Raw genomic sequence first — 115,343 nt, 5'->3', positions numbered from 1 at the left:
TGCAGTTGGTGCCTGGAAGTCTGTAGTGATTGATGCCAAGCATGACTTTGCCATGAATTACGTTCTGCCAGCTCTGAAAGCTGACGCCGTTTACGAAGACGACTATCCGTTGGTATCCGCCTTGTCACGGCCACTGATCGTTAAAATCTTGGTAGATGTTGCTAAGAAGTACGGTGCTACTGCCATCGCCCATGGCTGTACCGGGAAGGGTAACGACCAGGTACGTTTCGAAGCCGGTATCCACGCCTTAGCTCCCGAAATGAAGATTGAAGATCCTATTAGAGACTGGCACTGGTCACGGGAAGAAGAAATTAAGTACGCTAAGGACCATGGGATTCCGGTGCCGATTACCAAAGCTAGTCCATACTCCATTGATGAAAACCTGTGGGGCCGGGCCAACGAATGTGGTATCCTGGAAGATCCATGGGCAGGTGCTCCAGCGGATGCCTATGACCGGACAGTTGCGATCGAAGACGCTCCAGATAAGCCAGATGTGATCGAATTAACCTTTAAGAATGGTCAACCAACTGCAATGAACGGCGAAGAAATGCCGCTGGAAGAACTGATCATGAAGCTGGATAAACTGGCCGGTAGTCATGGTATTGGCCGGATTGACCACGTGGAAAACCGGTTGGTTGGTATCAAATCACGGGAAGTTTACGAATGCCCAGCCGCTACAGTGCTCTTAGCAGCACACCAGGACCTGGAAAACCTGACCCAGGAAGAAGAAGTGGCTCATTTCAAGCCGACGGTTAGCCTTAAGATGGCTTCATTGATTTACAACGGCCTCTGGTACTCACCGTTGATGAAGGCTTTGCAGGCGTTCATGGATGAAAGCCAAAAGGATGTCAACGGGACCGTCAGAGTCAAGCTCTTTAAGGGCAACGTGATCTGCGAAGGCCGGAAATCACCAAATTCTCTGTACGATAAGAACTTAGCAACTTACACTTCTGCCGACGAATTTGACCAAGAAGCTGCTAATGGCTTTATCACTCTGTTCGAATTACCGGACAAAGTTTACGCTCAAGTTCACCAAAAAGCCGCAAAGGAGCAGGATCAGGATGCCGATTAAGAGAATGTGGGGTGGCCGGTTTCAGGCCACTGGATCAGATTTAGCCAATACTTTTGGTGCTTCGATTTTCTTTGACCAGGAAATGGCCCATGAAGATATCTTTGGCTCGCTGGCACACGTCAAGATGCTGAAAGCGACGAAAATTCTGCCTGCAGCTGATGCCGATAAAATTATCAAGGGCTTACATGAGATTGATGATCAGCTGACTAAGGATGGTAGTCTGCCCTTTACAGTTGATGACGAAGATATTCATATGAATATCGAAGACCTGTTAACCAAAAAAATTGGTCCCGTCGCAGGTAAACTGCACACGGGACGGAGTCGGAATGACCAGGTTGCGACCGACCTGCACCTCTACGTCAAGGAACGCCTGCCCAAGGTGATCGATGCCCTGTATGAATTACAGCAAGCACTGGTGGATCAGGCAGCTGAAAACGTGCATACCGTGATGCCAGGCTATACCCATATGCAGCATGCCCAACCGATCTCCTATGGCCATTATCTGTTGGCTTACTTCCAGATGTTTCAGCGGGACGTCGAACGTTTTCAGTTCAACATGAAGCACACCGATATTTCTCCTCTCGGTGCGGCTGCGTTAGCCGGTACGAGTTTCCCAATTGATCGGCAACTGAGCGCTAAGTACCTAGGAATGTCCGACCTTTACGACAACTCCCTGGATGCCGTTTCTGACCGGGACTTTGTCCTTGAGTTTCTCAGCAATGCCAGCATTTTGATGATGCACCTGTCCCGGTTATGTGAAGAACTGGTTTACTGGTGCAGCCACGAATTTGGTTACATCGAACTCTCTGATTCATATTCCACTGGTAGCTCGATCATGCCGCAGAAGAAGAACCCGGACTTTGCCGAGCTAATTCGTGGTAAGACCGGCCGGGTTTATGGACATCTGATGGGTCTGCTAACGACGATGAAGGGCATTCCTTTGGCTTATAACAAGGATATGCAAGAAGATAAAGAAGGTATCTTTGATGCCGTCAAGACCATTCTGCCAAGCCTCAAAATCATGGCGGGGATGATCAAGACGCTGCACGTCAATAAGGATAAGATGGATGCAGCGACGCATCATGATTTCTCCAACGCAACTGAACTGGCTGATTACTTGGCAGGGAAGGGAATTCCTTTCCGGCAGGCACACGAAATTGTCGGCGAGTTGGTACTGAAGGGTATCAAGAGTGGGCACGACTTGTCCGATATTTCGATGGAAGAATTTCATAAGATCAGCCCTAAGATTGACGAAGATGTCTATCACTGCCTGAAACCCGAAGTTGCCGTGGAAAGGCGTAATTCTTACGGTGGCACCGGCTTCAAGCAGGTAGAAGAACAATTAGCGAAAGCAAAAGCTATCCTTGCTAAGCAGGATAAATAAGATAAGGCCACAATGTTAACGATGAGCATTGTGGCCTTTAGTATGTAAAAAATCTCCCGTCTAGTTATCAGGCGGGAGATTTTACTATTAAAATTTATTTAGCAGTAGCTTGGATCAGATTATCACCATGCTTAACGTCCTTATCAACTGCGGTGGCAGCGACTTTAGCGTAGGAGCCAGTGTTAGTCAGGATTTCCATGACGGTGGTGTCATAACCGGCTTTCTTGACGGCATCCAGATCAACGGTTCCTAAGAGGTCACCCTTGTTGACGTGTTGACCCTTTTCAACTTTCGTGGTGAAGTTCTTACCCTTTAATTCGACGGTGTCGATACCGACGTGAATCAGAACTTCAGCACCATCGTCAGATTTCAAACCATAAGCATGCATTGACGGGTAAGTAACGGTTAACGTTCCGCTAACTGGTGCGTAGATTGAACCATCGCTTGGTTCAACGGCAGCACCTTCGCCCATCATCTTCTTGGAGAAGACATCATCGTTCACCTTAGCCAAGTCGACAGCGTAACCATCAACTGGTGCAGCAACGGTTTCGTTCTTCAATTCGTCCTTAGCTGGGGCAGCAGCTTCGCCGTTGTTTTCGGTAGCTTCTGCTTCCTGCTTGTCTTCTTTTTCTTCGGCAACAACGACGGCAGCCTTAGCATCAGCGGCTTCGGCTTTGAAGACGTCGCGAGCTTTAGAACGACCATAAATGAAGGTCAGGATGAAGGCGATAGCAACGGAGATCAGTTCACAGAGAACGTATGCTGGGATGGACTTCGGGAAGATTGACAGGAAGCCGATGAAACCAGCAGAACCCATTGAAGGAATGATGATGTGCATAAAGCCGGCGATAAAGGCAGCAATTCCTGAACCGATTAATGCACAGAAGAATGGGAAGCGGTATTTCAGGTTAACCCCGAAGAGGGCTGGTTCAGTAATACCTAAGAAGGCAGAAACACAAGCTGAACTTGACAGGCCCTTCATCTTTTCGTTCTTGGTTAAGAACCAGATTGCAAGAGTGGCGGCACCCTGGGCGATGTTGGCCATTGAAGCAACCAGGAAGATGAAGTCCCCGACACCACGGCCGTGAGCGTAAGCCGCAACCAACTGGGTTTCGACGGCTGGGAAGCTCTGGTGCAACCCGGTCGTAACAATAGCTGAGTAACAAAGACCAAAGATCCCAAGACCAAAGGCACTGGTAGTGTTGTACAACCAAACGATGGCGTTAGTCAGACCATCAGATACGGCCTTGAACACTGGACCGATGATGACGAAAGTCAAGAAACCAGTGATCAGAATGGATAGCAATGGGGTGAATGTGAAGTCAACAGCGGATGGCAACCACTTGTGGAAGTGCTTTTCGACGATTGACAGTACCCAAACGGCTACTAAGACAGGAATAACTTGGTAAGTATATGAAGTTTGTGAAACGTGGAGGCCAAAGATGTTCCAGAACTTAGTGTAGGCACCGATGGTGGTAACCTTAGCCAGGCTGCTGGCACCGATGATGTTGGCTGTCCCGGGGGCAACCATGATCATCCCGATGGCAGCAGAGAGGAAGGTGTTGGCACCGAAACGTTTCCCGGCTGAAATGGCAACTAGAATTGGCAGGAACCAGAATGGAGCGGCCGACATCAGTTGAATCATGTTACTCAAACCGGCAATGGCTGGGTACATTTGAATAACTGACTTGGAACCGAACAGACCTGGCTGTGTCAAGAAGTTGTTCAGAGCCATCAGCAAACCACCAGCAACTAAGGCTGGAATAATTGGAACAAAGATGTCAGACAATAGCTTAATGAAAGCCATTACTGGGTTGGTATGCTGATTGTTGTTGGCTACCTTCTTCAGGTCGTCAGTCGACAATTCTTTTAGTCCGGTGATCTTAATGAATTCGTCGTAAACGTCATTAACATCACCAGGGCCGATGATTACTTGATACTGACCATTGGTTTTAAAGGTCCCTTTGACATCGGGATCATTATCTAACCCTTTCTGGTCAATGTTGGTATCGTCTTTCAATACAAGACGGAGACGGGTAGCACAGTGCGCGGCTGCGATGATGTTATCACGACCGACGTATTTGATCACCCGTTGAGCAACTGCTTTGTGATCCATGATAAATCCCTTTCCTTTTCCGCACTTCTGAAAGCGCTTTAGTATTTGCACAACATTATGGTACAATGCTGACTAATATATGTCAATCGTTTACATATATTTTCTTGAAAAAGTTTCACAATCCTTTAATTTAGCGACTTTTTCTTCTGTAAACGATTGACACAAAGGACTTATTTTAGTAAAATCTGGTTGTAGAAAACGCTTTCTTATTTAAGGAGATGCAGATACATGGAATGGACAAGAGCCAAGCGCTACACACCGTATGCTAAATGGTCGGCGGGCAAGCTGCTCAGCTTACAATCCGAAGCAGCTAATTCTAGCTATCAGATGCGTTATCACATCCGGCCACTGTCTGGCCTTTTAAACGACCCAAATGGTTTTTCATATTTTAATGGTAACTACCATGTGTTTTACCAGTCGTTTCCCTTTGGGGCTGTTCATGGACTGAAGTCATGGGTGCATATGCAATCCTCAGACCTGGTTCACTGGGGAAATCGCGGATTAGCGATTGCTCCAGGGACGGATCCCAAGAGCTATGACAATGCAGGTGCCTACTCCGGGTCGGCGATGGCTATCGATGACCGACTCTTCCTTATGTATACTGGTAATCACCGAACACCTGACTGGGTTCGCATTCCTTACCAGTGCGGTGCCTGGATGGATAAGTCTGGTAAAGTCACGAAGTTAGACCATTATTTATTTAAGAACCCGGCACAATTCAGCGAACATTTCCGTGACCCGCAGATAATGAAACATAACGGGTCCTACTATTGCTTGCTCGGTGCACAGGAAAAGGATAATAAGACTGGCCACCTGGATTTATGGAAGTCGGCTGATTTAAAGGATTGGCAAGAAGTCGGCACTGTCGACTTTGGCGTGAAGAATGCAGGTTATATGATCGAGTGTCCTAACCTCGTTTTTGTCGATGGTAAAGCCGTCCTGGTCTTCTGCCCACAAGGGTTAGATAAGAAGATTGCTGACTACGACAATGTTTACCCGAACATGTACGTTGTAGGTGACAGTTTTGATTTTGAACACGCTAAATTGGTTAATCCGTCACCCCTCAAGAATTTAGATGATGGTTTTGATGTTTATGCTAGCCAATGCTTTAATGCCCCAGACGGCACCCCATACGTCATCTCGTGGGTGGGCTTACCTGATTCCACGTACCCAACTGATGATGAGGAGTGGGCTAACTGTTTAAGCCAGGCCAAGCGATTGAAGATGGTCCATGGTGAATTGACTCAAGAACCAGTTGAGGCGATGAAGTCATTACGTTTGGAAGATCAAGCCGTGAAGACCGCAAATCAGCAGGGGATTCAGGCCCAGACCGGAAACCAATATGAATTATTGGTAGACATCAACGCTAACCAGCATGGCAGTCTTCAGCTCGCTGCGGGTGATGGTCAGCACCACCTCGACCTGAACTTCGATACTGCAGCAGGTAAGTTGGTGGTCGATCGTGGTCAAAGCGGAGCGGCAGTCAACCCAAAGTACGGAACACAACGGATGGTATCTCTACCAGCCGGACGTGATTTGAAGCTTCACGTCTTCGTCGATCATTCATTGTGTGAGATTTTTGTCAACGACGGCCAATCCGTCATTACGCTGCGGTTCTTCGCGCCTGAAGGCAATACGGCGGTTCAATTCGATAATGATAACGTCAAGTACCAGGCACAGTACTGGCCACTGCAAGAGATGTAGGTGATAATGATGGCAACTCTTGCTGATATTGCGAAGCTGGCAGGGGTGTCCGTTGCTACTGCTTCGCGGGTAATTAATAATCGGGGCTATCTGAGTGAGCAAACTAAGGCTAAGGTCCATTCAGCAATGAAAGAACTGAATTACCAACCCAATAACTTGGCGCGCTCTCTCCATGGCAAACAAACGCATCTAGTTGGTGTCATCGTCCCCAATATTGCTAATCCGTTTTTTGCCGAATTAGTTAGCAAAATTGAGCGGGCATTGTTTGCAAATGGTGATAAGATGATTTTGTGCAATGCTAACTACGACCTGGCTAAGGAACGCAACTATTTGCGAATGCTGATTGCTAACCAGGTTGATGGCATTATTTCCGGTGGTCATAATTTGGGCATTGAAGAATACCAACAGTCAGGTTTGCCAATCGTAACCTTTGACCGTCACTTAGCTGATAACGTTCCCATCGTTTCTTGCGATAATTATCAAGGAATGCAGCTAGCGACTCAGCAATTGATCAAGGATGGCTGTAAGGACATTCACTTTCTGGGCAATCTGCACCAAAAGGGTAATCCGACTGACCAGCGTCTGGAGGCTTATCAGGACACGATGAAGCAAGCTCAAATGGAGACTCACGTCCATTCGGTTGCTTTTTCTGATTCAGCTGGTCTTAAGAAAGCCTTGATTGAGGATATATTACAGGACGAAAAGGCGGATGGTTTTGTTTGTACTGATGATCTGACGGCGATTCTGCTGCTTAACAAGGCACGCCAATTGGGCATTCGTGTTCCAGAAGACCTGAAAGTGGTGGGCTTTGATGGTACAGAATTAATTCAGACCTACCAGCCTGAGTTGACAACGGTCGTTCAACCAATTGATGACATCGCACAGCTCTTAGTGCACTTGCTGCAGAAAAAGGTGGTTGATCCTAACCATCAATTTAGCAAGTTGCACTACCAGCTACCGGTAAGTTTGATTCGCAGGGAAACTGCATAGGAGGATAATTAGATGAGTAAAGTTGGAAGTATTGAAGCGGGTGGCACCAAGTTCATCCTGGCTGTTCAAGATGTTGAAAGTGGCAAAGAAGTCGCACGCAAGCGGATCCCAACCACTTCTGCTGAAGAAACGTTAAACCGCTGTGTTGATTTCTTTAAGGACAACCCGATCGACGCTTTGGCCATCGCTACTTTTGGCCCAGTTGACGTCAACAAGAATTCGGACACTTACGGCCAAATCCTGGATACCCCAAAGCCGGGCTGGTCTGGTGCTGACATGAAGGGTGTCATGGAACGTGGCCTGGATGTTCCAGTTTTCGTCACTACTGACGTTAACGGTTCTTGCTACGGTGAATACGTTGCCCGTGGTCGCCATGATGACAAGACCTACCTCTACGTCACCGTTGGTACCGGCGTTGGCGGCGGTATTATACATGGTGGTAAGTTTGTCGGTCTGTCTGCCCACCCCGAAATGGGTCACATGAAGATCGTTCGTTATCCTGGTGACGACTACAAGGGCTTCTGCCCATTCCACGGTGGCGATTGTGTCGAAGGAATGGCCGCTGGTCCTTCACTGGAAGGCCGGACCGGTATCCGTGGTGAAAACCTGGACCGTAACAACAAGGCATTCACTTACGTTCAGTACTACATCGCCCAAATGCTCTTTGCTGTTTACATGACAGTTCGTCCTGACGTGATGATTGTTGGTGGTTCCGTTCTGAACGAGGGGGACTTGGTTCACGTTCGTGAATTCTTCAAGAAGTTCAACAATGGCTACGTTAAGACACCTGCACTCGACCAACTGATCGTGCGTCCAGCAGTTGCCCACAACGGTTCTGCTACCTTAGGCGATTTTGAATTGGCCAAGGGCTTATTGAAGAAGTAATTGAATTAATTAAGATACTTGAAGGCTGGAAGACATTTGTCTTGCGGCCTTTTTGATTCGCCGTTTGCGTGTTGCTTTTTCTTCGGGAAACCGCCTATAATGGTAAGGAATTCTAAAGGGAGTGCATATAATGGGCAAATTTGAAATTTTGGATCACCCGCTGATCCAGCATAAGTTGACCCAAATCCGTGATAAGCGGTTAGGGACTAAGGGTTTCCGTGAAATCGTTAAAGAAATCGCCACTTTGATGGCTTATGAAGTTTCACGCGACATGCCAATGAAGGACATCGAAATTGAAACACCAATGGGCAAGACGACCCAGAAGGTACTGGCTGGTAAAAAAGTAGCGATCGTACCAATTCTGCGGGCCGGACTCGGCATGGTCGACGGGTTCACCGACCTCATTCCTGCTGCCAAGATCGGTTTTATCGGTATGTACCGGGATGAAAAGACGCTGCAACCACACGAATACTTCGTCAAGCTGCCTTATGACATTACGGAACGTGAACTCTTTATCGTTGACCCGATGTTAGCCACGGGTGGTTCAGCCGTTGACGCCGTTGGGGCCCTGGTCAAGCGTGGCTGTGATCCGAAGAACATGAAGTTTGCTTGCCTGGTTTCAGCTCCGGAAGGTGTAAAGACGTTCCGCGAAAAGTACCCAGATGTTGATCTTTATACCTGTGCACTGGATGACCATTTGAATGATGATGGTTACATTGTTCCAGGTCTTGGGGATGCCGGTGACCGTCTCTTCGGTACAAAGTAATATTTAAAATATCGTTACAAGCCAAGCAGACTGCTGTTCTGCTTGGCTTTTCTTTTCTATACTGGTTTGCAAAGGAGGGTCGTTATGCGAATTACAAAAAAATGGTGGTGGCTTTTTGCCATCTGTATCATTAGCGGAATTGTCCTCATGCTGTTGACGACCCATAACCAGTCTTTTTACCGGCGTCCGATTGCGCAAGTAATTGCGACCAAGCAGGTTAGCCGGCAGAAAACGAGTGACGAGTTTAAAAACGTTGACCACCTGACGACCCAGCATCTGCGGGTGAAATTGCTCAACGGACGTTACCGTGGCCGCCAACTGACAGTCATCAATCACTATACTGATTCAGGTGCGATGGACCAGCACTACCGGGTCGGGAACCAACTTTTCCTGACCCAACTGCACCACACTAGTAAGCGGCATCTGGCTGCCAACGTCTCGGATCTCAAACGTGATTACGTGCTTGTCTTCCTCATTTGGCTGACCGTCGTCTCGCTTTTACTGATGATGCGCTGGGATGGCTTACGGACGGTCCTCAGTCTCGTAGCTAATTCCGTGCTTTTTATTCTGGCCATTGAGCTGGATAAAGCCTGGCAAGGGGCAGACGTCTTAGCCATCTTCAGCACGCTGGCAGTCCTGTTCACCATTATCAGCCTAGCCATGATTTTAGGACCCACCAAACGGATGGTGGCGACGAGTTTGGCCACGCTGGCTGGCACTTTCTTGGCTCTTGGCATCAGTTTTGCGGTTTTTAGCTTAACCAACGAGCGGGGCATCCATTACGAATCGATGCTCTATGTCACGCAGGTTCAAAGGCCGCTCTTCTTAGCTGAAACGCTGTTGGGATCACTTGGCGCGGTGATGGATGTGTCCAGTGATATCGTCGCGACACTGTTTCAATTTCATCGACTGAACCCTACGTCCAGCTTTTTGAAACTCTTTCTGGCAGGCCGAGACGTCGGCAAGACCGTGATGGGGCCACTGGTCAATACCCTGTTTATGATTTTTATGGCGATGACTTTTACTAGTGCTGTCTTATTGATGCGCAACGGCAATTCGTGGGGCTATACTTTTTCGATGTCGATGTGTCTGGGCACGGCCCAGAGTCTGATTAGTGGTATCGGTATTGTTTTGGCCATTCCGGTCGCTAGCGGGTTGATGGCCTGGTTGTTGACGAAAGGAGGGGTGAAGCATGTCCACGATTAGTGCCCTTGGTCTCATTCTGTTGATCTTGATGGTCATCATCGGCGGACGGCAAGGCTGGATTGCTTTTTGGAGCCTGTTGCTTAATTTTGCTTTTTTGTTCCTGGCAGTTGCCTTGGTAGCGATGCATTTTCCACCGTTAGCAATCACGGTGATTACGGGCGTGATTATCCTCGCTGTCACCATCTTTATGGGACGCAATGAACTGAGAATAACGGTTAATGCTTATTATGCTTCCTTAATTGTCTTCGCCATCATCCTCTTACTGATCATTCCGGTGGAGCACCTGGCACGTGTTCAGGGCTTCGGCCTGGAAGACACTGACGCTTTGGAGGGGATGTCGCTACAAATTGGACTGAGCTTTCAGAGCATGACCGTTGTGGTGACTTCGCTCAGTTCACTGGGAGCGATCGCCGAAGCTGCCATGTCGATTGCAGCGGGCATGGGAACTCTAATTGAAGGGGAGCCAACGATTGATTCCCACCACCTATTTGTTCGTGGACTAGCTATTGGTCGGCAAATTATGGGCACCGCTCTGAACACCTTATTCTTTGGCTTTTTTGGTGGCTTTTTAGCTCTGTTTATTTGGTTTGCCGGTTTGAATTACTCCTTTGGCACCATCATGAATGACAAGATCTTCGTTAATGAGCTCCTGATCGTTTTAATTTCCTTTATTGGAGTGCTCTTATCGGTGCCGGTGACGGCGTGGATGATTGCTTTCCGCCGACATTATGAAAAACATGTGAACAACTAATCAAATTTTAATGACCGCGTGAAGACTGACACGAAGGCGCTGTAAACGTTTTTCGAGTAATAGACTGAAACTTGAAAGCACGAAAACTAGCCGGAGCTGCGTCAGCTTCGGCTTTTCTCAGCCTAAATTAGACTTTTAGATGCCAGTATTCAATGCTTTTTGGATCGTTATTGGCAACTGAGCTATGAATCGATTAATGATGTTATCAATGTGATCAGTTAGGCTGAGCTCAGCTCGACCCAGTTCATGAAATAAGTAGACCAATGCGTCCATAAAACGAATATCTGGCAGTGCTTGATTCATAATGTAAAAGAGTCCACCAATTGTGCGATCATCAGTATTAAGTCGTTCTTGCCAAGCCAATAAGTCATAAGTAATCATGGTGACGGCAATATAACCACATTGACCGTCGTAACTTTGAATTTGTGATCGATTAAGAGCTAAATACTGCTTAGCAGCTTTGAAATAGGTCTCAATTTGCCAGCGGCGTCCGTACAATTGAATGATTTCTTCTGGCCGCATAGCTAAGTTAGTGGTCGCTAAAACTAGGTAGTCCTGACGGTGCCCCTTTTTGGATACAAAAACCACTTTTAGCGGAAACTGATGGCCATGATATTGGGCTTGAATGACACTGCTGTAAAGATAGTGATGCCGACAATTCATTTTAGAAGCTGCTAAACGTTGATAAAGACCCTTAATGCTATAGTGACGACCACGATATCGATAATAGACTTTTGCGCTGCGTTTGAGCATACCCACACCAAAAAGCTGAAGCTGAGCGAGTTGCCAAAACATCTTCGGCGAACTGTACCAAGAATCAAAAAGGACGTATTTAGCTGACACGCCTAGTGTTTGCGCTTGTCTAATCAATTCTAGAGCCACTTGGTTCATTGGGCGTTGAGCTTGAGCCCTTCTTTGACCGGCAATTTGACGTTGGTCAGTAATCTGCGCTAAGCATCCAATCAGATTAGCAGGCTGGTGAGTTGACATTAAAGCAAAATTAATAGGCAAAAAAGTATTACCATCACTCCAACCGAGAGTTAAGCCACGGTAACCATTTACATACTCGTGCTTATCGTGGTCATAGGTCTTGGCTAATAATTCAGTCTTTTGGGACCAACGACGTGCTAACAGAGTATCATCAAGCACTAATGCCAAACGACGTCGACCATCAATAAACGGGGTTAAGATGCGAATTAATTGAATCGCTACTAAACAGACTAATTTCTGCCAGTTAATACGGCCATCATTCAAAACATTCCGTGCCGTTCTTGGGGTAAAATGGCAATCTGGATGAGCACGATTGATCGAAAGACGCTCAAAATGAGCTGTCATTAACCAAGCTACGATCATTTTCAATGAACATAATGAGTGACGCTTAAAATTCACCCTGTGAGTTAGCTTAGCTAGACCAATTAGGCTTAAGAAGTGAGAAATAATGTTTTGAGAATCGTTTTCAGTACTGAAATGGTTTATAATTTGCATAGCGCAAGACTCTTTTCTACTTTGATTTTGACACTTAAAGTATAGCGTAAGAGTTCTTGCGTTTTTTATTTTTTTCGTCCAAAAGCCCTGAACCACAATGATTTCATTGCAATTCAGGGCTTTCAAGTTTCAGTAATAGATAAGTCTTTGCGCAGTCTTTATTTTATGCTATATTATAGTTTGTAATTGGGCCAAACCGACTTCAGCGCTGGTTAAGCTGAAATTACAAACCTAGATTTATGTTATAAAGAAAAGAGGTGGAATATGAATGGGCGGTGATGCTTATACTTTTAAGCTTTTCGGCCTGACGTTTAACTGGACCAACATTATTTCCGGCTTCATTGTCTGCGTAATTGTTTTTGCTGTTATGTATGGTCTTTCACGCCACATTGCGATGAAACCTAAGGGTGGCCAAAATGTGTTGGAATGGTTGATTGAATTCACAAACGGAATTGTGCGAGCACAGTTCAATCAGGAAACTTCTGGTTTCTTCTCGTTCTTTATCTTCATTCTGTTTGTGTTTATCTTCGTCGCTAACCAATTTGGATTGATTTTCAACTTGGGTTGGAACGGGCACGAGTTGCTCAGAAGTCCGACGGCTGACCCAGTTGTAACTCTGACGTTCTCAATGACTACGATTTTGCTTTCCCACTTCCTGGGAATCGCGATGCGGGGATTCAAGAATTACTTCAAGGGTTTTGCCTCCCCAATGCCGATGATGCTGCCAATTAACCTGATTGAGGAATTTACTAACTTCATTACGTTAGGCCTCCGGATTTTCGGTAACATCTATTCTGGTGAATTGCTGCTGAAATTGATTGCTGGAATGGCATTCTCTCATGGATTACCAACAATGATTGTTAGTCTTCCATTGGAAATTGCTTGGCAAGGCTTCTCGGTCTTCATTGGTGCAATTCAAGCTTATGTCTTTGTAACATTAACAACGGTTTATATTTCTCAGAAGGTTGTTGGAGAAGAATAAACGACAACTGATGTATTTTTAAGGAGGATATTACAATGGGTGCAATTGCTGCTGGTATTGCTGCCGGTCTCGCTGCTGTGGGTGCCGGTTATGGTAACGGACAGGTTATTGGTCACACGGTTGATGCTATGGCTCGTCAACCAGAATTGATGGGTGATTTACGTACGACGATGTTCATTGGTGTTGGGTTGATCGAAGCCCTGCCTATCCTGTCTATCGTTGTCGCTTTCCTTGTTATGAATCGGTAATTAACAGGAATAACTGTATTACTTTAATACGCAAGGAGGTGTCAATGGATGTTTGTACTTGCTGAATCGAACAAATTGTACGTCGGCGACATGCTGTTCTACATCGTTTCCTTCATTATCTTGGCTGCTCTTGTTTGGCATTTTGCCTGGAAGCCAGTTACGCAAATGATGCAAAAGCGTGCTACCAAGGTGGCTAACGACATCGACAGTGCCGCTAACAAGCGGGCTGAAGCTGAAAAGCTGGCAAAGCAACGGCAAGATGAATTAGCTGGTTCTAAACAAGAAGCAACTAAGATTGTGGCTGATGCCAAAAAGACTGGTGAAGATCAGCGCAACAAGATTGTTGAAGCGGCCCAAGCTGACGCTGCAAATGTGAAACAACAAGCTGCACAAGACGCTGAACAAGCTCGCAAAGATGCATTGCAAGGCGCTAAAAACGACGTGGCAAACCTCTCTGTTGAGATTGCTTCCAAGCTTATCCACAAACAATTGTCTGCGGATGACCAACAGGCCTTAATTGATTCTTACATTGAAGGGTTGGTAAAACATGAGTCTTGATAAGATGGAAGTTGGCCGTCGTTATTCCAAAGCTCTCTTTGAGCTTGTCGAAGACGACGCCGACCAACTAAAACAAACTTATCAAGAATTGCAGGCTCTGCGCCAAGTGTTTACTGATAATCCTGCATTAGTACGTGCCTTGACGGGTGTTGATATACCTTATCAAGACAAAAAAGCCATTGTTGAGGACTTAAAGCAAGGTGCTTCACAATACGTTGCTAACTTAGTCCAAATGACTTTTGATTATGGCCGAATTGGTGACATGGTCGCAATTATTGATGAGTTTGGACGTCGGTACGACGAACAGCAAAAGCGGGTTCGCGCTGACGTTGTCACTGCAGTGAAATTAGATGCAACGCGACGTGATCGGCTCATCGATGCCTTAAAAGACCGCTTCGGAGCCAAAGAAGTGATCCTAAAGGAGACAGTCGATCCAACGATTTTAGGTGGGGTCATCATTAAAACGGCTAACCAAACGCTTGATGGTAGTCTCAGCTCAAAAATTGAACAAATTCGTCGTTTGCTTGTGAAATAAATTCTGAATAGAGAGGTGAAATCCGTTATGAGCATTAAAACTGAGGAAATCAGTTCACTCATCAAAAAACAGCTCGCTGGTTACCAAGACCAGATTAGCGTCGCTGAAACAGGGACGGTAACCTATGTTGGTGACGGTGTTGCTCGTGCAGATGGCCTGGAAAATGCCATGTCTGGTGAGTTGCTCGAATTTAGCAACGGCGTTTATGGGATGGCCCAAAACCTTGAAAGCAACGATGTTGGTATCGTGGTTCTGGGTGATTTCACCGGTATCCGTGAAGGCGATACGGTTAAGCGGACCGGCCGGATTATGGAAGTTCCCGTAGGCGACGCTTTGCTTGGACGGGTTGTTGATTCTCTGGGTCGTCCAATTGACGGCTTAGGCGAAATTAAGACAACTAAGACGCGTCCAATTGAAAAGAAGGCTCCTGGTGTTATGCAACGGAAGAGTGTTTCCGTTCCACTGCAAACCGGGATTAAAGTTATTGACGCTCTGGTTCCAATTGGCCGGGGCCAACGTGAATTGATCATTGGTGACCGTAAGACTGGTAAGACGGCTATTGCCCTCGACACCATCATCAACCAAAAGGATCAAAACGTTATTTGTATTTACGTTGCCATTGGTCAAAAGGAATCAACGGTTCGTTCTGCCGTTGAAACCTTACGCAAGTATGGTGCAATGGATTACACGATCGTTGTTTCAGCCAGTGCTTCTAACCCTGCACCTATGCTGTGGATTGCTCCATATGCTGGTGCAGCTATGGGTGAAGAGTTCATGTACAACGGCAAAGATGTCCTCATCGTTTACGATGACTTATCAAAGCAAGCCGATGCTTACCGTGAACTGTCACTGATTCTTCGTCGGCCACCTGGTCGTGAAGCTTACCCTGGTGACATTTTCTACACTCACTCACGGTTACTGGAACGTGCCGCACGTCTGTCTGATGACATGGGCGGTGGTTCAATGACTGCTCTGCCAATCATTCAAACCCAAGCCGGTGACGTTTCTGCATATATTCCAACCAACGTTATTTCTATCACTGACGGGCAAATCTTCCTGAACTCCGATTCGTTCTACGCCGGTCAACGTCCAGCCATTGATGCCGGGACTTCTGTTTCCCGTGTTGGTGGTGACGCCCAAGTTAAGGCGATGAAGAAGGTTGCCGGGACTTTGCGTCTGGATATTGCTTCATACAACGAACTGGCTTCATTCGCCCAATTCGGTTCTGACCTGGATGCTGCTACGCGTGCTCGTTTGGACCGTGGTGAACGGACCATGGAAGTCCTGAAGCAAGGTCTTCACTCACCAGAAACGGTTGAAGAACAAGTTGGAATTCTCTTTGCTCTGTCTCATGGTTACTTGGATGACATTCCGGTTGCCGACCTACAGAAGTTCGAAACTGATTTGAAGAGCTTCATGCACGCTAACCACCAGGATGTTTATGATGCTATTAGCAAGACTGGTCAGTTGCCAAAGGATGACAGCCTTGACAATGCCATCAAAGAATTCAAGCAGACTTTCCAAACGAGCGATCAAAAGAAAGCCGCTAGTGACGACAAGCAAAAAGCTGACGCTAAGTAATTAGGATTAACCAGTAAAGAAAGGACGGTGAGATTGAGTGCCTGCTTCACTTGCAAACGTTAAACGGAAGATTGATTCAACGCGCAGTACCCGGCAAATTACCCAGGCAATGCAGATGGTTTCGACTTCTAAGCTGAATCAGATTCAGCACCACACCAAGACATACGAAGCATATGCTGCTAAGGTCAAGACCATCTTAGCTGGCTTGGTTAAATCTCAAGGAACCGCCGCTGGTGATCTTTCTGTCGATGATAGTTCGGTTCAAGCCCAATTGGGGAACCTCTTTCATAAACGGGAAGTCACCAAAACTGGCATCCTAGTGGTCACGTCAGACCGGGGGCTGGTTGGCTCATACAACAGTAACGTCATCAAAGCCACCCTCGACCTGATGCAACAGAACAACTTGACTGCAGAAAACTCCGTCTTCCTGACTATCGGCAAGACGGGAACCGAGTTCTTTAAGAAGCGCGGAATGAATGTGGTTTACGAGTTCACGGGTGTCAGTGACGTGCCAAAGTATACTGAAGTCCGCGGTATCGTTAAGAACGCTACGCAGATGTTCTTTGATGGTGTCTATGATCAGCTATATGTCTGCTACAGTCACTACGTCAACCGGATTTCTTCCAAAGTCAGGGCCAGCAAGGTTCTGCCAATTACGAAGGAATCACTGGACGTTGACGAAAGTACTGAGCAGGGCACTGGCAGTAAACTGGTCAGTGGCGAAATGGAAGTTTTGCCAACGGCTGGTGGCTTGCTGAAAGTGCTGGTCCCACAGTATTGCAACAGTTTGATTTATGGCGCTATCCTAGATGCTAAGACATCTGAACACGCCTCAAGTTCAAACGCGATGCGTTCTGCTACTGACAATGCTGACGACATCATTTCAACATTGAATCTGCAGTATAACCGTGCACGTCAAGCGGCAATCACCACCGAAATCACTGAAATTGTCGGTGGGATGACTGCTCAAGAATAATGAATAATGAGATAAAGAGGAGGAAACAGCATGAGTGCTGGTAAAGTTTTACAAGTTATCGGCCCAGTCGTTGATGTTGAGTTCCCCCAGGATGAGAAACTGCCTGAAATTAACACTGCGCTGAAGATTAAGATGGCTGACGACAAGACGTTGACTGTCGAAGTCGCCCTTGAACTGGGTGACGGTGTTGTCCGGACAATTGCCATGGACGGTACTGAAGGTCTGCAGCGTGGCGAAGAAGTTGAAAACACCAACGCACCAATTAGTGTGCCGGTTGGTGATGACACTCTTGGCCGGGTATTTAACGTTCTGGGTGAACCAGTTGATGATGGTCCGGAATTTGGTCCTGATGCAAAGCGGATGCCAATTCACCGTGATGCACCTAAGTACACTGATTTGAACAACTCTACCGAAGTCCTTGAAACTGGGATTAAGGTCATTGACCTGCTCGAACCTTACGTTCGTGGTGGTAAGGTTGGTCTGTTCGGTGGTGCCGGTGTTGGTAAGACCGTTCTGATTCAGGAATTGATTCACAACATTGCCCAAGGCCATAACGGGATTTCTGTCTTCACCGGTGTTGGTGAACGGACCCGTGAAGGTAACGACATGTACTATGAAATGAAGGCTTCTGGTGTTCTTGACAAGACCGCCATGGTTTATGGTCAAATGAACGAACCACCTGGTGCCCGGATGCGTGTTGCCCTGACTGGTCTGACGATCGCTGAATACTTCCGTGACGTTAAGCACCAAGACGTGCTGCTGTTCATCGACAACATTTTCCGGTTTACCCAAGCCGGTTCAGAAGTTTCTGCCCTGTTGGGCCGGATTCCTTCAGCCGTTGGTTACCAACCAACCCTGGCTACTGAAATGGGTCAATTACAGGAACGGATCACTTCTACCAAGGAAGGTTCAATCACTTCTATCCAAGCCGTTTATGTTCCAGCCGATGACTACACCGACCCTGCCCCAGCTACGACTTTCGCCCACTTGGACGCAACGACTAACTTGGAACGTCGGTTGACTCAAATCGGGATTTACCCAGCTGTGGACCCACTGGAATCAACTTCTACTGCTCTGACCCCAGAAATTGTCGGCAAGGAACACTACGAAGTTGCCACCGGTGTACAACACGTTTTGCAACGTTACCGTGAACTTCAAGACATCATTTCTATTCTGGGGATGGATGAACTGTCTGACGAAGAAAAGACGATCGTTGCTCGTGCACGGCGGATTCAAAACTTCCTGTCACAAAGCTTCTCCGTTGCCGAACAATTTACCGGGACTCCTGGTAAGTACGTTCCAATGAAGGAAACGATTCGTGGCTTCAAGGAAATCCTTGAAGGTAAGTACGATGACCTGCCGGAAGAAGCCTTCCGTCTGGTTGGTGGCATTGATGACGTCGTTGAAAAGGCTAAACAGATTGAGGCACAAACTGCTAAGACAGAAAAAGCTAGCGCCGCTAAGTAGGGGGTGTCAAAATGGCACAATCAAAATTTCATGTTACCATTACCACCCCGGACGGCAGTGTGTACGAAGCTGACGCCACGATGCTAGTGTTTGACACCACTGATGGTCAAATGGGGATTATGGCTAACCACATCCCAGTTATTACTGCTTTAGGAATTAACGCAATGGTCGTTAAGCATGCTGATACCAACAAGCCCGACGACACAATCGCCGTTAACGGTGGTTTGCTGGAATTTGACCATAACCAGGCCACAGTTGTAGCAGACAGTGCCGAATTGCCTGAAAACATCGATGTTCAACGAGCTCAAAGTGATAAAGAGCATGCTGAAGAAAACATTCGGCTTGCTCATCAACATCACGATAAAGACGAACTGGGTCGGGCTGAAGCCTACCTGAAACGGTCAATCAACCGTCTTCGCGTTTCCCAGCTTGTCAACAAATAAGGGTGAACAACCCATTACTACTTAAGAGGGATTGCAGGAATTCTTGCAATTCCTCTTTTTCGTATTTTTTTAACGAAGGATTAAGTTTTGCCTAATAAGTCTTATTGGTTGAATCCTTATGCTAAGATAGTAGCGTGTTTACAATGGTAAGGAGGGTCTTGATGACAAACGCGACGGCAGTAATTAATCTCTTGCTGGCCATTGGTTTTACTTATTTGGCCTTTCGGGCCATTATTGGGCTCCATCCAGAAACAATGTGGCACCGTCCACCACGGACACTGTCACTGCTGATTGTTTTGCTTTCGATCGCAATAGGTTACGGATGTGCCCAATTTTTTAGCAGTTTTTTCGTGACTCTGCACGATTTACTGCTAACTATCAAGTAATAATGAGGAGCCAGCAAAATGCAAAAGATAATTGTGAAGGGTGGATCGCGTCTTCACGGTAAAGTCAAAGTTGAGGGAGCAAAAAATGCTGTTTTGCCAATTCAAGCAGCCTCTATTTTAGCTTCACGGGGGACCGTCAAGTTATCTAACGTCCCCATTCTGTCAGATGTTAAGATGATGAATGCTCTATTGAGTTTCCTGGACGTTGATGTCCACTTTGATGAAACGCAGCATCAACTGACACTGGACGCGACTCGGCAGATTTCCTCTGAAGCGCCATTTAAGTATGTATCAAAAATGCGAGCTTCGATGGTCGTGATGGGGCCACTCTTAGCACGGACTGGTCATGCCCGGGTTGCAATGCCTGGTGGCTGTGCAATTGGTTCGCGGCCGATTGACATCCACTTGAAAGGTTTACGTGCGCTAGGAGCAACAATTGTTCAACACGATGGTTACGTAGAAGCCTTTGCCAAAGAATTGCGCGGCACTAATATTTATATGGACTATCCAATTGTTGGTGCTACCCAAAACATTATGATGGCGGCAACGCTCGCCCGTGGTATCACGGCAATCGAAAATGCTGCTCGTGAGCCAGAAATTGTCGATTTAGCTAATGCGCTCAATAAGATGGGGGCGCGTGTCCACGGTGCCGGTACAGATACGATTCGTATTCAGGGTGTTAATTTTCTGCATGGCTTTGAACACAGTATTGTCCCCGATCGCATTGAAGCAGGGACCTTCATGGTGGCTGCTGCGGTGACTAACGGCGATGTGCTGGTACAGGATGCGATTCCCGAACATAACCAGTCTCTCATCGCCAAACTGGAAGAGATGGGTGTTACCGTTATTCCAGAAGATGACGGGGTTCGCGTCATCGGGACGTCGGTTTTAATTCCAGCTAACATTAAGACACTGCCATATCCGGGCTTCCCGACTGACATGCAACCACAGATGGCTGTATTGCAACTATTAGCAAACGGGACGAGCATTTTAGATGAAACTGTCTTTGAAAACCGTTTTATGTATCTCGATGAGATGCGACGAATGAATGCAAATTTCATGATCGAAGGTTCAACGGCAGTTCTGAATGGTCCAACAATGTTTAACGGGGCAGAGGTGTCCGCAACTGATTTACGGGCTGGTGCGGCACTAGTTCTGGCTGGTTTGGCCGCGCACGGAATTACCCAGGTAAGCAACTTACAATATCTGGATCGTGGCTACTACCATTTCCACCAAAAATTAGCTGCGCTGGGTGCTAATATCGATCGAGTTGATCTTGATGATAGTACTACTTTACAGATCGATGCGTTTAGCAAGCAAAATTAATTTCCCGGGAAATTAATTTAGTCTGGCTGGTTGTGCTAAGTGCTTGCCAGCTTTGATTTTGTGTTACAATAAGGCTTAGCTTTTAACGATCGGAAGGAGACCATGGCTAATGGCTACTGATATCGGAATTGACTTAGGGACTGCTAACGTCCTGATTTATGTGCAAGGCAAGGGAATCGTACTTAACGAACCTTCTGTCGTTGCTATTGATACAAATACTAATAAAGTGTTGGCAGTGGGGTCAGAAGCTTACCGGATGGTTGGGCGGACTCCAAGCAACATTCGGGCAATTCGCCCATTAAAAGATGGGGTAATTTCTGATTTTGACGTTACCCAGGAAATGTTGTCTTACTTCATCGGGAAACTCAGTGTTAAGGGCTTTATGTCAAAGCCTAATATCATGATTTGTGCTCCAACGAACATTACGGAAATTGAGCGGAAGGCCATCATCCAAGCTGCTGAGCAAGTCGGTGGTGGTAAAGTTTACCTCGAATATGAACCAAAAGTCGCTGCCATCGGCGCAGGTTTGGACATCTTCAAACCAAAGGGCAACATGGTCATCGACATGGGTGGTGGTACCAGTGATATTGCTGTTTTGTCACTGGGTGACATCGTTGCTAGTCGTTCAGTTCGGTTAGCTGGGGACAAGATGAATGCTGATATTTCCGCATACATCAAAGATCACCATGGCCTGATCATCGGTGAACACACTGCAGAGCAGATTAAGATCCAACTGGGGACGGCTCTTCCTGTTGATGAACCAAAGAAGATGGATGTTCGTGGTCGTGACGTGGCTACGGGAATGCCAAAGCAAATTACAACGGATGAAAATGAAATTGAATCTGCCTTGCATGATACGCTGCAGCAGATTGTTAAGGCTTCGATTTCTGTTTTAGAGACAGTTCCTCCTGAGTTGGCATCCGACATCATTGATCGTGGTATCATGCTGACTGGTGGTACGTCATTGTTGCATGGTATTGACCAATTGTTCAGCTCTCATTTGAAAGTTCCCGTTGTCGTTTCTGAAGATCCTTTGGATAACGTTGCTAAAGGCGCCGGTGAGATGCTGGAACGTATGCAAAAGAACCCTAGCAGTACCATTACGGATACTGACATTGAGGGCGATGACGACAAGGGCAAGAAAAAACACCACTGGTTTTCGCGCAAATAATGCTCGTTAAAGTGATTCAGTGGATGGTGCGTTTTTACCAACACTTTATCTCGGCACGTCGGCCTTACCGAGTTTGCCGCTACTACCCAACTTGCTCGCAGTATATGTTGGAAGCAACTGAACGTTTTGGTGTAAAAGGGGTATTGATGGGTATTGCCCGTCTCCTTCGTTGCCAACCATTTGCAAAGGGTGGTTACGATCCAGTGCCGACTCACTTTACATTACGACGCAACCAGAAATATTAAGGATGGACTTATGTCAAAGAAAGAAAAAAACATTGAAGTTAGCGTGAAGGATATTGAACGGGCTGGTGAACCGGTGCAGCAGATTTTTATCAAAAATCGGTTAATCGGTGAAGTTGTCACTCACAACCAACGTTTTAAAGCCGTTTTGATCCCGAGTGATCAAGAGTTCAGTGTCAAATCACAAGAAGAAGGATTGGAAACTGTTCTTCAGCAGTTCCACCTTCACCAGTACTAAAATCAATCGGGGCTCGCGTCTCTCTTGCCGCGAGGCCCGTTTTGACTAAAAGGAGTTCAAATAGCTTATGCAAGAAACACGGACGAATGAAGTCAATGAAAATGAATCCCGGATTGACTGGGGTATCATTTTCTGTGTGCTGCTGCTGGCTTTGATTGGCCTGGCTTCCATTTTTGTCGCAGCAACGCATGACAGACAGCAAGTTTCTGTTGCCCGGCAGGTCGGAACCCAACTGGCTTGGTATGCGGTAGGTGTCGTCATGATCGTGGTTATTATGCAATTTGATGCCGAACAGTTATGGAAAGTGGCCCCGATTGCATACTGGCTTGGCATTTTCCTGATGTTTGCCATCTTGGTCTTCTATTCACGATCTTATTATGCCAGCACAGGTGCCAAGAGTTGGTTTGCGATTGGTCCATTTACGTTCCAACCGTCTGAAATTATGAAACCGGCCTATATTTTGATGATGGGACGGGTGATTACGACACACAATAACAATTATCCCGAGCATACGATGCGTAGTGATGGACGTTTAATTGGGACGATGTTCCTGTGGCTGTTGCCAATCCTGATTTCTTTGAAGTTCCAAAACGACTTCGGGACGGGGTTAGTATTCTTTGCGATTTTCTGCGGGATGGTTCTTGTTTCTGGAGTTTCATGGAAAATCATTGGTCCAGCTGCCCTGGCCTTGTTGGTGATCGGTGGGCTGGCGCTGTTCATGGTTACGAGTGATGCAGGACGGTCAGTACTGGAACATATTGGTTTCCAGTCTTACCAGTTTAATCGTGTTGATACTTGGATGCACCCTGAAGCCGATACTTCAAACCAGGGTTACCAACTGTGGCAAAGTATTAAGGCTGTCGGATCTGGTGGCATCGGTGGGACCGGTTTTAATAATTCTCACGTCTACGTTCCGGTTCGTGAATCGGATATGATTTTCTCCGTCATTGGGGAAAACTTTGGTTTTATCGGGGGAGTACTATTGATTTTGATTTACTTCCTGCTGATCTATTTGATGATTCGCGTGACCTTCGATACTAAGAACGAATTTTACGCCTATATCTCAACTGGTGTTATCATGATGATTCTGTTCCACGTGTTTGAAAACATTGGGATGAACATCGGTCTGTTGCCATTAACTGGTATTCCATTGCCATTTATCAGTTCTGGTGGTTCTAGTTTGATCGGGAATTTAATTGGGATTGGAATGGTTATGTCCATGCGTTTCCACCACCATTCATACATGTTCTCAAACAAGAAGGACTTTCACTAGAAGGTAAGATCAATGACAAAAAGCAAAAATGTTTGGTGGGTTCAGCAAAGTGAAACGGAATTGACCATGGGTTTTCAACCTGAAATACTAAAAGAATGGGGGACAATCCGTTTTCTAGATTTGCCATTATTAGGTACTCACCTAATCGTTGGAGATCGTTTTGTGACGGTGGAAGCCAGCCAAAGTCTGACTTATGCTAGCAGTTTGATCGCAGGAACAATCACCGCAATTAACTCGCAACTTAATGGCTGGGTCAGTCGTGATGTTGATCCCAGTCAGTGGTTAGTTAAAATTCGCCTTGATCCCATGACAACAAAGTAAACTTGAAAGGAGGGGAATGTCGATGGATGAATTGACAATCGAAAAGAGTGCTTTTCAGTTAGCGCAACTTCATAATGACGTGGCTGACGGTAAGGCTTTTCATTCAATTGTTGGTCGCTTGGGATCGATCATTGATAATGAAGCTTCTCAACCACGAACGAAAGTTGAACTCCCACGCATTTCCCAGTCTTTTAAGCATGAACTGACTAATCTGGCTGACGGTGCTGACAAGAATGAGTTAGTCCCAGTCAATGATGGTTTTGTTCGTCAGCTTCTCAAGGCTTTGCAGGTTACTAACCGAACGGTACGGGAGCGATCAGCCTTTACAGTACTTAATGGGTTGCTAGGTCAGCGTTTGCTAACTGATGACCAACTGCAGATGGTTATCGACCACGTAACGGACAATCATATTTTGTATGATCATATTTTAGAGCCGCCTAATCGTGCTGTTTTTGGCCGTTCGACTGCCCTAGCAGGAATGGCCATGTTACTGTATGGTGATCGTCATGACTACTTGCGACTGACTAATGATGAAGTTTACGAGATGATGAACAAGGCATCCTTAGTCACCGTTCTGGAACGTGATACTCGTGGATTTGTCAAAAAATCTGGTTGGGCCCATACCTTTGTTCAGATTGCGAATATTTATAATGAATTAATTCAGCGTGATGAGCTTTTGCGTGGTGACAAGCTTTTTCTGATGGCCACTTTGTTGGAGCGCTATCGTCGCGTTTATACGCCGTTAATCATGGGTGAGACAGAATCCATCGTGACCTTTACCGTCAACCTATTAAACTTAAACCCGATTTACCAACATTTCTTGCTTTATGAATTGGAGCAATGGCAGAAATCACTAACCAACCATCTGGATACAGAAAGTGACTGGACGCGTGTGTTTAATTTCCGTCGTTTAATGCAGGGAATGGCAATGGACTCCTCTTTGCCAGAAAATGTCAGGAAATATTTGTCTGCCTAGTTGTATGAATAGACTTGTCATGATATATTTAGGTTTCGGAGTAATCGGATAAATACAATAAGAATAGGTGGTATCAATATGACGACCAAGAAATTGCATGTCGCACTGTTGTTTGGCGGTAATTCCTCAGAACACGACGTTTCCAAGCGGTCAGCTCATAACGTTTATGATGCGATGGACAAAGATAAGTACGATGTTTCTTTGTTCATGTTTAGCAAAGATGGTATTTTGCTGGGCAATGACGATTCATTGCGCATTTTCAATGGTGAACCTGAAGATCAGGTGGTTAAAGAAGCCTACGCAAAGATGGACCTGAAGTCGCCTTTGGCACCGATCGCAGCGCTTAATCAGGTTGATAGTATTGATTTCTTCTTGCCGATCATCCATGGCAACCTGGGTGAAGACGGGACAGTTCAAGGACTCTTCCGTTTATTGAAAAAACCGTATGCGGGCTGTGATATTGCAGCTAGTGCAATTGCCTTTGATAAGGATCTGACTAAAAAGATTTTAAATCAAGCTGGCATTCGCAACACTGCATACCTTTTGCTGACACCTGATAACAGGGATGCTTATAGTTGGGACACCGTAAAAGATGAGCTGGGTGACCTGGTATTTGTCAAGCCGGCTAAGCAGGGCTCTTCTGTCGGCATTCATAAGGTCAACACAGCTGATGAGTATGAGGCCGCTTTGGACGATGCCTTTAAGTATGGTCGGAAAGTCTTAGCTGAAGCCGGAATTGATCACCCTCAGGAAATTGAAATTTCCATGCTGGGTAATGATCAACCGATCGCTTCTAAGACTGGTGCCGTCCGGGTACCTAAGGGCGATGCCTTTTACGACTACAACAATAAATTTGTGGATGCCAGCAAGGTTGTCTTTGATTTACCGGCTAAAATCAGTGATTCTCTTTCTGAAGAAATTACAGCCATGGCTATCGATGCCTACCGTGCTCTGGGATTGACTGGTTTCTGCCGTTTTGATTTCTTGGTTGATTCTAATGGTGTCCCTTATCTGAACGAACCAAATACACTTCCTGGTTTTACCAACATCAGCCTCTTCCCGCAAATGTGGGAAATTTCGGGCATCAAGTACTCTGATTTGATTGACCGGATTATTCAGCTGGGAATTGAGGAATTCAAGAAGAATAGTAAGATTAGCTACAGTTTCCAAGCTCTTGGCAAGGAACACGTGGGTGAAAAGAACTATACTGAAAAAGATTAGTTAAAGACGGTTGAAATAAAGATAAAGGCTGAAGAAACGATGTTTTTTCGGCCTTTTGTTGTATTTGAGGGATTATGATGGATATTACTTTGTGGAGTGAAATGTGGCTAGGCCTAATTGTTGAATTGCTAGTGCAGCCGCTGTTAGTTCATACGATTGCTGGGCAGATGGTATTAGATGCTGTTTTGGCTGTACTACTGATTTTAGTGCTTGGGCATCGGAAGTTAGTTCACGGCCGAGAATGGTGGTGGATGGTAGTAGGAACCATCATTAACTGGTTCTTTCTGTTGCCCTTTGGTGCTTTCGGGACGACGTCAACAATTGAACAACTTTACAGTTTATCCACCTTTGCTCTGCACGTTTTATATGTCCACCGGCGTGTCGTGGTGACTGTGTTGGTTATTATTTATTTGTTGCTGGTCTGGTTATGGCTGCGGTTTGGTCGGAAGTGGCTTTTATCTCATTTGGCCACCAACCCATGGCAAGCACCATGGCGTCAAATGGCCATTGCAGCCATTGTGACGGCTGCTTTTTGGTTGTTGTTAAGCTTAGTTGAATGGCATCTGCCAGATACTTTATCAGCCACCCTGTGGCTATTATACGGTTCACTGACGATTAGCTACTGGTGGATGATGATTATGGTTTGTTTTTGGCAATTGCCAGAGCAAAGTCATGTTCAGGTTAGATACTGGTTCCTGCCATTAATTTGTTGTGGAATGGCGTTGCTTTTGGGCAGCCTTGTTCTGCGCCAACAATCACGGCCTCATTGCAATAACCACCCGATCATCATTGCTCACCGGGGGAATGATGGTAATAACGGTGTTCCCAATACCCTCCAAAGTTTACGCAAAACAGCGCGACACCATCCACAATTTGTTGAGACGGATATCCAGCGTACCAAAGATAACCGCTTTATCACTTTGCATGATCCAACGCTACGTAAGTTGGCTGGAAATAGCGGTCAACCATCTAAGATGAATTTACGGGCTTTAGCTAAGCAAAACATTCATTATCGCCAGTGGCATACTAAATTAACCCCATTTCATCAGTACTATTTATTTGCGCACACCCATCACGTGCCATTAATCGTCGAAATCAAGCCGCAAAGGCTTTCGGATTACTCCACAGTACGTAAATTCAGTCAATTATATCCTGATAAATACTTACCGCACTACTTAATTCATACTGTCGATCCCCTAATTGCCAAGCAGGTCTCGCAACAAACACCCCAAATAAAATTGGGAATGATAACACCATTTATAGTCTCTAGACTGCCAGAATGGTATCAATTCTACTCAGCAGACTATCGTACGATTAACCCTGTAATTGTCAATCAATTACACCATTTTCATAAAAAAGTCTTTGCTTGGACTGTTGACAGTCCGGCAATTGCTATCCGTTTGAAACAAATGGGAATTGATGGTATTATTACTAACAATTATTCCAGAATGTATGCTATTATTAACAACGATGATTATTTCTTGTTTATACAAGTAAAAGGAATGCTCCTCGGACTACTGTAATAAGAAATAAAACAAGGACAAAGAAGGAATAACAATGAAACTGAAGGGTGACGAACTCAAAAAGATCCGTAAAAAGCGTGGTCTTTCACAGACAGCATTGGCTGAAGGAATTTGTACACAAGCAACCATCAGTTTAATGGAAAAACAAAACCGAATTCCTAAGATGAATATTTTGACGGCCATTTGTGCTCGGCTGGATATCGATGTTGACCAGATTATCAAGAGTGATGATGTCTCACTGACTTCTATTTTTGATGATGTCAGCATTCTTTTGGTTCACAACCAGTTTGATGAAGCGCAGGCAAAGTTGAACCGGGTTAAAGTTAAGCAGCTGACGACTGATATCGATAAACAACGTTACTACTACCTATTAGGTCGCATCCAGGTGGCTAATGATCAGGTTGATGAAGCGATCTTCAACTTTGAGTTGGTTCTCACGCAATTCTCGACGACCAGTGCCAACATTTATCTGGCAATGACGACTGTTGGGATGGCCTTAGCATATGAAAAGCGCAATAATAGCAAACGTGCTAACCGTTTTGCAATGCGGGCTGTGAACCTGATTGATGATAAGCAGTTGATCGGTGGTAAGCAGCAGTGGGTGATTCTTTACCACGACATCACTTCACTATATATTCGTCTAAAGCAATACCAGGCTGCCATTCAAACTGTCAACCGTGGTATTCGGGCTTGCCAAGCAGAAGCTTCAATGTTTTTACTAGATGACCTCTACGAGATGCGTGGGGATGCAGAACTGGGCCTGGGTCAGGACGACCAAGGCAAAGAAGATTTGCAGATTGCCCACAGTTTAAGCATTATTTTGCAAAATGACGAACGAACGAAGGCAATCGCTGATAAATTGGCCAGTCTTAAATAATCCATCTAAATAGTAAAAGAGCCAAGCACTTTGCGGTGCTTGGCTCTTTTTAAGTTAGAAACAGAAATTAGGTGATTAGTGGTCACGCTTGCGACCCCGCTTGACAGGAATTGGTTGGTTATCGAGGTCAGTCCGAACAACCAGAACATCGCAAACCGCGGTGCGGGTAACAAATTCGGTAACTGAACCAATCAGAATCCGTTCAACGGCATTGAGACCAGTAGCCCCAATCATGATCAGATCTGCATTCATCTTCTTTGGAATATCACGGGCAATAATTGTCTTTGGTGCACCATATTCAATGGTGTAACTAACGTTCTTTAAGCCCTGTTTCTTTGCATAGTCAACGTATTGATCTAGCGTCTTCTTAGCCGTATCCGTTACTTGTTCTACCATTGAGCTGTCGAAACTAGAAATGTTTTGGAAAGCCCGGGTATCGACAACGTGCAGCAAACGGAGTTCGGTGTCTACGCCATTACGTTTTGCAACAGCTACGGCTTTCTTGAAAGCCAATTCAGCTTCTTGAGAACCATCAACTGGTACAAGGATATGTTGGTATTGTTGAGCCATTTTCATAACCTCCTCTCATCATCCTATTACAATTTTACAACAGTTTGATGAAAAACGTAAAGGCTTCCGAAAATCGTTTACAGGAATTATAAATTATTGAAAATGGCTTTTTGCAACCGCTTTCCAGTATTTTAGGCATGGTTAAAGCGGTTGCATGCGCTTATAATATATAAGTAAACATATATGAGGGGTGAATAGAATTGACAAAAGTTGATCTGAAATTCGTAGATGGTTTAACCCTTGAGGAAAAAGCCAGTTTGGTAACTGGGCATGACTTTTGGTTTACTGCCGCCGTGCCTGGCTTTAAAAAAATGATGATGACGGATGGTCCGTCTGGATTGCGGAAACAATCCAATGCGGCTGATGCGTTGGGACTTAACAACAGTGTGGATGCGGTTTGTTTTCCGTGCTCGGCTTTGACAGCAAGTTCCTTTGATGATGACTGTCTGTTGAAGCTTGGCAAGCACCTTGGTCTGGCTGCCAAAGCTGAAAACGTTGGCGTTTTGCTCGGTCCTGGTGTCAATATTAAACGGAGCCCACTTGCTGGCCGGAACTTCGAATACTTCTCTGAAGATCCGCTTTTGGCTGGCCGGATGGCTACTGCCTATGTCAAAGGAGTGCAGAGCCAGGGAATTGGCGTCTCCGTTAAGCACTTTGCATTAAATAACCGGGAAAATCAACGTTTCACTTCTTCATCGAACGTTGATGAACGGACAATGCGAGAAATTTATCTTTCTCAGTTTGAACGAGTAGTTAAGGAAGCACACCCGGCTACAATCATGTGCTCTTACAATAAAATCAACGGAACGCTTAATTCGCAAAACCAGCGTCTCTTGACAGGTATTCTTCGTGATGAATGGGGCTTTGATGGCCTGGTAATGTCCGACTGGGGAGCCGTTGCCGACCACGTCGCTGCTCTTAAAGCTGGGTTGGACCTTGAAATGCCCGGGAATGGACAATCATCAGTTGATGAGATCGTTCAAGCAGTCGAAGAGGGCCGCTTAGACGAAGGCACTCTGAATCGCAGCGCTCTCCGCGTGTTGCAGATGGTAGAACGTTGGCACACGGATGGCACGACCAAGAGTTATGACAAGGAAGAACAGCATGACTTTGCTCGTCAAGCAGCCGATGACGGCATCGTTTTGATGAAGAATGATGAACAGGAGTTACCACTGAATGGTAACGATAAGATTGCTGTGATCGGTGAGTTGGCCGAACATCCGCGCTACCAGGGTGCCGGCAGTTCGCACGTCAACGCGCACCAATTAGTAACGCCGTTGGATGCGATGCCAGATGATGCAACATATGCCCAGGGTTATCAGTTAGATGTGGATGAGGAAGATGGCCAGCTAGAGCAGGAAGCCGTTGATCTAGCAAAGACCAGCCAACACGTTGTCTTCTTTGCTGGTTTCCCAGCTTCGATGGAATCAGAAGGTTTTGACAAGACAACAATTGATTTACCAGCTAACCAGACGACGTTGCTGAAAAAAGTAGTTCAAGCCAACCGCCACGTCACCGTCGTTCTGCAAAACGGCTCTGTTGTTGCCATGCCATGGGCTGACCAAGTGCCGGCTATCGTCGAGACATATCTAGCCGGGGAAGCAGTCGGTGACGCCACTTGGGATATTCTGACTGGCAAAGTCAACCCATCTGGTAAACTCTGTGAGACCTTCCCGATCAAGCTGGAAGATAACCCGACTTATCCAACTTTTGGTCAGGATAAGGCCAACGAAAATTACCATGAAGGGCTGATGGTCGGCTATCGTTACTATGACACAAAGAAGATGCCAGTTCGCTTCCCATTTGGTCATGGGCTTTCCTACACGAGTTTTGAATACAGTGATCTGCAGATCAAACAGGATAACCGCCAAGTCAGCGTTAGCTTTAGCCTGACTAATACCGGCAAAGTGGCTGGTAAGGAAGTTGCTCAGATTTACGTGGGCAACCAGGTCAGTGCAATTGAAAAACCAGCTAAGGAATTGCGCGATTTCATCAAAGTATCTTTAAAGCCTGGCGAGTCGAAGCAAATCACCCGGGTTTTGCCGCGGCGTGCTTTTGCTTGGTATAACGAGAATAAGGAGTCGTGGCAGGCCGATAATGGTCAGTATGAGATCTTTGTTGGTAGTTCTGTTGAGGACATTAGATTGCAGCAACAATTTGATTACAAGCTCGGGACGCCAGTTCAAGTTCAGCTAACTTCCGAAACTTATGTTGGCGATATGATGGCTCATCAGACACCAGCTATTAAGCGCGCACTTCAGGAAACCGGACTGGGTGAAAAGCTTAAGCCAATCCTCAATTCCGACAGTGCTGCGATCTTTGCTAATATTCCGTTGCGTTCACTTGTGATGGGTGGTATTAGTACCGATGATGTGAAGAAACTGATCCGTTTGGCCAACGCCTAGAGAGCGGACAATTAAATGAATATGATGAAACCCGTCAACCGTAAATGCGGCTGGCGGGTTTTATTTATGTTGCAGTTTTTTCTGTGTTTTGCTCAATTCCTGGAAGTAGCCAACGTCGACGTCTAGTTGATGTGGGTGGGTGACACGTTGCCTGTATTCAGTCGGGGTGGTGTGCAAAATCTGCTTGAACAGACGAAATAGAGAAGAGTGGTTATCGTAGCCAACGTATTCGCTAATTTGGGCCATACTCATGTTCGTTTGCTCAATCAAATTACTGGCAATATTAAGTCGCCTGAGTTGTAGCAGTTGCTTAAAACTGTGACCCATTTCGTGTTTGATCTTATCACCCAGGTAGTTGGGGTTATAGCCAAAATGTTCTGCTAGCGACCGCAAAGTGACATCACGAAAGTGAGTATTGAGGTAGTTGATGACGGGGATGAGGGTATCCGTTCGCGCGTCGATGAAGTTGGTTTGCTGTTTGACCAGACTTTCTTGAGATGATATCAGTAGGGATTTAAGGAGCAAATACAGCACTTGGTTATGACTTCCGTCATTATGCCAGCCGTTGATAATGATAGATTCGACCAATCGCTGCGCAGTGGGGTTGTCATTAAAGTCAAAAATTTGGTAATTATCGTGATTAAAATGTTGCTGGGTAGCGTTAAAGAGAAAACGGCAGATGGAATTGCTCTGAACATTGATGCAGTCGAGTAGTTGACGGATAGCATCATCATCACGGATCAAAATATTGATGAGTAAATCATCCTTTGTGGCGTAGTTAATTCGCTGCATCACGCTCCGGTCCATAATTAGCAGTTGACCTTGCTGAAGTACATATTTGTGGTCATCGATGTATTGACTGCTATTTCCCTTTAAAACGTAGTTCATCTCAATGAATTTATGGGTGTGGGCTGGGACGTACGAAAAACGATTGGACTTAGTCACCGCGATTTTACCGCGGTCGAAAAAGTGGGCAAAGGGCATGACGATAATGGATGAATCGTCGGAAGGCAGCTTGGCCTTGACGTCAGGGACGTTACGACCATGGCCCAGGATTTGTTGGCGTTCGACTGGGGTGACACTATTAATTTGATCATACAGTTTTGGCGGCAACATCATTATTCCTCCTTTTCCTGCTTCATTTTAAAGGCTGAGCTGTAGTTTTGCAACTTAATCAGAGTTGCAGCGATACTGAAAGCGCTATTTGTAAGCGCTACAATAATGATGATTTGAGAAATAGCAATAATGGTTTTAGGAGGGAAAACGATGAATAATCAATCAGAAAGCGCTAATCTGGTTAAAAAGTATCAACCATTGGCACTAGCAGCCGGATTTGGATCCATTCTTGGATCAGGCATTATTGTTGGAATGTCGGCAACAATTACGGTATGGCAGATTGGTCTACATCTAAGTAACGGACAAGTTGGGGTAATTTCAGGCGCCTTAACTTTTGCAATTGCCATTGGCTCGTTGTTAGCTGGATGGGTGACAAAGACCTTTGGCTTAACGCGTTCCTTTAACTGGATGAACTTCATTTACGCCATCGGTGCACTGATCTGTGTGTGTGCACAAAATTATCCGACGTTGCTGATTGGGGCTATCGTCACCGGGATGGCATCCGGCTTGGATTTGCCGATCTCACTGACGATGCTGTCTCATGATGCGCCTGATGATGAGACAGCATCTAAATTAGTTGCATCAACTCAAATATTCTGGCAGGTAGGAGTCTTTGCTTCATATGGTGCAGCTTTCATCGTTTCCAAGATGGCGGGTGCATCCGGTGCCCGGGTCGTCTTTGCTTGCTTGGCCATCTTTGCTCTGTTTATCTGGGCTTGGCGGACTTTTTCTAGCAAATTTAAGGCTTTTCACGAAGAGGGCGAAAAGCGTCGGATAGCTAAGGAAAGCAAATATGGACAGACTACCAAAGTTTCAGTTAAGTCGGTTCTTTTTGGTAAACACAAGAAGATGTATTTGCAAATGTTTGCTTGCATCATCGTCTTCTACTGCTGCTGGAATATTTTGGCCAACACCTTTGGCCAGTTTCAGACTTTCATGCTGGTTCAAGCACATGCTAGTCAGACCTTTGCTACCGGTGCAGGTCTTGTCCTGAATTTCATCTCACTTTTTGCAGCGATGGCCTTTGCTAAAGCGGCCGGTTCAAGTTACCGTAACAAGTTCTTCGTCGTTGGGATGATTATTCAATTCCTGGGGATGTTCTCCTTAGTTGTGCTGAGTCATGACCTCTGGCCAATCGTGATTGCCATTGGTATCACTAGTATCGGTTCTAACATTGCGGGTGAAGCGATCTACAAAGTTTGGACGCAAGAAGCATTCCCGGTAGAAGTACGCTCATCAATTCAAGGCTTTATCGGTGGCTTCTCACGTTTCCTTTGCGGTGTCTTTGCTTTCGTGACGCCAGCACTGGCTGTGCAATCTGTTATTAAAAAGACAATGCTAGGCTTTTCCATCATGATTTTAGTTGCCTTTGCCTTCGGGATTGCGATGACCCGTTTAGAGAAGAAATACCATATTGGGCAGTAGGGAGGATGATTTCTGATGGCTTTCAAATTTCAAATTAATAAGCAGCTGCGTTTTAATCACCGTGCGGATCTCTTAAAAAAAGCTGATGCTAATCGGCCCCTTATTCATCATCAAACAGTTAATGGCCAAGCATTAGTTAAATTGACCAAGGATTCGACAAAGCTGGAAAAAATCAGCGCAAAAAAAGTCGGTACGATGGATGATTTAGCTAACAAGAAACTGACACGTGACGGCAAGGTGATCATCGACTTTGGTCAGCATATCGTCGGTCAATTCAAGATTCACATTGCCCATACTGGGTCACCGATGGATTCGCCACTGGCATTCAAGATTCGTTTTGCGGAAATGCCGAATGAACTGGCACACCAGGCCAGTGAATATGATGGTTGGCTGAGCAAGGCGTGGATTCAAGAGGAAACGTTGCACTTGGACCAATTACCAGTCGACTTGGAGCTGCCACGGCGCTACAGTTTCCGTTATGTGGAAATCGACGTCATTGATTCTTCTCCTAAGTGGCAGGCAGTCTTTTCCAATCCCCAGGCAATTGCCCAAAGTGCTGTAGATCGGCCGACTGTATCGGCCCCTCAGCTGAAAGATCCGTTGCTAAAGCAGATTTACCAGGTGGGGATCAACACCTTACATGACTGCATGCAAGACGTTTTTGAAGACGGTCCTAAGCGTGATCGCCGGTTGTGGCTTGGTGATCTGCGTTTGCAGGCATTGGCTAACTACGCCACGTTTAATAATACTAAGCTGGTCAAGCGTTGCCTCTACCTTTTCGGAGCGATGACGACCGATGATGGACGGATTAGTGCGAACGTCTTTACCAATCAGGGCTATGTGCCGGACGATACATTCATGTATGACTACAGTCTCTTCTTCATTTCAACATTAGATGATTTATTGCAGCACGAAGATGATCCAGAAATTTTGCATGATTTGTACCCAATCGCTAAAAAACAGTGGTCTTACATCCAAAGCTATATTGGCAAGGACGGTCAGGTCGAAACTGATGAGAATTATCCAGTTTTCGTCGACTGGTCCAACGAATTTGACAAGACCAGTTGTGGTCAGGCAATTACGATTTACGCTTTACGGCAACTGATTGACCTTGCCGACCGGGCAAGTGACCCTGATATTGCTACGTATCGTCAGCAGCTGCAACAATTAATTAATTACGCGCGTACGCAGCTGTTTGATGCAGATAAAGGTTTCTTCATCTCGGGAGTAAAGAAGGAAATTAACATCGCTACCCAAGTTTGGATGGTACTAGCTCACGTCTTGGATGATGAGGCTAACCGGCAGCTAATGCAGCAAACCGTCGACCAACTGTTCCCGGTGAAGGGGATTGCGACGCCATACATGTACCATCACGTAACCCAGGCATTGTTTGAGGCCGGGCTCAATGATGAGGCCATTAAATTGATGAAGTCATACTGGGGTAAAATGTGTCAATTAGGTGCTGATACGTATTGGGAAGCCTTTGAACCCGAAAAGCCGGACTTCTCACCGTACGGCAGTCCGATCGTCAACAGTTATTGCCATGCGTGGAGTTGTACCCCGGTTTATTTGTTGAAGAAGTACTGCTAAGGCTAAGGAGTGATTTATTATGTCACAAGCACTAAGTAAAGGACGCGAGTGGTTGGTTATCATCGCTCTGTTGTCCCTAAACATCGTTGAGCAGTCAGCTAGTGTCGTTAACGCCACTATTCCAGGAATGGCCAAAACCTTTTCAAATGAGTCACTGGTCCACATCGAATTAGTTACGACAATCGTTTCAGTCTTCGTCACCATCTTTGTTTTGCTCAGTGGGGCCGTTGTCAAACAAATTGGTCAGAAAAAGACAGCTATCTTAGGTCTTGCAATTGCGGCCATATCCTCAGTTATACCAGCGATGTCTGATAACTTCATTGTCGTGATCGCTTCACGGGCTGTCCTTGGGATGGGGATTGGTTTAGCTAACCCACTGGCCATCAGTATGATTGGGGTCTTCTTCTATGGCGATAAGCGAGCACGGTTGATGGGCTGGCGGTCAGCCATTGCCGGTATCGGGACCGCGATTATGACCTACGTCGCCGGGAAACTGTTGGTTTTCGGCTGGCACGCAGCTTATTGGTCATACTTGCTCTTCATTCCTACTTTGATCTTATTCATCTTCTTTGTTCCCGATCCAGAAAAGACGGGAGCAGTGGCTCGCCAGGAAGCAGAGCAAGCCAAAGAAAAAGCGGCCGCTGCTAAGCAGGGTCGCACATTGAAGAAAGATTCAGTTGGTTTGATCATTGTTTATACTGTATTGATTTTCTTGCTGCTGATTTTCACGATGGTCTTTGCGGTTAAGCTGCCAACCTTCTTTGTCCAATCACACATTGGGACGGCAACCCAGGCGTCGACGACGTGGTCCATCGTTAACATCGCAACGGTAATCGGTGGTTTTCTGTTTGGACCAGCCTATAAACTGATGCGCCAATATGTTCTCCCGCTGAGTATAGTGCTCGGGGGCATCTGCATTTTCTTAATTGGTAAAAGCAATTCCGTTGTGACCATTCAAGTCATTGCAGCAATCTCCGGTATCGCTAGTTCACTGGCTATTCCCTACATTTTTACCAGAGTCAGTGAAAGCACGACTCCACAACGAGCGCCGTTCTTTACCTCGGTAGTCTTGGTAGGTTCTAACTTGGGATCTTTCCTGTCGCCGTATGGTGGTAAAATCCTCGGGGCAACTGCCCAGCAAGCCGTTATGAACGCCGGGTTTAGCGAAATCGTCTTAGCAGTTATTCTGTTCATTGCTATCATTATTATGAAGCGGTCAGGTGCTAAAGCTCAGCTATGAAATGAAATAATCGAAGGACTCAAGCGTCAATATTTCAACAACCTCGTGGATTTGATTCTGCGGGGTTGTTTTGGCGTATAAAAAAAGCCCCGGAAATCCGAGGCGAAACTCCGTTCGTGCCGTTAATTGTCATTCAGTGTTGACCTGTATGTTAAACAGGTGGGGCACGGCCGCTAGGTTTTCAACTACCAAGTGAAAAGGCATGTTGTCCACGGAGCGATGCACTAGTCCCAATTTTATAAGACTGTAAGGCAAACCTGCGATTTAGACAACGCGTACACAACAGAATTTCTATATATTATGTTAGCAGGCTTTGCCATGAAATACAATGAAACCGCTGACTTCTTAGCAGTTCAATCGTGTTTTTCCTTGGATAAGCCTTGCTGTTGGGCTCGTTTGAGTCGTTCGTACTGGTTGCGGTAAGCTGCTTCAAAATTGCCGTTTCCCTTCGGCCGGAAGTAGTGGGCATGTTTGATACGGTCAGGCAGGTACTGCTGAGCCACCCAGTCTTGGGGGAAGTCGTGCGGATAGAGGTAGTTGATACCATGGCCAAGTTTATGAGCGCCTTTATAGTGGGCATCTTTGAGGTTAGCTGGTACTTCCCCGTAGCCACCATGACGAATCTGCTTGATAGCGCGGTCGATTGCCATGATGCCTGAATTAGATTTCGGTGATAAGCAGAGTTCGATGACGGCATCAGCTAAGGGAATGCGGGCTTCAGGAAAGCCCACTTGCTGAGCTGCCTGGACGGCTGTAACTGCCCGTTGAACAGCAGGCATATTAGCCAGCCCGATATCTTCATAAGCGATCACCATCAGACGCCGGGCAATGCTCGTTAGATCACCGGCTTCGATCAGACGCGCCAGATAATGCAGGGCAGCATCCGTATCAGAACCCCGAATCGATTTTTGAAAAGCGGAGATGACATCGTAGTGGGCGTCGCCATCCGCATCGGCGGCCAGTGTCTTTTTCTGGATGCTTTCTTCGATCACGGGAGTGGTCAAGTGGATCTTGCCATCCCCACCAGGATCAGTGGAGCGGGCTGCTAATTCCAGCCCGTTCAAGGCCGACCGTAAGTCACCGTTCGTCGCCCGGCAGAGGAGCTGCTTGGCATCGTCGTCGAGAACTAAGGGCATCTTGCCGAGGCCGCGTTCTTTATCGGTCATCGCTCGGTCAATCGCCGTCGCAATATCTTTTTCACTGAGGGGATGAACCGGAAAGATTTGGGTCCGGCTACGGATGGCGGGGTTGATTGCAATGTATGGATTTTCTGTCGTCGCGCCAATCATGATGATGCGCCCGCTCTCGAGATGGGGTAGGAGAAAGTCTTGCTTGGCTTTATCGAGCCGGTGAATTTCGTCCAGTAAGAGGATGATCGTTCCACTCATCTTGGCTTCCTCGACCACGATTTGGAGATCTTTTTTACTATCGGTAGCTGCGTTTAACATTCGGAAGCCGTACTTGGTAGAACCAGCAATGGCGCTGGCAATGCTAGTTTTCCCTGTGCCGGGTGGACCGTAAAGTATCATCGATGACAACAGGTGGGCTTTGACCATCCGGTAAATGATTTTCCCGGGTGCCACCAGGTGGCGCTGTCCGACTACTTCGTCCAGCGTCCGGGGTCGCATACGGAATGCTAATGGTTGTGGCAAGAAATCACTTCCTTAATGCTTGAAGAATCCGAAGAGACCATGTTTTTTCTTGGGCTGGTCAGTTGATTGTTGTGTCGTTGATTTAGCATCTGGGTAACGCTTGGCAATATCTACCGGGCTTTGGTAGACGGCATCATCAGCAGCGTAGACGATTGCCAGTTTGTCCGGATCGGTATGAAATTCGGGGTCGCTCTTCAACGTGAAGTGGACGTTGGCCTTAGTAGCAGCCAGCATGTAAGGATGGACCAAGTCATGATCCAAATTATTATTGATGAAAAGCGTGGCGCCTGGATGTTTCTTGAATTCTTGGTTGAGCTGGTCAATCCATGAGTGCTCCGTGATTTCAGCACAGCTGATGGTGACGTAGACCCGTTCCCGGAATGTGCCAAGATAGTGGCGTTGTTCGTCAGGATTAATCTTGCGTTGGCCGTAAATACCTTGTTTGAGGCGGTCTTCAACATTGCCTTCTTCTGTCATTTGTTCATCTCCTAAATGCTTAATTTTGATTTTAAGGCATCAGTCATTAATTCACTAAAATTGATGCCTTGTTCTTTGCCTAATTCGTTGAGATAATTCGGGATCGTGATGGTTTTTTTAACTACCTTGTGATCATGCTTTCTTTTATATTCAGAAATGTTCACACGCACCAGCGTCGAAATTGTATTTTTAGTATTTGTTGGCAAATAGTAGTTAGAAGTGGGTAAGTCGTCTTCTAAGCTGGCTGTTCCGATATAATCTTCGGCCATCTTGATTGCATCAGCAATAGAACTGCCCTCAGTCATTCCGTTGAGATCGGGAATTTCGACGAAGTAGGGGTAATCTGAATTGTTATCATTTTTGGTAATGGTGATGGGGAAGACCCGAATTTGATCTGTCATGTGTGTACCCTCCTTGAATTGTTGCAGATTGAGTGACATTGAATCATTTCAAATGAAATTTCTTGATTAGTGCCTGATATAGTTTGTCACTAAATTTGGGGTGTCGAGGTAGCTGATGCCATTTGACCATATATCATGATTTCCACCATGTCTAACAAAATACCATCCATTCTCAATGAATTTTCTTTCCACTTTGCGGCGTTGCACCATGAGATGCACTCCCTTTCCATATTATATTACACATATTACATACGTATACAATTGAAAAAAGGCCGTAAAAAAAGCCCCGTGGATTGCTCCACAGGACTTGGTAAATACAACAGGTAATCAGATTACTTGTTGTAGTATTCAACGATAAGTGATTCGTCGATATCAGCATCGAGGTCGTCACGTTCTGGCAGGCGAACCAGCTTACCTTCCAGCTTGTCAGCGTCGAATTCAACGTATGATGGGCGGGAAACAACTGATTCAACGGCGTTAGCGATAACGTCCAACTTCTTGGACTTGTCACGAACAGCGATAACTTGGCCAACCTTCACTTCGTATGAAGGAATGTCAACGCGCTTGCCATCAACAGTGATGTGGCCGTGGTTAACCAGCTGACGTGCTTGACGACGGGTAGTAGCCAAACCAAGACGGTAAACCATGTTGTCCAGACGACGTTCGAGGAGGATCAGGAAGTTGTCACCGTGGGTACCTTCCTTGATCTTGCCGGCACGAACGAAGAGGTTAGCAAATTGACGTTCCGTCAGACCGTACATCATACGAACCTTTTGCTTTTCACGTAACTGGGTGCCGTATTCAGACATCTTACCGTGACGGTCACGACCATGGTCACCAGGTGCGTATGGGCGACGAGCCAATTCCTTACCAGTACCAGACAGTGAAATACCAAGACGACGAGATACACGCCAACTTGGACCAGTATAACGAGACATATTAAATGTTCCTCCAATAAATAGATTTTGGAGTAAAATAATCCGATTGTGAGTTTGGTATTCGTGCAGGTTGATTTGAATTTTTCACCTTTGCAGCATCGGTTACTGAAAACACCATGCGGCACCAATCTGTTGACGAGCTTACCACTCACCGCTGCAATTATTTTACACGAAAACTATCATACAGCATTTAACGCTGGTATGTCAACGTGGAACATCCTGCTTTCTAGAGATTAATTACAAGAATGTTTATATGATTGATATGTTCTCAGTATGCTATAATTTTGTTTGATAATTTACTTTAGGGTGGGATTGTACATGTTTCAGGTTGTTGTTGGGGTTCTAGTAGTCGCTATTATCGTCCTGGTTATCATTTACGTGATGCAAAGGCGGGCCCTAAACACCATTAATCGTGCCAAGCAGTTGCATCAACAGCTGGCAGAGCAAAAAATTGAACAGGATTTGGTAAAGCTGGATGCAATGAACTTGAGCGGGGCTTCTAAAGATGAGGCAGACAAGCTTCACCACCAGTATGAAGAACAGGTGGAAGCTCAACTTAAGACGGTGCGTCAACAGATCACCGAATTGGAAGCTAATTTGCATGGTGCCCAAGTCTTTACGATTGGTAGACAGTTGGACCAACTGCAGAAGGCAGTATCAAAGGTTAACCAAAATGCTGCCCAGATAAAGTTACAAATTAAGCGAATTCACGACCAGCAGCAACAACAAGTTGCGCAGGTTGCTAGTCTTAGCAAAGAGCTCCAGGCGGCTGGTGATAAGTTGGAAGATGATGGTTACCTTTATGGCGACAGCATCAATGCTCTGGAAAAGCAGCTAGGAGAATTGAAGGATGACTACCAAGCCTTCACTAAGCTGGTTAACAGTGGGGACCACGCAGCAGCCGAAGAGTCATTAGCTAAGTTGCAAACAGCACTTGCTGCATTTAAGGACTTATTAAAGAAGATACCACCACTCTACAAACCGCTTTTGACCGTCTATCCTGACCAGTTACAAGAACTATCTGACGGTTATAAACACTTACACGAACAGGGCTTTCACTTTGTCGAAGAGGATATCGATAAAAAAGTAGAAAAACTGCAAAGTCAGTTAAATCAAGCTAAAGACCAACTCAACCAGTTGGAATTAACCGACGTTGCCCATACTAACGAACAGCTAACTAAACAAATTGACCACTACTACGATGTTATGCAGCGCGAATTGGATGCCCGCCCACACGTCCAACCTGAACTTGATAACTTAGGCAAACACCTGCATCACGCCCAAAAACAAAACGACATCCTTTTGAATTTACTGAATCGTCTCAGCCAATCCTACACCTTAAATCACGACGAATTAGCGCACACGCGTGAACTCGATGAACAACTGCACCAAATTACTGATGACTATCACCAAAATACCGCAGCAGTGAACGGCAAAGAAGCGGTTGATAGCAAGGTTTTGGCTGAAACCGAAGAAGCTAATAAGTCTCTTGACCAAATCGAAAAGCAGCAGGAAAAGCTGAATGATCAAGTGGCCACAATGCGCGATGATGAACGTCGCACTCGTAAGGCCGTGACGAAGTTTGTGACGAAGATTCGGACGGTCAAGCGGCGGGTCGAAAGTCTGAACCTGCCAGGAATTGATAAATCCTACATGGATTATTTCTTCTTAGTAAGCGATGAAATTTCTAAGTTAGATGAAGATATTAACAAGCCAAAGATTAATATGGATGACATTACCAAGCAGCTACTGATGGTTCAATCTGATTTGCAGACCTTGGAAGACAAAACGGATGATTTGCGCGATAGTGCTGAATTGACAGGTCGTTTAATCCAGTACGCGAACCGCTTGGAAGAACAAAATGAAGACGTTGCTAAGGCTATCGATGCCTCCCAAAAACTTTATTCCCAATACAAGTACCAGGAAGCATTAGAAAAGATTGCGACGGCACTGGAAGTAGCTGAACCTGGAGCTTACAAGCGTATTGAAGATAGCTACTACCATGATGTGAACCGTGATCGTTAGGCTTTACTTTTAATTAGTAAGTATTGTTGCTATAATTCAGTAAAAAGGGGCGTTTTGAGTGATCAGCGCCCCTTCTTTCAACAAAGGAGACAAGTATGATTTATTTTGACAACAGTGCGACGACTAAGATCGATCCATCAGCACTGAAGAGTTATGATCAAGTGTCGCAACAGATTTGGGGCAACCCATCGAGTTTGCACCAGTTTGGTGAAAAAGCTTGGCATTTGCTGGAGCAGGCTCGCCAACAGATTGCGGACCTCTGTGGAGTCAAGCCTGGTGAAATCATCTTTACCAGTGGTGGTTCCGAAGGCGATAACTGGGTTATTAAAGGCACGGCAATTGCTAAACACGAATTTGGCAAGCACATCATCACTTCCAGCGTCGAACACGGGGCGGTGATGAACGCGATGCACCAGCTGGAAGATCTCGGTTTTGACGTCACCTACTTGCCAGTCGACGACCAGGGACGCGTCAACCCGGATGATGTTGCTAAGGCTATTCGTCCTGACACAATCCTAGTCTCTGTGATGGCCGTTAATAACGAAATTGGCACGATCCAACCAATCAATGAGATTGGCAAGGTCCTGGAAAAATATCCGAAGATTCACTTCATGGTCGACGCTGTGCAGGCTGTCGGCAAGGAACTCGATCCGATGGTTTTTGGACCGCGTGTTGACTTTGCCACTTTTTCTGGTCATAAGTTCCATGCTCCACGTGGGACCGGCTTTGTTTACATGCGCGCTGGCCGGAAGATTGCCCCGTTGATCAATGGTGGTGGTCAGGAACGTGGTCACCGTTCAGGTACGGAAAATACGCCAGGAAATGTCGCCATGGCTCGCGCATTACGACTGGTCAAAGATGGCGAGCATGATGCTTGCGAACGGGAACGCCAGATCAAACAACGGATCTACGACCACCTGAAGGGTACTCCACACGTCCACATCATTTCTGGTGACGGTCACGATCAGGGCTTTGCTCCTCATATTTTGACCTTTGCTATCGCTGGTGTGCGTGGCGAAACGATTGTCCACGCTTTTGAAGAGCATGATATTTACATCTCAACCACCAGTGCTTGTTCGTCAAAGAAACACACTGAAGCTGGGACGCTGGCTGCAATGAAGGTGCCAGATGAAATTGCAACGAGTGCGGTACGAATCAGTTTAGGTGACCAAAATACCCTGGCTGATGCGGATGAATTCAATCGCGTCTTTGACCAACTATATGCTGGCTTTAAGAAGATTATCGATTAAGGAAAGGAGAACCTACCCATGCATTACGATGAGATCATGGTTCGCTATGGGGAGCTATCGACAAAGGGCCGCAACCGAAAGTCATTCATCGATCGCCTAGGCTCTAATATTCGGGAAGCACTCCATGATTTTGCGGACCTGGAAATTCATCCTGGACCGGCGCGGACGCATATCATTTTAAATGGTGACGATGACGAAGCTGTGATGAAACGGCTGAAGAACGTCTTCGGGATTCAGAGCTTTTCACCGGTGTTGAAGGTTGATCGTGATTTTGACGCTGTCAGCGCTGCTGCTAAAGAACTGATGACGGCGTTGGTCAAAAAGCCAACGACTTTTAAGATTCAGACCCGCCGGGCAGATAAAAAATTCCCAATCGATACTTTCACGATGAATGATCGCCTCGGCGGTTTTTTGTTGGATAATTTTGATCAATTGACGGTCGACGTCCACCATCCCGACATCGAGATGCGGGTCGAAATCCGCCGTGACGGGATTTACCTGTCGTGTGAGACTATTCCGGGTGCCGGGGGCCTTCCCGTTGGCACGGCCGGCAAGGGGATGATGATGCTGTCTGGCGGAATCGATTCGCCTGTTGCAGCCTACCTGGCAATGAAGCGGGGCGTTTCCCTGGAAATGGTTCATTTTTACAGTCCGCCATACACTTCGGAACAGGCACTGGCTAAGGCAAAGGAACTGACTGCTAAATTAGCCCAGTACTGTGGCTCCATCAAATTCATCCAGGTGCCATTCACCGAATCCCAAGAAGACATCAAGGAGAAGGTACCAGAAGGCTACTTGATGACTGTTCAACGGCGGATGATGCTGCGGCTAGCTGTTGCTTTAGCGCACCGCCGCCGTGGTCTCGCCATCTTTAACGGTGAGTCGCTCGGCCAGGTGGCTTCACAGACCATGCAGTCTATGCGGGCTATCGAAGATGTCACCACGCTTCCCGTACTGCGTCCAGTTTTGAGTTATGACAAGAATGAGATCATCAAGATTGCTAAGCAGCTGGGGACTTATGATCTTTCCATTCTACCGTACGAGGACTGTTGCACGGTCTTCACGCCGCCACGTCCGAAGACGAAACCACGCGTTGATCGTTCGAGGGAATGCGAGGAGAAGATCGACGTCCATGGCCTGATGGAACGGGCTTTGAAGGGCATTAAGATTACCACGATTCACCCCGGTGATGAGTTCTTAAACCAGAACGAAGACGTTTTTGCGGAATTGCTCTAATTTGCTAAACTGACCACGTCAGTCGGTTCGATTTATGTTATTCTTAACATAATCAAAATGCCGGTGGCAAAAGAGTCGCCACGTTGCTAGTTTGAAAGGAGCGTTTGTCGTGCAAGTAACAATTGAAGGAAAGCCGTATCAACTTGTGGGAGATTTGCCAGAAGTTGGCGTTGATATCCCTCACTTCAAGTTGTTTGATAAAAAAGATCAACGGGTAAAGACCCGCGAATTTTTCGGGAAAGTTACCCTGTTCAGCGTTGTACCCGATATCAATACTTCCGTCTGCAGTATTCAGACCCGGAAATTCAACCGGGCAATGGAAGACTACCCGCAGGTTAACTTCATTACCGTATCAACCAATACCGTTGCCGAACAGCGGGGCTGGTGTGCTGCCCAGGGCTTGGATAACATCCGGCTTTTGTCAGACGCAGAACAGTCCTTTGGCTACGCCCTCAAGGTTCTGATTCCAGATACTGGGACACTGGCTCGCTCCATTTTCATCATGGACGAAGACGGCAAGATCCGTTATGAACAACTGGTTCCTGAAGAAACAGAAGAACCAGACTACTTAGCTGCTTTGAATGCCTTGAAAAAGTTGTTGTAAGGCTTGACGTCTTATTGAAAAGAAAGTACACTAATTTCAATTAAGCAACGACCGAGAGAGTACGATCAAGTTTGTGCTACAGCGAGCACTCGTTAGATGAAAGGAGTGCCACTAACTTGTTTGGAAAGTAGCTCGCGAGCTGATCTGCTGAATCCAGTAGGCAGGTCCGGAGATTCTACTCCGTTAACAAGTGACTTAAGCGAGGTTCCGTGATGGAGCCTAAGTTAGGTGGTACCGCGAGCAAGCTCGTCCTATTTGTTAGGACGAGCTTTTTTGTTAGTCTGCCGATTTTCCAAGTCACTAGTCATTGAGGAGGTTTTTTGTATGGTAGAAAAAAAGCAAATGTCTACCAAGTACGACCCGACAGCAGTCGAAAAGGGCCGCTACCAATGGTGGATTGACAATGGCTTCTTTAAGCCAAGTGGTGACAAAAAAGCACATCCTTATTCAATCGTGATTCCGCCGCCGAATGTTACCGGCAAGCTCCACCTGGGGCATGCATGGGACACCACGCTGCAAGACATCATTATTCGTCGCAAGCGGATGCAGGGTTATGACACCCTCTGGGTACCGGGGATGGACCACGCCGGAATTGCTACCCAGGCGAAGGTTGAAGCACGTCTGCGTGAAAAAGGTATTTCTCGTTACGATCTCGGTCGTGAAAAGTTTGTTAAGCAGGTCTGGGATTGGAAAGACGAATATGCCGACATCATTCACAAACAATGGGCTAAGATGGGTATTTCCGTCGACTACGATCGGGAACGCTTCACTCTGGATAAAGGCTTGAACAAGGCCGTTCGGAAGGTCTTTGTTGATCTTTACAAGAAGGGCCTGATTTACCGGGCTACCTACATCATTAACTGGGATCCGCAAGCTCGTACCGCTCTGTCCGACATCGAAGTTGAACACAAGGACGACAAGGGTGCTTTCTATCACGTGAAGTACCCATTCACGGACGGCACGAAGTTCAACGGCAAGGATTACATCGAAATTGCCACGACTCGTCCGGAAACGATGTTCGGTGACGAAGCCGTTGCTGTTAACCCGCATGACGAACGTTACAAGGCCATCGTCGGCAAGCACATCAAAGTGCCGTTAGTTAACCGCGAAGTCGAAATCATCGCCGACGACTACGTTAAGACCGACTTCGGGACCGGGATGGTTAAGATTACCCCAGCTCACGACCCGAACGACTTCCTGGTTGGTAAGCGTCACGACCTGCCTGAATTGAACACCTTTAATGAAGACGCCACTCTAAACGAGAACGCTGGCAAGTACCAGGGGATGGACCGTTTCGAAGCCCGGAAAGCCATCGTTGCTGACCTGAAGAAGGAAGGTTACCTGCTGAAGGTTGACCCAATCGTCCACTCTGTCGGTCACTCCCAACGGACCGGTGTGCAGGTTGAAGCCCGGCTTTCGACCCAGTGGTTTGTTAAGATGAAGCCACTGGCCGAAGCAGCTTTGAAGAACCAGGATGGTCCGGATGCCGTTAACTTTGTACCAAAGCGTTTCGAACACACCTTCAAGCAGTGGATGGAAAATTGCCACGACTGGGTTATCTCCCGTCAGCTCTGGTGGGGGCACCAGATTCCGGCTTGGTACAACAAGAAGACCGGCAAAGTTTACGTCGGCATGGAAGCACCGAAGGACGAAGAAAACTGGACGCGTGATTCTGATGTGCTGGACACCTGGTTCAGTTCAGCCCTCTGGCCATTCTCCACGATGGGCTGGCCAGATACGGATTCAGCTGACTTTAAGCGCTACTTCCCAACTACGACCCTGGTTACCGGCTATGACATTATCTTCTTCTGGGTTGCCCGGATGATTTTCCAGAGTCTGGAATTCACCGGCAAGGCACCGTTCCGCAACGTTATCCTGCACGGCCTGATTCGTGACGAACAGGGACGAAAGATGTCCAAGTCACTGGGTAATGGGATTGACCCAATGGACGTTATCAAGAAGTACGGGGTTGACGCATTACGTTGGTTCCTGATTTCTGGGTCCACGCCAGGCCAAGACATCCGCTTCTCCTATAAGAAGATGGACGCTGCTTGGAACTTCATCAACAAGATCTGGAACGCTAGTCGCTACGTGATCATGAACCTGGACGAAAACACCAAGCCACAGCTTCCTGACTCTAGCAAGTGGAATCTGACCGACCGCTGGATTTTGTCGAAACTCAACGCCAGGATCAAGCGGGTTAACTACCAATTAGAGAAGTTTGAGTTTGGTGAAGCTGGCCGGGCTATGTACAACTTTATCTGGAACGACCTCTGTGACTGGTACATCGAACTGACCAAGGAAACCCTGAATAACGGAACGGACGAAGAAAAGGCAGATACGCGTGACATCCTGGCCTACGTCCTCGACCAAACCCTGCGCCTGATTCACCCGGTAATGCCGTTTGTTACCGAAGAACTCTGGCAAGACATGCCGCACAAGGGTAAGTCGATCATGGTCAGCCAATATCCTAAAGAAAATGCTGACTTCGACAATCAAGACGCCGAAGAACAGATGGATCGGCTGATCGAACTGATCACGGCTGTCCGGAACATCCGGAGTGAAGCTAATGCTCCACTGTCCAAGCCGGTTGAATTGATGATCAAGCCGGCTAATGATCAGATTAAGAAGATCTTTGCGGATAACGAAGACTACATCAACCGCTTCTGCAATGCTTCTGACATCAAGTTGGATGAAGATCTGCAAGCACCAAAGCTGGCAATGAGTGCAGTGATCACTAACGCCGAAGTCTACATCCCAATGCAAGAACTCGTCGACATGGATGAGGAACGTGCCCGGATGAAGAAAGAAATTAAGAAACTCGAAGCTGAAGTTACCCGTTCCCAAAAGAAATTGGGTAACGAGAAGTTCGTCAACAACGCACCGGCTAAGGTTGTCGACGCCGAGAAGCAGAAGGCTGCTGATTGGCAGGATAAGCTGGATGCGGCTAAGGAACGGCTGGCTTCGTTGAGTGAAAACTAAGGTTAAGACGGCTAGGTGGTAGAGGCCTCCCCTTTCCGTAAGACACAAGATGCCTTTAGTGTCCGGTTTTTCCGAATGCTAAAGGCTATTTTTGTATCGTCGGTTACCGATCTATGAAACTATGTTACGATGACTTTTTATCAAAAAATTGATAATTGCTTTCCTGAGAGCTGATTAAACATGTTATACTCAGTGAGTAAATTACTTCTGAGGAGATTACCATGACCAGTAAAAAAGAGCGTCATTCAAATGAATTTTCCACTGCCAAAGAACACCATTATCTTAATTCTAAGCATCATGAAGTTCGTGGGTATTCTTCGGCAGAAGTAGCAGCTATGCGTCGACAAGCTGAATCGATCATTAATCTAACTAAAGCGATGGGAATTCACGCTTGTGCTGATAAGGGGGCTAGTAAAAGTCGCAATGAAGCTGGCCAGGTCAAAAATGTCCGCCAAAAGTAAGGGTGGTCATGGATCCCAGAGACGAGTTCCAAACACTGAAATGCATTTAAACGAGGCTATTTCATGATTTACTTTATTAACTTTAATCTTTCCGAACAAAAATCGGGCATTGAACACACAGAATTAAAACGGATTAAGCTTTTTAAAGCACACCATGTTCCTGCAAAAATTATTACACGCGAATGGTCAGCCACTTTTCACCAAGTTGTGGCTCAGTCAGGCTTAAGCAGCGATGACGTACTAAGCATGTTTGATTATTACCAGGACCGGGAAAAAGAGGAAACCAAACACCTGACCATCGATGATTTGGATTTGGGCTATCCTAACGTCAATGTCCAAGAAGAAAAGGTCAATAACCGCTACCTAGTGAATGCTCCGGATGGTCATTTCCTGTGCCGGGTTAACTATGATGCCAATGATGACAAGCGGGTGATCAGCACAGAAATGTTTGACTGCTTCGGCAACCTCTACTGTGTTAATAATTATGATAGTCGCGGCTTTAAATCAGAAATTGATTGGTATTCACCAGACAATAAGGTGGAGCGTAAGGAATGGATTGGTAAAAATGGTCAAGTCGTGATTCAACAGTTTTTCCAATTTGACATCCATGGTCAGCTCGGGGAGACGGGATGGATGTTGCGCGACCGCGAAGGCAAAGTATTTACTTTCAATACCTTACGTGAATTGTTCCAAAAATTTCTCGACGACGTCAACGCTCAAGGCAAGAATATCTTTGTGCTAGATCGCTCATTGTTAGCTGATGACGTCATTTTAGCTCTCAAACGTCCAGCTTACTTAGTATTCCATCTGCACAATTCCCAGGGGGCTGATGCCCAGGATGAAATGCATTCGGTTTTGAATGACAATTACGAGTATGGGCTGTACAACATCGATCGTTACGATGCTATTATTTCTGCGACACCGAACCAAACTGAAGACGTTCGCAGGCGCTTTAATCCGCAACATGCGCATCTCTTTACGATTCCTGTGGGGATCGTCCCCGATGAGCAATTACAGGCTCCACGAGTCCCTGAGTCAAAGAGAACTTTTGGTAAAGTGATCATTGCTGCCCGTATTTCCACTGAGAAGCAGATGCCTAAGATCGTCCACGCAATTGCAAAAGTGCATCGGCGAGTGCCAGAGGTCACGTTTGACATCTGGGGCTACACTAATTCCACTAAGGAAAAGGAAGCTATCAAACAAGCTGCTCAGAATGGTGGGATTGCTGATGCAGTGACGATTAAGGGCTATTCCGAAGATATCGGCAGAGTCTACGATGACGCCCAAATCTTTGCGCTCGCTTCCACAATGGAGGGCTTCAATTTAGCAATTATGGAGGCAAGTTCGCATGGTGTCGTTGGTGTTACCTACGATACCAACTACGGCCCAAATTCAATTATCGAAAACGGCAAAAACGGTTATGTCGTTCCTTACAATGACGAAGATGCGATGGCAGATCGAATCACCAAATTGCTAAAGGAACCGGAATTGCTCCAGCAGATGAGTAACAATGCTTATCAGATGTCTAATCGTTATTCCAGTGATAGCGTTTGGCAAGCATGGCAAAAATTGCTTGATGATGCTAAGAAGCAGTTAGGAGAGGACTAAGATGAACTACATACTCAGCAATAACGTTTTTACTTTTAATAACGGGCCTGAGTTCTCCACTTTTGAACGTCTTAAAGCACTGAATGAGAATGGCATTCCGGTCAAGCTGCTACTGAAGGATTATTCTAGTGACCTGTCTCATAACTTAGCCAGTCACCACATTGACAGCCAATGCGTCATCAATATGTATGACTACTTTCAAGGACAGATTAACCACCCAGTGAAACCGGTCAATGTTCATTACTTGCCGTCGTTTCCTTTCGATACTTACCACTTAAAGGGACTAGACAATAACAAAGCTGCTTTTGAATATTATGGCAACCGCAAGGGAATTTTAAATTATATGCCAAGTGAGGTCACGAAGGTTGGTAAAATTGATTACTATGACAAGCTCGGTCATATTGTTGTTAGTGAACAGTGGGATTCACGTGGCTTTGCCAGTCGCCAGGATGCTTACCATATTGATGGATCCTTGGGCGCTTCACGCTATTTACGCCCGGATGGATCAACCGCTATTCTGGTCACTTATATGAATAAAAATGGCCAAGTTGGCCCGACCATGTGGAAATTAATGTCTTATAAGGGTCGGGACTGGGTATTTAACAGTGAAGAAGCACTCTTCTCCTTCTTTTTAAATGAAATTAACCAAAAAGAGCGTGGCAATTTTATTACCGAACGTCGTGGGATGGATCAGTTTGCACTTGCAGTAAATAATCCGCTGTCTAGAATTGCAGTTGTCCATTCCGTTCCAGTGAAAAATCCCAAAAATATTGAAAAATCGCCGTTGTTAGCAGGAGAAGAAACACTGTTTGATCCTCACAGACGCATGCCCGTTCATTTTAACCATATTGTCTTTGCCACGGACGAACAGCGTCAGGATTTTGAAAAACGGTTTGGCAGGAACCTGCCTCAGACTTCTTTTGATGTTGCTGCTGATTCTTACGTTCAGCTGCACCAAGGACACGGTGATAGTGCTTATCCAACTATTGTCTACCGCGGGATGCTGGGACGAACTAAAAAAACGGGGGACTTGATCCGTGCTTTTCATCATGTCGCCAAGCAAGATAAGGCGGTGCATTTCAAACTACAGGGCTATTTTGAAAACTCACAACAAGAAAAAGAAATCAAAGAACTCTTGAAAAAAACCGGGTTACAAGATAAAGTAAAAATTGTGCCTTACGAGCCATATGATTCTCAATTCTTCCAGGATGCTTCTTTATTCGTCAACCCAACGGGCAGTGAAGCCTTTGGGATGAATGCACTGGAAGCGATGGCCTCTGGCGTTCCGGTAGTAACGTTTGATGTACCGTATATTGCGAATAATTTGGTCAGGAATCAGATCAATGGTGTTTTGGTAAAGAAACATAATCCGCGAGACTTAGCCTCCGCGGCAGTGATCCTGCTCAATGATAAGGAAAAAATGGAAAAATTGTCTGCTGGAGCAAATGATACAGCCAGACAATATACTGAAAGCCGTTTAGTGGCTGATTGGCAAAAAATTTTGCGCTAATAATATGAAATGGAGTGATTGAAGTGACAGTTGACTTACTTAACCATATTTTGCCATTAATAGATGATGGCCCGACAGATACGGATCAGGCTACCGAAATGGTAAAACAGGCAGCAAAAGAAGGAGTTACTGTCATACTTGCTACTCCGCATGCTGGGGATGACCGTTTTTCATTTAAGCCCAAAGGGGCTGCTGAGGTGGGTCAAGGTCTGAACAAGTTGCTTGATCAGCAAGGACTGAAAATGAAAATTTTTGTGTCAGCCGTCAACAGGATTAACACTCATTTGATTGACAAACTGCATGAACAACAACTGGTGTATGCCGACGAAGGTAAGAAGTACTTGTTGGTTGAACTGAGCGATCGGGGTGTTTCTGGCTATGCCGATCAGGTGATGGGTGATCTTTTTGATGCTGGCATTATTCCGGTGTTATGCCATCCCGAACGTAACCAATCTTTGATGGAGCACAGTGAGCTTTTAAATAAGTGGGCTGAACATGGTTGCATGTTGATGATTTCTGCATCTGCTTACACTGGTTATTATGGTGATGATGCACGCTCTGCTAGTCGGCAGTTAATTACCAACGGGATGGCTTACTTCCTGGGTTCCGATGCTCATGATGCAAGTGATGGTCCACGGGGCAATCATCTTGGTGAAGCTTATCAACAACTCCTTAGTGAATATGGGGAAGATAAAGCTGCCGAATTTGATCAAAACGCCCGTGACCTGGTCAATGGTTACCGTATTCGCCAGCACCGAATTAAAGCCAATCGGAAACCCGGTTCGTTGGGGTTAGCCATTAAGACAATGTTGAAGTTCTAAATTATTTGACTTGCTAGACCTCAGTTTTGATCGTTGCAAATATGGAGTCTTTAGCCTAAGTCCTAAAAAGGAAACGTGTGAAGTTTTGACTAACTTCTAACATGTTTCCTTTTTTGTTTAGAATATCTCCATCATTTTTATACGGTTATATGCTAATAACTGTTACAATTAATAATGACCGATTATATGCAGAAAGGATGATTGAAATGTATGATTACCGGCATGAATTGTTGGAAATTCTCCGGCATACAACGAGTGACTCAGCCAGTTTGAGCCAAACTCAACGCAGTCTGACCACGATCTTACGACTGCTCAACGAATTACAACCGTTTGATGATCGTGAACATGTGCAGCTACCACAAAATGAACATTATCGTGATTCACGCAGCTATAGTAATAGTCATAGTAAAGGTGGCCATGACCATCACAACCGTCATTTTCGGATGCGTCAACGCTACCGTGGACCACACCCAATTGATTCGGATGCACCTTCAATGATGACGCATGAATTAGACAAAGCGGCGAGTGAAGCCATGCCTAGCAGCGTTAGCGGTGACTTTGCCTCTTTATTGAACCGTTCTTTGTCCAACGCCGCTGATCAGCAGCCGACGGAAGCACTGGATGACATTGACATCGACGCACGCCTGCATGCCCAAGCTGAAAAGGAACACCCGCACCGTCCAGAACCACTGACGGAAGCAGAGTTAGCTGCCAAACATCACTACGTTGTTCATCGCAAGCTGAGTGGGGCGCTGATCAACCACCAGTACTATCCAGAAAGTGTTTTGCATGAATTGCCATTTGAGCTAAGTGATGGTGATGTCGTTGCGGCTGCACCAGCTCATGGCAACGAATTACCAGAGATTAAAGAGATTACCGATGATCACTTGCCACGGCAGGTGCAGGCAATTAACGTCATCCGCCACGCGATTTTGAAATCTGTCAATGGAACTAAGATGCTGCAGATTGAAGGGACTCGTGATGGTCATAGTGTTCTCGATAATGAACCTGGTGCGAACATCCTGATTGACCCGAAGCACTACGCCAACCGCAACCTCAAGCCGGGAATGGAAATTGACTATGCTTATTACGATCACGGCAATGCTTTGCGTGATGCCAAGTCGGGCACGATTCGCTGGGTCTATGAGGAGACGGCTGATAATCAAGCCGACAGTTCAGCGGCTACTGCTCATCGTTCCGCTAAGGCTACAGCAAAACCGCAGACGGCCAAGCATCATAGCAAACCTTCGCCAATCGTTGTCAGCGATGATTTTGATCTCAAACAGCGTAAGGTTTTGGTAATCAGCGCCAAACCAAAGCAAAAAGATGAGCTCAAATCAGCGGTGAATGAACACCACGGCATTTACTACCGGCTAGACGCTTCCCAGTCACAAAACGTCACGTCCAGTAAGCTGAAGCAGGCGATTCGCCAAGCTGACTTGGTGATTGTTTGCCAGGATGGCATCGACAAGAAGACGTCGGAATTGGCTGAACGTCATTCCCAGAAATATGACAAGAAGTTCGCTCTGTCGTCCGCTTCTGATAAGCGGGCTCTTAGCCATGCACTGGCCAGAGCAATTGCTTAATAAAACAAAATCCAGCGCTTTCTGAGATGAAGGTGCTGGATTTATTTTGTTATTAGGGCGGAAATACTGTAATTTAGTTATTGCTTTGGTAATGCCGGTGCAAATTAAAGATGAGGATAGTCGTCAGCAGGCCATAGACAGCCCCGACAAAGCCTAAGTTGGCGACGCCGGTAAAGTTGACGGCTAATGATGCACTCAGTGACCCTAAAGAAATCCCGATGTTAGCGAAAATAGAGTTTAAAGATGAAGCCAGGTCAAGGGATTGCGGATATTTGTGTTCAGCAATGTCGAGAAACATTAGCTGGGTGGAAGCACCATAGCATGAGAAAGTTACACAAAGTAAAGCGATGATGACGACACCCAGCCACCGGAAATGCAGCATTGGGGATAAGGCAATGTAAAGAATCGTCATGATGACGTAGATAGTCGGCAGACGGCGGATGCCCCCATGGTCAGCAACGAAGCCACCGAATTTGTTGCCGATAATGAACACGATCCCTTGGGCGAAGAGCAACCAGTTTAACCAGGTGTTGTCAAAACCCATCACGTTGGTAATCATCGGTCGGATGTAGGTGTAGATGCTGTAGTCCGCTGCGCAAACGGTGATGACGAAGATCACTCCGGTGATAATTCGCCGATCCTGGAAGAGGGTGAACTGTTTAGCAAAAGAGCTCTTGACCTGTGGAGTGTCGCGCGGCACCAACCAGAGCAACGCCAGAAAAACGATGATGGTCAAAACCGTAATCATCCAGAAACTATCGTGCCAGGAAAAGGTGGTCGAGATGACGGTTCCGATGGGGATGCCGATGACGGAGGCAATGCTGAAACCGGCGAAAACCCAGGATAGCAGGCTGGCACGTTTATTGCGGGGCGCAACGTAGTTAGCCATCACGAGGACCAGCGAAATGATTGCTCCGGCCACTGTGGCAGTGAGGATCCGTGATAAGAGCAGTGACAGGTAATCATGGGAAAGCGCGGTCCAGGTATTACCGATAAAGAAGATAATCATCAGGACTAAGAGGACGTGGTGTCTGCGCCAGCGGTTAGCCAGTGAGGTAATCAGTGGGGTGGAGATCGCGTAGACAAAAGCGAAGACGGTAACCAGCAAACCCAGCTGAGATAGTGAGTTACCAAATTCGTGCGAGATATCCGGCAGCACCCCCACGATCATGTATTCGTTACAGCCAAGCATGAAGGCAACAAAGACAAAAAGAATTGATTGCAGTCGATATTTCATGGTGTTGTCGATGGTCTAGCGGCCATCTTTCTCCTTTCTAGTACGATTGAGCCATTGGTCGAGGAAAGTCTTGAGGGCAACGACGTCACTCCGTTGCAAAGCAAAAGTGTTGTTAAATTGACGGCCGTCGCGGTCATCATTGGTCAATAAAATATTAAGTTGGTCTTCACAGGTATCTGGGATGATGCTCAGTTCATTGCGACAATTATCATCACGATCTTCACCATCATAGCTTTCGTGAAACCAGCTATGATCGACCTCTGTTTTGTGCATTTCTCTCATCCTCCTTTATTACCTCATCTAGTATACAGCTTGGCGCGTCCAAAAGGCGGTCATATAATTAATTAATAGGAGGGGTGGACGATGATCAAAGAACATCACTTGAAGAATTATCTGTGGTTAGAAGTAACGGCGCCGGCGCCTGACGAAATCGGTCACTTGGTAAGTAAGTACCAGCTACCGCGAAAAATCAAGAACTACATGTTGGACCGTCACGAACAGCCACGGGCAACCTATGATATGATTGAGCACCTAGGAATTTTGGTACTGCGTTGCGTTTCGGGACCGAATGGGCCGCAGCAAAGTACTACCCCGCTTTTTTTAGGTTTTAACAAAAACCTCCTCGTAACTGTTATTCACGTTCACAACCAACAGCGTCTCTTTGCCAATCTACCGTTGAATCCGCAGGGGCAAATTCATGAACTGATCTTTCGGATTGTATCGCGGACCCTGGAACCGTACTTTGTGGCTCTCAACGATATCATTGACCGGACCGATAAGTTGTCGAATAAACAGTTGCGTCGCATTACTAATGCCCGCCTGGACGAACTATCGCTACTGAAGACGCGGTTGATCTACCTGCGCTCGGCGACCGCTAGCAACTTGGTGGCTTTGCAAGAATTGCAAACGATTTTCCGGCAACGCTACCAGTCTGATAGTGATGAAAGTAAGACCATTCAACAAGCCCTGAACGATACGTTGGTAGAGTTTAAACAGTGCCAAGCGATGTTTGACGTGGTTAGCGAAGAAGTTAGTGAAGCAGAAAATTCTTTTGGCAATCTTTTGAACAATCGACTTAACGATACGATGAAGTTTTTAACTGTTTGGTCATTACTGCTGGCGATTCCGCCGATTATCTCTGGATTTTACGGCGAAAACGTATCATTGCCATTAGCTGGTCGCCACTGGGCCTGGGTGGATACCCTGCTGATGACAGCGGTACTGATGCTTTTAATGATTTTGATATATGTCCTTCATGTTTACCGCCGGCGTAAATAAGTTAATTGACAATGCCCCTAGTCACTGCACAAAATCCTTGTTATAGTAGGAAAAAAGTCTACTGTATTTGCAGAAAAGAGGAAACAATATGAAAGCAATTTTAACGACGATTGGCAAAGACAAACCAGGTATTGTTGCAGGCGTCTCAGCCTTTTTAGCCTCTCAAGAAATCAATATTCTCGACATCTCACAGACCATCATGGACGGTAATTTTACGATGATGATGATGGTACAGCTGGATGAAAATCAGGATTTTAACCAGTTGATCGAACAATTAAATCAGTTGGGCAAGAAGCTGGATGTCGACATTAATGTGCGAAACGAAGCGCTGTACAACGCTATGCACCAACTCTAGGAGGCATTTGAATGGAAACAGCTAAAATTCGCGAAACACTGCGGATGATCAACGACGAACGGCTTGACCTGCGGACCATCACGATGGGGATTTCGCTTTTTGATTGCATCGATAGCGACAGCGATCGTGCTTGTCAAAAGATCTATGACAAGATCACGACGAAAGCCCGGGATCTGGTCAAAGTCGGCCAGCAATTGGAAGCAGAATATGGGATCAAGATTGCTAATAAACGGGTGGAAGTGACGCCAATCGCTATGATTGCTGCGGCTTCCGGTGATCATGACTACGTCAAGTACGCTAAAACGCTGGATAAGGCCGCCCATGCCATTGGCGTGGACTTCATTGGTGGTTTTTCCGCCCTCGTGCAGAAGGGTTACGGTAGCGGTGACCGTGTACTGATCGATTCACTGCCCCAGGCCTTGGACGAAACGGACTTAGTGTGTGCTTCCGTTAACCTGGGTTCAACGAAGGCGGGAATCAACATGGATGCCGTTAAACAGATGGGTGAGGTTGTCGTGGCCGCATCGAAGCGTGATTACATGTGCAATGCCAAGCTTGTCACTTTCTGCAACGCCGTCGACGATAATCCCTTCATGGCTGGTGGCTTCCTGGGGGTTGGCGAAGCAGATACGGTCATTAATTGTGGTGTCTCTGGTCCTGGTGTTGTTAAGGCAGCTCTGGAAAAAGTGCGTGGCCAGTCGATGGATGTCGTTGCCGAAACGATTAAGCAGACGGCTTTCAAGGTTACCCGGCTGGGTCAATTAATCGGCAGTGAGGCGGCTAAACGTCTGCACACCCGTTTTGGGATCGTTGACCTGTCATTAGCACCGACGGCGGCTGCCGGTGATTCAGTGGCAGAAGTGCTGGAAGAAATCGGCCTGTCTTCGGTTGGGATTCACGGGACGACCGCGGCCTTAGCAATGCTCAACGATGCCGTTAAAAAGGGCGGCATTATGGCCTGCAGTCACGTCGGTGGCCTTTCTGGCGCCTTTATTCCTGTTTCTGAAGATGCAGGGATGATCCGTGCCGTGGAAAATGACCATCTCCACTTCGACAAGCTGGAAGCGATGACGTCCGTTTGTTCCGTCGGCCTCGACATGATTGCCGTCCCTGGTGATACTTCGGCAGCAGTAATCAGCGGGATGATTGCTGATGAAGCGGCCATCGGGATGATCAATGCCAAGACAACGGCTGTGCGGGTGATTCCTGTTCCTGGCAAGAAGGTCGGTGACACGGTTGAATTTGGTGGCCTGCTAGGTCATGCTCCTGTAATGGACGTCGGCTCTGGTTCACCAGCCAAGATGATCAATCGCGGTGGCACTTTGCCCGCCCCGATCCATTCATTCAAGAATTAAAATGGCATAGTGAAGAAGCCTTAGGGAGGACGGGAAGTCTTCTCTAAGGCTTTATTAATAAATAAATATAATATCACTGAAAATAGTTGAACTAATGTTTGTGCAAACGGTTGCCAAGCAATTACTGAACACAAAATATGTTATAAAAGACTGCCATCGTCTGTGAAAGCGGTTGCACTTAACCTGATTCTCACATATACTGTAATTGTCAATAAGAAAAAGCGCTTACGCGCCAGAGAATTACAAAGAAACGAGGAATAAAAATGAGTGAGTGGTGGAAAAAAGCAGTTGTTTACCAAATCTATCCACAAAGTTTTCAGGATACTAATGGTGATGGGATTGGTGATCTGCAAGGCATCATTTCCCGTCTGGACTACCTGCAGAGCTTAGGTGTTAACACCCTCTGGCTGACACCAATTTTTAAGTCACCGATGGTCGACAACGGTTATGACGTGGCTGATTACACATCTATCAACCCCATTTACGGGACGATGGATGACTTTGACGAATTAATCAAGGATGTTCATGACCGTCACATGCACCTGTTGCTGGATATGGTTGTTAACCATACTTCTGACCAGTGCAAGTGGTTCCAGGAATCTAAGAAGTCACGGACAGGCAAGTACGCCGACTACTACATCTGGGAAGATCCAAAACCGGATGGTTCTGCCCCAACGAACATGGGTGGGGTCTTCGGTGGCTCCGCTTGGGAATACGTGCCAGAACGGAAGCAGTACTACCTGCACATGTTTGCTAAGCAGCAAGTCGACTTAAACTGGGACAACCCTGAAGTGCGGAAGGCTGTTTACAACTGCATGATCTTCTGGGCTAAGAAGGGTGTCGACGGTTTCCGTCTCGACTCACTGAACTCCCTGTCCAAGCGCCGTCCATTCGTTGACTTGCCAAAGGCTGCCGGCTCTGACTACGGTAACGTCTTTGCTTGTGTTTCTAACGGACCACACCTTCACGAATACCTGAAGGAAATGAATAAGGAAGTCTTCAGCAAGTACAACATGCTGACGGTCGGTGAAACTTCTAACACGACGGTTCAGGAAGCAACGAAGTACATTCGTCCAGACGAACTGAGCATGGTCTTCCAGTTTGAACACATGGATGTCGACTCTGGTCGCTTCGGTCAATACTCCAACGTTCGCTTCAAGATGAGTGACCTGCGTGACACCTTAGCAAGATGGCAGAAGGGGATGTCATGGAACGCCCTGTACTTAGGCAACCACGACCAACCACGGCTGGTATCTCGCTTCGGTGACGACAAGCACTTCCGCAAGGAATCCGCTAAGATGCTGGCAACGATGTACATCCTGCAAAAGGGAACGCCATACATCTTTGAAGGTGATGAAATCGGCATGACCAACGTCAACTTCAAGAGCATCGATGATTACCACGACTTAGACTCACACCAGATTTACAACCACATGTTGGACTGGGGTGTTTCCAAGGAAGAAGCACTGGACATCATTCAGCGTAAGTCACGGGACAACGGCCGGACACCATTCCAGTGGAATACGGACAAGGAAGCCGGCTTTACTACTGGTAAGCCGTGGATGACCGTTAACTCCAACTACAAGGAAATCAACGCGGCTGAAGCCGAAAAAGATCCAAACTCAATTCTGGCTTACTACAAGAAACTGCTGAAACTGCGTGACAACACTGATACCCTGATCGAAGGCGACTTCAAGCTGTTGTCGCCAGACGATTCCGACATATTTGCCTACGAACGGAAAGATGACAAGGCAACTTACCTGGTTATTACTTCATTTGCTAAGGACAAGGTACGTTATGACCTGTCAACGATTGACCAGAAGTTTGATCAATTGGATGTCGCTTTGAATAACTACGATGATCTGGAAGAAGCCGACAATGTGCTCTACCTCAAGCCATACCAGGCATTGGTTGTAAAGGTCAAAGACTAATCACGATGAAATAACAAAAGGAGGACGCAATTTGCGTCCTCCTTTTTTAGTGGCACGAAGCCACTCCTGCCAAGGGTGCTTTCATTATAGCACAGTCTAATATGCGAGAAATTCAGTAAAAATTCATAATTAGCCTTGTAATATGAATCAATATGCATTACTATATGAATGTCATGTGAATATATACACCAATTTACGCAATATAAGCAATAATATTCATCTAACGACTAATAATTATCTAACTTCATGATGAATATTGATGAATAATGGAGGATGTTCCTATGAAGTGGAAAAAGATTAAAAAATTAGCTTTGGTAGCAGCCGCTGCCCTCTTAACAATATCATTTGGATTGGCTGGTTGTGGTAACAAGTCAGCTTCCAGCGACCAGAGTGTCCAAAAGATTAAGGATAAGAAAACTTTAGTGGTCGGCACTTCAGCCGACTTTGCGCCGATGGAATTTCCCATTACCCAAAACGGCAAGACTAAGTATGTCGGCTTTGATATGATGCTGGCCAATAAGATTGCTAAGGATATGGGGGTCAAGGTGAAGGTTGTCAACGTCGCCTTCCCATCATTGATCAGCGAACTGAAGAACAACAAGGTCGACATCGTCCTCGCCGGGATGACATACACGCCAGCTCGTGCCAAAGTCGTGGCTTTCTCCAATCCTTACCATAATGACAAGGATAAGGGAACGAATAACGTTTTGCTGATCAAGAAGTCTAACCTGAATAAGTACACCACCAAAGCTTCGCTGAAAGGGAAGTCCGTTGGTGCTCAACAATCATCTAATCAGGAAGCACTGGTTAAGTCCAAGTTGAAGGGATCGAAGCTGGTTGTGGAGAGTTCTAACAACGCCATGGCCACTGAAGTCAAGAACGGCACCATCCAGGCGATGATGTGCAGTGGTGATACAGCTAAAGGTTACGTTCACAAGTATCCGAATACTTATGCATTAGCTAAGATTAAGATTTACACCCCAGCTAAATACACGGCTGATCGGGCGATCGTCCGGAAGAATGATAAGGCACTCTTGAAGGAAGTTAACAAGGTCATTGCCCAACAGAAGAAGAGTGGCAATCTGACGAAGATGTACGCCAAAGCAGTTAAACTCCAGCACAAATATGGAAAGTAGGCTGAATTATGGACCAAACAAAACAATTAGAGATCTTTAAGAATATTATCAACATTCCATCAGTCAACGACCATGAGGCAGACGTGGCAGATTATATTGCCAGCCTTTTCAAGCCATACTCGGATAAGGTGGACGTCGAGCACGTGACCTATGCACCCGGCCGAGACAACCTGGTAGTGACCACGAAGGGTGGCGATGGCCCAGTTTTCGGTCTCTCTGGCCATTTGGATACGGTGGCAACCGGCAATCTAGATGACTGGGCGACTGATCCCTTTAAGGCAACAGTCAAGGACGGCAAGCTTTACGGACGTGGCGCTGCCGATATGAAGAGCGGGGTGGCAGCAATCGTCTGCGCGCTGCTCGAGATGCTGGATGGGACCACGCCGCTTCCTGGCAAGATTAAATTATTATTGACAGTTGGCGAAGAAACCGGCGAATACGGGGCTGCTGAACTGACCAAGAAAGGCTACGTCGACGATCTCGGGGCCTTAGTTATCTCGGAACCTGGCGACAACATGAGTAAACTGACTTACACTTCTAAAGGGGTGATTGATTATAAGGTCACCTCTGTCGGCAAGTCTGTTCACAGCTCCTTCCCTGATAAGGGCATTAATGCGATCACTAACTTGCTCGATTTCGTCAACCAAGTGGAAGACGTGCTAGGACAATTCGAGCACGTAGAGAATCCCGTTTTGGGCCATCAAGTGTCCAGTGTGACGAAAATCGGGGGTGGTGACCAGGTCAACTCGATTCCTTCAGAAGCTTGGATGATGGGCAACATTCGGACAATTCCAGAACACCCGAATAAGGAAATTTATGCCGCTTTGGAAGGCCTAGTGGCTAAGTGCAACCAGATGCCAGATCACAAATTAAGCATCCAATACTCCTATCCTGAAGAACCGATGGTCGGTGATCCGAATTCAAAGTTGATCCAGCAGGCTAAGAGTGTTCATGACCAGATGTTTGACGATCCGGTTCAGGTAGTGGGCAGTGGCGGTGCTAATGATGGGTCCGAATTTACCCAGTCCAGCAATGACTTCACCAGTATTTTGATCGGCCCAGGGTCGGCAACGTCACATCAACCGAATGAATACTGCGATTTGAATATTTATTACAAGTCAGTTCAGTTTTACGAAAAATTAGCAAAACTGTATTTTGACCAGCTTTAAAGAAGTTCAATGTGTATTTAACTTTAAAAATTAAATTAGTCGGTGGTTTTTTACCACCGACTTTTTGCTAACTTGAACCCGATAATTGTTCAGACCACTTGATTCTCATGAATATTAGTGTTATTTTTATAAACGTCGATTATTAAAATTTGATTAAAAAGGGGCGAGAATGATGGATAAACAGCAACAGGACCACGAGCTGAAACGCTCACTTGGCCTTGGATCAGCATTGTCAATTGTTGTGGGGACCCTGATCGGTTCAGGGATCTTCTTTAAGCAAGGATCAGTATTGGACAGTGCTGGTTCATCTACGATGGCCCTGTTAGCCTGGATTCTTGGTGGGATCATCACTCTTGCCGGTGGGTTAACAGTGGCCGAAATTGGGGCACAGATGCCTTACACTGGTGGGCTTTATGTCTACATTGAAAATATCTATGGCCGCCTGATGGGCTTTATGGCCGGTTGGATGCAGGTGATTGTCTACGGACCAGCGATCATTGCTTCGGTTGCCGGCTTTATGAGTATCTTAATGGCTAACTTCTTTGGCCTCGGAGCTCAGTGGCGGGCACCGCTAGCCATCATCACGGTTTTAGCGATTACGGTTATTAATATTTTGGAAAATAAGGCCGGTGCTTGGTTTGCTATCATCACTACGTTAGGTAAGATGATTCCAATTGCGGCTATCATTATCTTCGGTGTCTTCTTTGGTCACCAGCACGCTTTGGGCCAAACGGTGGCTGAAGTTCACCAGAGCGCTGGTAATTTCGGTGTCGCTATCCTGGCAACGCTGTTCGGCTACGATGGCTGGATCCTGGTTGCTAGCCTTGGTGGTGAAATGAAGAATCCTCAGAAAGTGCTGCCAAAAGCAATTGTCCTGGGGATTACATTTGTCCTAATTGTGTACACTTTGATCACTTATGGGGTCTTGCGTTTCATTCCGGTCGAGACGATTCACCGCTTGGGTGAAAACACGACTTCATACATGTCGAAGGCCGCTTTCGGAACGATCGGGGGCAAGCTGTTGGACGCGGGGATCATCATTTCGATGATGGGCACCCTAAACGGGAAGATTATGACTTTCCCACGGATTGTCTATGCCATGGCAAAGCGTCATGATTTACCGTTCTCCAACTTGCTCGGCTACGTGACGCCTAAGTCGCGTGAACCACTTTCGGCACAGCTGTTCATTTTTATCTTATCAGCGATTATGATGTGCTTCTTTGATCCGGACCGTCTGTCAGACCTGTGTGTGTTCACGGTTTATATTTTCTACACCTTAGCTTTCGTCGGTATCTTCATCTTGCGGAAGCGCAATCCGGATCCATCGGTTCGGCCGTTTAAGACGCCGCTCTATCCGTTTGTGCCGATTGTTGCTTTGGCTGGTGGTATTTTTGTTTTGATCAGTGAAATTTTCAACGATCCGCAGGGCGTGATCCTTTTCGTAGTGATCGTTGTCGTCGGTTTGCCGGTGCTGGCCCTCGTCAAGTGGCTGGATAAGCGCCGCATTGAAAAGAGTAAATTTTAAAAAATTAGAAGGTTGGAAAACATTGCGTTTGCCAGCCTTTTTATTTGGCGGTTGTTTTGCCTTTTAAAATTTGCCATAATGGGGCCAATATGGAGGCACGATGATGACAGAAATAAAAACGGTGACGGACGCCCTGAACTTTATTCATGGCCGGACAAAATTCAAAAAGATACCTACGTTAAAGCGAATGCGGGCATTTTTACAGGCATTGGGCAATCCACAGAAGGGATTAACTTATTTGCACGTCACGGGAACGAATGGTAAGGGATCGGTCGTTGCAATGACGCGGCAAATGCTGATGGGGCAAGGACTGACGGTGGGCACCTTTACTTCACCCTTCATCACGAAATTCAATGAACGGATCGAGCTAAATGGCCAGCCCATTAGCGATGCAGATTTAGTTAAATACACCCAGCGCGTGGCTAAAGTAGTGGATCAACTTGATCAAACATTGCCAACTGGCGGTCCTACGGAATTTGAGATCGATACAGCCATCATGTTCTCATATTTTGCTGACGTCCGGCCTGATGTGGTCATTTTGGAAGTTGGCATTGGTGGCCTCTATGATTCAACGAACGTGATTGAGGATCCGGTGGCCACGGCCATCGTTACCGTTGGCTACGATCACATGAGAATTTTAGGCAACACCTTGGCCGCAATTGCTCAGCAAAAAGCCGGCATCATCAAAGAGGGACGGCCGATGGTGGTTGGCCAGTTGCCAGCTGAAGCACTGCAGGTGATTCAGCAGACCGCACAAGAAAAACATGCTCGGCTGTACCAAGCCGGCGTTGAGTTTCAAGTGAAGAAAAGCAATGGCCATGCTTTTCGGAGCCAAATTAATTATGATGGTTTGCAATTGCACCACTTTAAGGCTCGCTTAGGTTTGGGTGGTGATTACCAGGTGGCTAATGCTGGGGTGGCGATCACTTTAGTCCAACTGTTTTGTCAGCATGCTGGCTTGCGGATTGATCGGCAGGCCCTCAGTCAAGCATTGTTTGAAACAAGTTGGCCAGGACGCTTGGAAGTGATGAATGATGAGCCACTTGTCATTTTAGATGGTGCCCATAATTTACCGGGAATTCAGGCTTTATGCCACACCATTCGCGATGACTTTGCGGATCGTGATGTTTACTTGTTGGTGGCTATTCTGGCAGACAAGCAATACGATTTGATGCTCGGTGAGCTGGCTAGTTTGCCGAACGTCCACATTACCGTTACTAATTTTGCCGGTCCGGGCCCGAAGCGGCCGAGTGCCGACCTCGGCAAAGTGGTCAAAGAGATTAAAACCCGTTATCCGATGCAGGTAGCTGATAATTGGCAAATCGCATTTGCCCAAATGGCACGTTCCATTAGTAGTGACGACGTTTTGCTGGTCACGGGTTCGTTATACTTTATTTCGGACGTCCGTCATCTTTTCGATTAATTTCGCTACTTATCACTGAATTCTCCGTACTTAAATGTAGGGAGGATTTTTTATGTTAAACCTAAAAAAGAAAAAAACGTGTTTATTCTCAGTGCCCGAAGATGCCACAGCTGCTGACTTTCAACATTGCTATCATAAGCTGTTGCGTGAATATTTTGCTCGAATTCCAAATGGTACTCATTTGCGCCAATCATTTTTAGCTTGCTGCCCTTGTGCTAACCAGTTACGTAATCTCAGCGCCGAAGAGGAATCCTCATTGCTGGAAGAAAATGAAGCAGTGATGGGACCATTACTAGCTGCAATTCGGCTAGGACAGCTGGCCTTGACCTGCCCGCATGAGATAATTGGGCATGCTTATTCTAGCAACCAGCTTGGCAACGACTTAGTGGAAGAAATGGCTGCGTGCCAGCAGGAAGAAGTGATTATTGGATTAACTGATGTTCACAACGAATTTATCGCTAAGAAAGTCCTCTTTCGCGGCGGTATATCAGATTGCCATCTGTATCCGGATCGTGTGTATCACTTTGCACTCCAATCTAACGCAAAGGGGATTGTGATGATCCATAACCACCCAACTGGTGAAGTGGCGCCTTCCACAGAGGATCTCGCCATGATGCGTCGGTTGGATAAGGGATGTGCTCTTTTGGGGCTGGGCCTGATTGACTGTTTAATTATTGGTAAGGGTGAATACTACAGTTGGCGAGAAGCATCTCTTAATGAGGCGGCTTGCTAAGGTTCTTAAGCTTTTCTTATGGCTGGTAAAATTTGTTTGGAAAGACCCTGAATTGTTGTATAGTAAGCACTGTTAAACTGCTGCTTGCGTATGGTATAATGTTGCAGATAGTGAAAACAATTCATACAAAAACAACAACGAATTAATATGAAGGGAAGAAAAATTTTGCTAGGAATGGGAACAACTAATATTGGTATTGATCTTGGGACTGCCAATACGATTGTTTATATCGAAGGCAAAGGGATCGTTCTTCGCGAGCCATCAGTAGTTGCCCGCAATACCAAAACAAATGCCATCGTTGCGGTTGGTTCTGAAGCTCGTGACATGATTGGCCGCACACCTGCCAGTATCGCGGCAATTCGCCCAATGAAGGACGGGGTTATTGCTGATTATGATACAACCGTTGCAATGATTCAGTATTACATGAATAAGGCTCTCGGCAGGAAATCAAGCAAGCCATACGTCATGGTTTGTGTCCCAACGGGAGTTACTGAAGTCGAAAAGCGGGCAGTTATCGATGCCACCCGTGTAGCGGGTGCACGTGATGCCTACGTTATTGAAGAACCATTTGCAGCTGCTATTGGTGCTGGTCTGCCAGTGATGGACCCAACTGGTAGCATGGTTGTTGACATCGGTGGTGGTACCACTGACGTTGCTACTATTTCACTTGGTGGGATTGTTTCCAGCCGTTCTATTCGGATGGCCGGTGACAAGATGAATGACGCCATCGTGGCCTTTGTTCGTAACCAAAAGAATCTCCTGATTGGTGAACGGACGGCTGAAAAACTGAAGTGGGACATTGGATCCGCTTCGGTTAAAGATGCTGCTGAAATGGGCACGACCGAAATTCGTGGTCGTGATCTAATGACTGGTCTACCAAAGACAATTGAAGTTTCAGCTACTGATGTTTCACAAGCCCTTCAGGATGTGGTTAATGAAATCATTGTGGCAATCAAGGGTACGCTGGAAGATACTTCTCCTGAAATTGCTGCTGATGTTATTGATCACGGGATTGTTTTAACTGGTGGTGGTGCTTTGCTTAAGCATTTGCCAACTGTTATTGCCGATGCGACGAAGGTACCAGTTTTCATTGCTAAGGATCCGTTGGATTGCGTGGCTATCGGAACTGGTGAATCTTTAAAGAGCATTGATGTAATGAAGAAAAAGTAATTGATGGTGGATTGCGCCACCGTTGAGCGGGGCTGTCTGCAAAACAATAAGTTTTGCCAGCCCCGTTTCATTGTTATTAGTGATGGAGGATATTAATGCATAAGTTTTTCTCGAATCGCCGGCTTGTGATCCTCGTCGTAATCCTGGTCGTGTGCTTCGGATTAATGGCTGGTTCAGTGACACTGCGTAATCGCCGCAGTACACCGCCGCTGATTCAACAGTTTGGCAATGATGTGGTGGGATTTGCTGACGGAGTCGTCGCTTACCCGATCAATGGCTTACAGCACGGGATGGATTCTGTTTCTGAACTGATGAATGCTTATCAGGAAAACCGTGAATTAAAGCAGCAAGTCACTCAGCTAGCTCAGACTCAGGTTCGTGACCAAACGTTAGCGCGTGAGAATAAACAGCTGAAACAAGAATTAAAATTGAACCACTCATTAACTGATTATTCAACAGTGACGGCTTCAGTGTTGAGTCGGACACCATCAACTTGGCAACAACAGCTGATCATCAATAAGGGCCAGACGAGTGGTGTTAAAAAGAATATGCCTGTTTTATCTGGCGCCGGTTTAGTTGGCCGTGTCAGTGAGGTCAATAAGACCAATTCAAAAGTTGAATTATTGAGCGACACCGGCGAATCTGCTAACCGTTTTGCTATTCACATTAACGGTTCAGCTGGCAAAAGCGTTAACGGTGTGATCACTGGCTATAATTCTTCTACCAACTTGCTTGAAGTTGGTCAGGTTAGCTCCAAAGCCAAGATTTCTAAGGGTGAACGAGTTGTGACATCTGGTATGGGTGGCATCACCCCTAAGGGCCTGTATGTCGGACGCGTTGCGCGTGTTGGCAAGGATGACTATGGTTTAGCACAAAAGATTTATATTACCCCGGCAACCAACTTTAACGAAATTAACATCGTGACGGTTGCTGAGCTCGATTCAGAGGAGTAGTGACTAATGTATCGTCTTTCACGATTAAGATATGTTTTTCCGATTGGGTTGCTAGTGGCCTTTTTTCTGGATGGGAGTCTCAGTAAGATCTGTGCTAGTCTGTTTTTCAGATATCCTTATGCCATGTCTAGCCAACTGGTAATGCTGTGGCTGGTGTTTACCTACTTCTTTAAAGAAGACATCGACGTACCCTTAATGGGAGCGGCCGTCATCGTCGGTATTTTGGCGGATTTATACTATGCGGGAATTCTAGGCTTATTTATGTTTTTGTATCCAGCAGTCATTATGATGACGAGAGCGCTTGGAAAACTTTTGGACCGTACTTTTTTGAGTACCATATTGGTTTTCTTTATTGATTTAACGGTCTTTGAACTACTAAATTATTTTGCTTATACGGCTATCGGAATCAGTCATGCTAACTTTGGTGACTTTTTGGTTTATAATTTAGCACCAACACTGGCTCTTAACCTGATTTACTTTGTGATACTTTACTGGCCAATCAGCCGTCTTTTCAATTGGTCGCTGAGTGGTCGACGTTAACGGCAACAATTAGAATTCGGCTCCCGGTATTGGCAAATACTGGGAGCTTAATTTTATACTTACAAAAAATTGCAATTCAATGATGGACATAAAGGGGGAATGGTAATGGATTATCAAATTCGTCAGGGTGTCAATCTTCACATTGTACCTACCGATCGTTTTCGACTGACGACGGTAGTGGTTAACTTTTCAACACCACAGAGCACTACTAATCCAACTGCCCGCCATTTACTGGCTAACGTGTTGGAAAGCAGCTGTCAAAAGTACCCAACCCAAACTTTGTTGGCTCGGCGTTTAGACGATCTCTATGGAACTTTCCTTAGCGCAAACGTTGCCAGGGTCGGTCAGATCCATAATTTTCGTTTACGTGCACAGATGATCAACGATCATCAGGCAGGGGAGGACTTGTTTGAGCAAGTGATGGCTTTGATGGCAGAACTGCTCTTTTCACCCCTTAAAGATCAGAATGGCTTTGACCCAGCTACGGTGAAGGTGCAGCGTGATAATCTCGCTGGCATTTTAAAATCGGCTGCTGATGATAAACAATTTTATGCTTATCAACAAGTAGAAAAGCAATATTATGATGCCGATAGTGTGATGTGGCACCCTAGTTACGGCGAACTTGACCAGTTAGCTAAAGTTAGTGCTGCAGATTTGGTCAAGACATACGAAGAAATGTTGGCTACTAACCAGGTCGATATTTTTGTTCTCGGTGACGTGGATAGCGATTTAGTCAAACAATGCCTTGCTAAGTGGCCACTGAAGGAGCGTCCTGCACTGACGACAATTGCTGACTACCATCAGCCATTTCATCACCGCCTGCGAGTGCTAGAGGAACACCAATCCCTTAGCCAAGCTAAATTAGATGCTGCCTTTGCCCTGCCAATTTATTATCGCGATCAAGGTTATTACGCAGCTTTAGTGATGAATGGTTTGCTGGGAGGGTCCCCTTATTCCAAACTCTTTTTGAACGTTCGCGAAAAAGCGGGACTGGCTTATTATGCTGATAGTCAAGTTCGGGCCTTTGGTGGTCATCTCGTTGTCGAAACGGGAATTCTGACGGAAAATTATCAACGCGTTCGTGAACTAATTGCCCAGCAAGTCGCTGATCTGCAGAGCGGTGACTTTACAGATGATCAGTTAAGTGAAGTTAAGGCAGGATTAATCAACGGCTACTTAACGGGATTAGATTCGCCACTCAACATCATCGAACACCGCCTGGTCAATGAAATGAGCCGTCACCGCGAACTGATCGATGTTCCGGCGGCCGTACAGGCGGTTAGCCGGCAAGAAGTTATTGATGTCGCTAACCTTTTGCGTTTGCAGGCAGTTTATTTCCTTGGTGGTGATCAGAATGAATAAGCATGTTGATAAACAATTGCGGATGAGCCGTTACACGAGTATTTTGGATAACGGCTTACGTGTCGAACTATTGCCGATGCCAGGCTATCACAAAACCTACGCTGTTATGAGTGCTGATGTTGGCTCAGTTGATACTGATTTTACTTTAAGCGATGGCAGCCAGGTCCATTTGCCGGCGGGGACGTCGCATTACCTTGAACATAAGTTGTTTGAGAAAAAAGATCACGATGCCTTTGATCTCTTTGGTAAGCTGGGTGCAGATTCCAACGCTTTTACTGACTTTACGCGAACAGCCTACCTCTTTTCCACAACCAGTAAGTTGCACCAATGTCTTGATGTTTTGCTGGATTTTGTTCAAGATCCTTACTTTACCCCGGCTTTGGTCAATAAGGAGCGCGGAATCATCGCTTCCGAAATTCGGATGTACCAGGACCAGCCTAGTGAACGCCTGTATATGGGGATGATGGGCAATCTTTATCCTAATGACCCGATGCACAATGATATTGCCGGGACGGTACGATCGATCCAGCAGATTACGGCCGATGATTTGTACCAACTTTACGATGCCTTTTATCAGCCAGCTAATATGAGCCTGCTGGTGGTTGGTAAATTGGACCCTGAACAGACAATGGAATGGATCAGCGATAACCAATCACGCAAAGAATTTCGTCCTGGATATCAACGACCGTCATCACTGAAGATTGCTGACCCGAGCGGTCATGACGTGATTGCTAGTGGCCAGGTCAAGATGCCGGTGCATCGGTCTTCAGTGATGGTTGGTTTGCGTGGCGTACAGCAATTTGAGAATGGGCGAGAGCGTCTTAAATACCGCTTGAGTGCTGAATTATTGTTAGCACTGCTTTTCGACGAAAATTCTGATAACTTTCTCAAGCTCTATAACCAAGGAATTATTGACGATACTTTTGGTTACCAATTCGAAATGCAGCGTGGTTTCCATTTTGCTTGTTTTTCAACGTCGACGGATAAAGATGACCAATTCATTGATAGTGTGCGGCAGATCCTGGACCAAGCAGATAAGGAATTAATCAGCTCGCGTCAGCAATTTAACATGATCAAACGGGCCTGGTTGGGTCGGCTGATCGGTTTGCTAGATTCTCCAGAAACTGTTGCCGAACGTTTTGCTGGCAAGCTTTATGATAATGCTTTGCTGACTGATGAAATTGCTTGTTTAAAAGGAATTAGCATCGATGACCTCTCATCTGTGATTAATCAGCTTATTAAACCAGGACATCTAACTACATACAAAGTCTTACGTCAGAATTAAGTACTTTCTTATCATTTCCTTAAAAGGCTTTATGCTATACTAATTGAGGTTAGCAATGAAAATTGATTAAAAAACGAGGAATCAATAATATGAGTGAAAACGAACAACCAAGTTCCAACGCTAAGCAAACTAACGTTGGGCAAAAACTGCGGGCTGCCCGTGAAGCTAAGGGCTACACGCTTGATGATTTACAGCAGATTACGAAAATTCAAAAGCGTTACCTGATCGCGATTGAAGATGATAAGTTCGATCAGCTGCCAGGCGACTTTTACGTCCGTGCTTTTGTCAAGCAGTACGCTAACACTGTCGGCTTAGATGGTGACGATTTACTGAAACAGTATGATGACGAATTGCCACAAACCAAGACTCATGAGTATTCAGAACACATTAGCCAAGCGGTTGAAACGCGAACCAGTCATCACAAAGCTGCTGAACAGATGGAAGCAGCACGTCGCAAATACTTGCCGACGATCATCATCGCCGTTATCGTTGTCTTGATTCTCGGTGTGATCTGGATTATGGCAATCGTGCGTCACCAAGAAAATTCTACGAAGATCGATCGTAGTTCTGTTTCCGTCTCTGGTGAATCAAGCAAGAAGGAAAAGCAGTCGTCTTCATCTAGCAAGAAGACCGTGAAGAAGACTACCAGTGCTGTCAAACTGACCGAGGCATCGCGCAACAGCACTAGTGTGACCTACAATGCTAAGTCACTGAAGAAGAGCACGCAGTTGGTATTGACGACAACCGGCCAATCAGCCAATTCCGTTGCCGTTGACAACACGACGCGTCTTAACAAGACGATGAACGCCAACGGTAAGGAAACGGTTGTGCTGGCTAAGAATGCTAATACGGTTGTCATTCGGATCGGCACGACGGCTAACACTAAGCTGAAGCTGGGTGGCAAGACGATCGACTTTACTTCTAACAACCGTTATCCACAGACGCGGACGGTTACGATCCACTTTGGTAACACGAGTTCATCATCGAGTTCAAGCAGCACCAGTTCTAGTGCTCGCCGGACGACTACCAACAGCGGTAGTACGACTACCAGCGCAACTACCAATAGCAATAGTGGCCAACGGACTACTACCAATACTGGCACTACCAATACGAGGACGACGACAACGACTAATAGTAACCAGTCGTCCACCACGAACACACAAAACCGGCAGCAGACAACGACAAACAACGGGGGCAATTCAACTGCTGCAAGCAACCGTTAATTTGAGGGGAGAAAAGAAAGTTGAATTTACCTAATAAGCTAACTGTTATGCGTTTGATCATCATTCCGTTTTTCTTGATTTTGATGATCTTACCGATGAGTACCTGGGGAAGCGTTTCATTTGGTGGTGCTACAATTCCGGTCACTGAACTGGGTGCAACAATTCTGTTCATTATCGCTACCATCACGGACAACCTTGATGGACGGATTGCACGGAAGAACCACCTGATCACCAACTTTGGGAAATTTGCCGATCCGCTAGCCGACAAGATCCTTGTGATGACGGCCTTTGTTGTTCTAACTGGGATTGGATCAGTTCCTTCCTGGATTACAGCTATCATCCTTTGGCGTGAACTGGCGGTCACTGGCCTGCGTTTGCTCTTGGTCGAACAAGATGGCATTGTGTTGGCGGCAAAAATGCCAGGCAAGATTAAGACGACAACTCAATTTATCGCCATTATCTTCTTGCTCTTACACAACGTCTTCTTTGCTTTAATCCACTTACCATTTGGTCAAATCATGTTATATATCTGCCTATTCTTCACTATTTACTCTGGGATTGATTACTTCTACCAGGGACGTGATGTCTTTAAGGATGGGTTTAAATAAAGTGACAGGTGATAATTCAGGACTCCCAGTACTAGCTGGGAGTCTTTCTTTCTTGCCAAACTTTTTAGATAAAAATTGCGGTAAAATATGAACGAGTAAGCGTACATATATTGTAGGGAGTGATGAAGTGTGAATGCTGAAATTGTAACAATTGGAACCGAGATTGCACTTGGCCAGATTACCAACACGAATGCCCAGTTTTTAGCTGACCAGCTGAGTCGAGCCGGCGTTGAAGTTCGCTGGCAGACGACGACTGATGATGAACCATCGCGGATTGTTCAAGCGACCCGCCACGCTTTAAGTCGAAGCGACTTGGTTTGCGTTTGCGGTGGTCTGGGGCCAACGGCAGACGATACGACCATGGCCGCAGTTGCCGATGCTTTGGGCACTAGCTTAGCTTTAAACGATGAACACTGGCAGGCCATTAAACAGTCACTCAAACCACGAATTGAAGATGTTCCAGCGGAAAATGTTCGTCAAGCAATGTACTTGAAAGGCGGCCAGTGGTTACCAAATCCTGTTGGGATGGCTCTAGGAGCCTTGTATGAGCACAACAATCAAGTGGTTGCTGTTTTGCCAGGGCCACCACGCGAATTTAAGGCGATGGTCACCCAAGAACTGATGCCACGTCTTAATAAACAGTATGGGACGGAGAAGGCGATCTTTAGCCGCACCCTCCATTTCTTTGGCCGACCAGAATCATTATTAATGGATGACCTGAAGCCGGTAATGGAAAAGTGGCCACAAGTCGTGATCACTTCCTATGTTCAGCCGCTAGAAATCCAGGTACGATTGACGATCCATGGTGTTAATGAAATGACCGCTAAGCAGCAGCTGGATGGTGCTCAAGCCGATATTGCTAAGATTGAAACGGGCGCATTCTTTGGTGCTGGCGAAGGCATTACCCTGGCCGGTGCGGTGGTCGAAATGTTAAAAAAGCGTTCTCTGCACATTACAGCAGCGGAAAGTTTGACGGCGGGGATGTTCCAGAGCACTATTTGCACTGTTCCCGGTGCTTCAAATATTTTTGACGGGGGCTTCGTCACTTATGCGGCCGAACAGAAGGAGAAGATGATTGGAGTGCCGTCTGCAACGGTCGATGAGCATGGGGTTGTTAGTTCAGCAACAGCTGCCGCGATGGCCGAAGGATGTCGTGACACGGTAGGAGCCGACATTGGTGTCGGTTTGACCGGGGTTGCTGGCCCCGATGCGTTGGAAGGTCAGCCGGCTGGGACAGTTTGGCTCGGTCTGGCTGTCAAAGGACAAGAGACCCAAACCAAATTACTGCACTTGTTAGCTCACAACGGTCGGCAAAGTGTTCGTGAACAAGCAGTGCAAAGCGCTTTGATGATGGTTTACCAAAGCTTGAAATAATAAGCGAACATTTGTTTGACAAAACGCTAGTTAACAGATATCATAATTGACAGAGATTAAAAACGTTAGGAGGAAGACAATTGGCTGATCAACGAAAAGCGGCCCTGGATGCTGCCTTACGTAAAATCGAAAAGAATTTTGGTAAAGGCTCCATCATGCGCATGGGGGATTCCGCTGATACGCAAATTGCCAGTGTTTCTAGTGGTTCACTGGCCATTGACGAAGCACTAGGAGTTGGTGGATACCCGCGTGGCCGAATTGTTGAAATCTATGGTCCAGAAAGTTCTGGTAAAACGACGGTGGCCTTGCACGCGGTAGCAGAAGTACAGCGCCAAGGTGGGACGGCCGCTTATATCGACGCTGAAAACGCCCTGGATCCACAGTATGCTCAAGCATTAGGTGTGAACGTCAACGACTTGTTGCTTTCTCAGCCAGATACTGGTGAAGAAGGTCTGGAAATTGCCGATGCTTTGATTGCCAGTGGTGCGGTTGATATCGTGGTCATTGACTCCGTGGCTGCCTTAGTTCCCCAGGCTGAAATTGAAGGGGAAATGGGGGATACCCACGTTGGTTTGCAGGCACGTTTGATGTCGCAGGCTTTACGGAAACTATCTGGTGAAATCAATAAGACCAAGACGATTGCTATTTTTATCAACCAAATCCGTGAAAAGGTTGGGGTCATGTTTGGCAACCCTGAAACTACGCCTGGTGGTCGGGCCCTGAAGTTTTACTCTACTATCCGGATGGAGGTTCGGCGTGGTGAGCAGCTGAAGGAAGGCACGAATGTCATTGGTAACCGTGCTAAAATTAAGATCGTCAAAAACAAGGTTGCTCCGCCATTTAAACGGGCTGAAGTTGACATCATGTATGGCAAGGGTATTTCTAAGACCGGTGAATTGCTAGACATGGCTGTCGACAAAGACTTAGTTAAGAAGTCCGGTGCTTGGTACTCATACGGTAAGGAACGAATTGGCCAAGGCCGTGAAAACGCCAAAAAGTGGTTTGACCAACATCCTGAAAGCTTCAACGAGTTGATGAATAAGGTACGGGTTGCTTATGGAATGAAGCCTGATCCGACCATTCAGTCATCTGATGACAAGAATAAGGATAAATCTACTGATCCTAAGCAAGAAACGCTCGAAGAAGCCAGCAAAAATAAATAGTTATCAGTAAGCGTGACTTCCTCAACATTAGAGAAGTCACGCTTATTTAGCTTAAATTGGAATTATTGACACCATGAGACTGTAATATTAAAATTAAAAAGTGTGGCTTTTTGCCTGCACATACTAGTAATTATTGACTAATATAAAAAGATATATTATATCGGAGGTGTCAAAATGACTTCTTTCGGCATTTTAGTTGCCGTCATCTTGCTGATTGTCGGATTAGTGGTCGGCTACTTTGTCGCATCCACTTTAATCAATCAGCGTTTAGCGGCAGCTCAAAATAGCGCCGAGGGAATCATTGCCAGTGCGAAGAAGGAAGCGGAAACCACTAAGCGCGAAGCGCGTGTGGAAGCCAAGGACAAGGCGCACCGCTACCGAGAAAAAGTGGAAAAAGAGTTGGAAAGCAGACAAAATGAAGTCCAAAAACAAGAAGAACGTCTGCTCCAGCGTGAAACCGCTCTTGATCGCAAGGATAATTCCCTGGAAAATCGTGAAAACGCAGCTACGGAACGTGAACATAAGCTTGATCAACGCGACGACCGTTTGCGTAAGGACCGTCAACACGTCAAAGAATTGGTTGCTCAGCGGCAGAGTGACCTGGAGAAGGTTGCTCAACTCAGCCAAGATCAAGCCAAAGAAATGGTGATCAACCAAGTCAAGAACCAATTGGCTCAAGAACGGGCTGTGATGATTCGTGATAGCGAACAGGAAGCTGAATTGTCAGCCGACCGGAAAGCTAAATCTTTGATCGTTTCTGCTATCCAACGTTCGGCTGCTGACGTTGTTTCCGAAGCTACGGTCTCGGTTGTTAACTTACCAAATGATGAGATGAAGGGACGGATTATTGGCCGTGAAGGTCGTAACATCCGGACTCTTGAGACCCTGACGGGCATCGATTTGATTATCGACGATACGCCCCAGGCCGTTGTCCTTAGTGGCTTTGATCCCGTTCGGCGGGAAATTGCCAAGATGGCATTGGAAAAGCTTATTCAGGATGGCCGAATTCACCCGGCACGGATTGAAGAAGCCGTTGAAAAAGCCCGGAAAGACATGGATGCTAAACTGCGTGAAGTCGGTGAACAAACAATTTTTGACCTCGGTCTCCATTCGATGGCGCCAGACTTGATTAAGACAGTTGGTCGCATGAAGTACCGGACTAGTTATGGTCAAAATGTCCTTCAACACTCAATTGAAGTCGCTAAATTAGCTGGAATTATGGCTGCTGAATTAGGCGAAGATGTCAACTTAGCTAAACGGGCCGGTCTTTTGCATGATATTGGAAAGGCCATTGATCACGAAGTGGATGGTTCTCACGTTGAACTGGGTGTTGAATTAACGCGAAAGTTTAAGGAAAACCCTGTTGTGATTAACACCATTGCTTCCCACCACGGTGACGAGCCGGCTAAGTCGGTGATCGCCGTACTCGTTCAGGCAGCTGATGCTATTTCAGGTGCACGTCCAGGTGCCCGGAGTGAATCACTTGAGCAATACATCCAACGCTTGAAGAAGCTGGAAGAAATTGCTAACCGTCACCACGGCGTAGACCACAGTTACGCTATTCAGGCTGGTCGTGAAGTTCGGGTGATTGTCAAACCGAAGAAGGTTTCCGACTTGCAAGCCGTAACCTTGTCACATGACTTGAAGAATGAAATTGAAAAGGAACTCGAATATCCTGGTCATATTAAAGTGACGGTGATCCGTGAAGTACGGGCCGTTGATTACGCTAAATAGGATCTCGGGATTAACAGAGGCTGGCGAAAAACGGAGTTTTTTCCCAGCCTCGTTTTGTTCAACTAATAAAGTGAGGTACAAACGTGGCAAAATTAACTCCAATGATGCAGCAATACCAGCATGTTAAGGATCAGTACCCGGATGCTTTTCTCTTTTACCGGATTGGCGACTTCTATGAATTGTTCAATGATGATGCCATCAAGGGCTCACAATTACTTGAATTGACCCTCACTCACCGTTCTAAGGCTACCCAAAATCCGGTGCCGATGTGTGGGGTTCCTCATCACGCGGTCGAATCTTATATCGATACTTTAATTGACAAGGGTTATAAGGTCGCAATCTGCGAACAGATGGAAGATCCACGCAAGGCAAAGGGAATGGTCAAGCGGGCAGTAACCCGCCTCGTGACCCCAGGTACCCAAATGGATCTAACGGGGGACGCGGCCCGCAGCAATAACTACTTAGCCGCACTAGTCCAACGCAAAGACGAGTTTGATCTGGCTTATACTGACCTGTCGACCGGTGAACTCAAGACGACCACTGTCAAGGGCCAGGACGCGGTCATGAATGAATTGATCAACCTGGAGTGTCGTGAGCTGGTGGCTTCTGATTCATTGTCAGACCAGATGCGGACAGTTCTGACAAAACGCAACGTCTTGCTGTCCCACCAGGCACAGATTAACAAATCCAGTGAAATCTCTTATTTGATTCAAGACCTGTCTGACCAACACCAACAGGAGGTGGTCGCACTGCTCGTTTCCTACCTGTTGACCACTCAAAAGCGTTCACTGGCCCATATGCAAAGGGCTGTTTCGTACCAGGTCAGTTCTTACATGAAGCTCGACCATTATTCCAAGACTAATCTGGAACTGACGACTAACATGCGGAGCGGCAAACGCCGGGGAACATTGGCATGGTTGCTGGACGAAACTAAGACGGCGATGGGCAGCCGGCTTCTCAAACAGTGGTTGGATCGTCCACTGATTAACGAAAGTCAGATTAACGAACGCCTGGATAAAGTTGGCGTCTTACTGGACCACTATTTCGAGCGCAACAACATTCAAGACGAATTGACCAAGGTCTATGACTTGGAGCGCTTAGCTGGTCGGGTGGCATACGGCAACGTCAACGGACGTGACCTCATCCAGCTGAAGACTTCGCTAGAACAGGTACCCAAAATCAAATACGTCCTCGAAACCTTGGATTCCCCAGTACTAGCTGATTTAAACGATCGCTTGGATCCCCTGGAAGACCTGACAAACTTAATCGACCAGGCAATCACCGATGAACCGCCGGTATCCGTGACGGAAGGCGGGATCATCAAAGCGGGTTACAGCGAGCAGCTTGATAAGTACCGCGACGCCATGAACAACGGAAAACAGTGGATCGCTTCTTTACAAGAAAAGGAACGAAAGGCCACCGGCATCAATAACCTGAAGATTGGCTATAATCACGTCTTTGGCTACTACATCGAGGTGACAAAGGCCAATTTAAATAAGATTCCCGAAGATCGTTACGAACGTAAGCAGACGCTGGTGAATGCCGAGCGTTTCGCGACACCAGAGTTAAAAGAAAAGGAATCATTGATTTTAGGTGCTGAAGAAAAGTCGGTGGGGCTGGAATATGATCTGTTCGTCAAGGTCCGCGACCAGATCAAGCAGGCTATCAAACGACTGCAAAAACTGGCGCGGGCATTGTCAGAATTGGATGTTCTGCAGAGCTTTGCGGTGGTCAGTGAGAACTATCATTTTGTCCGGCCAACTTTTTCGAAGAATCATGATTTGAAAATTAAGGACGGACGCCACCCCGTTGTTGAAAAGTTCATGGGTCATCAAGAATACGTCCCTAATGACGTGAAGATGGATCCGCAGACGGACATTTTGCTGATCACGGGGCCGAACATGTCCGGGAAGAGCACCTACATGCGCCAGTTAGCTTTGACGGCTGTGATGGCGCAGATGGGATGTTTTGTCCCAGCAAAAAAGGCTCAGTTGCCGATTTTTGACCAGGTCTTCACCCGGATTGGAGCGGCTGATGATTTGATTTCTGGTGAAAGTACCTTCATGGTGGAAATGATGGAAGCTAACCATGCTCTCCAGCACGCGACGGCTAACAGCCTGATCCTCTTCGATGAGATCGGTCGGGGGACGGCTACCTATGATGGGATGGCATTGGCCCAGGCAATCATCGAATACGTTCATAATCGGGTCCACGCGAAGACCCTCTTTTCGACTCACTATCACGAGTTGACTTCACTGGATCAAACATTGCCCCGGTTAAAGAATATCCACGTTGGGGCGACGGAAGAAAACGGCGAGCTTGTCTTCCTACACAAGATTGAAGCAGGTCCGGCTGACAAGTCTTACGGGATTCACGTTGCTAAGCTAGCGGGAATGCCGAATTCACTATTGAAACGGGCAACCGTCATCCTCCAAAGTTTGGAAAAGCGGGGCCAGGAGGATGCTGATCTAGTGGCAGTTAGCGGCCAGGATAAGCAGGGTAGTCTGTCGGTCAAGCGCGCTGCGGATTCGGATAAGACCGCTTCTTCTTCTGAAGTTTCGGAACCGACTACTCTTTCGTCAACTGCAGCAGAGCAAAATGCCCAACCAGCTAAGTCCCAATTAGTGCAGGATCCGAATGGTCAGCTGGAGTTATTCCAGCCTGCACCGGCGAAGAAGACCAATTCCAAAGAAAAGAAAATTATTCAGCAGTTGCACAAACTAGACTTGATGTCCATGACGCCGATGGACGTGATGAACCAGATCTACAAGTGGCAACAAGAGCTAAAGTGAGGAGAATTTAAATGGGCAAAATTCATCAACTGAATGCTGTGCTAGCGGACCAGATCGCTGCCGGTGAAGTGATCGAACGTCCCGCTTCCATTGTCAAAGAGCTTGTTGAAAATTCACTGGATGCAGGGAGTACCCGCATCGACGTTTTGGCAGAGGATGCGGGGATGACCAGCATTCGCGTTATCGATAACGGCAGTGGGATTGCCCATGAAGATGTGCCATTGGCTTTTAAACGGCACGCTACCAGTAAGATCGCGAGTGAACGCGATCTGTTTAACGTTCAAACGATGGGCTTTCGGGGTGAAGCACTGCCCAGTATCGCTTCGGTGGCTGATGTGCAGATGACAACGGCCATCGATGGTGCAGCGGGAACGGCTTACCACATTAAGGGTGGCCAGGAGCTCAGCGAACAGGCAGCTAGTGCCCGTCAAGGCACCGATATTTTGGTGCGTCAGTTGTTTTACAACACGCCGGCGCGCCTCAAATACATCAAGTCACCCCATACTGAACTGAGCCGGATGGTCGACATTATCAATAGACTGGCCCTGGCTAATCCCAAAGTTGCCATCAGTTTCAGCCATAACCAACGGGAGCTGTTTCGCTCTGCCGGCAACGGGAATCTTCAGCAGGTGATTGCGGCAATCTACGGTGTCAAAGCTGGTCGCCAGATGCTAGCCGTTCAGGGTCAGGATCCGGATTTTGTTGTCAGCGGCTTCACTTCTTTACCGGCCTTGAACCGCGCTTCGCGAGCTTACATCACCTTAACGATCAACCACCGCTACGTGCGTAATTACGCGCTGACGCGAGCCGTGATCGAAGGCTATAAGTCAAAGTTGATGGTCGGTCGCTATCCCATCGCCGTGCTCAACATCCAGCTCAATCCTTTGCTGGTCGACGTCAACGTTCATCCGGCAAAGCGGGAAGTGCGTCTGAGTAAAGAGGATCAACTGACCAAACTCATCAGCAACTTAGTGGCCCAGTCGATTGACCAAGCCAATTTAATACCTGATATCGGGGACCGTGCTATCCAGATTCATGAGCACCAACGGGTGGATGAAGAACCACTGGATATTAAGCCGGGTCATTCGGCAGCGGTGAAGTACCCGACCGGGGTGACGCCACCGGTTGAATCGACGCAGACACCGACTGATCAACAAAAGCAGTTTCATCACACGACTCAGACAGTCAGCGGTGACCACGACAGCGCCAACCCAGCTGCCGCAGATGCCGGAGACAGTTTCGTCAAAGAACCGGTCGTCATTCACTCCAAAGATGAACTGCGAAGCCCGCAAATGGCGGAGTTTGATCGCCATTATCAACAAGGTGAGGCGGCAACGCCCTTTGCTGATGAAAGCGAAAAGATTGCTGAGCCGGATCAGTCTTCGCAAAAGCCGGTCAAGGCTGAACAGCAAGAACTGGCAATTGATGATCGCGGTGACGTCAAGGAAGATCAATTCCCACAGTTGCAATATATTGGTCAATTGCAGGGCACTTTCTTGTTGGCCCAGGCTTCGGATGGGCTTTATATTGTTGACCAACACGCTGCCCAGGAACGGATCAATTTTGAAAAGTTCCGCCGTGAGTTGGGCCAAGTTAGTCCCGACCAGCAGCAATTTTTGACACCATTGGTTCTCACCTATTCGACCTCTGATGCGTTGAAAATCAGTGACCACCTGGCAGTTTTGCAGGGGGTCGGCCTGAACTTGGAGCAATTTGGGCAGAATAGTTTTATGCTGGCTTCACACCCGACCTGGTTTATCGATGGTCAGGAAGAAGATACTGCGCGGGAAATGATTGACTGGGTCTTAAAAGACGGCAAATTGACGGTGGGCCAGTTTAGGTTAAAAGCCGCCGCGATGATGAGTTGCAAGCGAGCAATCAAAGCTAACCACCACCTGGACCGGCAACAAGCCCAGGCCCTTCTGGTGAACTTGAGCCACTGTGAAAATCCTTATAACTGTCCACACGGGCGGCCAGTCACCATTCACTTTACGGATACTGATCTAGAAAAGATGTTCAAACGGATTCAGGATCACCATGAGCCTTACGCAGACGACTTCGATGACCATGAAATTTAAGTAAAGCGGTCATGTTACAATGTTGAAGAAAAAGAAGGGCGGAAGATACTTTGTATGAATATTTAACGGGCCTGGTGACGGTAGTCCAGCCCAATTACATCGTGGTGGATGTCAATGGCGTGGGCTACCGCCTGCTGTGTGCCAACCCTTACCGCTACCACGTTGACCAAACAAAGCGGGTGCGGGTGTATGTCTACCAAGCCGTGCGCGATGATGATATTTCACTCTATGGTTTCGCCGACAGTGACGAAAAAGAGCTGTTTATTCAATTGCTCGGTGTTTCCGGGATTGGTCCCAAGAGTGCCTTAGCCATCCTTGCTAACCCTGACCATCAAGGACTGATCGACGCGATTGCCGATGACGATGTATCTTACCTGACTAAGTTTCCAGGCATCGGCAAGAAGACGGCGGGACAGATCGTTCTGGATTTGCGGGATAGCATCCAAAAAAAGCCGACGGGTCCGCTACTGTCGCTCAATTCGCAGCCGACTAAGACGGACAATCCAGCTCTCGATGACGCTCTGGCAGCGTTGAAGGCTCTGGGTTACAAGGAACGCGAAGTAAAGAAGTTAGCCAAGCAATTGATGAAAACCGATGCCAAAACCACCGATGATTACTTGCGGGCTGGTTTAAAGCTGATTAGTCAATAGAAGTGAGGAGGGAGTTCAATGGCGGATGATGATCAACGGGCATTGCTTTCTGGGCAAGCAGCAAACAACCAGGAAGAAGAAGCCGAACTTCAGCTACGCCCCCAAACTTTAGGAGAATACATTGGTCAATCCAAGATCAAGCACGAGTTGCAAATTTACATCAAAGCAGCTCGTGAACGTGAAGAAGCCTTAGACCACGTTTTACTGTATGGACCGCCTGGTCTAGGGAAGACGACGTTGGCGATGGTGATTGCCCACGAAATGCATGTCGGCATTAAGACGACCAGTGGACCAGCCATTGAAAAAGCGGGTGATCTAGTAGCGCTCTTGAACGAATTACAGGCTGGTGACGTTCTTTTTATCGATGAAATTCATCGTCTGCCAAAGCCGGTGGAAGAAATGCTCTATTCGGCGATGGAAGACTTTTACATCGATATCGTTGTCGGTGAAGGCCCGACGGCACACCCAGTGCATTTCCCATTGCCGCCATTTACCTTGATCGGGGCCACTACACGGGCGGGGATGCTGTCGGCACCACTGCGTGATCGCTTCGGCATCGTGGCCCACATGAACTACTACCGGACTGATGAATTGGAAAAGATCATTTTCCGTTCGGCCAAGATCTTCGATACTTCGATTAGCCAAGAAGGGGCCCATGAATTAGCACGACGTTCGCGGGGAACACCACGGATTGCTAACCGTTTGCTGAAGCGGGTTCGTGACTTTGCCCAGGTAGCGGGCAAGAAGCAAATTGACGAGGACAGTGTCTCCCAGGCGCTGCAACTCTTGCAAGTCGATGACCAGGGGCTCGATGAAGTTGACCGCAAACTTCTGCAGACAATGATTGACTATTACAACGGTGGTCCGGTTGGCCTCAAGACAATCGCCGCTAACATCGGTGAAGAAACCAATACGATCGAAGAAATGTACGAACCATACCTGCTGCAGATTGGTTATCTAAGCCGCACGCCGCGGGGACGGAAAGTGACCCCTGCCGGTTATGCGCACTTAGGAATCGATTTTCCCGAGAATCACTAATGGAGAAAGTGCAAGATCAAGATGACTAATAACTTTTTTACAATTCAAGAACGGTCCAAACACAGGGCCGGCCGGCGCGGCACCTTAGTCACTGCTCATGGCACTTACCAAACGCCGATCATCGTGCCAGCAGTTGATGATCATTCTCAAGCGTCGACGTCAATGATCTGGGCAAATGGCCTGACCACTAAAGCCCACTATCACGAACACCAACTGAAACATGATGGTGGCCTTCACGGGATCTTCCATTGGTCCGGTGGCTTAATTTCGACCGCGGGGGGCTGGGAAGCACTGAACAACAGCCAGTCTTTTCAACTGGATCAAAAGGGAATCCATGTTGATGTCCAGGGTAAGCAGGTTTTCCTGTCTCCTGAAGCAAGCGCCAAGGAAGCAGCGGTGGCTGGTGTTGACATTGCGGTAGCCTTGAGCGATTGCCCGCCTTACTATTCTTCTTATGACCACATCAAAAAACACGTCGAGCAAAATAATCGTTGGATGAAGCGAGCTGCGCAAAGCCATGAGCGTCAGCAGTTGAAAATGTTTGGCGTGATCGAAGGAGCAGGACTTAAAGAAATGCGTCAGGCTAGCGTGGATTTTGTAACGAGTTTAGGTTTTGACGGCTACGAAATTGGTGGCTTGACCAAGGATGTCCCATCTGATGAACTAATGCGCCTCGTTAAAGAAACCGCACCGCTATTGCCTGACGACCAACCACGCATGCTCAGCCGGGTCTCTGATCCAGCTGTTCTGCAGGCCGCTGTAAATAGCGGAGTTGATATTATTTTGGCTAGTCCCGAGGCAAATTTAGCCCAGCTCAATAAAACATTACAAAAATTAAACGATAATTTCTGAGCTGATCTGTTGATGATTGGTGCAGAGCAATGTATTTTCTTGTATAATGTTGGGTGTTAATATTTTTTCGATGTGAAAGGATGAATAAGAATTGAATAGTTCTTCAATGTCAAGTATTATCTTGATCGTGCTGATGGTGGCCTTCATGTACTTCTTCATGATTCGTCCACAGCAAAAGCAACGTAAGCAGCACCAATCAATGATGAGCCAGTTAAAGAAGGGTGACCACGTGGTAACGATCGGTCGTCTTCATGGTGACATCTACGAAATTGACAAACAAAACAACACGGTCACTTTGGACTGTGAAGGTATCTACTTGAAGTTTGACCTGGGTGCGATCATGCGGGTTGTTCCAGCCGAACAGGCAGCTGCTAAGGCTGCAAAGCCCGAAGCTACCAGTTCTGCTGCTAGCTCAGCTGATAGTTCTGCAGCTTCTTCCGCAGACAGCAGTGCTGCTTCGAGTGCTGATGACAGTGCAGCTGACCAGTCGGCCGCTAGTGAAGAAAAGTAATTAGCAATTCAATTTCATAAGACTCTCTGCGCTTTACTAAGCTAAAACGCCGGGAGTCTTTTTGCTTTTGCTGAGCCCTAGTAATCTCGCTAGTTTTTAAAAAATGTTATACTAAATTGTTATTAAAAGATCAGGAGGATTTCTCATGGCCGTTTTAGAAGACATTATGAAAGCTATTCAAAAGTACAATCGGATCATCATTCACCGCCACCAGCGGCCCGATCCAGACGCTATTGGGTCACAAGTTGGTCTCGCCGAGATTCTACGGGCTTCTTTTCCTTACAAGGAGATTTTTGTAGTCGGCAAGGATATCCCCGGCTTTGATTGGATCGGCCAGATGGATGAGATTGATTCTGGTCTGTACGAAAACGCCTTGGTCATTGTTACCGACACGGCCAACAGTCCGCGGATCGATGACCGGCGCTTCAATGAGGGCGAGATGTTGGTTAAGATCGACCACCACCCGAACGATGAGCCGTTCGGGGATGTCATCTGGGTCAATGACCAGGCAGCCAGTTGCTCAGAAATGATTTACGGCTTCTACCAACATTTCGCTGATAAGTTAAAGCTGCCTAAGTCAGCGGCCAACGCCCTGTACGCCGGCATTGTCGGTGACACCGGTCGTTTCCTTTACCCAGCGACGACTCCCAAGACAATGTTAGTGTCAGGAGCCTTGATGGCTGCAGGCGCCCAGGCAAGTGCGATCAGTCGGCGTGAAGACGAAATCACCATGCCGCTGGCTAAACTGTCGGCCTACGTTTACGAAAACCTGAAGTTAACGAAGCACAATGCGGCTTACGTTGTATTGACCGACGAGATTTTGAAAAAGTTTGGCTTGAGTGAAGCTGAGACGTCTGCCGTCGTGCCTTTACCTGGCAAGATTCATGAAGTCAGTGCCTGGGTTATCTTCGTTCAGCAAGCGGACGGTCACTTTCGTGTGCGCCTGCGTTCCAAGGGGCCTGCCATCAATGGCTTGGCTAAAAATCACCGTGGTGGTGGTCACCCGATGGCCAGTGGTGCGAAGGCTAAGGATGACGATGAGATGAAAGACATCATCGCCCAGCTAGATGTATTGTGCCAACAATGGCAAGAAAAGGAATAGATATGACAGCAAGTTTTCAAGATTTTCATTTCCAACCATTCATTAATAAGGCAATTAAGGATCTCGGTTTTCACCAACCGACGCCCGTTCAAGAAAAAGTGATCCCGGTTATTGAAGACGGCCAGAGTGTTGTCGGTCAGTCTGCTACTGGCAGTGGGAAGACGCACGCTTTTCTTCTGCCGATCTTTGACCAGCTCCAACCAGACGTTCACGAGGTCCAGGCGGTCATCACGACGCCGAGCCGTGAACTGGCTTACCAAATTTATTCGGCAGCTAAGCAGATCAACCAGTTTGCCCCCACACCCTTTATCGTCCATAACTACGTGGGCGGTACCGACCGGGAACGCCAAGAGCGTCAACTTGCTCGTCAGCAGCCCCAACTGGTGATCGGGACGCCGGGACGGGTTAATGACATGTCCGAACACGGTGGTCTTGACATCCACACGGCCCACCGCTTCGTCGTTGATGAAGCCGATATGACTTTTGACATGGGATTTCTGACGACCGTTGACCAGATTGCTAGTCGTTTTCCCGACGACTTGCAGATGATGGTCTTCTCGGCCACGATCCCGGTTAAGTTGCGGCCATTTTTGAAGAAGTATATGGAAAACCCCGTGGTCGAAGAAATTCCGGTAACGACGGTGATTAATCCTAACGTCGACAACTGGTTGATGTCGACCAAGGGACGCGACAAGAACCAGTTGATTTACCGTTTGCTGACAATGGGTGAACCCTACCTGGCACTGGTTTTTGCTAACACTCGTGAGCGCGCAACGGAACTGGCAAAATACCTAAATGACCAAGGACTGAAAGTTGCCCTTGTTCATGGTGGTCTCGAACCGCGGCGGCGCAAACGGGTAATGCGTGAAATTAAAAAGTTGGAATACCAATACATCGTTGCCACTGACTTGGCGGCACGTGGTATCGACATCGAAGGGGTTTCGTTGGTCATTAATGATGACATTCCAACTGACCTGGAGTACTTTGTTCACCGTGTCGGACGGACTGGTCGGGCTAACTTGAAAGGGACAGCTATCACCCTGTATGCTCCGGCGGAAGATGATCTGATTAACCAATTGGAAGATCGGGGAATTCACTTCCAGCCAAAGACCATTAAGAATGGTCGGATTGTTGATACGCACGACCGTAACCGGCGGCAAAAGCGGCTTAAGAAACATGAAGAATTGGACCCATCGATGATTGGCTTTGTCAAAAAGACCAAAAAGAAGGTCAAGCCTGGTTATAAGAAACGGATTAGAAAGGCCATTGCCGATGACCGGGCTTACAAGTGGCGCAAAGCCAAGCAGCATGAGGAACGTCATGCTCGCCGTCAACGGCAGCGTCGTCATCGCGCCGAACGGGCAGCCCAAAGGAAAAATCAGGATTGATTTTCACGAGGAGGACGTTTATAATTTTCCATGTTTGGGATATGTTCTTAGCAGGGAACTTTCAGAAACGTTTTGGTGATGCAAAAAACGACGAACTGCTAAGGGTGCTCCCCAGATGATCAACGAGAATTAAGTCTATTTCAGACATTTAAAGAGGTTTACGATTAGTCATCGTTTGCAAGACGAGTGGTACCGCGTCCAGGGCGTCTCGTCATCGCAACGGTGGCTTTTTGTTTGTTCTTGTAGAGAAAGGATGGAATTTGATGAAGGAATTAAAACACCTCAACAGTGCCCAAGTACGGAGTATGTTCTTGGAATTCTTCAAGGAACATGGTCACAAGATCATGCCTAGTCAATCACTTGTTCCGGTTGACGACCCAACACTGTTATGGATTAACTCCGGTGTTGCCACGATGAAGAAGTATTTTGATGGCAAAGTGGTTCCGGAAAATCCGCGGATGACCAGCTCGCAAAAGAGTATTAGGACTAACGATATCGAAAATGTTGGTAAAACTGCCCGTCACCACACCATGTTTGAAATGTTGGGGAACTTCTCCGTTGGGGATTACTTCAAGAAGGAAGTTATTCCGTGGGCATGGGAACTGCTGACCGGTGATAAGTGGTTTGGCTTCGACCCATCAAAGATCTACATCACTTATTATCCAAAGGATACGGACGCTTATGACTTATGGCGCAAGGTCGGGGTGGCTAAAGACCACCTGGTACCTGACAAAGATAACTTCTGGGACATTGGTCAAGGTCCTTCTGGTCCTGATACCGAAATGTACTACGACCGTGGTCAAGAAATGAATGATATTCCGGAAGACGACCCCGAAAATTATCCTGGCGGCGAAAACCAACGTTACCTGGAAATCTGGAACATCGTCTTCAGTCAATTCAACCACACGCCGGAAGACACCTACGAACCACTGCCACATAAAAACATTGATACCGGGATGGGCCTGGAACGGGTTGTTTCAATTTTTGAAAACGCACCGACTAACTTTGAAACCGACCTCTTCTTACCGCTGATTCACCAGACGGAAGGCTTCAGCACCAAGAAGTACGCCTCTAATAAGGATGATGATGTTCAGTTTAAGATCATCGCCGACCATATCCGGACGATCACCTTCGCCATTGGTGACGGCGCACTGCCTTCAAACATGGGGCGTGGCTACGTCATTCGGCGTCTTCTGCGGCGGGCTGTTGTTGCCGGTAAGAAGCTGGGCATCGATGAACCATTCCTCTACAAGATGGTGCCAACCGTTGGCAAGATCATGCAGGATTACTACCCAGACGTCCTGGAAAACGCTGACTACATCCAAAAAGTTGTTAAGTCGGAAGAAGATCGTTTCAGCTCAACGTTGAACGGTGGGTTGAACTTGCTGAACTCCGTCATCGACGAAGCTAAGAAGAATAACACCAAGCAAATCGACGGTCAGACAGCCTTCAAGCTGTACGATACCTACGGCTTCCCGGTTGAATTGACGCGCGAATACGCTAATGATGAAGGTCTGACGGTTGATGAAGAAGGCTTCAGCGCTGCCATGACCGAACAACAAAACCGTGCCCGGAAAGCCCGTGACATGGACAACGGGATGGGTGTCCAGGAAGACGTTTGGACCGAATTTACGGAACCAAGCAAGTACGTCGGCTACACGGACTTAACTGTTGATGATGCCAAGGTCATCGGGCTGGTTCAAGACGGCAAGCACGTTGAACAGGCTCAGCCAAAAGATAAGACTGACGTTGAAGTGATCTTCGACAAGACGCCATTCTATGCCGAAATGGGTGGCCAGGTTGCCGATACTGGTGACATTATCGATAATTACGGTAAAGAAGTTGGTCGTGTCGTCGACGTCCAACACGCACCTCACCAGCAAAACCTGCACCGCATTCAACTGAAGACGCCGATCAAGTTGGGTGCTCGTTACAAGCTGGTCGTTGATCGTGAACGCCACCTGAAGATCGAAAAGAACCACACCGCAACCCACTTGCTTGACCAAGCATTGCGCAACGTCTTGGGTGGTCATACCCAACAGGCTGGCTCATTGGTTGAAGAACACTACCTGCGTTTTGACTTTAACCACTTTGGGCAGGTTACTGCAAAAGACCTGCAGGCTGTTGAAAAGATGGTCAATGAACAGATTTGGAAAGAAATCCCGGTTCAAACTGTGGAAACCGACATCGATTCTGCTAAGGAAATGGGTGCTATCGCCCTCTTCTCTGACAAATACGGCAAACGAGTCCGCGTTGTCAAGATCGGTGACTACAACACTGAATTCTGTGGTGGCGACCACGTTAAGAACACTAATGAACTAGGTCTCTTCAAGATCGTTTCCGAAGGCGGTGTCGGCGCTGGTATTCGGCGGATCGAAGCCGTAACGGCTAGTGATGCCTTCAAGTTCATGCAGGATCGTGTGGATTTACTTAACCAGGTTGCCGGAGATCTGAAGGTTGCGCAACTGAAGGATGTTCCTCACCAGGTCAGCGAATTGCAAGATCAGTTGAAGAGTGCCAACAAGCAGGTGGCAGCTCTCCAATCCAAGATCGCTGCTCAACAGGCTAGCGACGTCTTCGGTGACGTGCAGAATTGCAAGCAGGGTAGTTTAATCGCTGCCCAGGTCAAAGTAGCTGGGATGGGTCAGTTGCGTGAACTGGCCGACCAGTGGCGGAGCAAGGCACTGTCTGACGTCTTAGTTTTAGCTACTGCTAATGGTTCCAAGGCCAATATGTTAGTTGCTGTTAGTGATTCTGCCGTTAAGAATGGCTTGAAGGCTGGCGACATCATCAAGCAAATTGCTCCAGCAATTAATGGTGGCGGTGGTGGCCGTCCAACCATGGCTCAGGCCGGTGGTAAGAAGGCAGCAGGTATTCCGACTGCCTTAAAGCAAGCTGCTGAATTATTAAACAAATAAGTATTAACAATAAAAAAGCTGACAATTGACATCTTCTGTAGGGGAGAGGTTGATTGTCAGCTTTCTCTTTGATTGTGCTTTTGACTTTGGTATAGTACAATCGATAGGTGAGAATAACTAGTGGGGAGGTGTCATTATGGACTCCAATAATGATGACAAGACGATGTTCTATGATTTTAACCAGGAACACGAAAAAACAATTCAACAGACGTTAAAGGCCGTTTATGACGCCTTAAAAGAAAAGGGCTATAATCCAATTAATCAAATTGTTGGTTATTTGCTGTCAGGCGACCCAGCTTACATTCCGCGGCTGAAGAATGCCCGGAATCTGATCCGCGAACACGAACGTGACGAAATTATCGAAGAGCTGGTTCGTTCTTATCTCAAGAACAACGGAGACGAGAAATAATGCGTTTAATGGGACTTGATGTAGGTTCTAAGACCGTCGGCATTGCTTTCAGTGATCCCTTGGGATGGACGGCCCAGGCACAAGAAATTATTCCCATCGATGAGGATGAGGGTGTCTTTGGCATCGACCGGGTTGCAGAATTAGTTAAGAAGGGCCAAATCGGCGGCTTTGTGATCGGCTTACCAAAAAATATGAACAATACTTCTGGCCCGCGGGTCGAAGCATCTAAGCACTATGGTGATCTGCTCCGGAAGCGCTTTCCTAACATTCCCATTGACTACCAGGATGAACGGCTGACGACTGTTGAGGCTCACCGGATGTTAGTTGAAGAAGCTGATGTTTCTCGTGCTAAGCAGAAAAAGGTAATTGATGAACTAGCCGCAACGTTGATTTTGCAGAATTACCTGGATGCTCATGGTAAATTAACAAAGAAATTGAGGTAATCATATGAAGCAAGAATCAGATTCATCACATTACGACGGCGAAGTTTTTACCTTAGTTGATGAGAAAGGTAATGAAGAACTGTACAAAGAAGCACTGCGTTTCCAATCTGACCAAAATCACAAGTGGTACATCGTTTTGTACCCACTAGATGAAGAAAACAGTGACGAAGTAAGTCTTCAGGCCTTCTCATTCCGCGATGACGGCAAGGGTGGCGATATCGCACTTGAACCGATCGAAAATGACGCCGAGTGGGATATGGTTTCAGAAGTGATCAACACCTTCGTCGATGATGACGGTAATTTCAACGCCTAAGCAATTAACGATAAAGACTCCTAGCATCCAGACGGGTACTGGGAGTCTTTGTGTCTGCTCTTATTTTCTAGCAAGTTGCTTAGCTTTTTGGGTATTGGCAAAATGAAGTTTGGCAAAGTGCCCCAGGTTTTGGCCCCGCCGCAGTAATTTGGCTGCTATTTCATCGACGACGTGGCCTGCGCCAATGGGCAAAGTCATTCCTGCTTGTTCGGACAATGCATCCATCCGGGTTAGTGAGTAGTAGCGAGCAATGACCGATGCAGCTGCTACAGCAACGTGGGCTTGTTCCCCCTTCACGCGGAAATAGACGTGATCAGACACGATCTTGTGTTGACCTGCTAAGTGATGGAAATATGTCTGTGCCGGCTCAAACTGATCAATGAGAATTGCACGCGGCTTCTTGGGTGCGATTTTTTCTAGGACTTTGCCAAGGGCTAAATTATGGCACAGGGCCTTCAGTTGAGCCTGGTTGTAGTGCTTGATGCGATCATTATAGACGTCGGGATCGAGGTTGACGATATGATACGGACAGATTTTCATCACCCGGTGCGCTAACTTGATGATTTCGGGATCGGAGAGAGTTTTCGAATCTTTAACGCCCAAAGCGGTCACTTTTTGAACGTGGTTGCTATCAACATAAACTGCCGCCACGGTGAGCGGTCCAAAGTAAGAACCGACACCCACTTCATCCGAACCGACAACGGACCAGCCCGCAAATCCCTTCGGCAGACCCGCTGCCTCTTCTTGACTGGCAGCTTTTGGCGACCACTTTGCAGCTTCACTCTGGGCGCGTTGCCCCTGAAACATAACCTTGTGTGATTTGGTATAGCCGGTAACTATTACGTCAGATTTGTGTTGACGGAAACTGGCACCAGCCGGTAATTTTTCACTAGATGCATAGTATGTTGACATTTTTTGGAAAGTAGTTGGATTAACGGTAATTACGATTTGCATAGGTGAAAACTCCTTTGGTGATCCTTAACGTTTTGTAGAGCACAATGTCAATGCTAAAATACATCGTATAACAAAGAATGAGGCAGAAACAAATGATCCTTACGACCTTAATCATTATTATCCTGGTGGGTTGTTTTATTCACGGTCGTCGACGCGGACTGTTAATGATGCTGATATCATTGGTCACTTACTTGGTGGCTCTGACCGTGGCCCGCGTAGTTTCCCGCAATATCGGTTCACTCTTAGCCAGTGGTCACTCTTTAAATAATCCGACAGCTTTTAGCACACAGCTGTTACAACTTGTCGATGGTACCCATTTCTTTTACAATGGAATCGCTTTTATGGTGACGTTTGCGATCGTTAGCGGGTTGTTGCACTGGTTGTTATACCGGCTCAATTGGCTCAACCGTTTACCGGTCCTCGGCACCTTAAATGGTTGGGCTGGTGGCCTGTTAGAATTGGTCTTGGGATACATCATGATCGACGTGGTTCTTCTGATTTTACAACTATGGCCCAATGATTGGTGGCAAACGCAATTTTCACAGTCAGGATTAGGGCAGTGGATCGTTAATAATACAAAGATCTTAATGCGGCTCCTGGTGAGCTGGATTGGATAGGAGAAATAACAATGAACCATAAAATTATTGAAACACTAGAATTTGGCAGAATCCGTCAGCAATTAAGTCAATACCTCGTGACGGCTGCCGGTGAAGCTGAGGCGGCTGATTTGGAACCGTCGACGGATCGGGCAACCGTCCGTGACCAGCTAGTCGAAACGACGGATGGTGCTGACATTTTACGTTTAAAGAATGGTATTCCCATTCCTAAACTGGTGGATATTACTGAACCGCTGAAACGACTGCGGGTAAAGGCCCGCTTGAACGGAACCGAATTAGCGCAGATCACGCAGGTTCTGCGGGCCAGCATGAGCGTTCGCAATTTCTTTCAGGATTTGCACGAAAATGATGACATTGACTTGCGCCTCTTGCCAGAACGGGTTGACCAACTGGTAACCATTCCATCGGTCACTAAGCGTTTGATCCAATCCATTGATCCTGATGGGCGTATCAATGACGAAGCTTCTTCAAAGCTGCACGGGATTCGTCAGCTGATTTCCAAAACCGAGGACGATATTCATGCCCAGATGCAGTCATATACCCACGGTAAGCGGGCCAAGTACTTGAGCAATCCGATCGTGACCATGCGGAACGACCGTTACGTTATCCCGGTCCAATCACGTTACCGCCACAAGGTGGGTGGGGTTGTTCACGACCAAAGTGCGAGTGGTCAAACCCTGTACATCGAGCCGGCGGACGCGGTCGATCTTAACAATCGTCTGCGCCAGTCGCAGATCGATGAACGCCAAGAGATGATCCGGGTACTGACCGAGCTTTCCAAGATGATTACCCCTTATCGTCATGACATCAACAACAACGCCAAGATTCTGGGCCACCTTGATTTTGTTAATGCTAAGGCCAAACTGGCACATGACGAAAAAGCTAGTCTGCCGCTAATTTCTGATGATAACCAGATTTCGTTGCGCCAGGCACGGCACCCGCTGATCGACCCGGCTAAAGTCGTAGCTAACGATATCAAACTCGGCGGCGATTATTCCACGATCATCATCACTGGTCCCAACACTGGTGGGAAGACGATTACCTTGAAGACACTGGGACTGATTCAGTTGATGGCCCAAGCGGGTCTCTTTATTCCCGCCAACGAAAACAGTCACGTCGGGGTCTTTGATAATGTTTTCGCGGACATCGGGGATGAACAATCGCTGGAACAAAACTTGTCGACTTTCTCTGGCCACATGGACAACGTCAAAAAGATTTTATCAGACGTGTCTAAAAAGAGTTTGGTGCTGCTTGACGAACTGGGTGCCGGAACGGACCCGAAAGAAGGGGCAGCTCTTGCCATGTCCATTTTGGATCAATTGGGTGCAGATGGCTGCATGGTCGTCATTACAACTCACTACCCAGAACTCAAAGTGTACGGCTATGACCGTCCCGAAACGATTAACGCTTCGATGGAATTTGATAAAGAAACCCTGCAACCTACCTACCGCTTACTGCTGGGAATTCCTGGCCAGTCTAACGGGATTGAAATTGCCAAACGCCTTGGAATCGATGAAGCCATCATCGATGAAGCTCAATCACTGGTTAGCGATGACAGTCAGGACCTTAATAAGATGATCGGTGAATTGGTCGAACAGCGACGTCAAGCCCGGTTGGAAAACGAACGCCTCCACAAGCTGGTCCAAGAAAATGATAAGAAGCAGGCCGATCTCACCCAGAAGCTGGACCGCTTCAACGAGTCGCGTGACAAATTGATGGATCAAGCCCGGCAAAATGCCAACCACCAAGTTTCGATGGCTAAACGGAAGGCCGATCGCATTATTCACCACTTGCGTCAGATGGAAGTTAGCCAGGGCGGACAGGTTAAAGAAAATGAACTGATCGATGCCAAGGGTCAGCTCAATGCCCTGCACGCTGACGATCCGCGACTGCAGCACAACAGCGTTCTGAAACGGGCTCACGCTAAACACGACTTACATTCTGGGGATACCGTGATGGTCAAGTCATATGGCCAGCAGGGAACACTGGTTAATAAACGCGGTGCCCACAAGTGGGTTGTCCAGTTGGGTATCCTCAAAATGGAAATTGATGAAAATAACCTCGAAAAACTGAGCGCTAAGCAAAGGGCCCAGCAAAAGGAAAAACAAAAAAAGCAAGTTCATCGTTCTGCTGTGCGGACGACCCAGACGCGTCATACGACGGCGCGGTTGGATCTGCGGGGAGAACGTTATGAACAGGCAATGAATGATCTTTCCCAGTTTATTGACCATGCTTTGTTGAACAACCTCTCACCGGTGACAATTGTCCACGGCAAAGGCACCGGGGCACTGCGCAAGGGCACTCAGCAGTATCTACAGAGCAATCCCCGTGTCAAATCATTTGGCTACGCTGGTCCGCACAACGGCGGGGATGGGGCAACGATTGTTTACTTCTAAAACAGTAGTATGCCAATCAATCATCTTTCTTACTAAATGTAAGCAGAAAGATTGGCGCCACCCTTCTTATTTGCTAGAATATAGTTAATCAGAAATTTAGAGGAGTGATTGAAATGGCAGTTAAAGTAACAACCGACCAAACTTTTGATACTGATACCGCTGATGGCTTATCCGTCACCGATTTTTGGGCAACGTGGTGTGGCCCTTGCCGGATGCAGGGTCCAGTCGTTGAAAAACTGTCTGATGAATTAGACGGGAAAGTTAAGTTTACAAAATTGGATGTCGACAAAAACCAAGAAACTGCAGCTAAGTATCGTGTGATGAGTATTCCAACACTGCTAGTAAAAAAGGATGGCAAGGTCGTGGACACTATCATCGGTTACCACAGCCGGGAACAGTTGCTGCAGATTTTGCAACCTTACATGTAAACTTTAATATCTTAACCAAAAGTGACCGTGATGCTTTGGATATCACGGTCTTTTTTTTATTTTTCCGGTTAAACTGGACATGGCACTAATTATTAGACTATATTAAAAACCGGTTAAGAAAATATAACTTTGATTTAATGACAAATAGGAAAGCGGCTTGGTCTTAATTCTTGTCTTGTCATGGGAGGTTTTTTGAATGGCAAAAACACGTCCAGAAGATTTGGATTTTAACAACTTAGGATTTCAGTATCACGACTTACCATATCGTTTTGAAGAACGCTTTGAAGACGGTAAGTGGCAAGGTGGGAAATTAATCGAGGATTCCACGATTACCCTGTCCGAAGCGTCCGAAGTGCTTCACTACGGCCAAGAAGTTTTTGAAGGACTGAAGGCTTACCGAACCAAAGATGGGCACATCAACCTCTTCCGGCCAGACCAAAATGCTCACCGGATGGCTAATTCGGCTAAACGGATGATGATGGAACCCTACCCTGAAGACAAGTTTGTCGAAGCCATTAAAAAAGTAGTTCTGGCTAACGAAGACTTCATTCCGCCTTATGGTTCTGGTGGTTCCCTGTACCTGCGTCCATTCATGATCGGGACGGACCCACTGGTGGGTGTTGCTCCGTCAACGAGCTACACCTTCCACGTTTACGCCACCCCAGTAGGCTTTTACGTCAAGGGCTTGAACCCAATGCCATACACTGTCAGCAAGTATGACCGGGCTGCTGCTTACGGGACTGGTCAAGCTAAAACCTCAGGTAACTACGCCGGTTCTTTGCTTCCAGAACTGACAGCTAAGAAGGAAGGCTATGCCGACTGCTTGTACTTGGATCCAAAGGAACACAAGTACATCGATGAATTCTCAGGTGCTAACTTCTTCGGAATTACTAAAGATGGTCAATTCATCACGCCAAAGTCCAATTCAATTTTGCCATCAGTGACGAAGCGTTCACTCCTTCAGATTGCTGATGATTTAGGCCTGAACCCAATTGAAACGAAGATCAACATTAATACTGATCTTGATAACATTGCCGAAGCCGGGGCCATGGGAACGGCTGCCGTCATTTCACCAGTTGGTTCCCTGACTTACAAGGGGAAGAAGCACGTCTTCTACAGTGAAAAGGAAACGGGTCCAGTGACGACTAAGCTTTACAAGACGCTTTACGGCATCCAGCTTGGTGATGTCGAGGACAAGCACGGTTGGATTCAGCAGATTAAGTAAGCTGATAATTTGCCTTCTAAAGCTTCGCTAGGATAGCCTATAACAAAATCAGCGACCGATGATCGAACAATCATCAGTCGCTGATTTTTTTACTTATCACGCTTTTTCTTTCGTTTCTTGCCTTTATCTCTTTCCGGTTCATCCGGCGTGCCTTGTAACCGAATAAACTGAGCAATTTCGGCTTTGCTGTCTCCCTTATCCACTGGATCATGCTGGACCATAATGTCGATGCTAGCGCGACGCCGATCGACAATTTCGGCTTCAGCAGCGGCGCCAACCTGGAATTCAGTTTCCATGGCAAGGAAGCCAGCTTCTAAGTCAAACGAGACCTTTTCGTGATCGATGCCTAAACGTTCACTGACAATGGGCCCTGATAAACGATACAATTGTTGATTTTTATTTTCTTTGCGTAAACTGAGCTCACCGAATCCCAGCTGGTTGGTAAGAGTAATTAAATCATCAACTGATGCCACGGGGTATTCACGTGCGATATCTTTGCCGATCCAATAAGAAATTCCGTTAGTTTCTTTCCCGAGCATGGCCGGTAAGAGTACATCGCGAATAGTGCTACTGATCAGGCCACGCTGAGAATTGATAAAACGATTATAGCTTTCTTGACTCATGGTTTTCTCCCTTTTTTGTTCAGCTATAATAATAACCGTCAGGACTGTGACATGCTAGGGTAAACTTGAAAAAAAGTGCCTAAACGCAGATAATGGAGTTTCAAGATAGTAATGAAAGATGGTGAAGGTAATGGATCAACGGCCGATCGGGGTCATGGATTCAGGCCTGGGTGGCTTGTCTGTTGTCCGGTTAATGCGTCAGCGAATGCCACACGAATCGGTAATTTTTGTGGGTGATCAAGGTCATTTTCCGTATGGAACACGGACACAGGATGAAGTTCGTTCCTTTGCGCTCACAATTGGTAAATTTTTGGTGCGTCAAAATATCAAATTGATGGTGATTGCGTGCAATACAGCAACTGCAGCATCACTAACACTTCTTCAAGATAAACTTCCGGTTCCGGTTATCGGGGTGATTCGCCCTGGAGCTGAAGCAGCTGTTAGTTTGCCTTATCATGACCGCATCGGGGTGATTGCTACTGAATCGACAACGAAAGATGGTGCCTACGTTCGCACCATTAAGTCTTTGTCACCCCAGACAACGGTTGTTGCTAAGGCAACCCAACCACTAGTGCCAATCGTGGAGCATGGCCAAACTGGCACTCCCAAAGCGCAGCATGCGGTGGATAAAGAGTTAGCTTTGTTTAAGCAGCATCCCGTTGATGGCCTTATCTTAGGATGCACTCATTTTCCGTTTTTAACTAAAGAAATTATGAATACACTCGGGAAATCGGTTGCTATCATTGATCCGGCAGGGGAGACGGTACAACTGGCTTCGCGAATTTTGACCAAACATGATGCTTTAGCACCGCAGGATCAGCAAGGTCAATTAACCTTGTATTCAACCGGTACCGCTTCAGATTTGGCCAAAGGCGCTCGGCAATGGTTAGGTGACAGCAATTTAACTGGTGAGCACCTCGCCTTGTTTTAGGAGGATTAACATGAAAACGTTAGTTATTGCCACTAAGAATATGGGAAAAGCGCGTGAGTACGCGGAACTGTTTCATCCTTATGGTATTAAAATTCAAACTCTCAAGGATTTTCCCCAATTTCCGATTAACGAAAACGGAACGACATTTGAAGAGAATGCCATGATTAAGGCTAAGGCAGCTGTGGATCACCTTAATTTGCCGGTTTTGGCTGATGATTCAGGCATCTGTGTGGACGCCTTGAATGGTGCTCCTGGCATTCATTCAGCGCGTTATGCGGGCGATCATGATTTCAAAGCTAACAATGCTAAGCTACTGAAAGAAATGGCGGATGTACCCGATGAAAAACGGACAGCACATTTTCATACGACGATCGTTTGCCTAAAACCAGACGGCAAAAAGTTAGTTGTTGATGGCAACGTCAAGGGACACATTCTCCATGAGCTTCACGGAGAAAACGGTTTTGGCTACGACCCACTTTTCTACGTCGACGAGTTGAATAAACCGATGGGCATTCTCAGTGATGAGGAAAAGAATTCCATCAGTCACCGTGGACGAGCCATGCGTGCTTTGATGAAACAATTTGAAGGATGGTGGGAAGCGTAATGAAACTGCTATTTGCGAGTGATAACCATGGTGACGCCGCCATTTTGCGCAAAATTGCTGATACTTTCGCTAATGATGTCGATGCCATGTATCACTGTGGTGATTCGACGATGCAGCCTGATGATCCGGCAATGGCTCCTTTTACCGGCATTAAGGGTAATAACGACTGGCATCTTGATTATCCACAAGAGCTGTTAGTGAAAAAGGGAGATGAACGGATTTTTCTGACTCATGGTGACCGTTATGGTGTTTATTACGGCATCGGTCAGCTGGAAAATGAGGCAACGCGACGGAAGGCTACCATCGTTGCGTTTGGTCATACCCACCAACTTTTGAGTGGAATGCGTCATGGAACGCTGTTCATCAACCCCGGTAGTACGAGCCTGCCAAGGGGTGAGTATGCTAAACTGGGCGGCACCTTTGCAATCGTCACGACGGCGCCACACCAGGTCGATGTGCAGTATTATGACCGGCAGATGAATGCCGTTGATAACCTGCATTATAGCTTTCCGCGCTAGGAGGGTGCCATGATTAACAACAAGATTCAGGACGAACTAACACGTTGGCATAATAACTACATGGTGCCTGCTAACCGGGTAGCAACGGTTAACGTTGATAATTTATTGAGCCATGCCTTCCTCGTTCTGACAACCGATAAGTTTGCCAAAATTGTTGTCATCGATAACCATAATCATTACCGCGGTCAGCTTTCCTTAGCGATGATCAATGACCAGCTGATGGAAACGACGAAATTTGACTTTAACAAACTGGATCAGCTTACGGTCGCTGACGCGATGAATACTGAAGCACCCGTTAGCCATGATCCTGATGATTTTGAAGGTAATTATCAGCTTCTATTGAATCAGTCCTTCGTGCCGGTGGTTGCTGAAGACGGTGTCTTTTGTGGAATCGTTACCCGGCGAAAATTGATGGAAGCACTAGATTTTGTGATGCATGATAATCATCCGGGAATTCAATAATAAAAAACTGGCAGCCAAGTATCATCTTATGAAGATGGGCCTGGTTGCCAGTTTTTATTTAGTTATGGTGCTTTGGGTATTTAATGAAATGCCGTGCTGCCGAAAAGCTTTGAGATAATCCGCTAGGGCCCGGGCTCCCAGTTGTGTTTGGTGGCCATTTTTACTGGTCAACAGTACTCGAAAGACGAGGTGACCATTGATGGTAACTGGTCCGACGATCTGGGGTTTGCCAATCAAAGAGGTGGCTTCTTTTTCTAAGCTTTGGTTCACGTTTTTGACGATTTCTTCAATTTTGGCTAATGGAGCATCGTTAGGAATATTGATATCGACGGTTGAAACCATGTTGTTGCGGCTAAAATTACGCACGACAGTGATTGATCGGTTGGGGATAAAATTGAGGGTACCATCTGAACTAGTAATTTGGGTGGTACGTAAACCCAGTGAGGTAACCGATCCTTTAATGTTGTCAATCTCCACCACGTCACCGACGTCAATTTGTTGTTCCATCAGGATAAAGAAGCCGTTGACGACGTCTGCCACAAAACCTTGCGCCCCAAGTCCAAGAGCAATACTAAAAATACCAGCACCGGCAATCAGTGTTCCAACAGGAACCCCTAGTATTTCCAGAAGGCCGGAGAGCCAGAAGAAAAGGCAGGTGTAACGGAAAATATTGATTGCCAACGAATTGAAAGTTGCTAGGCGGTGACCACTAAGTGACAGTCGCTTTTTGGAGTGTTGAAAGCCAGCGTTGATTAGCTTTTTGCCTAACCATAGCACCAGCATGAAGACCAGTGTCACTAAAATGAGTGATAGGCAGCGGTTCACTAAATGCTGGCCGAGCTCGTCCCAACTAAAATTGGTTAGGTATTTGCTGATTTGGTTGGTTTGTTTTAATAAATTTGGATTAATGGATTCTATCATTATTAATTTTCCCCTATCGAATTATGTTCATCTTATCATCGCCTTTTTGGAGGATCAACAGAGCAAATGTTGCGAATGGTTGGCTTTTCGTGATATTCTGGGATGGATATTTGAAGGAGGGGTTGGCAATGACAGTTGGACAAATTGCAGGATTGATCGCAGCAATCGCTCTGGTAATCTTGGTTTGCTTTGTTGGGATTTTTCTGCACCGACTTGCAGGGACTTTGCAGGCAACTGAAGAATCGCTGAAATCTTTGACCAATGATGCACACACGCTGAGTGAAAGTGTGGATAAGGTAGTCAATAACACCAATGAACTGTTAGACGACATTAATGATAAATCAGCACAACTCGACCCAGCAGTTAAGGCAGTCGCTGACGTCAGCGAAAGTGTTAGTGACGTTAACGCAGCTGCTCGAAAGCTTGCTGACAAGTTAGGTGAACGCCAACGCAGTGTTACGGCTGTTGAAAAAGTTGCTGGAAGTGCCGGTAAAATGGTCCTTTTCAACTTGGCCGGGAAGTTGCTGCGTCGTGGAAACCGGAAAGAGGGTACGAAGTAATGAATAAAAAATTTACCGCTGGTTTATTATTAGGCGCCGGCAGTGCTTACTTAGGCTGGCGTTCGTTGACACCTGAACAACGCCAACATTTAGCTCGTAAGTTCCAACGCGGTTGGTACGAAGCCGTAGATACGGCGACGGACTTTGCCCTGGAGAGTTTTGATCTCGCTAGTGTGGCTTTAGATAAATATCGGATGGCTTCAGGCGGTAAGTGGCAGTCAGTTGCTGATGCTGTCAAGGACCGTGCAGATCAAGTGGCTGATCACTTTACTAATGCTGATTTTGATGAGGAGACAGCTGCTATCCGTGATGAACTACAACGTGCCAAACGTGCAGATGACTCTTCTGATGATGACATTGTCATTAATTTGGATGATCAAAAAAATTAATTTTAATTAGAGCTCCTTTGTCGCAAGCTACGGCAACAGGGGCCTTTCTTATCTTTCAGTTGGCTATTGGCTGATTATTTGGGACATTTGTCTTATTTTATTTTGCAGAACATTTGCGCTAATGATAAATGTCTGCTATATTAGGTGCGAGTTTTATGAAAATGAATGAAAACTAATTATCTTAACAAAGAAAGGGCTTAATAATGGAAAAACAATCAGTTACCATTTACACCGTTGCCCGTGAAGCACGAGTTTCAATGGCGACGGTTTCACGGGTTGTTAATGGCAACCCAAATGTCAAACCAGCTACGCGTCAAAAAGTTTTAGATGTTATTAAAAAGTTAAACTACCGCCCTAACGCAGTGGCTCGTGGCCTTGCAAGCAAAAAGACGACGACTGTCGGTGTCGTCATTCCTGAAATCACCAATACCTATTTCGCTGAATTGGCCCAAGGTATTGATGACATTGCTACTATGTATAAGTACAACATCGTTTTGACCAACACCGACTTGGGTGGTCAGAAGACGGTGCAAGTTGTACGCGGCTTATTGGCTAAGCAAGTGGATGGCATCATCTTTATGGGACGTGACGTCAGTGATGAATTGCGCGAAGAATTCGACTCTAGTACAGTGCCCGTTGTTGTAGCGGGTTCAGTCACTAATGATGACAAACTGCCAACTGTACGGATTGACTACCGGACAGCTGCTCGCCAAGCCGTTGAACGATTGGCTAACTTAACACACGAACCGGTAGCCATGGTCGTTGATGCTAAGAACACCAAGATCTTCACCGACCATTACCTGCCTGGGTACCAGCAAGCTCTGGAAAATACTGGTCAGGACTATGACGATAAGTTGGTCTTTCAAGCTCATGAATCATATGACCAGGCTTATAAGTTAGCTCAAGAAGTACTGCAAAGCGGGGCAAAGGCTGCTTTTGTTACAGGAGATGACATGGCTGCCGGACTGCTTAATGGGCTCACCGATGCCGGTGTGAAAGTGCCTAATGACTTCCAGATTATTTCTGGCCATGACACTAAGGAAACCCGTTTAGTACGACCAATGCTGACTTCAGTAACTCAACCGCTGTATGATATTGGCGCGGTGGCAATGCGTCTTTTAACTAAACTGATGGACAAAAAGGATGAAGAAGACGATGAAAAAGATGTTCTCCTGGAACACGGCTTCAGTGTTCGTCAATCTACTCGGTAGGTGATCCGGCTTGACTTCGCGTGAAGAATACCGCCGACAACAGGGTCTTAATGAACAGGACAATGTTAGTGAGGCTCCTTCTCAGCCCCAAAATCATAATCATTTGCGCATCCGAAAGGTTATTGGCTTTGCAGTCGTTTTGTGGCTCTTTTTAGCGTCATTCTGGTTATACCGGACAATTTTTAATAAACAATTTGCAGTTCGAGAGGCGGGATCGACGGCTGTTGCTGACCAAATTGATTCAGCAGTTGACAGTGCCCTTGAACAATATAATTTACCGCACTCAATTCTGACTAAGAAGGACACTAATAGTTTGGTCAAGCAAGCAGTTAGTGACGTCTATGATAATCAGCGAATCTCGTTAGACCTGTCGCCGATTACTAATCAGTTGCAGTCATCAGTGAGTGGGACACTCAGCTCTTATGGCATTGATAGCTCTTTGGCGGGCAGTTCGATTAATGCGATTAGCACGCAACTGAATAGCGCAGTCAATGAGAAGGTTAATAATGACGCCGTGAGAAGTTTTACCACCGGTTTGCACACTGCCACTTTGGTGGACGTTGCTGTGATGGCCATCAGCGGCATTTTAGCTGTTGTTCAATTGGTCACGGCCATTTTTCGACGATATGTACTTCAGCTCGTCGCCTGGTCAGGGATTGTGGCGACGGTTTTGTTAGCCGTGACAATTACTTTGACCCGGCAGATAGTCTTAGAGGCTACCCAAGCTTTACCAGATTTATCTGCTTCTGTCGTCGGGGTAGTCAAAGATGTAGCAAGTGTAGGCTGGACCATCACCGTAGTGAGTGCAGTTGTGGCGATTGCTTGTTTGTTAGTTCATCTTTTGTTGGGCTTCCGTCGATAGTTTTAACTTGAAGTCTTTGATGTTTTTTGGTAAAATCATCGTGTTTGTTTGACTAATTATTTATGAAAAGAGGAGTTTGTAATGTCAGGACATTCAAAATGGCATAACATTCAAGGGCGTAAGAACGCTCAGGATGCTAAGCGTGGCAAGATTTTTCAGAAAATTTCCCGTGATTTGTACCAAGCTGCTAAAGCAGGTGATCCTGACCCAGCGAACAACCCTCAGCTGCGTCTGGTCATGGAAAAAGCTAATGCAGCTAACATGCCGAAGAAGAACGTTCAGCGTGCTATTGACAAGGCTACTGGTGCTGGTGGTGCCAACTACGAAGAAATTACGTACGAGGGCTATGCTCCAGGTGGTGTAGCTGTAATGGTTTCAGCATTGACTGATAACAAGAACCGGACGGCTGCTGCCGTTCGTTCTGCCTTCACTCATGCCGGCGGTTCACTCGGAGCCAATGGTTCCGTTGCATACATGTTCCATCGCCAAGGCCTGATCGAAATTCTGCGTGATGGATTAGATAAGAGCGAAGACGATGTCATGATGGATGCATTGGATGCTGGTGCTGATGACATGAAGTCGACGGATGAAAAGTTCATCATTTCAACTGATCCAAGTTCGTTGACTAAGGTTCGTGATGCTCTGCAGGGTAAGGGTTACGACCTGGATACTGCTGAAGTTACCATGATCCCTGAAAACAAGACCAAGGTTCCTGATGACAAGGTCAACCAGTATCAACACCTCATCAACGAATTGCAAAACAACGACGATGTGGCTGACATCTACGAAGCTGGGTACATTCAAGAAGACAACTAAGCTTGTCATATAATTCGAAACTCTCCGTAATCGCGGAGAGTTTTTTAATACCGTTTCTCAAATGAGAAGCGGTATTTTTTTATCCCTTTGCGTACTTTATTAGTACAGGGGGTGAAAGACGTGGAAATATCCTTAAACTTGATTATTACTAAATTAATTCAAAAACGTGCGTCAGACATGTATCTGTTGCCTACTGCTCATGATTATCGCTTGTTGGCCAATATTGGCGGTCATTTGTGTTTGCTACAGATGGTTGAAAACAGTCAAGCTGTCCGTTGGATTGCCAATTTAAAGTACCAGGCTAATATGGCCGTCAGTGAACATCGTCGTCCGCAAGCTGGTGCATTGCAATGGGCGGAAGGTGAACATGTTGATGTTCGTCTGTCAACAGTTGGGGATTTTCAGGGCCGGGAATCGTTGGTTGCCCGTTTCATTTATAAATTAAGTCGCGAAGGATTTGGGTTATTGGTTCCTGACCAGTGGCGACAGCTTAAGGAGGCTGTTAATCAACGGGGGATGGTGCTCTTTGCTGGTCCAACTGGATCGGGCAAAACCACGACGATGTATCGTCTTGCCACGATGTTTCGTTCAGGAGTCGTGATGACGATTGAGGATCCAGTCGAAATTCGCGAACCGACTTTCTTACAGTTACAGGTGAATCGATTGGCCGGAATGGATTACCAGGATTTATTAAGAGTGGGACTTCGTCACCGCCCGCAGGTGTTTATCATTGGTGAAATAAGAGATAGTGAGACAACCCAGATGGCGATACAAGCTGCATTAAGCGGTCATTTAGTATTAGCAATCGTTCATGCACGATCAGCGAGCGGAGTAATTGCACGCCTGCGTCAGTTAGGTGCCGATTCATATTATCTAGATCAGACGTTAACCGGTGTCTGCTATCAGCGGTTAATACCAGACCAAGCAGACAAATTGGCTGTTTTGTTTGATTTGTTGTTGGGCAAAGATTTGCATGACACGATTATTAATAAAAAGAGTGGGGGAATGAGCGATGAGTGGCGACACCATTTGGCACAAGCAGTTACTGAAGAAAAAATTGAATCGGCAATGGCCACGAAATTTAACAACGGCTAAGAAAAAAACTGTTTCACAGTCACGGCTGGCGTCTTGGTTCGTCCTCATTGCCAAGCTATTGAGTGTCGGTTTTTCGCTTCAACAAAGCGTGCAATTTTCTCAGCGTGTCATGCCCAAAGATCGTTTTTGGTTGAAACGCGTCGAAAGAGCGTTGACTAATGGTGATTCTTTTGCCACGGCGGTCAATGAAATGGTCAATGCCGATTTGTATGTGCAGTTAGTTTTGGCTGAACAGCATGGCCAATTGGGGTCGACGTTAGCAGAATTAGGGGATTTTTTACTGGCCCAACAGCGTCAACGTCGCAAGTTGATTGCACTGCTGCAGTACCCTATTCTCCTGATTTTTTTATTAGGGGCAATGATGGTGGCTCTGGGAATTTTTGTATATCCTGAGTTGCGGACCTGGCAAGGTAATCAGTTGAGTTCTCATTGGCAAATCATACCATGGCAAGGGATAGCAGCTTTTCTTGTTGGCTTTGTCATCATTTACTTATTTGCATATTATCTCCGTTGGCAGAAAAAAGATGTTGAATCACGAGTTCGTGCACGTTGTAGTTGGCCAGTTGTTGGTAAGATGTATCGTCAATATTATGGCTACTACTTGGTTAGTACGATGGCAATGTTGTTGGGACACGGTCTATCTCTTAGGGAGTGCTGCCAGGTTGCAACGTCATTTAATAATAATTCACTACTGTGCTGGTGGGGACAGCGTCTCTCTAGCATTAATGAGGGTGGACGGAGCATGGTGAAATTAGTTGATAATTGCCCATATTTACCTGCAGAATTGACGATTTTTTTACAGCAGGGGTTAACTCAAGAAAGATTAGCCGATGAATTAGCAGTGTTTGGACATTTGTTATTTCAGCGTTTACTGGAAACAATTGAACGTTTATTAGTTTTTGTTCAGCCGCTGATGTTCTTAATTGTTGCCATTATGATCATTGGCATGTATATGAGTATTTTGTTGCCAATATATCATTCATTGCAGGGGGTGTACTGATGCATAAGTTGTTCAAAAAGCAAGAAGGATTCACGTTAATTGAAATGGCCATTGTCCTCTTTATTATCAGTCTCTTGGTATTAATTATTTTACCCAACCTAGCTTCTGAACGAAAGCATGCAGTGAGGATTCATCGAAATGCGATGGTGACGGTTGTCCAAACTCAGCTCGATCTTTATGAAAACGATAATGGAAAAAAGGCTGGCAGTTTGTCACAACTGCGACAGAGTGATTATTTGACTGATGCTCAGGTTAAAAAGGCACATGATGAACATATCGTGGTCCAAAATGGGCAGGCTAAGCAACAATGAAGGCTAAGGCTTTTACGTTAGTGGAATCTTTAATAGTTTTATTCATAACGGCAATTATTATCGCTTTTTTTAGTCCACAAATGACAAAAAGCCGGCAGCGTGCGATCGAAAATGAATTTTTCCAGCGAGTGGAAACAGAATGGTCCAAAGCGACAACGCGGGCCCGTGAAACAGGCGAGCCCTGTCGGATTACAATTCAAAATCAACGAATGTGTTTTGGAAAACGAGAATCAATTGCCTTACCTAAGACTTTGAAGCCAACTTGTTTCGGCGCTATTCAAATAGGTGAAGATGGCTTTGTCAGTCCACAGACTGAAGAATTTACATCTGAAATTGACGATAGGATTTACCGCTTGAAAATTCAAATGGGTTGGGGAGGTTTTAAACTTGAACAAGAAGCATCATAAAGTTAATGCCTTCGTGTTGGCAGATAGTTTGGTTGCCTTAACAATTTTGGTGATGGTTTTAACGTGGTTGGCAATGTGTGAAAACCAGCTGAAAATCCAAAGAGAAAAGATGAGCACTACTTTGCGGATAGTACGTTTAGCAAAAGAAAGCAGCGATGGTTTGAGTCATCATCGCCAACGTTTTATTCGTAATGATTATCCATACAAGGCAATTGCGACGCCCTATCGTGTAACGGTCATGCGCGGCACTCAAGTGCTATGGGAGGAATCCTCATGAAGAATGCCAAACTAGCCGCTTTTACCCTTGCTGAATGTTTATTGGCTTTATTTGTGGTTGCGATCGTTGCAGTGGCAGCGTCATTTGGGGTTCACAGTGCTGGCCAAATTAATCACCAAAATTTGACGGAGCCAGTTGCTTGGTACCATTTTTTATTGGAGATGGAATCGCCAAAGCGAAAGCTGGAATTACGGAAGGTTACCCATGTAGGTGTGGATGAAGTCGAATTACGAAGTCAGATTAATGGCAAACAATACACTTTAGCTTGTAGTAATCATTTTGTTATGTATCTCAAGGGAGCTAATCGTGGTTATTTGCCTCTTTATGGTCCAATTGCTAAGAGGACGTTGCGTTACAGGCAACTTGATCGACAACGTGTTTATGTGGAGGTGAAGAATCGTGAAGGCCAAACACATCATGCGATTATTTGCTTCGCCAACCCAACACACTCAGGTAAACAGCCAGCTAAGAAGCCAAGCTAGCGCCCTGGTGTTGGCAATTTTGGTTATGATGTTTATTAGCATGGCACTGATTTGGCAATATCAAAATTTTCGCGAACAAGCTAATTTAGAACAACGTCAAATCCGGGAGATGCGTTTGCAAATGAAAAGAAACTTGGATCAGGCCAAAGTTAGGAAGCAATCTACAAGTTGATCGATTAGCTAAGCGGCTTCAAGTCTTGAATTTCCAGAAAAAAATAGATAAACTGAGATTGGTACGACTGTATCAAGATAGGAGTGACAATCCTGGTTCAACAAACAGCAGAGGACTTATTTCTTCATTTTGACAAAGCAACGCAGCTGTTGCAGCATTCACTGCGCAGCTCCTATATGGATGCATTGTTAGAAAATGCAGAAAATTTGGTGGATGGTGGCAAGGTCCAAGTTGAGGACGGTAAGCCGGATCCTTCGGAAGTTAAGCAACTGGAGGCAATTTATGGCCAGTTAAACCTGAAGGACAAGACAGCTGAAGACATCAGACGAATGTTACAATTAAGCTTGTTGAAAGTTCTTAAACAGGACTCCATTCAGGCTAATCACCAGTTAACGCCTGATTCACTGGGTTTACTGATGGCTTTTCTATTGGGCCGTGTGGCTAACATCAATGGACCAACAACAATTCTTGACCCGGTAGTAGGGACGGCTAATTTATTAACGACCGTTATGAACCACCTACATGGGGCAACCAACGAACCTTTTACTGGTTATGGCATTGATAATGACGAAAGCATGTTGGCAATTGCAAGCGCAAGTACAGCACTTCAAGGGCTCGATGTGCAGCTTTATCACCAAGACGCTATCGGCCCGTTGGATGTTCCACAGTGTGATTTAGCGGTTGCAGATTTACCGATTGGTTATTACCCACTCGACCAAAGGGCAAGTAATTACCAAACGCGGGCGCATAAAGGACATTCCTACGTTCATCACTTATTGATTGAACAGACGATGAATTATCTGCGTCCAGGTGGTTTTGGCCTTTTCTTGGTTCCATCTAACATGTTTCAGACCAAAGAATCTGCATCATTTGTCAAATGGATCCAAAAGGTAGCGCACTTGCAGGGACTAATTAACTTGCCTGATGAGTTGTTTACGAGTGCAGCAGCTGAAAAGTCTCTGTTGCTGCTTCAAAAACAAGGTGGCAATAGTCACCAGGCACCAAAGGTTCTGCTAGGAGCATTCCCACCCCTTTCCAAACGAAACGAATTCAAACGTTTTATTGCGGAAATTGATCAGTGGGTTGCCACAAATTTAAAGACGAAGGATTAGAGCGAAGGGAGTCGCAATTTATGTCAAAGATTATTGCAGTTAACGCTGGTAGTTCAACGGTTAAATTCAAGCTATTCAATATGCCTAGTGAAGACGTCATCGCTTCAGGCTTGATTGAACGTATCGGGATGGACATGGGTCATGCCAAGATCAAGTATGGGGATGACCAGGTCCACGAAGATAAGCAACCATTTGCTAACCACAAGGATGCCGTTAGCTACTTGCTCAAACAACTGATTAATCTGAAGATCGTTGAAAATTATGACGAGATCAGTGCCGTTGGTCACCGGATTGTTGCTGGTGGGCGTGACTTTGAAGACTCAGCTGTGATTAACGATGAAGTAATCAAGGAAATCAGTGATGATGCTGAATTTGCACCACTGCACAACCCTGCTGAAGTGGAAGGTATCAAGGCATTCCGGAAGGTTTTGCCACATGCTTTTGCTGTTGCGGTCTTTGACACTTCTTTCCACACTACTATGCCTGAATACAACGCCCTCTACAGTGTTCCATATGAATGGAACGAAAAATACGGTGCTCGTAAGTATGGTGCTCACGGTACTAGTCACCGTTATGTCGCTGCTCGTGCAGCTAAGATGTTGGGTAAACCACTGAAGGATCTTAAACTGATCACTTGCCACATTGGGGCCGGTGCTTCTGTTTGTGCTATCAAGGATGGTAAGTCCTACGATACTTCAATGGGCTTCTCACCACTGGCAGGTGTTACGATGGCTACCCGTTCAGGGGATGTTGACCCATCTCTGGTCTCATTTGTTCAGGACAAACTGGGCATTGACAATGACAAGATGATTGACATTTTGAACCACAAGTCTGGGGTTCTTGGTATTTCTGGTGTATCAGGTGATATGCGGGATGTTGAAGCGGGTGCTAAGAAGGGTAACAAACGTTGCCAAATCGCTCTGCAGATCTTCGACAACCGTGTCGTTCGTTACATCGGTTCATACTTAGCCGAATTAAATGGTGCTGACGCCATCGTCTTCACTGCTGGTGTTGGTGAAAATGATATTCGCTTCCGGAAGTCAGTTACTGACAAACTGTCTTACTTTGGCGTTAAGATTGACCAAGAAAAGAATAACGTTCGTGGTGTTGAACGTGATTTGTCTACGCCGGATGCTAAGATCAAGACCCTGCTTATTCCTACAAACGAAGAATTGATGATTGTTCATGATATTCTGCGTTTAAAGAAACAAGCAGATGCTAATAAGTAATTAGAATCATTTATAATATTTTTGAATGACCGGCTGCATCCAGGCAGCCGGCTTTTTGTAATGGGGTGGTATGATGCAATTTGTAACAGCCGATACACATTTTTTTGATCAGAATTTATTAGGTATTGATGATTTTGCACCGCGGCCGTTTAGCGATGTTGGTGCGATGAACCAAACCATCATCGATCATTGGAATGCCAAGGTGCAGCCAAATGACATTGTTTACCATTTAGGCGATATTGCCGTATATTTCTTAAGGCCGCCTAAGCGGGCTTATAAGGCCATTTTTGACGTTTTAAAAGAACTTAATGGCCACCTAGTGTTGATCAAAGGAAATCATGATCCAAGAGCTTTATTTAAGTATTTGGCAGCACATAACTTTGAGTTCGGTGGCTACCCGAAGTTTGAATTTCACGATGTTGGTAAATTGATCAAGTTCGATCATCGTCAGTACTACATGACGCATTATCCATTGTGGTTAGGGATTGCACCGCAAATTATTGATTTGCATGGTCATATTCACCACTATTCGATGCCGCATAAGGAAAATATTAACGTAGGTATTGATTCACCAGAACTTGCGTATTTAGGACATCAAGTGCCGTTCGGCGCTCCGCTGTCAATGACTGAAGTCGAAATGATGGTGAAAGGCAAAGCAGAAGACTTTGCTAAGCGTGGATAATTTTGTATGATTGGATTGTATCTTTTTTGAAGGAGTAGTTCTGATGAACCGCACAAAAATTCAGGATTATATCGACAAGCGTGAGGAGCAGCGGGCTGATATCTATCATGCCACTGTAGAAGACGACACTCATTTTGCGATCAATGGGCACCGTTATGAATTGGTGTTTAACAATCGCGATGCTTTTGATGCAAAGGCTTTTGCTAATCGCTTCAGCATGGTTCTTGCCAAATATGACTACATTGTGGGTGATTTGGGTTATGGTCAGCTACGTCTCCGCGGTTTCTATGCTAATGACCATCCGAAGATTGCAGTGGATCGTCGAATCGCGACGCTTCAAGATTATTTATACGAAAATTGCAATTTTGGCTGTCCTTATTTTGTCGTCCACAATTTAGCAGTTCAGAAGAGCCATAACAAAAAGCGTCGTCGCCCGCGTCATCGTCGTCATCATAGCGGTGCCATTATTCGCGAACGTCATGACAAGTTGACTGCTCCACCAGTGCATGAACGTCATCATCAAGAAGTAAAAAAAGTCAGAAAGGGTCGTAAGCGGGAGTTTGTTATGCGACGGCGGAAGGAAGATTAATTTTGAAGGATTATCAGGCTTATTTTGTCGACCTTGATGGTACTATCTATCGTGGTAAGCAACGCATCCCGGCTGCAGGGCGATTTGTCAAACGTCTGCGAAAAGCTGGCAAGCGTTTAATTTTTGTGACTAACAATAGCACTCGCACGCCAGAGGATGTTGTGAAAAAATTGCGTGACCAGCATGGCATCGATGCTTCACCAAATGATGTTTACACCAGTGCGATTGCTGCAGCTGATTATCTCAAAAATCAACTTGCTTCTGATAATCAACGTAAAGTTTATGCGATTGGCGAAAATGGTCTTAAGATGGCTTTGCAGGATCAGGGATTCATTTTAACTGACAAAAATCCTGATTTTGTTACGGTAGGATTAGATTTTGATGTTACTTATCATAAATTTGAAATTGCAACGTTAGCAATTCGTAATGGTGCGAAGTTTATTGGTACTAATGGTGACACAAATTTGCCGAGTGAGCGGGGAATGATTCCTAGTGCAGGATCTCTGGTCAAATTAGTTGAATATGCAACTCAGACTAAGCCCATTATGATTGGTAAACCGCATCGCTTAATCATGGAAATGGCATTGCAGCGTTATGGCCTTCAAAAGGATCAGGTTTTGATGGTCGGTGATAACTATCACACCGACATTATGGCTGGAATCAATGAGGATATGGATACTTTGCTTGTCTTTACTGGACTAACACGTCCTGAAGAGTTGAAGGATTTCAATGTTCAACCAACTTATACCGTTAATTCTCTTGATGAATGGCGATTCTAAAAAATCCCCTAAGTTGGATTTTGGGTCCAACCTAGGGGATTTTGCTATTCTTCCGTAGTTGTTATTTTAGAACGGATGAAACCGACGACAGCAGGTATGAGCGATACCACAATTATTCCTAGTACGATAATTGAAAAGTGTTCTTGAACAAATGGTAGGTTGCCAAAGAAGTACCCGCAAGTACAACAGAGGGCAACCCATAGTAGGCAACCCGTGAAACTAAAACGAATAAATCGGCGATAGGCAAAACCTGATCCTGCGGCAGAGAAGGGAGCGAAGGTACGGATGATTGGCATGAATCTTGCAAGAATGATTGCCATCGCTCCGTATTTTTCAAAGAACGCTTCTGCCTTTTCTAGGCTATCTTTGTTAATCAATCTCCCGAAAAGAGAATGATTGGATAGGCCTTTACCGATGAAGTGGCCAATGCAGAAGTTGATGGAGTCGCCGCTGAGACATGCAAGTAGAAATAGTGTAAAGAATAACCAGATATTTAAATTGTATTTTGGGTTTGCCGCCAGTGCACTAGCAGCAAACAGCAGTGAGTCACCTGGCAGGAAGGGCATGATGACTGCCCCTGTTTCAATAAAGATAATCGCAAATAGTATTAGGTAGGTCGCATTGCCATATTGGTTGACGATAGTAATCAGATGTGAATCAATATGGATTATGAAGTCAATGAAATTTGGCACAAGTATCTCCTTTGTTATTCATGATTAACTTGCCCTATTCTAGCAATTTTTATAGGGGATGCCAAGGATGTTCAACATAATTAACTTGGTCAATCTAGCTATTGTTTCGACAAATTTGAATTTTTTCAAATCTTTTGTTGACAGAGTGTGGATTTGCGGTTATAGTTAATAACCGTTGTCACCAAGACATGTCATGTTAATCAAATTTAGTTTTGACATGTAGTGTGGCAATATGATATTCTATCTTGGCGGCTGTTGAAGCGCTTCAAATTTTAAAAATTTGTTCTTGACAGTTCTTCATCAGCTTGTTAGAATATTAATTGCTGTTGTGATTAACGACAGCTTAACGGT

Annotated in this window: 110 protein-coding genes, 1 other RNA gene and 1 other annotated feature (1 of these 112 running past the window's edge); of the genes, 96 read left to right on the top strand and 15 right to left on the bottom strand. The window is 46.3% G+C overall.

Going from position 1 to position 115,343, the window contains the following annotated elements; genetic code table 11:
* Positions 1 to 1,072, top strand: the 3' portion of a protein-coding gene (locus AB3114_RS04205) for an argininosuccinate synthase (RefSeq protein WP_367342015.1). Its footprint begins 152 nt before the window's first position; only the last 1,072 of its 1,224 coding nucleotides appear in the window; its start codon lies off the left edge, out of view; the stop codon is at positions 1,070 to 1,072.
* The gene (argH, locus tag AB3114_RS04200; protein WP_367342014.1) at positions 1,062 to 2,456 is read left to right on the top strand and encodes an argininosuccinate lyase; all 1,395 of its coding nucleotides are present in this window, start codon (positions 1,062 to 1,064) and stop codon (positions 2,454 to 2,456) included. The genes AB3114_RS04205 and argH overlap by 11 nt, the downstream gene beginning before the upstream one ends.
* Positions 2,457 to 2,550: 94 nt before the next feature.
* Here argH and AB3114_RS04195 read toward each other — a convergent pair whose 3' ends face one another.
* Entirely contained in the window at positions 2,551 to 4,572 is a 2,022-nt protein-coding gene (locus AB3114_RS04195; protein WP_367342013.1) for a sucrose-specific PTS transporter subunit IIBC, read from the bottom strand.
* A 228-nt stretch (positions 4,573 to 4,800) separates the two neighbouring features.
* On the opposite strand from AB3114_RS04195, the gene AB3114_RS04190 reads away from it, so the two are divergent.
* The 6 genes from AB3114_RS04190 (at position 4,801) to AB3114_RS04165 (ending at position 10,874) form a co-directional block, all read left to right on the top strand.
* A complete protein-coding gene (locus tag AB3114_RS04190) occupies positions 4,801 to 6,276 on the top strand; it encodes a sucrose-6-phosphate hydrolase (protein WP_367342012.1) in 1,476 nt (491 codons plus the stop codon).
* A 6-nt stretch (positions 6,277 to 6,282) separates the two neighbouring features.
* Entirely contained in the window at positions 6,283 to 7,266 is a 984-nt protein-coding gene (locus AB3114_RS04185; protein ID WP_367342113.1) for a LacI family DNA-binding transcriptional regulator, read from the top strand.
* A gap of 12 nt (positions 7,267 to 7,278) precedes the next feature.
* Positions 7,279 to 8,151, top strand: coding sequence for an ROK family protein (locus AB3114_RS04180; protein WP_367342011.1), 873 nt, complete (start codon positions 7,279 to 7,281; stop codon positions 8,149 to 8,151).
* Between the two features lie 130 nt (positions 8,152 to 8,281).
* Positions 8,282 to 8,917: a uracil phosphoribosyltransferase gene (gene upp, locus AB3114_RS04175; protein WP_367342010.1), complete on the top strand. Its 636-nt coding sequence runs from the start codon at positions 8,282 to 8,284 to the stop codon at positions 8,915 to 8,917.
* An 84-nt stretch (positions 8,918 to 9,001) separates the two neighbouring features.
* Complete coding sequence (locus AB3114_RS04170) at positions 9,002 to 10,123, top strand: YibE/F family protein (RefSeq protein WP_367342009.1); 1,122 nt, start codon at positions 9,002 to 9,004, stop codon at positions 10,121 to 10,123.
* On the top strand, positions 10,110 to 10,874 hold the full coding sequence (locus tag AB3114_RS04165; protein ID WP_367342008.1) for a YibE/F family protein: 765 nt from the start codon (positions 10,110 to 10,112) through the stop codon (positions 10,872 to 10,874). The genes AB3114_RS04170 and AB3114_RS04165 overlap by 14 nt, the downstream gene beginning before the upstream one ends.
* A gap of 135 nt (positions 10,875 to 11,009) precedes the next feature.
* On the opposite strand, the gene AB3114_RS04160 is transcribed toward AB3114_RS04165, so the two are convergent.
* Positions 11,010 to 12,359 carry a transposase gene (locus AB3114_RS04160; RefSeq protein WP_169490189.1) on the bottom strand — a complete coding sequence of 450 codons (1,350 nt, stop codon included), beginning with the start codon at positions 12,357 to 12,359 and terminating at the stop codon, positions 11,010 to 11,012.
* A gap of 268 nt (positions 12,360 to 12,627) precedes the next feature.
* Here AB3114_RS04160 and atpB point away from each other — a divergent pair, with 268 nt between their 5' ends.
* The 19 genes from atpB to AB3114_RS04065 all read left to right on the top strand — a co-directional run bounded on the left by atpB (position 12,628) and on the right by AB3114_RS04065 (position 28,703).
* The gene (gene atpB / locus AB3114_RS04155) at positions 12,628 to 13,341 is read left to right on the top strand and encodes a F0F1 ATP synthase subunit A (RefSeq protein WP_367342007.1); all 714 of its coding nucleotides are present in this window, start codon (positions 12,628 to 12,630) and stop codon (positions 13,339 to 13,341) included.
* A 35-nt stretch (positions 13,342 to 13,376) separates the two neighbouring features.
* The gene (gene atpE, locus AB3114_RS04150; RefSeq protein ID WP_367342006.1) at positions 13,377 to 13,589 is read left to right on the top strand and encodes a F0F1 ATP synthase subunit C; all 213 of its coding nucleotides are present in this window, start codon (positions 13,377 to 13,379) and stop codon (positions 13,587 to 13,589) included.
* Positions 13,590 to 13,637: 48 nt separating this feature from the next.
* Complete coding sequence (gene atpF, locus AB3114_RS04145; RefSeq protein ID WP_367342005.1) at positions 13,638 to 14,147, top strand: F0F1 ATP synthase subunit B; 510 nt, start codon at positions 13,638 to 13,640, stop codon at positions 14,145 to 14,147.
* Complete coding sequence (atpH, locus tag AB3114_RS04140) at positions 14,137 to 14,682, top strand: ATP synthase F1 subunit delta (RefSeq protein ID WP_367342004.1); 546 nt, start codon at positions 14,137 to 14,139, stop codon at positions 14,680 to 14,682. Before atpF ends, atpH begins: the two co-directional genes overlap by 11 nt.
* Positions 14,683 to 14,709: 27 nt before the next feature.
* The gene (gene atpA, locus AB3114_RS04135) at positions 14,710 to 16,263 is read left to right on the top strand and encodes a F0F1 ATP synthase subunit alpha (RefSeq protein ID WP_367342003.1); all 1,554 of its coding nucleotides are present in this window, start codon (positions 14,710 to 14,712) and stop codon (positions 16,261 to 16,263) included.
* 37 nt (positions 16,264 to 16,300) lie between these two features.
* Positions 16,301 to 17,239, top strand: a complete 939-nt coding sequence (locus AB3114_RS04130; RefSeq protein WP_367342002.1) for a F0F1 ATP synthase subunit gamma — start codon at positions 16,301 to 16,303, stop codon at positions 17,237 to 17,239.
* 30 nt (positions 17,240 to 17,269) lie between these two features.
* Positions 17,270 to 18,706: a F0F1 ATP synthase subunit beta gene (gene atpD / locus AB3114_RS04125; protein WP_367342001.1), complete on the top strand. Its 1,437-nt coding sequence runs from the start codon at positions 17,270 to 17,272 to the stop codon at positions 18,704 to 18,706.
* A gap of 11 nt (positions 18,707 to 18,717) precedes the next feature.
* Complete coding sequence (locus tag AB3114_RS04120; RefSeq protein ID WP_367342000.1) at positions 18,718 to 19,149, top strand: F0F1 ATP synthase subunit epsilon; 432 nt, start codon at positions 18,718 to 18,720, stop codon at positions 19,147 to 19,149.
* 161 nt (positions 19,150 to 19,310) lie between these two features.
* A complete protein-coding gene (locus AB3114_RS04115; RefSeq protein WP_367341999.1) occupies positions 19,311 to 19,535 on the top strand; it encodes a DUF1146 family protein in 225 nt (74 codons plus the stop codon).
* 18 nt (positions 19,536 to 19,553) lie between these two features.
* Positions 19,554 to 20,861 carry a UDP-N-acetylglucosamine 1-carboxyvinyltransferase gene (gene murA, locus AB3114_RS04110; protein WP_367341998.1) on the top strand — a complete coding sequence of 436 codons (1,308 nt, stop codon included), beginning with the start codon at positions 19,554 to 19,556 and terminating at the stop codon, positions 20,859 to 20,861.
* Between the two features lie 109 nt (positions 20,862 to 20,970).
* Entirely contained in the window at positions 20,971 to 22,032 is a 1,062-nt protein-coding gene (locus tag AB3114_RS04105; RefSeq protein ID WP_367341997.1) for a rod shape-determining protein, read from the top strand.
* Positions 22,032 to 22,277 carry a membrane protein insertion efficiency factor YidD gene (gene yidD / locus AB3114_RS04100; RefSeq protein ID WP_367341996.1) on the top strand — a complete coding sequence of 82 codons (246 nt, stop codon included), beginning with the start codon at positions 22,032 to 22,034 and terminating at the stop codon, positions 22,275 to 22,277. The genes AB3114_RS04105 and yidD overlap by 1 nt, the downstream gene beginning before the upstream one ends.
* Before the next feature lie 10 nt (positions 22,278 to 22,287).
* Positions 22,288 to 22,512 carry a DUF2969 domain-containing protein gene (locus AB3114_RS04095; RefSeq protein ID WP_367341995.1) on the top strand — a complete coding sequence of 75 codons (225 nt, stop codon included), beginning with the start codon at positions 22,288 to 22,290 and terminating at the stop codon, positions 22,510 to 22,512.
* A gap of 67 nt (positions 22,513 to 22,579) precedes the next feature.
* On the top strand, positions 22,580 to 23,785 hold the full coding sequence (locus AB3114_RS04090; RefSeq protein WP_367341994.1) for an FtsW/RodA/SpoVE family cell cycle protein: 1,206 nt from the start codon (positions 22,580 to 22,582) through the stop codon (positions 23,783 to 23,785).
* A 12-nt stretch (positions 23,786 to 23,797) separates the two neighbouring features.
* On the top strand, positions 23,798 to 24,106 hold the full coding sequence (locus tag AB3114_RS04085) for a hypothetical protein (RefSeq protein WP_367341993.1): 309 nt from the start codon (positions 23,798 to 23,800) through the stop codon (positions 24,104 to 24,106).
* A 22-nt stretch (positions 24,107 to 24,128) separates the two neighbouring features.
* Entirely contained in the window at positions 24,129 to 25,082 is a 954-nt protein-coding gene (locus AB3114_RS04080) for a DUF2785 domain-containing protein (protein ID WP_367341992.1), read from the top strand.
* Positions 25,083 to 25,160: 78 nt separating this feature from the next.
* Positions 25,161 to 26,303: a D-alanine--D-alanine ligase family protein gene (locus tag AB3114_RS04075; protein ID WP_367341991.1), complete on the top strand. Its 1,143-nt coding sequence runs from the start codon at positions 25,161 to 25,163 to the stop codon at positions 26,301 to 26,303.
* A 77-nt stretch (positions 26,304 to 26,380) separates the two neighbouring features.
* A complete protein-coding gene (locus tag AB3114_RS04070; protein WP_367341990.1) occupies positions 26,381 to 27,826 on the top strand; it encodes a glycerophosphodiester phosphodiesterase family protein in 1,446 nt (481 codons plus the stop codon).
* 34 nt (positions 27,827 to 27,860) lie between these two features.
* Positions 27,861 to 28,703 (top strand): helix-turn-helix domain-containing protein, encoded by an 843-nt coding sequence (locus AB3114_RS04065; RefSeq protein ID WP_367341989.1) that lies wholly within the window; start codon positions 27,861 to 27,863, stop codon positions 28,701 to 28,703.
* 75 nt (positions 28,704 to 28,778) lie between these two features.
* Here AB3114_RS04065 and AB3114_RS04060 read toward each other — a convergent pair whose 3' ends face one another.
* The gene (locus AB3114_RS04060) at positions 28,779 to 29,273 is read right to left on the bottom strand and encodes a universal stress protein (protein WP_367341988.1); all 495 of its coding nucleotides are present in this window, start codon (positions 29,271 to 29,273) and stop codon (positions 28,779 to 28,781) included.
* 200 nt (positions 29,274 to 29,473) lie between these two features.
* Between AB3114_RS04060 and AB3114_RS04055 the strand changes: the two genes are divergently transcribed.
* Positions 29,474 to 31,678, top strand: coding sequence for a glycoside hydrolase family 3 C-terminal domain-containing protein (locus AB3114_RS04055; protein WP_367341987.1), 2,205 nt, complete (start codon positions 29,474 to 29,476; stop codon positions 31,676 to 31,678).
* A 60-nt stretch (positions 31,679 to 31,738) separates the two neighbouring features.
* On the opposite strand, the gene AB3114_RS04050 is transcribed toward AB3114_RS04055, so the two are convergent.
* The gene (locus AB3114_RS04050; protein WP_367341986.1) at positions 31,739 to 32,794 is read right to left on the bottom strand and encodes a helix-turn-helix transcriptional regulator; all 1,056 of its coding nucleotides are present in this window, start codon (positions 32,792 to 32,794) and stop codon (positions 31,739 to 31,741) included.
* 150 nt (positions 32,795 to 32,944) lie between these two features.
* Here AB3114_RS04050 and AB3114_RS04045 point away from each other — a divergent pair, with 150 nt between their 5' ends.
* From AB3114_RS04045 to AB3114_RS04035, 3 genes are read left to right on the top strand one after another with little or no spacing between them, the layout of a single operon-like run.
* The gene (locus AB3114_RS04045) at positions 32,945 to 34,219 is read left to right on the top strand and encodes an MFS transporter (RefSeq protein ID WP_367341985.1); all 1,275 of its coding nucleotides are present in this window, start codon (positions 32,945 to 32,947) and stop codon (positions 34,217 to 34,219) included.
* Positions 34,220 to 34,234: 15 nt separating this feature from the next.
* The gene (locus tag AB3114_RS04040; protein WP_367341984.1) at positions 34,235 to 35,809 is read left to right on the top strand and encodes an alpha-rhamnosidase; all 1,575 of its coding nucleotides are present in this window, start codon (positions 34,235 to 34,237) and stop codon (positions 35,807 to 35,809) included.
* 19 nt (positions 35,810 to 35,828) lie between these two features.
* A complete protein-coding gene (locus AB3114_RS04035) occupies positions 35,829 to 37,049 on the top strand; it encodes an MFS transporter (protein ID WP_367341983.1) in 1,221 nt (406 codons plus the stop codon).
* A 103-nt stretch (positions 37,050 to 37,152) separates the two neighbouring features.
* On the opposite strand, the gene ssrS is transcribed toward AB3114_RS04035, so the two are convergent.
* The 5 genes from ssrS to rpsD form a co-directional block, all read right to left on the bottom strand.
* A non-coding RNA gene (ssrS, locus tag AB3114_RS04030) (6S RNA) lies at positions 37,153 to 37,341 on the bottom strand.
* A 61-nt stretch (positions 37,342 to 37,402) separates the two neighbouring features.
* Positions 37,403 to 38,701 (bottom strand): replication-associated recombination protein A, encoded by a 1,299-nt coding sequence (locus AB3114_RS04025; RefSeq protein WP_367341982.1) that lies wholly within the window; start codon positions 38,699 to 38,701, stop codon positions 37,403 to 37,405.
* A gap of 12 nt (positions 38,702 to 38,713) precedes the next feature.
* Complete coding sequence (locus AB3114_RS04020; protein WP_367341981.1) at positions 38,714 to 39,178, bottom strand: YueI family protein; 465 nt, start codon at positions 39,176 to 39,178, stop codon at positions 38,714 to 38,716.
* Positions 39,179 to 39,189: 11 nt separating this feature from the next.
* A complete protein-coding gene (locus tag AB3114_RS04015) occupies positions 39,190 to 39,579 on the bottom strand; it encodes a type II toxin-antitoxin system HicB family antitoxin (RefSeq protein ID WP_367341980.1) in 390 nt (129 codons plus the stop codon).
* Positions 39,580 to 39,911: 332 nt separating this feature from the next.
* Positions 39,912 to 40,517, bottom strand: a complete 606-nt coding sequence (gene rpsD, locus AB3114_RS04010; RefSeq protein ID WP_367341979.1) for a 30S ribosomal protein S4 — start codon at positions 40,515 to 40,517, stop codon at positions 39,912 to 39,914.
* A gap of 318 nt (positions 40,518 to 40,835) precedes the next feature.
* Here rpsD and ezrA point away from each other — a divergent pair, with 318 nt between their 5' ends.
* The 10 genes from ezrA to AB3114_RS03960 all read left to right on the top strand — a co-directional run bounded on the left by ezrA (position 40,836) and on the right by AB3114_RS03960 (position 54,600).
* Positions 40,836 to 42,542 (top strand): septation ring formation regulator EzrA, encoded by a 1,707-nt coding sequence (gene ezrA, locus AB3114_RS04005; protein ID WP_367341978.1) that lies wholly within the window; start codon positions 40,836 to 40,838, stop codon positions 42,540 to 42,542.
* Positions 42,543 to 42,637: 95 nt separating this feature from the next.
* Positions 42,638 to 43,792 carry a cysteine desulfurase family protein gene (locus AB3114_RS04000; RefSeq protein ID WP_367341977.1) on the top strand — a complete coding sequence of 385 codons (1,155 nt, stop codon included), beginning with the start codon at positions 42,638 to 42,640 and terminating at the stop codon, positions 43,790 to 43,792.
* A gap of 18 nt (positions 43,793 to 43,810) precedes the next feature.
* Positions 43,811 to 45,028 (top strand): tRNA uracil 4-sulfurtransferase ThiI, encoded by a 1,218-nt coding sequence (thiI, locus tag AB3114_RS03995; protein WP_367341976.1) that lies wholly within the window; start codon positions 43,811 to 43,813, stop codon positions 45,026 to 45,028.
* Between the two features lie 109 nt (positions 45,029 to 45,137).
* Entirely contained in the window at positions 45,138 to 45,632 is a 495-nt protein-coding gene (gene tpx, locus AB3114_RS03990) for a thiol peroxidase (protein ID WP_367341975.1), read from the top strand.
* Positions 45,633 to 45,670: 38 nt separating this feature from the next.
* Positions 45,671 to 45,889: a binding site (T-box leader), on the top strand.
* Between the two features lie 67 nt (positions 45,890 to 45,956).
* Positions 45,957 to 48,614, top strand: coding sequence for a valine--tRNA ligase (locus tag AB3114_RS03985; RefSeq protein WP_367341974.1), 2,658 nt, complete (start codon positions 45,957 to 45,959; stop codon positions 48,612 to 48,614).
* A 221-nt stretch (positions 48,615 to 48,835) separates the two neighbouring features.
* Positions 48,836 to 49,075 (top strand): hypothetical protein, encoded by a 240-nt coding sequence (locus tag AB3114_RS03980; protein ID WP_367341973.1) that lies wholly within the window; start codon positions 48,836 to 48,838, stop codon positions 49,073 to 49,075.
* A 63-nt stretch (positions 49,076 to 49,138) separates the two neighbouring features.
* Positions 49,139 to 50,683 (top strand): glycosyltransferase, encoded by a 1,545-nt coding sequence (locus AB3114_RS03975; protein WP_367341972.1) that lies wholly within the window; start codon positions 49,139 to 49,141, stop codon positions 50,681 to 50,683.
* 184 nt (positions 50,684 to 50,867) lie between these two features.
* Positions 50,868 to 52,193 carry a glycosyltransferase gene (locus AB3114_RS03970; RefSeq protein WP_367341971.1) on the top strand — a complete coding sequence of 442 codons (1,326 nt, stop codon included), beginning with the start codon at positions 50,868 to 50,870 and terminating at the stop codon, positions 52,191 to 52,193.
* A 23-nt stretch (positions 52,194 to 52,216) separates the two neighbouring features.
* On the top strand, positions 52,217 to 53,014 hold the full coding sequence (locus AB3114_RS03965) for a tyrosine-protein phosphatase (protein ID WP_367341970.1): 798 nt from the start codon (positions 52,217 to 52,219) through the stop codon (positions 53,012 to 53,014).
* Positions 53,015 to 53,211: 197 nt separating this feature from the next.
* Entirely contained in the window at positions 53,212 to 54,600 is a 1,389-nt protein-coding gene (locus AB3114_RS03960) for a DUF2325 domain-containing protein (RefSeq protein WP_367341969.1), read from the top strand.
* Between the two features lie 73 nt (positions 54,601 to 54,673).
* Here the strand turns inward: AB3114_RS03960 and AB3114_RS03955 are convergent, their stop codons facing one another.
* Together AB3114_RS03955 and AB3114_RS03950 are read right to left on the bottom strand one after the other, a co-directional pair.
* Complete coding sequence (locus tag AB3114_RS03955) at positions 54,674 to 55,837, bottom strand: MFS transporter (RefSeq protein WP_367341968.1); 1,164 nt, start codon at positions 55,835 to 55,837, stop codon at positions 54,674 to 54,676.
* A 15-nt stretch (positions 55,838 to 55,852) separates the two neighbouring features.
* Entirely contained in the window at positions 55,853 to 56,110 is a 258-nt protein-coding gene (locus tag AB3114_RS03950; protein WP_367341967.1) for a hypothetical protein, read from the bottom strand.
* A 90-nt stretch (positions 56,111 to 56,200) separates the two neighbouring features.
* Between AB3114_RS03950 and AB3114_RS03945 the strand changes: the two genes are divergently transcribed.
* The 31 genes from AB3114_RS03945 (at position 56,201) to AB3114_RS03795 (ending at position 92,648) form a co-directional block, all read left to right on the top strand.
* Positions 56,201 to 57,115: a magnesium transporter CorA family protein gene (locus AB3114_RS03945; protein ID WP_367341966.1), complete on the top strand. Its 915-nt coding sequence runs from the start codon at positions 56,201 to 56,203 to the stop codon at positions 57,113 to 57,115.
* Between the two features lie 88 nt (positions 57,116 to 57,203).
* Complete coding sequence (locus tag AB3114_RS03940) at positions 57,204 to 57,470, top strand: ACT domain-containing protein (protein WP_367341965.1); 267 nt, start codon at positions 57,204 to 57,206, stop codon at positions 57,468 to 57,470.
* An 11-nt stretch (positions 57,471 to 57,481) separates the two neighbouring features.
* Entirely contained in the window at positions 57,482 to 58,825 is a 1,344-nt protein-coding gene (locus AB3114_RS03935) for a PFL family protein (RefSeq protein WP_367341964.1), read from the top strand.
* Positions 58,826 to 59,088: 263 nt separating this feature from the next.
* Positions 59,089 to 60,756, top strand: a complete 1,668-nt coding sequence (locus AB3114_RS03930; RefSeq protein ID WP_367341963.1) for an alpha-glucosidase — start codon at positions 59,089 to 59,091, stop codon at positions 60,754 to 60,756.
* A 281-nt stretch (positions 60,757 to 61,037) separates the two neighbouring features.
* Complete coding sequence (locus AB3114_RS03925; RefSeq protein ID WP_367341962.1) at positions 61,038 to 61,892, top strand: transporter substrate-binding domain-containing protein; 855 nt, start codon at positions 61,038 to 61,040, stop codon at positions 61,890 to 61,892.
* 8 nt (positions 61,893 to 61,900) lie between these two features.
* On the top strand, positions 61,901 to 63,061 hold the full coding sequence (locus tag AB3114_RS03920; protein ID WP_367341961.1) for an ArgE/DapE family deacylase: 1,161 nt from the start codon (positions 61,901 to 61,903) through the stop codon (positions 63,059 to 63,061).
* Between the two features lie 172 nt (positions 63,062 to 63,233).
* A complete protein-coding gene (locus AB3114_RS03915; protein WP_367341960.1) occupies positions 63,234 to 64,586 on the top strand; it encodes an APC family permease in 1,353 nt (450 codons plus the stop codon).
* 103 nt (positions 64,587 to 64,689) lie between these two features.
* The gene (locus AB3114_RS03910; RefSeq protein WP_367341959.1) at positions 64,690 to 66,009 is read left to right on the top strand and encodes a folylpolyglutamate synthase/dihydrofolate synthase family protein; all 1,320 of its coding nucleotides are present in this window, start codon (positions 64,690 to 64,692) and stop codon (positions 66,007 to 66,009) included.
* A 52-nt stretch (positions 66,010 to 66,061) separates the two neighbouring features.
* The gene (locus AB3114_RS03905) at positions 66,062 to 66,742 is read left to right on the top strand and encodes a JAB domain-containing protein (RefSeq protein ID WP_367341958.1); all 681 of its coding nucleotides are present in this window, start codon (positions 66,062 to 66,064) and stop codon (positions 66,740 to 66,742) included.
* Between the two features lie 165 nt (positions 66,743 to 66,907).
* Positions 66,908 to 67,912: a rod shape-determining protein gene (locus AB3114_RS03900; RefSeq protein WP_367342112.1), complete on the top strand. Its 1,005-nt coding sequence runs from the start codon at positions 66,908 to 66,910 to the stop codon at positions 67,910 to 67,912.
* A 95-nt stretch (positions 67,913 to 68,007) separates the two neighbouring features.
* Positions 68,008 to 68,865, top strand: coding sequence for a rod shape-determining protein MreC (mreC, locus tag AB3114_RS03895; protein WP_367341957.1), 858 nt, complete (start codon positions 68,008 to 68,010; stop codon positions 68,863 to 68,865).
* A 6-nt stretch (positions 68,866 to 68,871) separates the two neighbouring features.
* Positions 68,872 to 69,405, top strand: coding sequence for a rod shape-determining protein MreD (mreD, locus tag AB3114_RS03890; protein WP_367341956.1), 534 nt, complete (start codon positions 68,872 to 68,874; stop codon positions 69,403 to 69,405).
* 105 nt (positions 69,406 to 69,510) lie between these two features.
* Positions 69,511 to 70,767, top strand: coding sequence for a M16 family metallopeptidase (locus AB3114_RS03885; RefSeq protein ID WP_367341955.1), 1,257 nt, complete (start codon positions 69,511 to 69,513; stop codon positions 70,765 to 70,767).
* The gene (locus AB3114_RS03880; RefSeq protein WP_367341954.1) at positions 70,760 to 72,052 is read left to right on the top strand and encodes a M16 family metallopeptidase; all 1,293 of its coding nucleotides are present in this window, start codon (positions 70,760 to 70,762) and stop codon (positions 72,050 to 72,052) included. The genes AB3114_RS03885 and AB3114_RS03880 overlap by 8 nt, the downstream gene beginning before the upstream one ends.
* Positions 72,053 to 72,141: 89 nt before the next feature.
* Positions 72,142 to 73,275: a helix-turn-helix domain-containing protein gene (locus AB3114_RS03875; RefSeq protein ID WP_367341953.1), complete on the top strand. Its 1,134-nt coding sequence runs from the start codon at positions 72,142 to 72,144 to the stop codon at positions 73,273 to 73,275.
* A gap of 20 nt (positions 73,276 to 73,295) precedes the next feature.
* The gene (gene pgsA / locus AB3114_RS03870) at positions 73,296 to 73,883 is read left to right on the top strand and encodes a CDP-diacylglycerol--glycerol-3-phosphate 3-phosphatidyltransferase (RefSeq protein WP_367341952.1); all 588 of its coding nucleotides are present in this window, start codon (positions 73,296 to 73,298) and stop codon (positions 73,881 to 73,883) included.
* A 129-nt stretch (positions 73,884 to 74,012) separates the two neighbouring features.
* Positions 74,013 to 75,257, top strand: coding sequence for a competence/damage-inducible protein A (locus AB3114_RS03865; RefSeq protein ID WP_367341951.1), 1,245 nt, complete (start codon positions 74,013 to 74,015; stop codon positions 75,255 to 75,257).
* Between the two features lie 80 nt (positions 75,258 to 75,337).
* Positions 75,338 to 76,420: a recombinase RecA gene (gene recA / locus AB3114_RS03860; RefSeq protein WP_367341950.1), complete on the top strand. Its 1,083-nt coding sequence runs from the start codon at positions 75,338 to 75,340 to the stop codon at positions 76,418 to 76,420.
* A gap of 174 nt (positions 76,421 to 76,594) precedes the next feature.
* Positions 76,595 to 78,154, top strand: coding sequence for a ribonuclease Y (gene rny / locus AB3114_RS03855; protein ID WP_367341949.1), 1,560 nt, complete (start codon positions 76,595 to 76,597; stop codon positions 78,152 to 78,154).
* A gap of 101 nt (positions 78,155 to 78,255) precedes the next feature.
* The gene (gene mutS, locus AB3114_RS03850; protein WP_367342111.1) at positions 78,256 to 80,946 is read left to right on the top strand and encodes a DNA mismatch repair protein MutS; all 2,691 of its coding nucleotides are present in this window, start codon (positions 78,256 to 78,258) and stop codon (positions 80,944 to 80,946) included.
* Positions 80,947 to 80,957: 11 nt separating this feature from the next.
* Entirely contained in the window at positions 80,958 to 83,024 is a 2,067-nt protein-coding gene (mutL, locus tag AB3114_RS03845; protein ID WP_367341948.1) for a DNA mismatch repair endonuclease MutL, read from the top strand.
* A gap of 50 nt (positions 83,025 to 83,074) precedes the next feature.
* Positions 83,075 to 83,674 carry a Holliday junction branch migration protein RuvA gene (gene ruvA / locus AB3114_RS03840; RefSeq protein ID WP_367341947.1) on the top strand — a complete coding sequence of 200 codons (600 nt, stop codon included), beginning with the start codon at positions 83,075 to 83,077 and terminating at the stop codon, positions 83,672 to 83,674.
* Positions 83,675 to 83,692: 18 nt separating this feature from the next.
* Complete coding sequence (gene ruvB / locus AB3114_RS03835; RefSeq protein WP_367341946.1) at positions 83,693 to 84,712, top strand: Holliday junction branch migration DNA helicase RuvB; 1,020 nt, start codon at positions 83,693 to 83,695, stop codon at positions 84,710 to 84,712.
* 21 nt (positions 84,713 to 84,733) lie between these two features.
* On the top strand, positions 84,734 to 85,564 hold the full coding sequence (locus tag AB3114_RS03830) for a tRNA-guanine transglycosylase (RefSeq protein WP_367341945.1): 831 nt from the start codon (positions 84,734 to 84,736) through the stop codon (positions 85,562 to 85,564).
* A gap of 106 nt (positions 85,565 to 85,670) precedes the next feature.
* Positions 85,671 to 86,075 carry a preprotein translocase subunit YajC gene (gene yajC, locus AB3114_RS03825; RefSeq protein ID WP_367341944.1) on the top strand — a complete coding sequence of 135 codons (405 nt, stop codon included), beginning with the start codon at positions 85,671 to 85,673 and terminating at the stop codon, positions 86,073 to 86,075.
* Positions 86,076 to 86,220: 145 nt separating this feature from the next.
* The gene (locus tag AB3114_RS03820) at positions 86,221 to 87,177 is read left to right on the top strand and encodes a bifunctional oligoribonuclease/PAP phosphatase NrnA (RefSeq protein ID WP_367341943.1); all 957 of its coding nucleotides are present in this window, start codon (positions 86,221 to 86,223) and stop codon (positions 87,175 to 87,177) included.
* A gap of 2 nt (positions 87,178 to 87,179) precedes the next feature.
* Positions 87,180 to 88,565: a DEAD/DEAH box helicase gene (locus AB3114_RS03815; protein ID WP_367341942.1), complete on the top strand. Its 1,386-nt coding sequence runs from the start codon at positions 87,180 to 87,182 to the stop codon at positions 88,563 to 88,565.
* Positions 88,566 to 88,828: 263 nt separating this feature from the next.
* Positions 88,829 to 91,483, top strand: coding sequence for an alanine--tRNA ligase (gene alaS, locus AB3114_RS03810; RefSeq protein ID WP_367341941.1), 2,655 nt, complete (start codon positions 88,829 to 88,831; stop codon positions 91,481 to 91,483).
* Positions 91,484 to 91,619: 136 nt separating this feature from the next.
* Positions 91,620 to 91,892 (top strand): IreB family regulatory phosphoprotein, encoded by a 273-nt coding sequence (locus tag AB3114_RS03805; RefSeq protein WP_367341940.1) that lies wholly within the window; start codon positions 91,620 to 91,622, stop codon positions 91,890 to 91,892.
* The gene (gene ruvX / locus AB3114_RS03800; protein WP_367341939.1) at positions 91,892 to 92,335 is read left to right on the top strand and encodes a Holliday junction resolvase RuvX; all 444 of its coding nucleotides are present in this window, start codon (positions 91,892 to 91,894) and stop codon (positions 92,333 to 92,335) included. Before AB3114_RS03805 ends, ruvX begins: the two co-directional genes overlap by 1 nt.
* A 4-nt stretch (positions 92,336 to 92,339) precedes the next feature.
* Positions 92,340 to 92,648: a DUF1292 domain-containing protein gene (locus AB3114_RS03795; RefSeq protein WP_367341938.1), complete on the top strand. Its 309-nt coding sequence runs from the start codon at positions 92,340 to 92,342 to the stop codon at positions 92,646 to 92,648.
* 60 nt (positions 92,649 to 92,708) lie between these two features.
* On the opposite strand, the gene rnhC is transcribed toward AB3114_RS03795, so the two are convergent.
* Positions 92,709 to 93,602: a ribonuclease HIII gene (gene rnhC / locus AB3114_RS03790; protein ID WP_367341937.1), complete on the bottom strand. Its 894-nt coding sequence runs from the start codon at positions 93,600 to 93,602 to the stop codon at positions 92,709 to 92,711.
* A gap of 77 nt (positions 93,603 to 93,679) precedes the next feature.
* Here rnhC and AB3114_RS03785 point away from each other — a divergent pair, with 77 nt between their 5' ends.
* The 4 genes from AB3114_RS03785 to AB3114_RS03770 all read left to right on the top strand — a co-directional run bounded on the left by AB3114_RS03785 (position 93,680) and on the right by AB3114_RS03770 (position 98,268).
* Entirely contained in the window at positions 93,680 to 94,219 is a 540-nt protein-coding gene (locus tag AB3114_RS03785; RefSeq protein WP_367341936.1) for a CvpA family protein, read from the top strand.
* Positions 94,220 to 94,230: 11 nt separating this feature from the next.
* A complete protein-coding gene (locus AB3114_RS03780) occupies positions 94,231 to 96,615 on the top strand; it encodes an endonuclease MutS2 (protein ID WP_367341935.1) in 2,385 nt (794 codons plus the stop codon).
* A 113-nt stretch (positions 96,616 to 96,728) separates the two neighbouring features.
* The gene (gene trxA, locus AB3114_RS03775; protein WP_367341934.1) at positions 96,729 to 97,043 is read left to right on the top strand and encodes a thioredoxin; all 315 of its coding nucleotides are present in this window, start codon (positions 96,729 to 96,731) and stop codon (positions 97,041 to 97,043) included.
* A 196-nt stretch (positions 97,044 to 97,239) separates the two neighbouring features.
* On the top strand, positions 97,240 to 98,268 hold the full coding sequence (locus AB3114_RS03770; RefSeq protein ID WP_367341933.1) for a branched-chain amino acid aminotransferase: 1,029 nt from the start codon (positions 97,240 to 97,242) through the stop codon (positions 98,266 to 98,268).
* An 89-nt stretch (positions 98,269 to 98,357) separates the two neighbouring features.
* Here the strand turns inward: AB3114_RS03770 and AB3114_RS03765 are convergent, their stop codons facing one another.
* Positions 98,358 to 98,891 carry a YslB family protein gene (locus AB3114_RS03765; protein ID WP_367341932.1) on the bottom strand — a complete coding sequence of 178 codons (534 nt, stop codon included), beginning with the start codon at positions 98,889 to 98,891 and terminating at the stop codon, positions 98,358 to 98,360.
* A 130-nt stretch (positions 98,892 to 99,021) separates the two neighbouring features.
* On the opposite strand from AB3114_RS03765, the gene murI reads away from it, so the two are divergent.
* From murI to cbpB, 4 genes are read left to right on the top strand one after another with little or no spacing between them, the layout of a single operon-like run.
* Complete coding sequence (gene murI, locus AB3114_RS03760) at positions 99,022 to 99,822, top strand: glutamate racemase (RefSeq protein WP_367342110.1); 801 nt, start codon at positions 99,022 to 99,024, stop codon at positions 99,820 to 99,822.
* A gap of 10 nt (positions 99,823 to 99,832) precedes the next feature.
* A complete protein-coding gene (locus AB3114_RS03755) occupies positions 99,833 to 100,426 on the top strand; it encodes an XTP/dITP diphosphatase (protein ID WP_367341931.1) in 594 nt (197 codons plus the stop codon).
* Positions 100,426 to 100,944, top strand: a complete 519-nt coding sequence (locus AB3114_RS03750; RefSeq protein ID WP_367341930.1) for a YfcE family phosphodiesterase — start codon at positions 100,426 to 100,428, stop codon at positions 100,942 to 100,944. Before AB3114_RS03755 ends, AB3114_RS03750 begins: the two co-directional genes overlap by 1 nt.
* Before the next feature lie 9 nt (positions 100,945 to 100,953).
* Positions 100,954 to 101,406, top strand: a complete 453-nt coding sequence (cbpB, locus tag AB3114_RS03745) for a cyclic-di-AMP-binding protein CbpB (RefSeq protein ID WP_367341929.1) — start codon at positions 100,954 to 100,956, stop codon at positions 101,404 to 101,406.
* A gap of 54 nt (positions 101,407 to 101,460) precedes the next feature.
* Here cbpB and AB3114_RS03740 read toward each other — a convergent pair whose 3' ends face one another.
* Positions 101,461 to 102,327, bottom strand: a complete 867-nt coding sequence (locus tag AB3114_RS03740; protein ID WP_367341928.1) for a mechanosensitive ion channel family protein — start codon at positions 102,325 to 102,327, stop codon at positions 101,461 to 101,463.
* Between the two features lie 128 nt (positions 102,328 to 102,455).
* Here AB3114_RS03740 and AB3114_RS03735 point away from each other — a divergent pair, with 128 nt between their 5' ends.
* From AB3114_RS03735 to AB3114_RS03660, 16 genes are all read left to right on the top strand, one after another.
* A complete protein-coding gene (locus tag AB3114_RS03735) occupies positions 102,456 to 102,887 on the top strand; it encodes a DUF948 domain-containing protein (RefSeq protein ID WP_367341927.1) in 432 nt (143 codons plus the stop codon).
* The gene (locus AB3114_RS03730) at positions 102,887 to 103,276 is read left to right on the top strand and encodes a hypothetical protein (protein ID WP_367341926.1); all 390 of its coding nucleotides are present in this window, start codon (positions 102,887 to 102,889) and stop codon (positions 103,274 to 103,276) included. The genes AB3114_RS03735 and AB3114_RS03730 overlap by 1 nt, the downstream gene beginning before the upstream one ends.
* A 203-nt stretch (positions 103,277 to 103,479) precedes the next feature.
* Positions 103,480 to 104,487 carry a catabolite control protein A gene (gene ccpA / locus AB3114_RS03725; protein ID WP_367341925.1) on the top strand — a complete coding sequence of 336 codons (1,008 nt, stop codon included), beginning with the start codon at positions 103,480 to 103,482 and terminating at the stop codon, positions 104,485 to 104,487.
* Between the two features lie 10 nt (positions 104,488 to 104,497).
* Positions 104,498 to 105,349: a hypothetical protein gene (locus tag AB3114_RS03720; RefSeq protein ID WP_367341924.1), complete on the top strand. Its 852-nt coding sequence runs from the start codon at positions 104,498 to 104,500 to the stop codon at positions 105,347 to 105,349.
* 81 nt (positions 105,350 to 105,430) lie between these two features.
* Positions 105,431 to 106,165 carry a YebC/PmpR family DNA-binding transcriptional regulator gene (locus tag AB3114_RS03715; RefSeq protein WP_367341923.1) on the top strand — a complete coding sequence of 245 codons (735 nt, stop codon included), beginning with the start codon at positions 105,431 to 105,433 and terminating at the stop codon, positions 106,163 to 106,165.
* Between the two features lie 120 nt (positions 106,166 to 106,285).
* Positions 106,286 to 107,260 carry a competence type IV pilus ATPase ComGA gene (gene comGA, locus AB3114_RS03710; RefSeq protein WP_367341922.1) on the top strand — a complete coding sequence of 325 codons (975 nt, stop codon included), beginning with the start codon at positions 106,286 to 106,288 and terminating at the stop codon, positions 107,258 to 107,260.
* Positions 107,178 to 108,260, top strand: a complete 1,083-nt coding sequence (locus AB3114_RS03705; RefSeq protein WP_367341921.1) for a type II secretion system F family protein — start codon at positions 107,178 to 107,180, stop codon at positions 108,258 to 108,260. Before comGA ends, AB3114_RS03705 begins: the two co-directional genes overlap by 83 nt.
* Positions 108,260 to 108,571 (top strand): competence type IV pilus major pilin ComGC, encoded by a 312-nt coding sequence (comGC, locus tag AB3114_RS03700; RefSeq protein ID WP_367341920.1) that lies wholly within the window; start codon positions 108,260 to 108,262, stop codon positions 108,569 to 108,571. The genes AB3114_RS03705 and comGC overlap by 1 nt, the downstream gene beginning before the upstream one ends.
* Positions 108,568 to 108,978 carry a prepilin-type N-terminal cleavage/methylation domain-containing protein gene (locus AB3114_RS03695; protein WP_367341919.1) on the top strand — a complete coding sequence of 137 codons (411 nt, stop codon included), beginning with the start codon at positions 108,568 to 108,570 and terminating at the stop codon, positions 108,976 to 108,978. Before comGC ends, AB3114_RS03695 begins: the two co-directional genes overlap by 4 nt.
* Positions 108,959 to 109,255: a hypothetical protein gene (locus tag AB3114_RS03690; protein WP_367341918.1), complete on the top strand. Its 297-nt coding sequence runs from the start codon at positions 108,959 to 108,961 to the stop codon at positions 109,253 to 109,255. Before AB3114_RS03695 ends, AB3114_RS03690 begins: the two co-directional genes overlap by 20 nt.
* On the top strand, positions 109,252 to 109,737 hold the full coding sequence (locus tag AB3114_RS03685) for a hypothetical protein (protein ID WP_367341917.1): 486 nt from the start codon (positions 109,252 to 109,254) through the stop codon (positions 109,735 to 109,737). Before AB3114_RS03690 ends, AB3114_RS03685 begins: the two co-directional genes overlap by 4 nt.
* A gap of 255 nt (positions 109,738 to 109,992) precedes the next feature.
* On the top strand, positions 109,993 to 111,021 hold the full coding sequence (locus AB3114_RS03680; RefSeq protein ID WP_367341916.1) for a class I SAM-dependent methyltransferase: 1,029 nt from the start codon (positions 109,993 to 109,995) through the stop codon (positions 111,019 to 111,021).
* Between the two features lie 20 nt (positions 111,022 to 111,041).
* Positions 111,042 to 112,250, top strand: coding sequence for an acetate/propionate family kinase (locus AB3114_RS03675; RefSeq protein WP_367341915.1), 1,209 nt, complete (start codon positions 111,042 to 111,044; stop codon positions 112,248 to 112,250).
* Positions 112,251 to 112,323: 73 nt separating this feature from the next.
* A complete protein-coding gene (locus AB3114_RS03670) occupies positions 112,324 to 112,932 on the top strand; it encodes a metallophosphatase (RefSeq protein WP_367341914.1) in 609 nt (202 codons plus the stop codon).
* Between the two features lie 43 nt (positions 112,933 to 112,975).
* Positions 112,976 to 113,521: a YutD family protein gene (locus AB3114_RS03665; protein ID WP_367341913.1), complete on the top strand. Its 546-nt coding sequence runs from the start codon at positions 112,976 to 112,978 to the stop codon at positions 113,519 to 113,521.
* A 2-nt stretch (positions 113,522 to 113,523) separates the two neighbouring features.
* Positions 113,524 to 114,300 (top strand): TIGR01457 family HAD-type hydrolase, encoded by a 777-nt coding sequence (locus AB3114_RS03660; RefSeq protein ID WP_367341912.1) that lies wholly within the window; start codon positions 113,524 to 113,526, stop codon positions 114,298 to 114,300.
* A gap of 44 nt (positions 114,301 to 114,344) precedes the next feature.
* Here AB3114_RS03660 and AB3114_RS03655 read toward each other — a convergent pair whose 3' ends face one another.
* Entirely contained in the window at positions 114,345 to 114,992 is a 648-nt protein-coding gene (locus AB3114_RS03655) for a VTT domain-containing protein (protein ID WP_367341911.1), read from the bottom strand.
* Between the last annotated feature and the right edge of the window lie 351 nt (positions 114,993 to 115,343).

The organism is Limosilactobacillus sp. (genome assembly GCF_040772465.1).
In the GTDB taxonomy this organism is placed as follows: domain Bacteria; phylum Bacillota; class Bacilli; order Lactobacillales; family Lactobacillaceae; genus Limosilactobacillus.
This window is presented reverse-complemented; position numbering and strand designations above follow the sequence as displayed.

Excerpts from the sequence above, each read along its gene's own strand:
- argH (WP_367342014.1), top strand. The coding sequence starts at position 1,062 with ATGCCGATTAAGAGAATGTGGGGTGGCCGGTTTCAGGCCACTGGATCA.
- AB3114_RS04195 (WP_367342013.1), bottom strand. The coding sequence starts at position 4,572 with ATGGATCACAAAGCAGTTGCTCAACGGGTGATCAAATACGTCGGTCGT.
- AB3114_RS04190 (WP_367342012.1), top strand. The coding sequence starts at position 4,801 with ATGGAATGGACAAGAGCCAAGCGCTACACACCGTATGCTAAATGGTCG.
- AB3114_RS04185 (WP_367342113.1), top strand. The coding sequence starts at position 6,283 with ATGATGGCAACTCTTGCTGATATTGCGAAGCTGGCAGGGGTGTCCGTT.
- AB3114_RS04180 (WP_367342011.1), top strand. The coding sequence starts at position 7,279 with ATGAGTAAAGTTGGAAGTATTGAAGCGGGTGGCACCAAGTTCATCCTG.
- upp (WP_367342010.1), top strand. The coding sequence starts at position 8,282 with ATGGGCAAATTTGAAATTTTGGATCACCCGCTGATCCAGCATAAGTTG.
- AB3114_RS04170 (WP_367342009.1), top strand. The coding sequence starts at position 9,002 with ATGCGAATTACAAAAAAATGGTGGTGGCTTTTTGCCATCTGTATCATT.
- AB3114_RS04165 (WP_367342008.1), top strand. The coding sequence starts at position 10,110 with ATGTCCACGATTAGTGCCCTTGGTCTCATTCTGTTGATCTTGATGGTC.
- AB3114_RS04160 (WP_169490189.1), bottom strand. The coding sequence starts at position 12,359 with ATGCAAATTATAAACCATTTCAGTACTGAAAACGATTCTCAAAACATT.
- atpB (WP_367342007.1), top strand. The coding sequence starts at position 12,628 with ATGGGCGGTGATGCTTATACTTTTAAGCTTTTCGGCCTGACGTTTAAC.
- atpE (WP_367342006.1), top strand. The coding sequence starts at position 13,377 with ATGGGTGCAATTGCTGCTGGTATTGCTGCCGGTCTCGCTGCTGTGGGT.
- atpF (WP_367342005.1), top strand. The coding sequence starts at position 13,638 with ATGTTTGTACTTGCTGAATCGAACAAATTGTACGTCGGCGACATGCTG.
- atpH (WP_367342004.1), top strand. The coding sequence starts at position 14,137 with ATGAGTCTTGATAAGATGGAAGTTGGCCGTCGTTATTCCAAAGCTCTC.
- atpA (WP_367342003.1), top strand. The coding sequence starts at position 14,710 with ATGAGCATTAAAACTGAGGAAATCAGTTCACTCATCAAAAAACAGCTC.
- atpD (WP_367342001.1), top strand. The coding sequence starts at position 17,270 with ATGAGTGCTGGTAAAGTTTTACAAGTTATCGGCCCAGTCGTTGATGTT.
- AB3114_RS04120 (WP_367342000.1), top strand. The coding sequence starts at position 18,718 with ATGGCACAATCAAAATTTCATGTTACCATTACCACCCCGGACGGCAGT.
- AB3114_RS04115 (WP_367341999.1), top strand. The coding sequence starts at position 19,311 with ATGACAAACGCGACGGCAGTAATTAATCTCTTGCTGGCCATTGGTTTT.
- murA (WP_367341998.1), top strand. The coding sequence starts at position 19,554 with ATGCAAAAGATAATTGTGAAGGGTGGATCGCGTCTTCACGGTAAAGTC.
- AB3114_RS04105 (WP_367341997.1), top strand. The coding sequence starts at position 20,971 with ATGGCTACTGATATCGGAATTGACTTAGGGACTGCTAACGTCCTGATT.
- yidD (WP_367341996.1), top strand. The coding sequence starts at position 22,032 with ATGCTCGTTAAAGTGATTCAGTGGATGGTGCGTTTTTACCAACACTTT.
- AB3114_RS04095 (WP_367341995.1), top strand. The coding sequence starts at position 22,288 with ATGTCAAAGAAAGAAAAAAACATTGAAGTTAGCGTGAAGGATATTGAA.
- AB3114_RS04090 (WP_367341994.1), top strand. The coding sequence starts at position 22,580 with ATGCAAGAAACACGGACGAATGAAGTCAATGAAAATGAATCCCGGATT.
- AB3114_RS04085 (WP_367341993.1), top strand. The coding sequence starts at position 23,798 with ATGACAAAAAGCAAAAATGTTTGGTGGGTTCAGCAAAGTGAAACGGAA.
- AB3114_RS04080 (WP_367341992.1), top strand. The coding sequence starts at position 24,129 with ATGGATGAATTGACAATCGAAAAGAGTGCTTTTCAGTTAGCGCAACTT.
- AB3114_RS04075 (WP_367341991.1), top strand. The coding sequence starts at position 25,161 with ATGACGACCAAGAAATTGCATGTCGCACTGTTGTTTGGCGGTAATTCC.
- AB3114_RS04070 (WP_367341990.1), top strand. The coding sequence starts at position 26,381 with ATGGATATTACTTTGTGGAGTGAAATGTGGCTAGGCCTAATTGTTGAA.
- AB3114_RS04065 (WP_367341989.1), top strand. The coding sequence starts at position 27,861 with ATGAAACTGAAGGGTGACGAACTCAAAAAGATCCGTAAAAAGCGTGGT.
- AB3114_RS04060 (WP_367341988.1), bottom strand. The coding sequence starts at position 29,273 with ATGGCTCAACAATACCAACATATCCTTGTACCAGTTGATGGTTCTCAA.
- AB3114_RS04050 (WP_367341986.1), bottom strand. The coding sequence starts at position 32,794 with ATGTTGCCGCCAAAACTGTATGATCAAATTAATAGTGTCACCCCAGTC.
- AB3114_RS04045 (WP_367341985.1), top strand. The coding sequence starts at position 32,945 with ATGAATAATCAATCAGAAAGCGCTAATCTGGTTAAAAAGTATCAACCA.
- AB3114_RS04040 (WP_367341984.1), top strand. The coding sequence starts at position 34,235 with ATGGCTTTCAAATTTCAAATTAATAAGCAGCTGCGTTTTAATCACCGT.
- AB3114_RS04035 (WP_367341983.1), top strand. The coding sequence starts at position 35,829 with ATGTCACAAGCACTAAGTAAAGGACGCGAGTGGTTGGTTATCATCGCT.
- AB3114_RS04020 (WP_367341981.1), bottom strand. The coding sequence starts at position 39,178 with ATGACAGAAGAAGGCAATGTTGAAGACCGCCTCAAACAAGGTATTTAC.
- AB3114_RS04015 (WP_367341980.1), bottom strand. The coding sequence starts at position 39,579 with ATGACAGATCAAATTCGGGTCTTCCCCATCACCATTACCAAAAATGAT.
- rpsD (WP_367341979.1), bottom strand. The coding sequence starts at position 40,517 with ATGTCTCGTTATACTGGTCCAAGTTGGCGTGTATCTCGTCGTCTTGGT.
- ezrA (WP_367341978.1), top strand. The coding sequence starts at position 40,836 with ATGTTTCAGGTTGTTGTTGGGGTTCTAGTAGTCGCTATTATCGTCCTG.
- AB3114_RS04000 (WP_367341977.1), top strand. The coding sequence starts at position 42,638 with ATGATTTATTTTGACAACAGTGCGACGACTAAGATCGATCCATCAGCA.
- thiI (WP_367341976.1), top strand. The coding sequence starts at position 43,811 with ATGCATTACGATGAGATCATGGTTCGCTATGGGGAGCTATCGACAAAG.
- AB3114_RS03985 (WP_367341974.1), top strand. The coding sequence starts at position 45,957 with ATGGTAGAAAAAAAGCAAATGTCTACCAAGTACGACCCGACAGCAGTC.
- AB3114_RS03980 (WP_367341973.1), top strand. The coding sequence starts at position 48,836 with ATGACCAGTAAAAAAGAGCGTCATTCAAATGAATTTTCCACTGCCAAA.
- AB3114_RS03975 (WP_367341972.1), top strand. The coding sequence starts at position 49,139 with ATGATTTACTTTATTAACTTTAATCTTTCCGAACAAAAATCGGGCATT.
- AB3114_RS03970 (WP_367341971.1), top strand. The coding sequence starts at position 50,868 with ATGTATGACTACTTTCAAGGACAGATTAACCACCCAGTGAAACCGGTC.
- AB3114_RS03960 (WP_367341969.1), top strand. The coding sequence starts at position 53,212 with ATGATTGAAATGTATGATTACCGGCATGAATTGTTGGAAATTCTCCGG.
- AB3114_RS03955 (WP_367341968.1), bottom strand. The coding sequence starts at position 55,837 with ATGAAATATCGACTGCAATCAATTCTTTTTGTCTTTGTTGCCTTCATG.
- AB3114_RS03950 (WP_367341967.1), bottom strand. The coding sequence starts at position 56,110 with ATGCACAAAACAGAGGTCGATCATAGCTGGTTTCACGAAAGCTATGAT.
- AB3114_RS03945 (WP_367341966.1), top strand. The coding sequence starts at position 56,201 with ATGATCAAAGAACATCACTTGAAGAATTATCTGTGGTTAGAAGTAACG.
- AB3114_RS03940 (WP_367341965.1), top strand. The coding sequence starts at position 57,204 with ATGAAAGCAATTTTAACGACGATTGGCAAAGACAAACCAGGTATTGTT.
- AB3114_RS03935 (WP_367341964.1), top strand. The coding sequence starts at position 57,482 with ATGGAAACAGCTAAAATTCGCGAAACACTGCGGATGATCAACGACGAA.
- AB3114_RS03930 (WP_367341963.1), top strand. The coding sequence starts at position 59,089 with ATGAGTGAGTGGTGGAAAAAAGCAGTTGTTTACCAAATCTATCCACAA.
- AB3114_RS03925 (WP_367341962.1), top strand. The coding sequence starts at position 61,038 with ATGAAGTGGAAAAAGATTAAAAAATTAGCTTTGGTAGCAGCCGCTGCC.
- AB3114_RS03920 (WP_367341961.1), top strand. The coding sequence starts at position 61,901 with ATGGACCAAACAAAACAATTAGAGATCTTTAAGAATATTATCAACATT.
- AB3114_RS03915 (WP_367341960.1), top strand. The coding sequence starts at position 63,234 with ATGGATAAACAGCAACAGGACCACGAGCTGAAACGCTCACTTGGCCTT.
- AB3114_RS03910 (WP_367341959.1), top strand. The coding sequence starts at position 64,690 with ATGACAGAAATAAAAACGGTGACGGACGCCCTGAACTTTATTCATGGC.
- AB3114_RS03905 (WP_367341958.1), top strand. The coding sequence starts at position 66,062 with ATGTTAAACCTAAAAAAGAAAAAAACGTGTTTATTCTCAGTGCCCGAA.
- mreC (WP_367341957.1), top strand. The coding sequence starts at position 68,008 with ATGCATAAGTTTTTCTCGAATCGCCGGCTTGTGATCCTCGTCGTAATC.
- mreD (WP_367341956.1), top strand. The coding sequence starts at position 68,872 with ATGTATCGTCTTTCACGATTAAGATATGTTTTTCCGATTGGGTTGCTA.
- AB3114_RS03885 (WP_367341955.1), top strand. The coding sequence starts at position 69,511 with ATGGATTATCAAATTCGTCAGGGTGTCAATCTTCACATTGTACCTACC.
- AB3114_RS03880 (WP_367341954.1), top strand. The coding sequence starts at position 70,760 with ATGAATAAGCATGTTGATAAACAATTGCGGATGAGCCGTTACACGAGT.
- AB3114_RS03875 (WP_367341953.1), top strand. The coding sequence starts at position 72,142 with ATGAGTGAAAACGAACAACCAAGTTCCAACGCTAAGCAAACTAACGTT.
- rny (WP_367341949.1), top strand. The coding sequence starts at position 76,595 with ATGACTTCTTTCGGCATTTTAGTTGCCGTCATCTTGCTGATTGTCGGA.
- mutS (WP_367342111.1), top strand. The coding sequence starts at position 78,256 with ATGATGCAGCAATACCAGCATGTTAAGGATCAGTACCCGGATGCTTTT.
- mutL (WP_367341948.1), top strand. The coding sequence starts at position 80,958 with ATGGGCAAAATTCATCAACTGAATGCTGTGCTAGCGGACCAGATCGCT.
- ruvB (WP_367341946.1), top strand. The coding sequence starts at position 83,693 with ATGGCGGATGATGATCAACGGGCATTGCTTTCTGGGCAAGCAGCAAAC.
- AB3114_RS03830 (WP_367341945.1), top strand. The coding sequence starts at position 84,734 with ATGACTAATAACTTTTTTACAATTCAAGAACGGTCCAAACACAGGGCC.
- yajC (WP_367341944.1), top strand. The coding sequence starts at position 85,671 with ATGTCAAGTATTATCTTGATCGTGCTGATGGTGGCCTTCATGTACTTC.
- AB3114_RS03820 (WP_367341943.1), top strand. The coding sequence starts at position 86,221 with ATGGCCGTTTTAGAAGACATTATGAAAGCTATTCAAAAGTACAATCGG.
- AB3114_RS03815 (WP_367341942.1), top strand. The coding sequence starts at position 87,180 with ATGACAGCAAGTTTTCAAGATTTTCATTTCCAACCATTCATTAATAAG.
- alaS (WP_367341941.1), top strand. The coding sequence starts at position 88,829 with ATGAAGGAATTAAAACACCTCAACAGTGCCCAAGTACGGAGTATGTTC.
- AB3114_RS03805 (WP_367341940.1), top strand. The coding sequence starts at position 91,620 with ATGGACTCCAATAATGATGACAAGACGATGTTCTATGATTTTAACCAG.
- ruvX (WP_367341939.1), top strand. The coding sequence starts at position 91,892 with ATGCGTTTAATGGGACTTGATGTAGGTTCTAAGACCGTCGGCATTGCT.
- AB3114_RS03795 (WP_367341938.1), top strand. The coding sequence starts at position 92,340 with ATGAAGCAAGAATCAGATTCATCACATTACGACGGCGAAGTTTTTACC.
- rnhC (WP_367341937.1), bottom strand. The coding sequence starts at position 93,602 with ATGCAAATCGTAATTACCGTTAATCCAACTACTTTCCAAAAAATGTCA.
- AB3114_RS03785 (WP_367341936.1), top strand. The coding sequence starts at position 93,680 with ATGAGGCAGAAACAAATGATCCTTACGACCTTAATCATTATTATCCTG.
- AB3114_RS03780 (WP_367341935.1), top strand. The coding sequence starts at position 94,231 with ATGAACCATAAAATTATTGAAACACTAGAATTTGGCAGAATCCGTCAG.
- trxA (WP_367341934.1), top strand. The coding sequence starts at position 96,729 with ATGGCAGTTAAAGTAACAACCGACCAAACTTTTGATACTGATACCGCT.
- AB3114_RS03770 (WP_367341933.1), top strand. The coding sequence starts at position 97,240 with ATGGCAAAAACACGTCCAGAAGATTTGGATTTTAACAACTTAGGATTT.
- AB3114_RS03765 (WP_367341932.1), bottom strand. The coding sequence starts at position 98,891 with ATGAGTCAAGAAAGCTATAATCGTTTTATCAATTCTCAGCGTGGCCTG.
- murI (WP_367342110.1), top strand. The coding sequence starts at position 99,022 with ATGGATCAACGGCCGATCGGGGTCATGGATTCAGGCCTGGGTGGCTTG.
- AB3114_RS03755 (WP_367341931.1), top strand. The coding sequence starts at position 99,833 with ATGAAAACGTTAGTTATTGCCACTAAGAATATGGGAAAAGCGCGTGAG.
- AB3114_RS03750 (WP_367341930.1), top strand. The coding sequence starts at position 100,426 with ATGAAACTGCTATTTGCGAGTGATAACCATGGTGACGCCGCCATTTTG.
- cbpB (WP_367341929.1), top strand. The coding sequence starts at position 100,954 with ATGATTAACAACAAGATTCAGGACGAACTAACACGTTGGCATAATAAC.
- AB3114_RS03740 (WP_367341928.1), bottom strand. The coding sequence starts at position 102,327 with ATGATAGAATCCATTAATCCAAATTTATTAAAACAAACCAACCAAATC.
- AB3114_RS03735 (WP_367341927.1), top strand. The coding sequence starts at position 102,456 with ATGACAGTTGGACAAATTGCAGGATTGATCGCAGCAATCGCTCTGGTA.
- AB3114_RS03730 (WP_367341926.1), top strand. The coding sequence starts at position 102,887 with ATGAATAAAAAATTTACCGCTGGTTTATTATTAGGCGCCGGCAGTGCT.
- ccpA (WP_367341925.1), top strand. The coding sequence starts at position 103,480 with ATGGAAAAACAATCAGTTACCATTTACACCGTTGCCCGTGAAGCACGA.
- AB3114_RS03715 (WP_367341923.1), top strand. The coding sequence starts at position 105,431 with ATGTCAGGACATTCAAAATGGCATAACATTCAAGGGCGTAAGAACGCT.
- AB3114_RS03705 (WP_367341921.1), top strand. The coding sequence starts at position 107,178 with ATGAGTGGCGACACCATTTGGCACAAGCAGTTACTGAAGAAAAAATTG.
- comGC (WP_367341920.1), top strand. The coding sequence starts at position 108,260 with ATGCATAAGTTGTTCAAAAAGCAAGAAGGATTCACGTTAATTGAAATG.
- AB3114_RS03695 (WP_367341919.1), top strand. The coding sequence starts at position 108,568 with ATGAAGGCTAAGGCTTTTACGTTAGTGGAATCTTTAATAGTTTTATTC.
- AB3114_RS03685 (WP_367341917.1), top strand. The coding sequence starts at position 109,252 with ATGAAGAATGCCAAACTAGCCGCTTTTACCCTTGCTGAATGTTTATTG.
- AB3114_RS03675 (WP_367341915.1), top strand. The coding sequence starts at position 111,042 with ATGTCAAAGATTATTGCAGTTAACGCTGGTAGTTCAACGGTTAAATTC.
- AB3114_RS03670 (WP_367341914.1), top strand. The coding sequence starts at position 112,324 with ATGCAATTTGTAACAGCCGATACACATTTTTTTGATCAGAATTTATTA.
- AB3114_RS03665 (WP_367341913.1), top strand. The coding sequence starts at position 112,976 with ATGAACCGCACAAAAATTCAGGATTATATCGACAAGCGTGAGGAGCAG.